The 115,343-nt window shown below is 37.6% G+C and carries 108 protein-coding genes and 3 pseudogenes; 32 read left to right on the forward strand and 79 right to left on the reverse strand.

The genetic code is table 11. From position 1 onward, the window contains the following. Positions 1-94: 94 nt before the first annotated feature. The gene (locus tag V179_RS29170; RefSeq protein WP_051404971.1) at positions 95-673 is read right to left on the reverse strand and encodes a YtxH domain-containing protein; all 579 of its coding nucleotides are present in this window, start codon (positions 671-673) and stop codon (positions 95-97) included. 194 nt (positions 674-867) lie between these two features. Next, entirely contained in the window at positions 868-1,371 is a 504-nt protein-coding gene (locus V179_RS0115415) for a DUF948 domain-containing protein (RefSeq protein ID WP_028392273.1), read from the reverse strand. Between the two features lie 534 nt (positions 1,372-1,905). On the opposite strand from V179_RS0115415, the gene V179_RS0115420 reads away from it, so the two are divergent. After that, entirely contained in the window at positions 1,906-3,021 is a 1,116-nt protein-coding gene (locus V179_RS0115420) for an aminopeptidase (protein WP_028392274.1), read from the forward strand. Between the two features lie 381 nt (positions 3,022-3,402). Here the strand turns inward: V179_RS0115420 and V179_RS0115425 are convergent, their stop codons facing one another. Both V179_RS0115425 and V179_RS0115430 read right to left on the reverse strand, forming a co-directional pair. Continuing rightward, positions 3,403-10,086 (reverse strand): hypothetical protein, encoded by a 6,684-nt coding sequence (locus tag V179_RS0115425; RefSeq protein ID WP_028392275.1) that lies wholly within the window; start codon positions 10,084-10,086, stop codon positions 3,403-3,405. Further along, positions 10,083-11,624: a coiled-coil domain-containing protein gene (locus tag V179_RS0115430; RefSeq protein ID WP_028392276.1), complete on the reverse strand. Its 1,542-nt coding sequence runs from the start codon at positions 11,622-11,624 to the stop codon at positions 10,083-10,085. The genes V179_RS0115425 and V179_RS0115430 overlap by 4 nt, the downstream gene beginning before the upstream one ends. 184 nt (positions 11,625-11,808) lie before the next feature. On the opposite strand from V179_RS0115430, the gene V179_RS29175 reads away from it, so the two are divergent. The 3 genes from V179_RS29175 (at position 11,809) to V179_RS0115445 (ending at position 13,426) form a co-directional block, all read left to right on the forward strand. After that, positions 11,809-12,462, forward strand: a complete 654-nt coding sequence (locus tag V179_RS29175; protein ID WP_051404972.1) for a BMQ_0737 family morphogenetic spore coat protein — start codon at positions 11,809-11,811, stop codon at positions 12,460-12,462. A gap of 65 nt (positions 12,463-12,527) precedes the next feature. Continuing rightward, complete coding sequence (locus V179_RS0115440) at positions 12,528-13,079, forward strand: hypothetical protein (protein WP_028392277.1); 552 nt, start codon at positions 12,528-12,530, stop codon at positions 13,077-13,079. A 17-nt stretch (positions 13,080-13,096) separates the two neighbouring features. Then, positions 13,097-13,426, forward strand: coding sequence for a hypothetical protein (locus tag V179_RS0115445; protein ID WP_028392278.1), 330 nt, complete (start codon positions 13,097-13,099; stop codon positions 13,424-13,426). Positions 13,427-13,534: 108 nt separating this feature from the next. Here V179_RS0115445 and V179_RS28060 read toward each other — a convergent pair whose 3' ends face one another. Next, on the reverse strand, positions 13,535-14,032 hold the full coding sequence (locus V179_RS28060; protein WP_051404973.1) for a hypothetical protein: 498 nt from the start codon (positions 14,030-14,032) through the stop codon (positions 13,535-13,537). 348 nt (positions 14,033-14,380) lie between these two features. On the opposite strand from V179_RS28060, the gene V179_RS31075 reads away from it, so the two are divergent. Beyond that, the gene (locus V179_RS31075) at positions 14,381-14,524 is read left to right on the forward strand and encodes a hypothetical protein (protein ID WP_154664011.1); all 144 of its coding nucleotides are present in this window, start codon (positions 14,381-14,383) and stop codon (positions 14,522-14,524) included. Positions 14,525-15,157: 633 nt separating this feature from the next. On the opposite strand, the gene V179_RS0115465 is transcribed toward V179_RS31075, so the two are convergent. Next, on the reverse strand, positions 15,158-15,397 hold the full coding sequence (locus tag V179_RS0115465; protein WP_028392279.1) for a hypothetical protein: 240 nt from the start codon (positions 15,395-15,397) through the stop codon (positions 15,158-15,160). 349 nt (positions 15,398-15,746) lie between these two features. Between V179_RS0115465 and V179_RS30740 the strand changes: the two are divergent. Both V179_RS30740 and V179_RS0115470 read left to right on the forward strand, forming a co-directional pair. Beyond that, positions 15,747-15,952: pseudogene (locus tag V179_RS30740) on the forward strand (IS5/IS1182 family transposase); the annotation flags it as partial. 282 nt (positions 15,953-16,234) lie between these two features. Then, complete coding sequence (locus V179_RS0115470) at positions 16,235-16,525, forward strand: hypothetical protein (protein ID WP_028392280.1); 291 nt, start codon at positions 16,235-16,237, stop codon at positions 16,523-16,525. A gap of 540 nt (positions 16,526-17,065) precedes the next feature. Here V179_RS0115470 and murC read toward each other — a convergent pair. The 4 genes from murC to V179_RS0115495 form a co-directional block, all read right to left on the reverse strand. After that, complete coding sequence (gene murC, locus V179_RS0115480; RefSeq protein WP_028392281.1) at positions 17,066-18,370, reverse strand: UDP-N-acetylmuramate--L-alanine ligase; 1,305 nt, start codon at positions 18,368-18,370, stop codon at positions 17,066-17,068. Positions 18,371-18,894: 524 nt separating this feature from the next. Then, positions 18,895-21,576 (reverse strand): DNA translocase FtsK, encoded by a 2,682-nt coding sequence (locus tag V179_RS28065; protein ID WP_235179046.1) that lies wholly within the window; start codon positions 21,574-21,576, stop codon positions 18,895-18,897. A gap of 777 nt (positions 21,577-22,353) precedes the next feature. Then, positions 22,354-23,154, reverse strand: coding sequence for a DUF1444 domain-containing protein (locus tag V179_RS0115490; protein WP_028392282.1), 801 nt, complete (start codon positions 23,152-23,154; stop codon positions 22,354-22,356). A 165-nt stretch (positions 23,155-23,319) separates the two neighbouring features. Further along, positions 23,320-23,631 carry a thioredoxin family protein gene (locus V179_RS0115495; RefSeq protein WP_028392283.1) on the reverse strand — a complete coding sequence of 104 codons (312 nt, stop codon included), beginning with the start codon at positions 23,629-23,631 and terminating at the stop codon, positions 23,320-23,322. Between the two features lie 1,266 nt (positions 23,632-24,897). On the opposite strand from V179_RS0115495, the gene V179_RS32495 reads away from it, so the two are divergent. Then, positions 24,898-26,055: a methyl-accepting chemotaxis protein gene (locus tag V179_RS32495; RefSeq protein WP_407637251.1), complete on the forward strand. Its 1,158-nt coding sequence runs from the start codon at positions 24,898-24,900 to the stop codon at positions 26,053-26,055. 517 nt (positions 26,056-26,572) lie between these two features. Here the strand turns inward: V179_RS32495 and V179_RS28070 are convergent. Then, positions 26,573-27,023, reverse strand: a pseudogene (locus V179_RS28070) (DUF84 family protein). 83 nt (positions 27,024-27,106) lie between these two features. On the opposite strand from V179_RS28070, the gene V179_RS31750 reads away from it, so the two are divergent. After that, on the forward strand, positions 27,107-27,280 hold the full coding sequence (locus tag V179_RS31750) for a hypothetical protein (protein ID WP_235179048.1): 174 nt from the start codon (positions 27,107-27,109) through the stop codon (positions 27,278-27,280). A gap of 210 nt (positions 27,281-27,490) precedes the next feature. Here the strand turns inward: V179_RS31750 and V179_RS0115510 are convergent, their stop codons facing one another. The 3 genes from V179_RS0115510 to V179_RS0115520 form a co-directional block, all read right to left on the reverse strand. After that, positions 27,491-27,952 (reverse strand): hypothetical protein, encoded by a 462-nt coding sequence (locus V179_RS0115510; protein WP_028392285.1) that lies wholly within the window; start codon positions 27,950-27,952, stop codon positions 27,491-27,493. A 554-nt stretch (positions 27,953-28,506) separates the two neighbouring features. Then, positions 28,507-29,031 carry a DUF84 family protein gene (locus tag V179_RS0115515; protein ID WP_028392286.1) on the reverse strand — a complete coding sequence of 175 codons (525 nt, stop codon included), beginning with the start codon at positions 29,029-29,031 and terminating at the stop codon, positions 28,507-28,509. A gap of 18 nt (positions 29,032-29,049) precedes the next feature. Next, positions 29,050-30,123 carry a M42 family metallopeptidase gene (locus tag V179_RS0115520; protein WP_028392287.1) on the reverse strand — a complete coding sequence of 358 codons (1,074 nt, stop codon included), beginning with the start codon at positions 30,121-30,123 and terminating at the stop codon, positions 29,050-29,052. A 226-nt stretch (positions 30,124-30,349) separates the two neighbouring features. Between V179_RS0115520 and V179_RS0115525 the strand changes: the two genes are divergently transcribed. Next, positions 30,350-30,664, forward strand: coding sequence for a peptidase M4 (locus tag V179_RS0115525; protein ID WP_028392288.1), 315 nt, complete (start codon positions 30,350-30,352; stop codon positions 30,662-30,664). Between the two features lie 136 nt (positions 30,665-30,800). On the opposite strand, the gene V179_RS0115530 is transcribed toward V179_RS0115525, so the two are convergent. From V179_RS0115530 to trmB, 9 genes are all read right to left on the reverse strand, one after another. Further along, the gene (locus tag V179_RS0115530; RefSeq protein ID WP_028392289.1) at positions 30,801-31,646 is read right to left on the reverse strand and encodes a YtnP family quorum-quenching lactonase; all 846 of its coding nucleotides are present in this window, start codon (positions 31,644-31,646) and stop codon (positions 30,801-30,803) included. Continuing rightward, positions 31,618-31,953 carry a hypothetical protein gene (locus V179_RS0115535; RefSeq protein ID WP_028392290.1) on the reverse strand — a complete coding sequence of 112 codons (336 nt, stop codon included), beginning with the start codon at positions 31,951-31,953 and terminating at the stop codon, positions 31,618-31,620. Before V179_RS0115535 ends, V179_RS0115530 begins: the two co-directional genes overlap by 29 nt. A gap of 156 nt (positions 31,954-32,109) precedes the next feature. Continuing rightward, entirely contained in the window at positions 32,110-32,445 is a 336-nt protein-coding gene (locus V179_RS32065; RefSeq protein ID WP_028392291.1) for a cation:proton antiporter domain-containing protein, read from the reverse strand. A gap of 165 nt (positions 32,446-32,610) precedes the next feature. Next, on the reverse strand, positions 32,611-33,951 hold the full coding sequence (locus tag V179_RS28080) for an ABC transporter ATP-binding protein (protein ID WP_152534740.1): 1,341 nt from the start codon (positions 33,949-33,951) through the stop codon (positions 32,611-32,613). Beyond that, the gene (locus tag V179_RS32070) at positions 33,894-34,370 is read right to left on the reverse strand and encodes an ABC transporter ATP-binding protein (protein WP_161632351.1); all 477 of its coding nucleotides are present in this window, start codon (positions 34,368-34,370) and stop codon (positions 33,894-33,896) included. The genes V179_RS28080 and V179_RS32070 overlap by 58 nt, the downstream gene beginning before the upstream one ends. 437 nt (positions 34,371-34,807) lie before the next feature. Beyond that, positions 34,808-35,017, reverse strand: coding sequence for a paeninodin family lasso peptide (locus V179_RS0115550; protein WP_028392292.1), 210 nt, complete (start codon positions 35,015-35,017; stop codon positions 34,808-34,810). A 66-nt stretch (positions 35,018-35,083) separates the two neighbouring features. Then, positions 35,084-36,025 carry a phosphoenolpyruvate carboxykinase (ATP) gene (locus V179_RS0115555; RefSeq protein ID WP_028392293.1) on the reverse strand — a complete coding sequence of 314 codons (942 nt, stop codon included), beginning with the start codon at positions 36,023-36,025 and terminating at the stop codon, positions 35,084-35,086. 229 nt (positions 36,026-36,254) lie between these two features. Continuing rightward, positions 36,255-36,974: a metallophosphoesterase family protein gene (locus V179_RS0115560; RefSeq protein ID WP_028392294.1), complete on the reverse strand. Its 720-nt coding sequence runs from the start codon at positions 36,972-36,974 to the stop codon at positions 36,255-36,257. A 419-nt stretch (positions 36,975-37,393) separates the two neighbouring features. Continuing rightward, positions 37,394-38,032, reverse strand: coding sequence for a tRNA (guanosine(46)-N7)-methyltransferase TrmB (gene trmB, locus V179_RS0115565; protein WP_028392295.1), 639 nt, complete (start codon positions 38,030-38,032; stop codon positions 37,394-37,396). A 152-nt stretch (positions 38,033-38,184) separates the two neighbouring features. On the opposite strand from trmB, the gene V179_RS0115570 reads away from it, so the two are divergent. Next, positions 38,185-38,463 (forward strand): YtzH-like family protein, encoded by a 279-nt coding sequence (locus V179_RS0115570; protein ID WP_028392296.1) that lies wholly within the window; start codon positions 38,185-38,187, stop codon positions 38,461-38,463. Here V179_RS0115570 and V179_RS0115575 read toward each other — a convergent pair whose 3' ends face one another. The 12 genes from V179_RS0115575 to V179_RS0115630 all read right to left on the reverse strand — a co-directional run bounded on the left by V179_RS0115575 (position 38,464) and on the right by V179_RS0115630 (position 50,681). Continuing rightward, complete coding sequence (locus tag V179_RS0115575) at positions 38,464-39,240, reverse strand: phosphotransferase family protein (protein ID WP_028392297.1); 777 nt, start codon at positions 39,238-39,240, stop codon at positions 38,464-38,466. A gap of 449 nt (positions 39,241-39,689) precedes the next feature. Continuing rightward, positions 39,690-40,076: a diacylglycerol/lipid kinase family protein gene (locus V179_RS29180; protein WP_028392298.1), complete on the reverse strand. Its 387-nt coding sequence runs from the start codon at positions 40,074-40,076 to the stop codon at positions 39,690-39,692. Positions 40,077-40,120: 44 nt separating this feature from the next. Beyond that, the gene (locus tag V179_RS29185; protein WP_084552378.1) at positions 40,121-40,360 is read right to left on the reverse strand and encodes a diacylglycerol kinase family protein; all 240 of its coding nucleotides are present in this window, start codon (positions 40,358-40,360) and stop codon (positions 40,121-40,123) included. A 34-nt stretch (positions 40,361-40,394) separates the two neighbouring features. Next, positions 40,395-41,381 carry a nuclease-related domain-containing protein gene (locus V179_RS0115590; RefSeq protein WP_028392300.1) on the reverse strand — a complete coding sequence of 329 codons (987 nt, stop codon included), beginning with the start codon at positions 41,379-41,381 and terminating at the stop codon, positions 40,395-40,397. A gap of 128 nt (positions 41,382-41,509) precedes the next feature. Continuing rightward, entirely contained in the window at positions 41,510-42,070 is a 561-nt protein-coding gene (thpR, locus tag V179_RS0115595) for an RNA 2',3'-cyclic phosphodiesterase (RefSeq protein ID WP_028392301.1), read from the reverse strand. 248 nt (positions 42,071-42,318) lie between these two features. After that, positions 42,319-43,188, reverse strand: coding sequence for a D-amino-acid transaminase (dat, locus tag V179_RS0115600; protein WP_028392302.1), 870 nt, complete (start codon positions 43,186-43,188; stop codon positions 42,319-42,321). 18 nt (positions 43,189-43,206) lie between these two features. Then, positions 43,207-44,619 (reverse strand): dipeptidase PepV, encoded by a 1,413-nt coding sequence (gene pepV / locus V179_RS0115605; RefSeq protein ID WP_028392303.1) that lies wholly within the window; start codon positions 44,617-44,619, stop codon positions 43,207-43,209. 265 nt (positions 44,620-44,884) lie between these two features. Next, entirely contained in the window at positions 44,885-45,574 is a 690-nt protein-coding gene (pssA, locus tag V179_RS0115610; RefSeq protein WP_028392304.1) for a CDP-diacylglycerol--serine O-phosphatidyltransferase, read from the reverse strand. Between the two features lie 446 nt (positions 45,575-46,020). Further along, entirely contained in the window at positions 46,021-46,968 is a 948-nt protein-coding gene (locus V179_RS28090) for a VanW family protein (RefSeq protein WP_051404974.1), read from the reverse strand. Positions 46,969-47,611: 643 nt separating this feature from the next. Beyond that, positions 47,612-48,142, reverse strand: coding sequence for a signal peptidase I (lepB, locus tag V179_RS0115620; RefSeq protein WP_028392305.1), 531 nt, complete (start codon positions 48,140-48,142; stop codon positions 47,612-47,614). A gap of 364 nt (positions 48,143-48,506) precedes the next feature. Next, positions 48,507-49,949, reverse strand: coding sequence for a DEAD/DEAH box helicase (locus V179_RS0115625; RefSeq protein ID WP_028392306.1), 1,443 nt, complete (start codon positions 49,947-49,949; stop codon positions 48,507-48,509). 297 nt (positions 49,950-50,246) lie between these two features. Beyond that, complete coding sequence (locus V179_RS0115630) at positions 50,247-50,681, reverse strand: DUF4064 domain-containing protein (RefSeq protein WP_028392307.1); 435 nt, start codon at positions 50,679-50,681, stop codon at positions 50,247-50,249. A gap of 215 nt (positions 50,682-50,896) precedes the next feature. Between V179_RS0115630 and V179_RS0115635 the strand changes: the two genes are divergently transcribed. Then, positions 50,897-51,334, forward strand: a complete 438-nt coding sequence (locus tag V179_RS0115635) for a VOC family protein (protein WP_028392308.1) — start codon at positions 50,897-50,899, stop codon at positions 51,332-51,334. A gap of 132 nt (positions 51,335-51,466) precedes the next feature. On the opposite strand, the gene V179_RS0115640 is transcribed toward V179_RS0115635, so the two are convergent. The 4 genes from V179_RS0115640 to V179_RS0115655 all read right to left on the reverse strand — a co-directional run bounded on the left by V179_RS0115640 (position 51,467) and on the right by V179_RS0115655 (position 55,669). After that, positions 51,467-52,177, reverse strand: a complete 711-nt coding sequence (locus tag V179_RS0115640; protein WP_028392309.1) for a DsbA family oxidoreductase — start codon at positions 52,175-52,177, stop codon at positions 51,467-51,469. A 300-nt stretch (positions 52,178-52,477) separates the two neighbouring features. Then, positions 52,478-52,912 carry an RrF2 family transcriptional regulator gene (locus tag V179_RS0115645; RefSeq protein WP_051404976.1) on the reverse strand — a complete coding sequence of 145 codons (435 nt, stop codon included), beginning with the start codon at positions 52,910-52,912 and terminating at the stop codon, positions 52,478-52,480. 26 nt (positions 52,913-52,938) lie between these two features. Continuing rightward, entirely contained in the window at positions 52,939-53,892 is a 954-nt protein-coding gene (coaA, locus tag V179_RS0115650) for a type I pantothenate kinase (RefSeq protein WP_028392311.1), read from the reverse strand. A 496-nt stretch (positions 53,893-54,388) separates the two neighbouring features. Beyond that, a complete protein-coding gene (locus V179_RS0115655; RefSeq protein ID WP_028392312.1) occupies positions 54,389-55,669 on the reverse strand; it encodes a M48 family metallopeptidase in 1,281 nt (426 codons plus the stop codon). A gap of 350 nt (positions 55,670-56,019) precedes the next feature. Here V179_RS0115655 and V179_RS0115660 point away from each other — a divergent pair, with 350 nt between their 5' ends. Beyond that, on the forward strand, positions 56,020-56,241 hold the full coding sequence (locus tag V179_RS0115660; RefSeq protein ID WP_028392313.1) for a DeoR family transcriptional regulator: 222 nt from the start codon (positions 56,020-56,022) through the stop codon (positions 56,239-56,241). 124 nt (positions 56,242-56,365) lie between these two features. On the opposite strand, the gene V179_RS0115665 is transcribed toward V179_RS0115660, so the two are convergent. Together V179_RS0115665 and V179_RS0115670 are read right to left on the reverse strand one after the other, a co-directional pair. Further along, positions 56,366-57,091 (reverse strand): pseudouridine synthase, encoded by a 726-nt coding sequence (locus tag V179_RS0115665; RefSeq protein ID WP_028392314.1) that lies wholly within the window; start codon positions 57,089-57,091, stop codon positions 56,366-56,368. A gap of 563 nt (positions 57,092-57,654) precedes the next feature. Continuing rightward, on the reverse strand, positions 57,655-59,277 hold the full coding sequence (locus tag V179_RS0115670) for a putative polysaccharide biosynthesis protein (protein WP_028392315.1): 1,623 nt from the start codon (positions 59,275-59,277) through the stop codon (positions 57,655-57,657). 231 nt (positions 59,278-59,508) lie between these two features. Here V179_RS0115670 and V179_RS0115675 point away from each other — a divergent pair, with 231 nt between their 5' ends. Next, positions 59,509-60,780: a BaiN/RdsA family NAD(P)/FAD-dependent oxidoreductase gene (locus V179_RS0115675; protein ID WP_028392316.1), complete on the forward strand. Its 1,272-nt coding sequence runs from the start codon at positions 59,509-59,511 to the stop codon at positions 60,778-60,780. Between the two features lie 236 nt (positions 60,781-61,016). Here V179_RS0115675 and V179_RS0115680 read toward each other — a convergent pair whose 3' ends face one another. Continuing rightward, complete coding sequence (locus V179_RS0115680) at positions 61,017-61,199, reverse strand: sporulation protein Cse60 (RefSeq protein WP_028392317.1); 183 nt, start codon at positions 61,197-61,199, stop codon at positions 61,017-61,019. 154 nt (positions 61,200-61,353) lie between these two features. Then, a complete protein-coding gene (locus V179_RS0115685; protein ID WP_028392318.1) occupies positions 61,354-61,665 on the reverse strand; it encodes a rhodanese-like domain-containing protein in 312 nt (103 codons plus the stop codon). 204 nt (positions 61,666-61,869) lie between these two features. Here V179_RS0115685 and V179_RS0115690 point away from each other — a divergent pair, with 204 nt between their 5' ends. Continuing rightward, entirely contained in the window at positions 61,870-63,000 is a 1,131-nt protein-coding gene (locus V179_RS0115690; RefSeq protein WP_028392319.1) for a CAP domain-containing protein, read from the forward strand. A 370-nt stretch (positions 63,001-63,370) separates the two neighbouring features. On the opposite strand, the gene V179_RS0115695 is transcribed toward V179_RS0115690, so the two are convergent. Beyond that, positions 63,371-64,585, reverse strand: coding sequence for an MFS transporter (locus V179_RS0115695; protein WP_028392320.1), 1,215 nt, complete (start codon positions 64,583-64,585; stop codon positions 63,371-63,373). A 380-nt stretch (positions 64,586-64,965) separates the two neighbouring features. Then, positions 64,966-65,292, reverse strand: a complete 327-nt coding sequence (locus V179_RS0115700) for a hypothetical protein (RefSeq protein WP_028392321.1) — start codon at positions 65,290-65,292, stop codon at positions 64,966-64,968. Between the two features lie 284 nt (positions 65,293-65,576). On the opposite strand from V179_RS0115700, the gene V179_RS28095 reads away from it, so the two are divergent. From V179_RS28095 to V179_RS0115715, 3 genes are read left to right on the forward strand one after another with little or no spacing between them, the layout of a single operon-like run. Beyond that, positions 65,577-67,010, forward strand: a complete 1,434-nt coding sequence (locus V179_RS28095) for a spore germination protein (protein WP_051404977.1) — start codon at positions 65,577-65,579, stop codon at positions 67,008-67,010. A 20-nt stretch (positions 67,011-67,030) separates the two neighbouring features. Then, a complete protein-coding gene (locus V179_RS0115710) occupies positions 67,031-68,119 on the forward strand; it encodes a GerAB/ArcD/ProY family transporter (protein WP_028392322.1) in 1,089 nt (362 codons plus the stop codon). Next, a complete protein-coding gene (locus tag V179_RS0115715) occupies positions 68,109-69,188 on the forward strand; it encodes a Ger(x)C family spore germination protein (protein WP_028392323.1) in 1,080 nt (359 codons plus the stop codon). The genes V179_RS0115710 and V179_RS0115715 overlap by 11 nt, the downstream gene beginning before the upstream one ends. Before the next feature lie 716 nt (positions 69,189-69,904). Here the strand turns inward: V179_RS0115715 and V179_RS0115720 are convergent. The 3 genes from V179_RS0115720 to V179_RS0115730 form a co-directional block, all read right to left on the reverse strand. Then, on the reverse strand, positions 69,905-70,624 hold the full coding sequence (locus tag V179_RS0115720) for a pentapeptide repeat-containing protein (protein ID WP_028392324.1): 720 nt from the start codon (positions 70,622-70,624) through the stop codon (positions 69,905-69,907). 16 nt (positions 70,625-70,640) lie between these two features. Beyond that, positions 70,641-70,970 (reverse strand): PadR family transcriptional regulator, encoded by a 330-nt coding sequence (locus V179_RS0115725; RefSeq protein WP_028392325.1) that lies wholly within the window; start codon positions 70,968-70,970, stop codon positions 70,641-70,643. A gap of 624 nt (positions 70,971-71,594) precedes the next feature. Beyond that, positions 71,595-71,894, reverse strand: coding sequence for a hypothetical protein (locus V179_RS0115730; protein ID WP_028392326.1), 300 nt, complete (start codon positions 71,892-71,894; stop codon positions 71,595-71,597). Between the two features lie 297 nt (positions 71,895-72,191). Here V179_RS0115730 and V179_RS0115735 point away from each other — a divergent pair, with 297 nt between their 5' ends. After that, positions 72,192-73,262 carry a YeeE/YedE family protein gene (locus tag V179_RS0115735; protein WP_028392327.1) on the forward strand — a complete coding sequence of 357 codons (1,071 nt, stop codon included), beginning with the start codon at positions 72,192-72,194 and terminating at the stop codon, positions 73,260-73,262. A gap of 12 nt (positions 73,263-73,274) precedes the next feature. Further along, positions 73,275-73,499 (forward strand): sulfurtransferase TusA family protein, encoded by a 225-nt coding sequence (locus tag V179_RS0115740; protein WP_028392328.1) that lies wholly within the window; start codon positions 73,275-73,277, stop codon positions 73,497-73,499. 256 nt (positions 73,500-73,755) lie between these two features. Here V179_RS0115740 and V179_RS0115745 read toward each other — a convergent pair whose 3' ends face one another. Genes V179_RS0115745 through V179_RS28100 form a run of 3 tightly spaced genes read right to left on the reverse strand, consistent with a single transcriptional unit; the run spans position 73,756 to position 75,006 of the window. Next, a complete protein-coding gene (locus tag V179_RS0115745) occupies positions 73,756-74,067 on the reverse strand; it encodes a DMT family transporter (RefSeq protein WP_028392329.1) in 312 nt (103 codons plus the stop codon). Then, positions 74,067-74,417 (reverse strand): DMT family transporter, encoded by a 351-nt coding sequence (locus V179_RS0115750; RefSeq protein ID WP_028392330.1) that lies wholly within the window; start codon positions 74,415-74,417, stop codon positions 74,067-74,069. Before V179_RS0115750 ends, V179_RS0115745 begins: the two co-directional genes overlap by 1 nt. Beyond that, the gene (locus V179_RS28100; RefSeq protein ID WP_051404978.1) at positions 74,407-75,006 is read right to left on the reverse strand and encodes a TetR/AcrR family transcriptional regulator; all 600 of its coding nucleotides are present in this window, start codon (positions 75,004-75,006) and stop codon (positions 74,407-74,409) included. The genes V179_RS0115750 and V179_RS28100 overlap by 11 nt, the downstream gene beginning before the upstream one ends. A gap of 270 nt (positions 75,007-75,276) precedes the next feature. On the opposite strand from V179_RS28100, the gene V179_RS0115760 reads away from it, so the two are divergent. Further along, positions 75,277-76,038, forward strand: a complete 762-nt coding sequence (locus V179_RS0115760) for an ABC transporter ATP-binding protein (protein WP_028392331.1) — start codon at positions 75,277-75,279, stop codon at positions 76,036-76,038. A gap of 16 nt (positions 76,039-76,054) precedes the next feature. Further along, the gene (locus V179_RS0115765) at positions 76,055-77,893 is read left to right on the forward strand and encodes an FtsX-like permease family protein (protein ID WP_028392332.1); all 1,839 of its coding nucleotides are present in this window, start codon (positions 76,055-76,057) and stop codon (positions 77,891-77,893) included. Between the two features lie 108 nt (positions 77,894-78,001). On the opposite strand, the gene yunB is transcribed toward V179_RS0115765, so the two are convergent. The 6 genes and pseudogenes from yunB to hmpA form a co-directional block, all read right to left on the reverse strand. Continuing rightward, complete coding sequence (gene yunB, locus V179_RS0115770; RefSeq protein WP_028392333.1) at positions 78,002-78,769, reverse strand: sporulation protein YunB; 768 nt, start codon at positions 78,767-78,769, stop codon at positions 78,002-78,004. A gap of 99 nt (positions 78,770-78,868) precedes the next feature. Beyond that, a pseudogene (locus V179_RS30150) lies at positions 78,869-79,021 on the reverse strand (carbohydrate ABC transporter permease); the annotation flags it as partial. 383 nt (positions 79,022-79,404) lie between these two features. Then, positions 79,405-80,586, reverse strand: coding sequence for an NAD(P)/FAD-dependent oxidoreductase (locus tag V179_RS0115780; RefSeq protein WP_028392335.1), 1,182 nt, complete (start codon positions 80,584-80,586; stop codon positions 79,405-79,407). A 45-nt stretch (positions 80,587-80,631) separates the two neighbouring features. Continuing rightward, entirely contained in the window at positions 80,632-81,063 is a 432-nt protein-coding gene (locus V179_RS0115785) for a DUF1641 domain-containing protein (RefSeq protein ID WP_028392336.1), read from the reverse strand. A gap of 620 nt (positions 81,064-81,683) precedes the next feature. Continuing rightward, positions 81,684-82,877, reverse strand: coding sequence for a dicarboxylate/amino acid:cation symporter (locus tag V179_RS0115790; protein WP_028392337.1), 1,194 nt, complete (start codon positions 82,875-82,877; stop codon positions 81,684-81,686). Positions 82,878-83,378: 501 nt separating this feature from the next. Next, positions 83,379-84,596, reverse strand: coding sequence for an NO-inducible flavohemoprotein (gene hmpA / locus V179_RS0115795; RefSeq protein ID WP_028392338.1), 1,218 nt, complete (start codon positions 84,594-84,596; stop codon positions 83,379-83,381). A gap of 589 nt (positions 84,597-85,185) precedes the next feature. Here hmpA and V179_RS30155 point away from each other — a divergent pair. Further along, on the forward strand, positions 85,186-85,359 hold the full coding sequence (locus tag V179_RS30155; protein WP_084552379.1) for a YjfB family protein: 174 nt from the start codon (positions 85,186-85,188) through the stop codon (positions 85,357-85,359). A 69-nt stretch (positions 85,360-85,428) separates the two neighbouring features. Here the strand turns inward: V179_RS30155 and V179_RS0115805 are convergent, their stop codons facing one another. From V179_RS0115805 to V179_RS0115820, 4 genes are read right to left on the reverse strand one after another with little or no spacing between them, the layout of a single operon-like run. Further along, positions 85,429-86,193, reverse strand: a complete 765-nt coding sequence (locus tag V179_RS0115805) for an IucA/IucC family C-terminal-domain containing protein (protein ID WP_028392339.1) — start codon at positions 86,191-86,193, stop codon at positions 85,429-85,431. Continuing rightward, positions 86,183-87,007, reverse strand: a complete 825-nt coding sequence (locus tag V179_RS0115810) for an ABC transporter ATP-binding protein (protein WP_028392340.1) — start codon at positions 87,005-87,007, stop codon at positions 86,183-86,185. The genes V179_RS0115805 and V179_RS0115810 overlap by 11 nt, the downstream gene beginning before the upstream one ends. Before the next feature lie 38 nt (positions 87,008-87,045). Then, positions 87,046-88,101, reverse strand: a complete 1,056-nt coding sequence (locus tag V179_RS0115815) for a FecCD family ABC transporter permease (RefSeq protein ID WP_028392341.1) — start codon at positions 88,099-88,101, stop codon at positions 87,046-87,048. Next, positions 88,098-89,102: a FecCD family ABC transporter permease gene (locus tag V179_RS0115820; protein WP_028392342.1), complete on the reverse strand. Its 1,005-nt coding sequence runs from the start codon at positions 89,100-89,102 to the stop codon at positions 88,098-88,100. Before V179_RS0115820 ends, V179_RS0115815 begins: the two co-directional genes overlap by 4 nt. 190 nt (positions 89,103-89,292) lie before the next feature. Here V179_RS0115820 and V179_RS0115825 point away from each other — a divergent pair, with 190 nt between their 5' ends. After that, a complete protein-coding gene (locus V179_RS0115825; protein WP_028392343.1) occupies positions 89,293-90,294 on the forward strand; it encodes an ABC transporter substrate-binding protein in 1,002 nt (333 codons plus the stop codon). A 267-nt stretch (positions 90,295-90,561) separates the two neighbouring features. On the opposite strand, the gene V179_RS0115830 is transcribed toward V179_RS0115825, so the two are convergent. From V179_RS0115830 to V179_RS0115840, 3 genes are all read right to left on the reverse strand, one after another. Continuing rightward, positions 90,562-91,452: a mechanosensitive ion channel family protein gene (locus V179_RS0115830; protein ID WP_028392344.1), complete on the reverse strand. Its 891-nt coding sequence runs from the start codon at positions 91,450-91,452 to the stop codon at positions 90,562-90,564. A 425-nt stretch (positions 91,453-91,877) separates the two neighbouring features. After that, the gene (locus V179_RS0115835; protein ID WP_028392345.1) at positions 91,878-92,258 is read right to left on the reverse strand and encodes a sporulation protein; all 381 of its coding nucleotides are present in this window, start codon (positions 92,256-92,258) and stop codon (positions 91,878-91,880) included. A gap of 693 nt (positions 92,259-92,951) precedes the next feature. Continuing rightward, positions 92,952-94,340: an amino acid permease gene (locus tag V179_RS0115840; protein WP_028392346.1), complete on the reverse strand. Its 1,389-nt coding sequence runs from the start codon at positions 94,338-94,340 to the stop codon at positions 92,952-92,954. Between the two features lie 471 nt (positions 94,341-94,811). Here V179_RS0115840 and V179_RS0115845 point away from each other — a divergent pair, with 471 nt between their 5' ends. After that, a complete protein-coding gene (locus tag V179_RS0115845; RefSeq protein WP_028392347.1) occupies positions 94,812-95,441 on the forward strand; it encodes a nitroreductase family protein in 630 nt (209 codons plus the stop codon). Between the two features lie 123 nt (positions 95,442-95,564). Here V179_RS0115845 and V179_RS0115850 read toward each other — a convergent pair whose 3' ends face one another. From V179_RS0115850 to V179_RS0115890, 9 genes are all read right to left on the reverse strand, one after another. Next, positions 95,565-96,068 (reverse strand): GNAT family N-acetyltransferase, encoded by a 504-nt coding sequence (locus V179_RS0115850; protein ID WP_028392348.1) that lies wholly within the window; start codon positions 96,066-96,068, stop codon positions 95,565-95,567. Positions 96,069-97,226: 1,158 nt separating this feature from the next. Beyond that, the gene (locus tag V179_RS31340) at positions 97,227-97,379 is read right to left on the reverse strand and encodes a hypothetical protein (RefSeq protein WP_200868673.1); all 153 of its coding nucleotides are present in this window, start codon (positions 97,377-97,379) and stop codon (positions 97,227-97,229) included. A gap of 387 nt (positions 97,380-97,766) precedes the next feature. After that, positions 97,767-99,014 (reverse strand): beta-ketoacyl-ACP synthase II, encoded by a 1,248-nt coding sequence (gene fabF / locus V179_RS0115860; protein WP_028392349.1) that lies wholly within the window; start codon positions 99,012-99,014, stop codon positions 97,767-97,769. Then, complete coding sequence (locus V179_RS0115865) at positions 99,011-99,547, reverse strand: TetR/AcrR family transcriptional regulator (protein ID WP_084552381.1); 537 nt, start codon at positions 99,545-99,547, stop codon at positions 99,011-99,013. The genes fabF and V179_RS0115865 overlap by 4 nt, the downstream gene beginning before the upstream one ends. Before the next feature lie 272 nt (positions 99,548-99,819). Then, positions 99,820-100,251, reverse strand: a complete 432-nt coding sequence (locus tag V179_RS0115870; RefSeq protein WP_028392351.1) for an OsmC family protein — start codon at positions 100,249-100,251, stop codon at positions 99,820-99,822. Between the two features lie 13 nt (positions 100,252-100,264). Beyond that, positions 100,265-101,014 carry an amino acid ABC transporter ATP-binding protein gene (locus tag V179_RS0115875; RefSeq protein ID WP_028392352.1) on the reverse strand — a complete coding sequence of 250 codons (750 nt, stop codon included), beginning with the start codon at positions 101,012-101,014 and terminating at the stop codon, positions 100,265-100,267. A 13-nt stretch (positions 101,015-101,027) separates the two neighbouring features. Then, positions 101,028-101,672, reverse strand: coding sequence for an amino acid ABC transporter permease (locus V179_RS0115880; protein ID WP_028392353.1), 645 nt, complete (start codon positions 101,670-101,672; stop codon positions 101,028-101,030). 22 nt (positions 101,673-101,694) lie between these two features. Continuing rightward, complete coding sequence (locus V179_RS0115885; RefSeq protein WP_028392354.1) at positions 101,695-102,510, reverse strand: transporter substrate-binding domain-containing protein; 816 nt, start codon at positions 102,508-102,510, stop codon at positions 101,695-101,697. Positions 102,511-102,532: 22 nt separating this feature from the next. Beyond that, positions 102,533-103,153: a TetR/AcrR family transcriptional regulator gene (locus V179_RS0115890; protein WP_312859655.1), complete on the reverse strand. Its 621-nt coding sequence runs from the start codon at positions 103,151-103,153 to the stop codon at positions 102,533-102,535. A gap of 211 nt (positions 103,154-103,364) precedes the next feature. Between V179_RS0115890 and V179_RS0115895 the strand changes: the two genes are divergently transcribed. After that, entirely contained in the window at positions 103,365-104,027 is a 663-nt protein-coding gene (locus V179_RS0115895) for a lysozyme family protein (protein ID WP_028392356.1), read from the forward strand. Positions 104,028-104,285: 258 nt separating this feature from the next. Next, positions 104,286-104,426: a hypothetical protein gene (locus V179_RS31345; RefSeq protein ID WP_182502089.1), complete on the forward strand. Its 141-nt coding sequence runs from the start codon at positions 104,286-104,288 to the stop codon at positions 104,424-104,426. Between the two features lie 194 nt (positions 104,427-104,620). Here the strand turns inward: V179_RS31345 and V179_RS0115905 are convergent, their stop codons facing one another. The 3 genes from V179_RS0115905 to V179_RS0115915 all read right to left on the reverse strand — a co-directional run bounded on the left by V179_RS0115905 (position 104,621) and on the right by V179_RS0115915 (position 107,853). After that, complete coding sequence (locus V179_RS0115905; RefSeq protein WP_028392357.1) at positions 104,621-105,190, reverse strand: DUF2238 domain-containing protein; 570 nt, start codon at positions 105,188-105,190, stop codon at positions 104,621-104,623. 368 nt (positions 105,191-105,558) lie between these two features. Next, positions 105,559-106,347, reverse strand: a complete 789-nt coding sequence (locus tag V179_RS0115910; RefSeq protein ID WP_028392358.1) for an alpha/beta fold hydrolase — start codon at positions 106,345-106,347, stop codon at positions 105,559-105,561. A gap of 69 nt (positions 106,348-106,416) precedes the next feature. Beyond that, a complete protein-coding gene (locus tag V179_RS0115915; RefSeq protein ID WP_034301715.1) occupies positions 106,417-107,853 on the reverse strand; it encodes an alkaline phosphatase family protein in 1,437 nt (478 codons plus the stop codon). Positions 107,854-108,160: 307 nt separating this feature from the next. Between V179_RS0115915 and V179_RS0115920 the strand changes: the two genes are divergently transcribed. Further along, the gene (locus V179_RS0115920) at positions 108,161-108,367 is read left to right on the forward strand and encodes a hypothetical protein (protein ID WP_152534745.1); all 207 of its coding nucleotides are present in this window, start codon (positions 108,161-108,163) and stop codon (positions 108,365-108,367) included. 126 nt (positions 108,368-108,493) lie between these two features. Here V179_RS0115920 and V179_RS0115925 read toward each other — a convergent pair whose 3' ends face one another. After that, positions 108,494-109,153: a phosphatase PAP2 family protein gene (locus tag V179_RS0115925; protein WP_028392361.1), complete on the reverse strand. Its 660-nt coding sequence runs from the start codon at positions 109,151-109,153 to the stop codon at positions 108,494-108,496. Between the two features lie 536 nt (positions 109,154-109,689). On the opposite strand from V179_RS0115925, the gene V179_RS0115930 reads away from it, so the two are divergent. Both V179_RS0115930 and V179_RS0115935 read left to right on the forward strand, forming a co-directional pair. After that, positions 109,690-110,094 carry a CidA/LrgA family protein gene (locus tag V179_RS0115930; RefSeq protein ID WP_028392362.1) on the forward strand — a complete coding sequence of 135 codons (405 nt, stop codon included), beginning with the start codon at positions 109,690-109,692 and terminating at the stop codon, positions 110,092-110,094. Continuing rightward, positions 110,064-110,756 carry an LrgB family protein gene (locus tag V179_RS0115935; protein WP_028392363.1) on the forward strand — a complete coding sequence of 231 codons (693 nt, stop codon included), beginning with the start codon at positions 110,064-110,066 and terminating at the stop codon, positions 110,754-110,756. The genes V179_RS0115930 and V179_RS0115935 overlap by 31 nt, the downstream gene beginning before the upstream one ends. Before the next feature lie 212 nt (positions 110,757-110,968). On the opposite strand, the gene V179_RS0115940 is transcribed toward V179_RS0115935, so the two are convergent. Beyond that, entirely contained in the window at positions 110,969-111,181 is a 213-nt protein-coding gene (locus V179_RS0115940) for a DUF3006 domain-containing protein (protein ID WP_028392364.1), read from the reverse strand. A 13-nt stretch (positions 111,182-111,194) separates the two neighbouring features. Next, positions 111,195-112,658, reverse strand: a complete 1,464-nt coding sequence (locus tag V179_RS28105) for an MBL fold metallo-hydrolase (protein WP_051404980.1) — start codon at positions 112,656-112,658, stop codon at positions 111,195-111,197. 572 nt (positions 112,659-113,230) lie between these two features. On the opposite strand from V179_RS28105, the gene V179_RS0115950 reads away from it, so the two are divergent. Together V179_RS0115950 and V179_RS0115955 are read left to right on the forward strand one after the other, a co-directional pair. Beyond that, positions 113,231-113,908, forward strand: a complete 678-nt coding sequence (locus V179_RS0115950; RefSeq protein WP_028392365.1) for a response regulator transcription factor — start codon at positions 113,231-113,233, stop codon at positions 113,906-113,908. After that, the gene (locus V179_RS0115955) at positions 113,905-115,287 is read left to right on the forward strand and encodes a sensor histidine kinase (protein ID WP_028392366.1); all 1,383 of its coding nucleotides are present in this window, start codon (positions 113,905-113,907) and stop codon (positions 115,285-115,287) included. The genes V179_RS0115950 and V179_RS0115955 overlap by 4 nt, the downstream gene beginning before the upstream one ends. Positions 115,288-115,343: the final 56 nt, after the last annotated feature.

Below are 115,343 nucleotides of genomic sequence, written 5' to 3' on the forward strand. Positions count from 1 at the left end.
AACTCCTTTCAAAATAATCATCTAGATTGATCAACCATTTCAAAAAAACTGGCGCTGAAATTAGCCTATCATTTCAGCGCCAGTTTTGACAAATTTACTGTTTATACTTCGTTTCCGTTTCTTCAAATGCCTTTTCGGTCTCGTCGAGCAGTTGAGCCGCACTTTTGTTGCTCTTTTTTGGATCCTTAGCTGTTGAATTATCTGCATCTGGTACATGCTTCACTTCAACACTTTTGATTTTTGAACGATGTCCGAAACTTCCTTTATCATCTGCCAAACTTTCGATTCCTTCTTTTTTACTTAATTCTTCTCCAGATTTAACGCCAGGCTTTAAACTGGAAACTTTATTTAATAAGTCAGAACCTTTATCACTAACAATCTGCGTTACAGAATTGCTTTTTTCTTTAGCCGTTTCGGCGATTTCGTTGCCTTTTTCAATCGCAACGCGACGGAGCTTTTCTGTTTTCTCACTTAATGATTTCGCTTGTTCAGTGACGTCGATCCGTAATTCTTTACCCGTTTTAGGAGCCATGAATAAGGCACAGCAAGCACCAATGACGCCTCCAATTACAGCTCCAATAATAAATCCTGTAGAGTTACCAGAATGACGCTCTTCATTTGCTTTTTCGCAATCCTTCGTATAATCCTTAACCAGAAATTCTTTTTGTGCCATGTTCATTCTCCTCTCAACTTTTTATCCCGCTTTAACGGGCAGTGAGCCCCCCACCTCAAGCTTGTGATGAACAAAGAAGATAAGTTTAGACAAACTGCCCGTAAAAGCCCGATTGGTTTAACTAACCATCAGTGGGAAACTGCACCCACCGATGGAAGTTTCACTTTATTTACTAGTTTTCTTCTCCTTACGTATCATCTAGAACGTAAGAACCGCTTTTTTACTACTTTGTCTGATTCTGGATCCTCTTCTTGTCTGTAAGATGGTTCGTCAGTTGACATGGTCTGCTTTTTCTTAGATTTCCACTTATCACGGATTTCCATCGCAACATTTGTCCATTGAACAATCTGGGAAATCTTATCTTGATTATTCTCAAGCTCATGCTGTACTTTGTGTGAAATTTTTTGAACAGATGTATTAAAGTTTTGGATGGAACTTCCCACATCCTTAACTGCATCTACCACGGTATTTAGGTTTTCTGATTTCTTTTGTAAATCTTCTGCGAGTGCATTTGTCTTATGCAATAATTGTGTCGTCTCAAGTGACACACCTTGCATTTGGCTTTCTAGCCCGGTTAATGTTTTCGACACACTATCAAGTGTAGATTGCAACGATTTTAATGTTTTGGCTAAGAAAACAACTAAAATGAAAAAAGCAATTGCGAAAACGGCAGCACTCAAGTATAAAATGATCTCCATATCAATCCCTCCGAAAAATGTTCATTTATCCCGCTTAAACGGGCAATAGATCCCAACTCAAGACTTAAAAGAATCGAAGAAACCTTGGTGGAGGATAACTTGCCCTTAATAGCCTGATTGGTCACAACAGTGGGAGATTACACCCCACTAATTGAAATTTCACATTATGTTTATACGATATTTTTTCTGTTCTTATCAATACCCTTTCCATTCTTTGATAAACTTCATCTCTAAACATTTTCCACAATTATGCTATATATTCCTTCATAATCTTAAGTCTTAGAATAACAAATTTTTTCACGAGTGAAAATTATTTCTCCCCTCGAACTATTATATGTAACAGAATAAAGAAAATCGGTTACAATAATTATGTGATAGGATACGCAACAAGTCTACGTTTTCCAAATATTTTACCTATCATTTTATCCGCATTAACGGAAAGTCACCCACCACTTCAAGGCTTAGAGAAATCGAAGAAGCATAGTTAAGGGGATAGAGGTTTCACTTTATCTTATTTAAATTGGAGGCCATACAATGAAAGATCCTAGAATTGAACAACTAGCAAAAAATTTAATCAATTACTCTGTTAAGCTACAAAAAGGGGAAAAAGTCCTGATTGAAAACTTCGGATTACAACGTGGACTCGTCAATGCCCTTGTGAAAGAAGCATATGCAGCAGGTGGATACCCATTTGTTTCTTTAAAAGACCATCAAGTAGATCGCTCCTTACTAATGGGCGCAAAAGAAGAACAATATGAGATGATAGCTGAATTCGAAGCGAATGTTATGAAAAATATGGATGCCTATATCGGCCTGCGCGCTGGTGACAATATAAATGAGCAATCAGATGTACCCGCAGAAAAAATGGCAATCCACGGCAATACAGTCGGTAAGAAAGTACATAGAGAAATTCGCGTTCCAAAAACAAAATGGGTTGTGCTTCGTTACCCGACAAACTCGATGGCTCAATTGGCGAAAATGAGCACGGAGGCATTTGAGGACTTTTATTTTAATGTGTGCAATCTAGATTACGGCAAAATGAGCGAGGCAATGGACAGCCTGGTTGACCTCATGAATCGTACGGACAAAGTCCGCTTAACTGGACCTGGTACCGATTTAACGTTTTCTATCAAGGACATCAAAGCGATTAAATGTGCAGGAGAATTAAATATTCCTGATGGAGAAGTGTATTCGGCCCCTGTACGTGATTCAGTAAACGGAACAATTACATATAATACACCATCGCCATATCAAGGATTTACGTTTGAAAATGTGAAATTAACCTTCAAAGATGGCAAAATTGTTGAAGCAACGGCAAATGATACAGAGCGCATCAACAAAATTTTCGATACAGATGAAGGTGCTCGGTTCATTGGAGAGTTCGCGATTGGTGTGAATCCATTCATCCTCCATCCGATGCAGGATATCTTATTTGATGAAAAGATTGATGGTAGCTTCCATTTCACTCCAGGGCAATGCTATGATGATGCATATAATGGCAATCACTCCAACATACACTGGGATTTAGTAAATATCCAACGTCCTGATTATGGCGGCGGAAACATCTACTTTGATGACGTATTAATCCGTCAAGATGGCCGGTTTGTCATTCCAGAGCTTGAGAAGTTAAATCCCGAAAACTTGAAGTAATATGTAAAACGGGGCTGTTCCAAAGTGGTCAGACCTCACACTCTATACACCGTTTATTGTGTTATTACACGTCTATAAAGTGAAACATCAATCAGTGGGGTTTTCTTTTCCCCCACTGATTGTTAGTCCCGTTCTAGAGTCACAAACTAAGTACGCCGAGTCCTCATATCTTCGTCTTTGTGAGCTGCATCCTGTAGGCGCAAACTTACCTCTGCGTAACTCCCGGTAAGTTTCACTGTATCTCACCAATCGGGCTTTTACGTCAAAAGCGAGGTTACTGGATACTGCCCCTTAATGCAGGAGAAACGATATATAAGAGATGTGGGATCTTTTAGCCTTTACGTTATTAAACTCACTTTTTCATCCGTCATGGTGGATGATTTATTTCCAATCACTGGATTCTATTCCATCCTCTTTAAGAAGGGAATTTGCTTGTATTTCACGAAACGTCATTCTCCTAGGCAGAACTGGTTGCTCAGTATTATGTTTTTTGGACAACCTCATCAAGTCTAATGGCGTTCTAGTAATTGGTTTTAATGAATCTCCATGTTTTTTGCTATTATCCATTTCTGCCTCTATTTTGCCTTTAGTTGATTTTATTAATTCTTCGTGTTCTTGTTGTAGTTGTTGATAAGACTGGTTTATTTTTTCAAGTTCCTGCTTTTGTTCCTTATCATTCAATTTGAGGTTTGCTAGTTCCTGGCTCTGAACTTCATAAGATTGGCTTACATCTTTTAACTCTGCTTCATTATTTTGATAGGCTTGCTTTAACTCTGCTAATTCTTGGTTATGACTTTCGTAAGAATGCCTTAACTTTTCTAAATCATAGGCATGTTCCTTTTTAGCCATTTTCATTTGTTCAAGTTCATATTTCAACTCTTTGTACGATTGTTTCACTTCTTCAAGCTCTTTATGCAGAAGCTGTTTAGCAAATCTTGTGTCTGCTAGCTCCTGGTTTTGCAAATCATAAGATTGTCTTAATACTTCGAGTACTTGTTTTTGAACTTGTTCACTTAATACTGAAGCAGCCAGCTCTTTTTTCAGTAATTCGTATGAATGGTTTACTTCTACGTACGATTGTTTTTGATACTGTTCCTTCATTCTAGACTCTGCTAGCTCCTGATTCAACTCTTGATTCGTCTCATTTAATACGTCAAGGACCCGTTTCTGATCTTGTTCCGTTATTCTAGATTCTGCTAATTTTTGGCTCATTTCTTGATGTATCTGTTTTAATTCTTCAAGTTCTTGGTGCTGACTTTGTTCCTTCATTGTTGTAACAGATAGCTGTTCGAGTACTTCTTCATGCGAGAGTTTTATTTGAACGAGCTCTTCGCTTTGAACTTGTTCTAACAATTTTGATGTCGAAAGCTCTTTGGTCACTTCTTCGTAAGTTTGGTTTAATTGTTCAAGTTCTTGGTGTAGATTTTGTTCCTTCATTGTTGTAACAGATAGCTGTTCGAGTACTTCTTCATGCGAGAGTTTTATTTGAACGAGCTCTTCGCTTTGAACTTGTTCTAACAATTTTGATGTCGAAAGCTCTTTGGTCACTTCTTCGTAAGTTTGGTTTAATTGTTCAAGTTCTTGGTGCAGATTTTGTTCCTTCATTGTAGCGGTCACTAATTGTTCGCTTACTTCCTCATACGATTGTTTTAACTCTTCTAACACTTCGGTTTGAACTTGCTCGACCAATTTTGTTTCCGATAGCTCTTCAATCACCTCTTGATATGTTTGTTTTAATTGTTCAAGTGCTTGGTGCTGACTTTGTTCTTTCAACGTTGCGGCCGATAACTGTTCGAGCACTTCTTTATATGATTGGTTTAATTGTTCTAGTTCTTCACTTTGGACTTGTTCTACCAATTTTAATTCTGAGAGTTCTTTGGTCATTTTTTGATGAGTTTGCTTGAATTCTTCAAGTTCTTGGTGCTGACTTTGTTCCTTTAAGGTAGCGACCGATAACTGTTCGAGTACTTCTTCATGCGATTGGTTTAACTGTTCTAGTTCTTCCATTTGGACTTGCTCTACCAATTTTAATTCCGAATGTTCTTCCATCATTTTTTGATGTGTTTGCTTGAATTCTTCAAGTTCTTGGTGCTGACTTTGTTCTTTCAACGTTGCGGCCGATAACTGTTCGAACACTTCTTTATATGATTGGTTTAATTGTTCTAGTTCTTCGCTTTGGACTTGTTCTACCAATTTTAATTCTGAAAGTTCTTCGGTCATTTTTTGATGTGTTTGCTTGAATTCTTCAAGTGCTTGGTGCTGACTTTGTTCTTTCAACGTTGCGGCCGATAACTGTTCGAGTACTTCTTTATATGATTGATTTAATTTTTCTAGTTCTTCGCTTTGGACTTGTTCTACCAATTTTAATTCTGAAAGTTCTTCCATCATTTTTTGATGTGTTTGCTTGAATTCTTCAAGTTCTTGGTGCTGACTTTGTTCTTTCAACGTTGCGGCCGATAACTGTTCGAGCACTTCTTTATATGATTGATTTAATTTTTCTAGTTCTTCGCTTTGGACTTGTTCTACCAATTTTAATTCTGAAAGTTCTTCGGTCACCGCTTGATGTGTTTGTTTTATTTGTTCAAGTTCTTGGTACTGACTTTGTTCTTTTAAGGTAGTTACCGATAACTGTTCGAGTACTTCTTTATATGATTGATTTAATTTTTCTAGTTCTTCGCTTTGGACTTGTTCTACCAATTTTAATCCCGAAAGTTCTTCCATCAATGCTTGATGTGTTTGTTTTATTTGTTCAAATTCTTGGTACTGACTTTGTTCTTTTAAGGTAGTTACCGATAACTGTTCGAGTACTTCTTTATATGATTGATTTAATTTTTCTAGTTCTTCGCTTTGGACTTGTTCTACCAATTTTAATCCCGAAAGTTCTTCCATCAATGCTTGATGTGTTTGTTTTATTTGTTCAAATTCTTGGTACTGACTTTGTTCTTTTAAGGTAGTTACCGATAACTGTTCGAGTACTTCTTTATATGATTGATTTAATTTTTCTAGTTCTTCGCTTTGGACTTGTTCTACCAATTTTAATCCCGAAAGTTCTTCCATCAATGCTTGATGTGTTTGTTTTATTTGTTCAAATTCTTGGTACTGACTTTGTTCTTTTAAGGTAGTTACCGATAACTGTTCGAGTACTTCTTTATATGATTGATTTAATTTTTCTAGTTCTTCGCTTTGGACTTGTTCTACCAATTTTAATCCCGAAAGTTCTTCCATCAATGCTTGATGTGTTTGTTTTATTTGTTCAAATTCTTGGTACTGACTTTGTTCTTTTAAGGTAGTTACCGATAACTGTTCGAGTACTTCTTTATATGATTGATTTAATTTTTCTAGTTCTTCGCTTTGGACTTGTTCTACCAATTTTAATCCCGAAAGTTCTTCCATCAATGCTTGATGTGTTTGTTTTATTTGTTCAAATTCTTGGTACTGACTTTGTTCTTTTAAGGTAGTTACCGATAACTGTTCGAGTACTTCTTTATATGATTGATTTAATTTTTCTAGTTCTTCGCTTTGGACTTGTTCTACCAATTTTAATCCCGAAAGTTCTTCCATCAATGCTTGATGTGTTTGTTTTATTTGTTCAAATTCTTGGTACTGACTTTGTTCTTTTAAGGTAGTTACCGATAACTGTTCGAGTACTTCTTTATATGATTGATTTAATTTTTCTAGTTCTTCGCTTTGGACTTGTTCTACCAATTTTAATCCCGAAAGTTCTTCCATCAATGCTTGATGTGTTTGTTTTATTTGTTCAAATTCTTGGTACTGACTTTGTTCTTTTAAGGTAGTTACCGATAACTGTTCGAGTACTTCTTTATATGATTGATTTAATTTTTCTAGTTCTTCGCTTTGGACTTGTTCTACCAATTTTAATCCCGAAAGTTCTTCCATCAATGCTTGATGTGTTTGTTTTATTTGTTCAAATTCTTGGTACTGACTTTGTTCTTTTAAGGTAGTTACCGATAACTGTTCGAGTACTTCTTTATATGATTGATTTAATTTTTCTAGTTCTTCGCTTTGGACTTGTTCTACCAATTTTAATCCCGAAAGTTCTTCCATCAATGCTTGATGTGTTTGTTTTATTTGTTCAAATTCTTGGTACTGACTTTGTTCTTTTAAGGTAGTTACCGATAACTGTTCGAGTACTTCTTTATATGATTGATTTAATTTTTCTAGTTCTTCGCTTTGGACTTGTTCTACCAATTTTAATCCCGAAAGTTCTTCCATCAATGCTTGATGTGTTTGTTTTATTTGTTCAAATTCTTGGTACTGACTTTGTTCTTTTAAGGTAGTTACCGATAACTGTTCGAGTACTTCTTTATATGATTGATTTAATTTTTCTAGTTCTTCGCTTTGGACTTGTTCTACCAATTTTAATCCCGAAAGTTCTTCCATCAATGCTTGATGTGTTTGTTTTATTTGTTCAAATTCTTGGTACTGACTTTGTTCTTTTAAGGTAGTTACCGATAACTGTTCGAGTACTTCTTTATATGATTGATTTAATTTTTCTAGTTCTTCGCTTTGGACTTGTTCTACCAATTTTAATCCCGAAAGTTCTTCCATCAATGCTTGATGTGTTTGTTTTATTTGTTCAAATTCTTGGTACTGACTTTGTTCTTTTAAGGTAGTTACCGATAACTGTTCGAGTACTTCTTTATATGATTGATTTAATTTTTCTAGTTCTTCGCTTTGGACTTGTTCTACCAATTTTAATCCCGAAAGTTCTTCCATCAATGCTTGATGTGTTTGTTTTATTTGTTCAAGTTCTTGGTGTTGATTTTGTTCCTTCAATGTTACGACTGATAACTGTTCGAGTACTTCCTCATACGATTGGTTTAATTGTTCTAACACTTCGGATAGGACTTGCTCTACCAATTTTGATTCCGTAAGCTCTTCGGTCACTTCTTGATATGTTTGTTTTATTTGTTCAAGTTCTTGGTACTGACTTTGTTCTTTTAAGGTAGTTACCGATAACTGTTCGAGTACTTCTTTATGCGAGTGGTTTAATTTATCTAATTCTTCGGCTTGAACTTGTTCTACCAATTTTAATTCGGAAAGTTCTTCGGTCATTTTTTGATGAGTTTGTTTGAATTGTTCAAGTTCTTGGTACTGGCTTTGTTCCTTCAACCTTGCAGCCGATAGCTGATCAAGTACTTCCTCATGCGAGTATTTTAATTTTTTTAGTTCTTCGGCTTGACCTTGTTCTACCAATTTTGATGCCGAAAGCTCTTTGGTCACTTCTTGGTAAGTTTGGTTTAATTGTTCAAGTTCTTGGTGCTGGCTTTGTTCCTTTAATGTTGCAGCCGATAACTGTTCGAGTACTTCTTCATGCGATTGGTTTAATTGTTCGAGCTCTTCGCTTTGGACTTGTTCTACCAATTTTAATTCGGAAAGTTCTTCGGTCATTTTTTGATGAGTTTGTTTGAATTGTTCAAGTTCTTGGTACTGGCTTTGTTCCTTCAACCTTGCAGCCGATAGCTGATCAAGTACTTCCTCATGCGAGTATTTTAATTTTTTTAGTTCTTCGGCTTGAACTTGTTCTACCAATTTTAATTCGGAAAGTTCTTCGGTCATTTTTTGATGAGTTTGCTTGAATTGTTCAAGTTCTTGGTACTGACTTTGTTCCTTTAAGGTAGCGACCGATAACTGTTCGAGTACTTCTTTATGCTTGTGGTTTAATTTATCTAATTCTTTGGTTTGAACTTGTTCTACCAATTTTAATTCGGAAAGTTCTTTCGTCATTTTTTGATGAGTTTGCTTGAATTGTTCGAGTTCATGGTGCTGGCTTTGTTCCTTCAACCTTGCAGCAGATAGCTGATCAAGTACTTCCTCATGTGAGTATTTTAATTTTTTTAGTTCTTCGGCTTGAACTTGCTCTACCAATTTTGATGCCGAAAGCTCTTTCGTCACTTCTTGGTAAGTTTGGTTTAATTGTTCGAGCTCTTCGCTTTGGACTTGTTCTACCAATTTTAATTCCGAAAGTTCTTCGGTCATTTTTTGATGAGTTTGCTTGAATTGTTCAAGTTCCTGGTACTGGCTTTGTTCCTTCAACATTGCAGCTGATAGCTGATCAAGTACTTCCTCATGCGAGTATTTTAATTTTTTTAGTTCTTCGGCTTGAACTTGCTCTACCAATTTTGATGCCGAAAGCTCTTTGGTCACTTCTTGGTAAGTTTGGTTTAATTGTTCAAGTTCTTGGTGCAGATTTTGTTCCTTCATTGTAGCGGTCACTAATTGTTCGCTTACTTCCTCATACGATTGTTTTAACTCTTCTAACACTTCGGTTTGAACTTGCTCGACCAATTTTGTTTCCGATAGCTCTTCAATCACCTCTTGATATGTTTGTTTTAATTGTTCAAGTTCTTGGTGCTGACTTTGTTCCTTCATTGTTGCGGCGGATAACTGTTCGAGTACCTCTTCATGTGATTGGTTTAATTTTTCTAGTTCTTCCGTTTGGACTTGTTCTACCAATTTTAATCCCGAAAGTTCTTCCGTCACTGCTTGATGTGTTTGTTTTATTTGTTCAAGTTCTTGGTGTAGATTTTGTTCCTTCATTCTTGCAGCCGATAGCTGATCAAGTACTTCCTCATACGAGTATTTTAATTTTTTTAGTTCTTCGGCTTGAACTTGTTCTACTAATTTTGATGCCGAAAGCTCTTTGGTCACTTCTTGGTAAGTTTGGTTTAATTGTTCAAGTTCTTGGTGCTGACTTTGTTCTTTCAACGTTGCCCCTGATACCTGTTCAAGTACTTCTTCATGCGAGTGTTTTATTTGAACGAGCTCTTCGCTTTGGACTTGTTCTACCAATTTTAATCCCGAAAGTTCCTCCGTCACTGCTTGATATGTTTGTTTTAATTGTTCAAGCTCTTGGTGCTGACTTTGTTCTTTCAACGTTGCCCCTGATAACTGTTCAAGTACTTCTTCATGCGAGAGTTTTATTTGAACGAGCTCTTCGCTTTGGACTTGCTCGACCAATTTTGATGCCGAAAGCTCTTCGACCACTTCTTGATAAGTTTGCTTGAACTCTTCAAATTCTTGGTACAGATTTTGTTCCTTCATTGTAGCGGCAGATAACTGACTTCGGATAGGACTTGCTCTACCAATTTTGTTTCCGATAGCTCTTCAATCACCTCTTGATATGTTTGTTTTAATTCTTCAAGCTCTTGGTGCTGACTTTGTTCTTTCAACTTTGCCCCCGATAACTGTTCGAGTACTTCTTCATGCGAGAGTTTTATATGAACGAGCTCTTCGCTTTGAACTTGCTCTACCAATTTTGATGCCGAAAGCTCTTTGGTCACTTCTTGGTAAGTTTGGTTTAATTGTTCAAGTTCTTGGTGCAGATTTTGTTCCTTCATTGTAGCGGTCACTAATTGTTCGCTTACTTCCTCATACGATTGTTTTAACTCTTCTAACACTTCGGTTTGAACTTGCTCGACCAATTTTGTTTCCGATAGCTCTTCAATCACCTCTTGATATGTTTGTTTTAATTGTTCAAGCTCTTGGTGCTGACTTTGTTCTTTCAACTTTGCCCCCGATAACTGTTCAAGTACTTCTTCATGCGAGAGTTTTATTTGAACGAGCTCTTCGCTTTGGACTTGCTCGACCAATTTTGATGCCGAAAGCTCTTCGACCACTTCTTGATAAGTTTGCTTGAACTCTTCAAATTCTTGGTACAGATTTTGTTCCTTCATTGTAGCGGTCACTAATTGTTCGCTTACTTCCTCATACGATTGTTTTAACTCTTCTAACACTTCGGTTTGGACTTGCTCTACCAATTTTGTTTCCGATAGCTCTTCAGTAACCTCTCGATATGTCTGTTTTAATTGTTCAAGCTCTTGGTACTGACTTTCTTCCTTCATTGTAGCGGCAGATAACTGTTCGAGTACCTCTTCATGTGATTGGTTTAATTTTTCTAGCTCTTCGGCCTGCACTTGCTCTATCAATTTTGATGCCGAAAGCTCTTCGACCATTTCTTGATAAGTTTGCTTGAACTCTCCAAGTTCTTGGTGCAGATTTTGTTCCTTCATTGTAGCGGTTACTAATTGTTCGCTTACTTCCTCATACGATTGTTTTAACTCTTCTAACACTTCGGTTTGGACTTGCTCTACCAATTTTGTTTCCGATAGCTCTTCAGTCACCTCTTGATATGTTTGTTTTAATTGTTCAAGCTCTTGGTGCTGACTTTCTTCCTTCATTGTAGCGGCAGATAACTGTTCGAGTACTTCTTCGTAAGATTGTTTTAATTCTTCAAGCTCTTGAGCCTTTTCCTGCAAATCGCTATTTTGTTGATTTGCTGTGTCTAATATACTTTTCTGATCCAATTCTTTCCTCTTCAATTCTTCATATTCTTTTTCCATAGCATTATTTCGAGTTTCTAATTCTTCTATCTGTACAGCCATGATTTGTACTTGATCCAATAACTCTAAATGCTCCTTCTTCTCCGCCTGCCACTCAATTTCAATTTGCTCGTTCTTTTGTCGTAATTTCAAATATTCTTCGGTAACATCATTTTCTCGATAGCTCCTTACCATTTTTTTGTATTTTTTAATTTGACGTATCATTGTACTAAGCTGATTTTCATCTACAAAATTGGACATAATTACCCCCCCATAAAAAAAGATATAGAGTATTGTATGTTCTTCCATTTGGGCTGTGCCAAAATAATTGTTACCAACTTTCCGAATAATGGTTTCAGAAAATGGGCGTTAATACCGTAACTAGGACTAGGGGGGCTACATACTTTGTACTGTACAGTAAATATTTTAAAAGGGAGTCGATCATATGAGTCATTCACCACGGCCCACTCAAGAGCTTTTATGTATCAATGCTGAAAAAGTATATGATTGGGTTGTATTACAGAATACGGTTAGGCAATTTGTTTCAGCCAAAGAGCTTGATATTGACCATGAACTGCATGATGTAAAGCATTTAACAACACGCTTCATTTTAACCGATGAGGATGGAAAACCGCTTGGTCCGAATGCTGAGGTTAAGGTAAAAGAAATCGATAAGCGTGAGGAAAAAACGTTTGTCATTGACGGTGCCTTAGTAACACTGGAAAAAGTCTCTTTCGTAAAGATCTTCTTCATTGTCATTGAATTTAGAGGCATTCATGAAAATACACATTTCGTCTTTACTTCTTGCCCAATCCGTGTAGAAGCTCATGAAAGTTTATTCTTATGCGCGCCAGAAGGCACAAGATTAGTAGTTAGAATAACAGATCTAGATGGCACTGCTAAGCTTAATTTCCACGATGATCATTTAAAAAGCGTCGATCTTACATTAACAACATGCCAAAGCATTCAAGCAGTTGCAGATGTTACAATCGAAGTAAAAGCAGACTTCTGCCACCCTCGTGAAATCTTAACAGAGCAATGCCAAGCTCCAATCGTTCCACCACAATGCCCGGTTATTTTCCCTGGTCATGATAACTAATAAGCTTGCATAAGATTTAAGAGAGGAGATTTCCTCTCTTCATTCTTTTTAAGGATGGTGAAAATATGACGGACAAACTACTTCAAGTTTTAGAAAATAAGCTCAAAGAAATGGAAATCGAAAGTATCGAATTTCATGAAAAAATAAGGAAACTAATCCATACAAAAAAGCAATCTCAAGTGTCGATGCCCATTAGCTATTTCAATCATTCAACAATTATAGAGAAAGAAAATAATCAGGAGCATACCGTTTTAGGAACCTTTCATTTTCATAATCAAACGGCTCTTCCCCTACACAGTCCAGTTATCCTACTCAAGATTAACTCGGACAAACCATACGACTTTTCCGGAAAATACGTCCTCCCTAATAAACCTCTTCAAAACGAAGCTTTTTTTTGGGAACGGATCGAAAATCCAAAAAGTAATAGGGATAAGGAGTACTTATTCAAGCCAGTCTCAAAGGAGATAATTCCTCCAAATGAAACCTTCTCATTCTCGAACTTCCAGCTTCGTTTCGCAAACGATGGCCCTGCATCTATACATGTTTTAGGGTATATTTATTACAAAGAAAAAATGGATGGGATACCTGCTTTGAATTCCATCAGCATTAGCTACTGAAAATGAGGTGAGGGATTTTGTTTTCTACTAATAATAAAGAGCTAAAAGATATGATCGAAACTCTTCTTAAACAAGAACTTGAAAGACAAATATCTAAGATCGAGGATGATACAACAAAACATAAAGGGCAAACGATCATCAATATTGACCATGGCTTAAGCTCATATGCTTGGCTATATTTATTGCTTGGACAACAAGCGACACCTGTATCTGACGTATCAGAGGATGTGGGAAAACATTGGAATTTTACAACCGAAACAAAATTGCAGAAAATGAGTGAAGATATAACCCAGATGCAAGAGACAAATAAGAAATTTTATTTAGAGTTATTAGAGGAGCTTCGTTAAGTACATCTTTACCAAGTAACGTGCCTAGCACCTAAAAAAAGGGACATGATCATAAAATCATGCCCTTTTCCAATACCCTCCTGTATCAAGGGGACTTTTTATTCATTCTTAATCGCAATCACAATCATGATGCTTATGATGCTTTTCATGTTTCTCATTATTTTCATCTTTGCAGCAGATACAGAACGTTTTTTGAATACCTAAATATATATTAGTTTCATTAGCTCCTGTTTTGATAACAAGCTCTTTAAAATCCTCTACTTGAAATACTTTTAGTCCATTTGCCGGTACAGTTTCGTGAATTGTTTTGTGACAATCATGTTTTTTTCTTGTTTTAATTGTTACTGTTATATCATAATTAGGTTGTAGTGTAATAAATGTTTTATTGTGGTTTTTTGTAAAATCTTCAAAAACGGTTGTTGTAGTATTTGCTGGTAATGAAAAGTTAAGTGTTTCAAAGCCTGCAGCACCATGAGTTGAAACAAAGCAATGAGCTTTTTTCTCCTCTTTTTTATGTTCCTCCCTATCGCGATCTTTGCAGTGATCTTCTTCCCTTTCCTTTCTACGGAAATCCCCGTCATCGTATGATCTTGAAATATAAGCCATTCTCTCATCTCCCTTTAAATTTGACACTTTAACATGTCTTCCCTGCTATATAATGCAGATGGGCGTAGTTTTGTATAAGACAAGTGCTTATTTTTTTTAAAAAAGATGTGTTTTTTTATTGACCTCTCCAGTAAAATATTAGCCCACCCATTTTTAAGTATTTTGGAGCTTTTGGACTGAATGAGGAATACCATATTCAGAGAAGGAGGATATCATTCGTTATGTCGGAGTGGAAAAAATGTCCTAAAGTACCTAAGTCTCATCCTTTCAGAGAAATTTACAACGACTTTCTTGATTCCAGCCGTGAGGAATTATTGGAGTAGATTGATGATCTCAAGAAGGATCGGAATGCATCATTGGAGAAATAAGACATTCGATCACTTCATTAAACAGCGGATGATTGATACTGAGATAGCGTATTATTGGAAGTTCTTAAATAAAGATAAAAAAATCGATGAAATTGATGAAAAGGTGAAGGGCGATCCGGGTTGAAAGTCTATAAGCACCTTTTAGAACTCGTTTTTATAAATTATGCAGTATTTACCTATATGAACCGCACACCTTAAATCGTTGCATTGTAATCACAATCACTATTATGTGAATAGAGTGCACCGTCATTCTTCATAAAAAAAGGAAAAACCTCAATATTACAAGCACTCTAACATTCATTTATTATTAAAGAAAATAAAATGCCTGTTTTAACGTTATTTAGGAGGTTAATCTACTCATAGAAAAAAAGGACATGATTTTTCTTGAAATCATGCCCTTTTTTCAGTACACTCCTTCATATTTGAACCACTTTTTTCTAAAGCTCTGTTAGGGGTACTTCCACAAGTTCCCACTAAAATAAACTTTCATTTTATATCCATTTTCAATATAAGTTGAAGACCTACTATGTATTTATCCATTAGTCCTTCTATTCTTCTGGACAACAGACACAAACTTGTTGATCGATATCTACAAAACCATGCCAAGTACCAGTGGTATCAATACATTTAATGGAGATATTCGCACTAAATCTTCAACCAGAACAGCAGTGACATGTTCAGAAGAAATAATTCTTGTGATTGGACATTTGTCATGTCTTGTTTCTACCACAAGTACTAGAATTTCTAAATTTAATTTTTACTCTTGATCAACTAACTGAAGTAGGCGGGTTATTCGATTATTTAGGCGGCGAGACTGTTTATTTTGTGACTTTTTTTGGAGGCGTCTATATTCTTGGGATTGAGAAAGTATATTATGTTTTTCGAACAAATCAATTACTTCTTGTTTACTTGCTCCCTTTTCAAGAAGTTCTATTACATCAAACATGTTTTGCTCTGCTAGATATTTTTTAAGACGCCATTTAGTTGCTCCATTCAATACCATTCACCTCCTTACATTATAAAGTATGGATTTTCAATTTTTGTGAAACGGCTTATACCCTATGGACCTGTAAAATTGAAGCCCTATAGAAATAATAACTCTGCGGTAGGCGCCGATTTATAGTTATATTACAAAGCCATCCTTGCTTAAACAGGCGAATCAGTTTCTGTCGATATCAATTTAAGCCATACCACTAAATTTCCTCATTAAACAATGTCCAGAAAATAACTAATTGAAATAAATTTAGATTAGGGGTTCCACATTACTGACTACTTGAGAGCTAATAAGGAGTAAACAGAAAGGTTATACAAAAATAAAAAGTTTATTATTCATCACTAGTGTTGTTGAATCCATTTATGACTTGTCAGATGTCGACGTAGTGGAGCGGTCAAAACATGATATGTCTTTTAAGTATTTTCTTGATATGGCACAAGAATAGGCTCTGATTGAACCAAGTTTCGAAAACTTCGGTTAAAAGATGTCGACCTTTTAAATATGTTAATCAATAAAACAGTAGAAATTGCCATCGAAAAGGAAATCATTAAAAGGAAATATCGAATACACTAAAAAGAATGGAATCAACTTAGTAGCCAAATTAAACCCTTCTGTGACACAAGGTTATCGAAAGAAAAAAGATGTATTTGAATGTAATAAAGATGCGGGAATGTATGTTTGTAAGGCTGGTCATATGGCTATAACGATAGCCGACAAGGTAAGAAAGGAGGAGACACTAATCAAACGGACACCTATTATATCCACCCATTTTTACATATTTAGGAGATTTAGGACAGATAGGTGAATATCCTATTAAGACGAGGAGGGAGATAAAGCGGTATGTCAGAATGGAAAAAACGTCCTAAAGTACCTGAGTCTCATCCTTTCAGAGAAATTTACAACGACTTTCTTGATTCCAACCGTGAGGAATTATTGGAGTGGATCGATGAGCTTAAGAAGGATCGGAATGCTGCATTGGAGGAGAAAAAGAAAGGGAAAAGAACATTTGATCATTTCATTAAACAACGGATGATTGATACTGCAATTGAAGCGTATTATTGGAAGTATTTAAATAAAGACACAAAAATTGAAAATGATGATGAAAACAAGGATAGTAATCCGTGTCAATAAATCGTCAGCCCATAGAACTTGTCTTTATCTACACAGGCCGTACTTATATAAAGCGCTTAAGTATGGGTGCGTGTTTATTCCTGTTATGTGAATATGCTGCACCCATCTTCCTATTTGATAAAAGGGACCTGTTAAATCTCCATGTTGATCTCCTTCTCAATTATCTTGCTTTTTTAAAGGAACGAAATCAATAAACTAACATTCGTGCTCGGTCCGACATAAAAAAGGCGCAATAATAGTGAGATTTTTCTCTTAGGTACAAGCACCCTTTTCGTTCATTGAATACCTTATATTAAGATGATAGAAAGGATGATCTTATGAAACTTTATGATCCAAAGAAAAATAAGTATTATATGGAAGCTCGATATTACTCTCATCATACTAGTCCTGAGAAAAGCAAGTTCCATAACAAGAAAAATGATAAAAAAGAAAAGTTAGAGCAGAAATGTAAGTGCAAATTTCATTTCCGACGGTCTTAACCTCACTATTTTATTTATCACACAAAAAGCCACCGGGTAATTCCCGATGGCATTTGTTATATTACTTCACTTCTAATATCTGTTCATATGCAGCCTGGAATTTCTGAATATCTCCAGCGCCCATAAATAGGATTACACTGTTGTCATGTTTGCGAAGGATTTCTGTTGTTTCCTCAGAAATCAGCTCAGCTCCTGGGATTTTCTCTTGAAGATCCTCAATGGAAAGTTTCCCTTGATGTTCACGTGCCGAACCAAAGATTTCGCACAGATATACTTTATCAGCTAAGTTTAAGCTGTCAGCAAATTCACTCAAAAAAGCCTGTGTTCTTGAATACGTATGCGGTTGGAAGACAGCTACGACTTCACGATTCGGGTATTTTTGACGTGCAGAATCAACTGTTGCTGTGATTTCAGTCGGATGATGTGCATAATCATCAATAATAATTTGATTGCCGATTTCTTTCTCAGAAAAGCGACGCTTCACTCCCATAAATGTAGCCAATTGAGCCTTTACCGTTTCAGTGTCCAAGTTTTCGTATTGACACAAAGCAATAACCGCTACCGCGTTTAATACATTGTGCTTACCAAAGGTCGGAATCGTAAACGTCTCATAATAATTATTACGCACATGAACGTCAAAAGTTGTACCTTGCTCTGAAACTTGAATATTTCGTGCTTGAAAATCATTTTCTTCCGCAAATCCGTAGAAAATCACTGGAACTTTTGCTTGAATTCCTTGAAGTTGCTCATCATCGCCACAAGCAATAATTCCTTTATTCACTTGCAAAGCCATCTTCTGAAACGCCTCGAATACGTCCTCAATGTTAGCAAAATAATCTGGGTGATCGAAATCAATATTTGTCATAATTGCATAATCAGGATAATAAGAAAGGAAATGGCGGCGATATTCACACGCCTCGAATACGAAATAGTCCGATTTAGCAATCCCTTTTCCTGTGCCATCCCCAATTAAATACGAAGTTGGCTTTGCTCCTCCCATTACATGCGCAAGTAATCCTGTCGTCGAGGTTTTCCCGTGTGCCCCTGTTACAGCCACACTGATGAACCCTTTCGACAAGTCTCCGAGGAAGTTGTGGTAGCGAAGAATTGGCAATCCGAGCTTCATCGCTGCAACAATTTCCGGATGAGTATCTGGGAATGCATTTCCTGCAATGATTGTCATTCCAGGCTGAATATTTTCTTCAGCAAAAGGAAGAATTGCAATGCCTGCATTTTCTAATGCAATTTGTGTAAAAAATTTCTTTTCGTAGTCAGAACCTTGAACAACATACCCCATATCATGAAGTACTTGCGCAAGCGCGCTCATCCCAGAGCCCTTAATTCCTACAAAATGGTAAACAGTCATAAATAGATCCTCCACCAATCGTCTATCTGTATCACGTTATAAAATATTATCTTTTTTACATGTTATCTAATGTGGAAGTGATAAGGGTATTAATGGCTTCCCTTTCAGCATCTCCCAGTAAATCATAATCTTATTTTCTCATTTTAATACATGAGTACTCATTATATCACTTTTTAAAAAAATCAACCATCACACGATACTACCATTTACTTAGTTGATTTTACCAACCGATCAATTTTCAATGTATGCGTTACAATTCTTATTATATTATATACATTTTTGTCTAGGATGTTCACCTGCAAAACACACCAAGCTGACGAATAAACGAACAAACTCGATGAAAGTGACGTGAGTAACACTATAACACATCTTCTTGCATAAAAAACATGTAAGATTTTTACGTTATTTGTTTTTTGCTTTTGAACTTCGCAAGAGGAACTTCGATTACGGAACGCTACTCCCTCGTGACAACCGTTAGCACAAACGAAGAATGACCATGAAGCACCCGATAATATTGTCCGATTTTAAGTCACTGAATTTTCCTCCAAAAAGTATTCCAATTCTTCTTCAGTGATGAGGACATCCCTTGGTTTGCTTCCTCTGGATTCAGAAATGATCCCCTGTTCATGCATCATTTCCATCAATCTAGCTGCACGATTGTAACCTATTTTAAACCTTCTTTGTAAACTTGAGGTTGAAGCAGCATTTTGAGCAACGACAAATTCGCATGACTCAAAAAATAGTTCATCGATTTCTTCTGTTACTTGAGCTTTATTCAATAATTCTTCTTGCTCAAATAAGTATTGAGGTTGCTGCTCATTCTTCACATGATTTACAACTTCGTCAATTTCATGATCAGTGACGAATGTTCCTTGGAGCCGAACCGATTTGGAAGATCCATTTTCAGCAAACAACATATCTCCTCTACCTAACAGTTTTTCTGCACCACCACTGTCAAGAATTGTCCGTGAATCTACTTGAGATGAAACAGAAAAGGCAATTCTTGTCGGGATATTTGCCTTAATCAACCCAGTAATGACATCAACTGAAGGACGCTGAGTTGCAACAATCAAATGAATCCCGCAAGCACGCGCTTTCTGTGCAATTCGACTAATAGCCTCTTCTACATCTGCAGGTGACATCATCATTAAATCTGCAAGTTCATCAATAATAATCACGATAAAAGGCAGTTTGTTTGCATACTGACCCGCAGCCTCTGCGTTTTCATTGAAACGTCCAATATCACGTACTCCCGCATGAACGAATAGTTCATAACGCCGTTCCATTTCTTCGACAGCCCATTTCAAAGCAGCAGTAGCTGCCTTAACATCCGTTATTACCGGACTAACGAGATGAGGAAGACGATTATAAGGTGCAAGCTCAACCATTTTAGGATCAATGAGCAAAAGTTTTACTTCTTGTGGTGTAGCTTTGTACAGTAAACTGATTAACATTGAATTAATACATACACTTTTCCCTGAGCCCGTTGCCCCTGCAATGAGTCCATGCGGCATTTTTTTCAAATCTGTTACGATCGGTTGTCCGGAAATATCAAGCCCAAGTGCAACTGTTAACGGAGATGGATCTTGTTTGAATGAATCACTTTCGAGAATTTCCCGAAGAAAAACAGGCATGCTTTTTCGGTTCGGTATTTCAATTCCAATTGTATGCTTACCGGGAATCGGTGCTTCCATCCGAATATCCTGTGCAGCAAGACTTAGTTTAATATCGTCCATTAAATTCGTAACCTTATTCACCTTCACGCCTGGCTCTGGCTGTACTTCAAATCTTGTGACAGCAGGGCCTTGGGTTACATTGACCACTTTTGCACGTACATTAAAATTCTTTAATGTATCATCCAATAGTGCCGTTTGGCCATCAAGCCATTCATTGTCGTTTTCCGCGGTTTTAGCCGGGGTTAATAGATTGATAGAAGGAAAGGCATAGTACGGGTTTTCTTCTTCCCCTTGTGTATGATTCAATACAATATCCTCATGTAATTTCATTTCTACCGGAATAGTAGAAATGGCCTCTTTTACCGATTCTTCGATATATACATGACCTTGATCAGAAGAAAGAGGTGTTTCGGCTTTCGATTCAAGTCGGTCTTTGGTTATTTCTGATTCTTGATTATGTATTTCAGCATCCTCTTGTTCATCCGTATCTTCAGACTGTGATTCGACAGTTTCCCGGGAAATGTTCTTGTTATCGACAATCGATTTTCTCATCAATTCAATCGATTTCAGCCGATCTACCTTTTCTTTATCTTGCTTTAACATAACTACATTAAATGGAATATGTTTTTTTACAGTTTTTTCTTCTACAGGTTCTTGTTCAATGGAAGATTCCTCTATAGTCGTTGCATACTCTGGTTCTTCTTTAGGCACAGCATCCATTATCTCGTTCTCTTCTACGTTTTGTGCAAACGGTTCAATTGTAGCAGCTGTCGCTTCAGAACTTATTTCCTTTTGATCTGTTTTTTCTACATTGATTAGTAGAGACAAATCTTCATTTGTTTCTTTTCCATCTTGAACCTCGCTTATTTCTGATGCAACTTCATTAACCTCTTGTTCCTTATAATCTGGTTCAACTTTTTCCTTATACTTACTTGCGACTTCTTCTCTCTCATTGTTTCGCAGGATCGCTGATGTTTCTATTGGGTCAATAACACGTAATCCTATTGTGTTTTCTAATTCATACTCTATAGGGGCATCTTCCGTTTTTTTAGACAATTCTGGCCGTTTATAACCATAGATAGGAGATGGGATTTCAGTTGGCCGAAACGGTGTTTTTGACGGAATAATTTTAGTAGTTTTGGGTGCTACTTCTACTTCTGGTTTCTTTATTTCTGGTTTTATCGGTTTCTTGTTAACTTTTTCCGCACTTTTCTCCCGATAGTTCAGATTTCTTTCTTTATTTATTGGTCGCTCGGGCCTTTTAGGGCGCCTTTCTCTCACTTTACTATCTGGTATTACAGGAAATTTAAATTCACCCTTTGGATATTGAAATAATATCCGAGTATCCGGGTCTAAACGAGTTGACGTAGGCTCTTCATGCGAGACTGATTGCTCTTTCAATCTTTGCAATTGAGTCAAGTCCATCTTTTTTAAAGTATCTTTATCAATCTCTTCATCTAGCATAATTTCTTCTATTTCAATAATTTCTTCATCTTGAAACCATTTCTTTATTTTTTTGAGCCATTTCAATACAATCACTCTTTCTACCAACTTATAGTCAACGATCTTTTTAATTTATTTAAATCAACTTTTATCCCGCGTTAACGGGATAAACCATTTGGAATATATCCAGTATACACCAATTAATCAATGATTTTCACAAAATTCATTAGTGGAAACCTTTTTATTTGTGAGATTTTCATAACCTCTAGATGACCTAGTATACGTGGATTCTATTTCAGTAGCAATACAGTCATATTATATTTTCATTATAAAGTGAAACTTCCAACAGAGGAGTGCAGTTTCCCTCTGTTGGTTAGTTGAACCAATCAGGGTTTTACAGGCTGTTTACCCACTTAATACACCATTCCATTTTTCACGAATTACTTGGGGGTTATTACAGCCTGTTAAACCGGGATAAAGTGAAACTTCCCCCAGTGGGGTGCAGTTCTCCACTGGGGGTTAGTCCCGTTCTACTGTCGCTAATACCTCCACTTCGCTTCGGTAAAGCGACACTACGAACCCGATTCAACGAACTCAGACTAAGTACGCCGCGTCCTGCGGCCACGCCTGAGTGACCCACATCCTGTGGGCCTCAACTAAACCGCTGAAGAGCACAGCGGTAAGTTTCACTGTATCTCACCAATCGGGGTTTTACAGGCTGTTTACCGCTTTACTCCTATTCCACTTTTTCACGAAATATTTATCAAGGGATATTACTGCCTGTTAAACTGGGATAAAAAAGAAGCACATCCCGACCAGTGATGTCTCACTGTCAGAATGTGCATTTTATTAGATTTTGCTTGATTATTCGCTTCTCTTTTTATTTTTACCTAGTATGAAGATTGGCTCTAATTCATCATTTTCGTATAAGAAGGAAAGAGCGGTAATCGGGACATGGCCGCTTGCAAAAAAGCTCATTGCCATTTGTGCAAGTACATCATAGCCCGTATCATTTTCAACATCGGCGATAATGATGACATCCTGATGCGGAATGCTAATGGCCATTTCACCTTTCATTGTTTTCTTCATTTCTTTTAACCACGTGTCGTTCAGGATACGGCTTGCGTCGTAGCCGTCATTCGTATTCAAGAAATAGAATGTATTACCTGCAACGGTATCAGATTTCAAAGGGGTTTTGAGCGATCGGACGTTAAACTTGGCAATTTGCCGAATTCGCTCAGGTTCCCACCCCTCTTTCTCTAACATCTGCCGATCGATAAGTCGGTATGTATTTCCTAAGTCCAGCGCATACAGAATCCGAGTTTCTGCTGTATGTTCATCAAATAAAAACGGATTTCCAACAGTAGCTTCTTTTGGAAATGAGGTGGAGCGAATGACTGGAAAGATGCTTTTTTCCTTCCCTGTCAACGTATGATCTTCTCCCATGACCAGCAAGGCTTCCTCAACGTAATATACTACTTCATCAATGGCTTTTTCTTTTGAAATTTCCCAATTTGCCACGATTTTCGGCAACTCGACCGAAATTCCTTTTCCAGTTACCGTGTTTTCAATTCGAAGAACATCTGTCTTATGATCGAAAGCATAGCTGCGGTTTTCCGACCCTAGCCGCTCTTTCATAAGTTTCATGATCTGCTTACTATCCATTTTCATCCAGAAAACTTCACTCCTTTAAGGACATGGGGCGGGGCTTCGCAACTTCATTATATAGTCAATCTTTATATCAAATATACCTAAATTATTGAAAAATATTTCGAATTCCGGCTTCGCACCGCCACCATTGTGATTAAGCGCATCTAACGTGTTTAAACATTATAACGATTCAATAAAATCTTTAATTTCTTGCTCGGTTTTACGGTCTTTACTAACAAAACGCCCTAACTCTTTTCCATTGTCATACGCAATAAAGCTTGGAATACCAAAAACATCGTTTTCAACACATAGATCAATAAATTTATCACGGTCTATATGTACGAAAGTATAATCTGGATACGCAGCTTCAATACCTGGTAAAACAGGTTCAATTACTCGACAGTCTCCACACCAGTCTGCTGAAAACAAAAAAATATGTTTCCCTTCATTTTTTAACGTTGTAAATTGCTCCATAGATTCTAAGTTCTTCATTTTATTCCCTCCATTTATTCACTAAATTTAACCCCGCATTAACGGGCAGTAAGATCCCAAGTGGTGAACTACACTCCACTGGGGGAAGTTTCACTTTAGCTATCATCTCTTATTTTGATGATACCAAACTACTTCACGATAAACCAACAATACGCAAATTTGCTTTCAGTTAATATGAGAAGAAATACAAACCGACGATAAACAGAGTCTATAGACCCATTTCTTCGAGGTTTCCTTGTTACCAGTCTTCCGTCTTAAACAACTTTCTATTGTTATCAACTACTAAAAATTCTATAATATAGTAAATATTTCTTATATTGAAATAGTATAGTACATACTTTGTACCTAATGTTTTAGAAAGAGAGGAAGTTCATGAAAACAATTAAAGCAAAGATCGGACTTATTATTTTCATCTCATTAGTTAGCGTTCTTTTGTTAATAGTATTTAACATGGTCGCAATGGGCATGCAAAATAACGTTCGAGAAGAGCAGATAATTCTCAATCAAGCTATCCAGGATAGTAAGGATCTTAAATATCAAATGGCGGATATACGAAAATTCGAGCGACAATATTTGAAAAATCCTAAAGCATCCAATGCAAGGTTTGTATTCGAACGTGCCGGTAAGATTATCGATACATCTGCATCATTAAAAGCAGAATACCGCTCATTTCCTGACATCGTTCAGGAATTCGAAAAGATTGAGGATTATGTTAAAGATTACAAAAATAGCTTTAAGCAAATCGTCCAGCTATATGAAAAAATAGGCTACTCCAACACAGAAGGCCTTCAAGCAGACCTTGAAAGTAGCGGGGTAAAAGTGGCTGAGTTGCTTTTGCAATCGAATCACCAAGAACTTTTCAACCAATTTTCCATTATTCGTCTATTCGAAAGACAATATTTAGCAACAAAAGAAACCAGTGCTAATACAGAATATTCTTCACAGATGAATGACTTGGAAAATACAATAGCTAGTTTATCCATTTCTCCGTTGCAAAAAGAGGCCCTAATTGTTCAACTAAATAATTATAAAGATCCAATGAGATCGATCGTGAAAACCTATCTGGATACAGCAACAATGACGATGGCCTTTGATACAACAGCCCGCACAGTTGAAGACTCCGCTTCTGATTTAGAAGCCATTGTACATGATCACGAAACTAAATTGAACCGAGCAAATGAAGTAAAGATTAAGTGGATAACTATTTCTCTTGTCGTAATCAGTATTATTATTGTAGTCATTCTTTCGACCACAGGCTATTTTTTAATGGCGTCGATACGGAATTCTATATTTGCTTTAGAAGACGGAGCAGATAAAATCGGCAACGGGAATCTGGCTTACCAAGTAACCATCACACGAAAAGATGAAATGATGAGTTTAGCTTCAACTTTCAATAAAATGGCTGAAAAAGTTAAACAAACTTTACTCGAAGTTAGAAATTCAGCTGATCAGTTGAACTCTTCTTCACAAAATCTAGCCGCTATTTCTGAAGAAACTTCAGCTCAATCCAATCAAGTAAATGCAGCGATTAAACAAGTTGCATCAGGAGCGACATTGCAATCTTTAGAGCTTGAGGAGAGCAATGATATTTTGCAAAAGGTTACGAAGTCTATCTCAGAAACAGAATTGATCAGTGAGGAAATTGTTATTGAGGCTAAACAAACGGAGAATGAAGGGCATGAAGGACTGAATACTGTCGCAAGCCTCCAGGAAACATCTGAACAATTCCTAGATTTGGCTTCACACTTGACGATGCAAATTCAAAGTGCATCTGAAAAATCACTTGCAATATCAGGTATCGTTGGAACAATCCAAGAAATTGCTGAGAACACTAATCTTCTTGCCTTAAATGCTGCCATCGAATCTGCCCGAGCCGGGGATGCAGGCAGAGGATTTAATGTCGTGGCAAACGAAGTACGAAAGCTTGCGGAACGATCTAAGCATGAAGCCCAAAGCATTCAAAACGTCATCCATACAATGAATGAACAAATGAAAGCACTAATGATTGAATCAAAGAAATTCAATGAATATAAAACGATTCAAAGTAATTCTGTGGACTATACAAAAAGCGCATTTGAAAATATCGTTCAACATGTAGAACGAATCAGCTTGAAAATTAGTACAATCCAATATTCCATACGTGATGTCCAAAGCGCAAATACGATCCTCGTTCAAAAAATGGGAGATGTGTATCAAGTATCAGAGCAAGCTACCGCCGCTTCACAAGAAGTAAGTGCATCAAGTGAAGGCCAATTAATGGCGATTACTCAAGTTAGTGAAGCAGCATCAGAACTAAGCCGTATCGCAGCTGATTTACAAACAGTCGTTTCACAATTTAATCTTGAGGAAGAAGCCAACGGCATACCTTCTGATAAGAAAAAGAAAGCAAGACGAACTAAAAAACTTAAGTTCCTCAAGCGATAGAAAAACGTACTGGACATAGAAGAGATAGGCTTAACATTGCAAGTCTGACCTTACATTATTTATCGTGAATAGACTGTGAGGTCAGACCCTTTTTCTTTTTGAGCAGGCTCGATAGCTCTTCGTAATATTACTTTGACGCATATTTTAGAATTTGACGCAAAAAAGCTCTTCCTCCATTCCAAGAAAAAACTTCACTAAAATTATCCCGCATTAACGGGCAGTAAGACCCCACCTCAAGCTTATGAGGTACAAATAATGTAGGTGGAGGACTAACTGCCCCTAAAAGCTCGATTGGTGAGATACAGTGAAACTTACCGATGCGTGAGCAGAGGTTTAGTTGAGGCCCACAGGATGGGGGGCACTCAGACGTGGCCGCAGGACGCGGCGTACTTAGTCTGAGTTCGTTGAATCGGGTTCGTACTGTCGATTGATCGAAGCGAAAGCAAAGATCATAGCGACAGTAGAACGGGACTAACCATCAGGGGAAATGAGGCCCCCCACTGATGGAAGTTTCACTTTATCGTCGTTGTCCAATTTTATATTCATTCTGCCCAACTAACATGTTCATAATATGGCTGAACATGTCTGCTCGGGTGATGCGTTCATATGTAAATACGTCAATCGCGCCTTCCTTTTTTCGAATTCCAGCACGCAATATTCTCGCACCGCCAACAATGAACACATCTGATGATTACCGGACTGCTAGAGCACCCCAATTATAGAGGAACAACCCATGTTTTGTTTCGGCCACTCCACCTTCAAGTCCTATTCCAATTTGTGTTTCACTTTCGGTTAAATCATTTCGAGCCCGATTCATCGTACCTTCAATCGTTTCTTCATCAGAAAAAGGCTGTTCTTGTACACCAGGTGCAACGTTTAAAGGGACAGATTTCAGCATGTTCCCCTTTAAATGCATGCTGTACTGCTTGCACCTTTGCTGGGTTATGACTTCCGACTACAATACGCAACCTTGTTTTATTTAAAAGTAGGAGTATTTCAGCCAAGCAGAAACATCATCTTAGCAGGAAACCCTGATACCGGTAAAAGCCACATGGCCATAGGCCTCGGGATGAAGGCCTATAAAGAGGGATATAAGTTGTGGTTACTGTTCATTGTTAATCAATCAATAAAAAAAGCGTCGCTGAAAGAACTCTACGAATTTTTCAAAAATAGAAACCTATTGATGGAAAGGGATAGCTGTCGAGAAAGGAATTCCACATCTTAAAGAACAGATTGAAAATCACGCGAGGAAAAAGAGAATTAGAAGATCAATTGGGAATACTCCTATTTAATTATGGTCAGCCCACCAATCAAATGTAAATATTTAGATATTAGGAGTTTTAAATGATTAAGTGTGGGCATGTTGAATTGACAAATATAAAATGGGTTATTCCAGTATATCATTCAAATTATCACTGACCTAATCTGTGAATGCTCAGTAGCAACAATCATGCTTGTCATCTTCATTATCATTACAGCAGATACACATGGTTAATGTAATATTTGCGGTAAGCCTTCCAGGAGCAGCGCCTCCTGTGACAACAACTCGTTTTAAATTCTCAACTGTAAATGATACTACATCTTGAGGATCAATAACTCTTACAATCTGTTTGTCACAACCTTTTTTTCTTATTGTTGTAATCGTTACTATTAATGTATGAGCATCACCACCGCCAATTGGTTCAGAAGATTGCAAATTCATCGTTGCTTTATTGTGATTTTTTGTAAAATTCTCATAAACCAATTTTTCTGCACCCGCTGGGACAGAAATATTTGGATTTGAAAATTGAGTAGCAATAAAACATTGATTGTTCTTATCTTCTTTTCTTTCACGATCTTTGCAATCGTCTTTCCCTCGATAATTTTCGTTATAATCTGACCTTGAAACAAAAGTCATTTCTCTCATCTCCCTTTCATGCTGACACTACACTGTGTCTCTCCTGTTATATAATGCAGGTGGAAGCTAAAGTGTATGGGACTAGAGCTAATAAATTCAAAAATATAGGTTTTTCAATTATACTTCGACAAAAGGACAAGGCAGTACCTAGTCCATCTCATCTCCGGGGGCTCTTGTGATTAACAGGGCATAAGGGCGAGCTCAATCGCTCATCGAAAGATTACTTTGATGCATATTTTTCGATTTCAACGCATAAAAAAGCTCTTCCTCCATTCCGAAGAAAGAACTTCACTAAAAATTATCCCGCATTAATGGGCAGTAAGACCCCCACCTCAAGCTTATGAGGTACAAAGAATGTAGGTGGAGGACTAACTGCCCCTAAAAGCCCGATTGGTGAGATACAGTGAAACTTACCGATGCGTGAGCAGAGGTTTAGTTGAACTAATCGGGTTCGTACTGTCGATTGATCGAAGCGAAAGCAAAGATCTTAGCGACAGTAGAACGGGACTAACCATCAGTGGGGAATGAGGCCCCCCACTGATGGAAGTTTCACTTTATCGCTGTTGCCCAATTTTATATTCATACTGCCCAACTAACATGTTCATAATATGGCTGAACATGTCTGCTCGGGTGATTCGTTCGTTTGTAAATACGCCAATCGCGCCTTCTTTTTTTCGAATTCCAGCACGATTTGTAAATTCATCCATAACCGGCCCAAGCTCTTCTCCAGCAAGCAGTCTATTGGCAACTGTATCTGGCAGCAATATTCTTGCACCGCCTGCAATGAACACATCTGATGATTCCCGGACTGCTAAAGCTCCCCAATTACAGAGAAACAGTCCGTGTTTTGTTTCGACCACTCCACCTTCAAGACCTATTCCAATTTGTGCATCACTTTCAGTTAACCCATTTCGAGCCCGATTTATCGCACCTTCAATCGTTTCCTCATCCGAAAAAGGCTGATCTTGTACACCAGAAGCAACGTTTATGGATATGATTTCAACACGTTCTCCTTTAAATGCATTCTTGACTGCTTGCACTTTTGCTGGGTTATGACTCCCGACTACAATTCGTAACATCGTACCTCACAATCACCTTTACCCGTTATTTAGAATACTTTCAAGCGTCGTTTTATCACAAGCACGCACTAATTTCCCAATTAGCTCACGCGCTGCTGCATAATCGTCTATATGGATCATAGAAGCCGCTGTATGGATATATCTTGAGCAGATGCCTATTACTCCACTTGGTATTCCTTCATTCGCTTGATGCACACGTCCTGCGTCTGTACCACCTTGTGATACGAAATATTGGTAAGGAATGGAATGGGTTTCTGCTGTATCTAAAATAAATTCACGCATCCCTTTATGCGTTACCATCGTACGGTCAAGGATTCTTAATAGTGCTCCTTTTCCTAACTGCCCAAATTCAGATTTATTACCGGACATATCATTTGCTGGACTCGCATCCAATGCGAAGAAAATATCTGGTTTAATCATAAATGCAGAAGTCTGTGCACCGCGAAGACCCACTTCTTCTTGAACCGTGGCTCCTGAATATAGATTATTTGGTAACGTCTCCCCTTGTACGTCTTTCAAAAGTTCGATGGCTAGACCGCATCCGTAGCGGTTATCCCATGATTTTGCAAGAATTTTCTTTTCATTTGCCATCGGTGTAAATGGACAGATTGGGACAATTTGTTGACCAGGGATAATGCCGATTTTCATCGCATCTTCTTTATCGTCGGCACCGATATCAATCAGCATATTTTTAATATCCATTGGTTTTGAGCGTTGAGACTCCTCAAGTAAATGAGGTGGAATCGAGCCAATTACCCCTATAACTGGACCATTATCGGTAATGATTTGCACACGTTGCGCAAGTAGTACTTGGCTCCACCAGCCGCCAAGTGGCTGAAAACGGATCATTCCATTATCCGTAATTGACGTGACCATGAAACCTACTTCATCCATATGACCAGCAACTAGTACAGTTGGTCCATCTACTGGTCCTTTTTTCAGACCAAAAATACTGCCAAGTCGATCCTGAACAATTTCATCTGAATATTTCTCAAGCTCAGATTTCATAAATTTTCTGACAGCATGCTCATTTCCAGAAGTACCTGGCAACTCAGTCAACGTTCTAAATAACGCTAAAGTTTCTTGATCCATTTTTTTCTACCTCGAATCTGACTATATTATGTACCCCTCTATTTTACAGAAAATTGCTGTTTGTTGCCACTTACAGATTATTTTGCCCTCAGAATAAAATAATTTGCATAGTATGAATACATACACCATAGAAGATTATATCGGTAACTAATTATTGGGAAGTGATGACAATCTTTTGTATACTAAGAGATAGATTTACACGTGTGAAAACGGAGGGGATCAGAGAATGAATTGGAAAACATTAATACTAGGAGTTACTGCCGGTTTTGCTGCAGGCTATGCAACGAAACAAGTATTGGAACAATCAGGACCACCTTCTCCTGAAAAAATATTAGATGTTGTGAAAGCATCCATTAAGAAGGATGGAAAAATTTACGGTTCTTGGATTTTAATGAAGCCTGAAACGTATCAAAAATACGACCTCGATTATGAAGTGTATAAAGGTGGCATTACGAGGAGAATCAACGATACCCAAGAACAATTCGAATTTGTTGCAGATGCAGCTTCAGGTACAATCATTGATTTAATTCCGCAAAAATAACAAAGGGTCAGGTCTCTTACCGACAGTAGAAAGGGACTAACAATCAGTGGGGGAGAAGAGCTCCCCACTGATTTAAGTTTCAATTTATCGTGTTATTATTGCAGGTTCTGTCCCTTATGAGATATACGTTCGTCCATTATCGGACTCGTTTTACTTCTGCTACAATTTCTTTACCCGTCTCATCCCATTTTACAGCTCGGTAGTAGGCATCATGATAAAAGCTATACCAAGCTTTTTTTTCCATCCCCTCTTTCATCCACTTTTGTTTTTGATCGATGGAGTCCATTGGGTAATCATCATAAGCAAGCACCCATAATACATTATTATGCGCATGCGTTGGCATAATATCAGCCATATGAATGAGCATATCATCGCCGCTTTCGATCATGATAACCGAATGGCCAGCGCTATGACCGCCTGTATGAATCATCTTGATTCCTTTTGTTATTTGCAAAGCGGTACTGAAAGGTTGAATTAAATGAGCTATAGCCTCCCAATTTTCCCGCCAATATGTATTTCTTGAACGAATGTTAGGATTTTTCATTTCTTCCCATTCAATATCAGATGTTATGATCGATGCATTTTCAAAAACAGGTGCATATTTTTCTCCGATATGCTTAGTAAGCCCGCTAACATGATCAAAATGTAAATGCGTCATTAACACATAATCAATATCAGATGTCTTTAGGCCCAACTTTGCTAAATCTTCAACCACTTTTGATTCTTCTTTTACACCATAGTTTCGGATTTGTTTTTCTGAGAATCGATTATTTCCCACTCCTGAATCAATCAGAAGCTTTAATCCATTAGCTTCAATTAGAATGGGATCGGTCCGTAATTCAATTTGATTGATATCATTTACTGGATATTTTTTTGACCAAAGTGGTTTCGGAACAACCCCAAACATGGCTCCCCCATCCATATGAGTCACCCCACCATTCAACCAAGTCAGCTTAATGTCTCCAATTTGTAATGTTTCCATAGATATCCCCCATTTTTGAAACTGTCGCCAGTCTATTTTTATCTTGAAGCGCAAGATGTGCGAATTCATCTTGATCTTTCATCATGCCAGGCAGAATCAGCCCTAACCATTCCATGCGTTTGTTTTCGGAGAAGTAACGAAAACCAGCCTTGTTTGTCTTTTCTTCTAAGGAAAAGAATAAACCCACTGAACAAAAATGAACTTTCTTACAGTTCCCATACATGACTTTCTCAATGGCTTGAAACGCACGTTCAGCGATATTCTGAGCCATTTGGGAATCGATGTTTTGCTTAAACTTACGCCCCATTCCTTGAACATACCTATTTAAGTCGAATTTACGAACGCTCTATTGTTCTTTGAATTGGTTTAAAAGTTGATTTCGTTCTTTGCTTTTTGGCATGCGAATTTCTTAACATCAGCCCAATCTACCATCTCATGCTAATGGTAACATATGTTAAAAGATTTAAGGGAAATAAGAGCATGATATTCGTACTTTTTTATACATGTTTGGCTGAGCAAATGTCGGATCGTTAACGTGGTATAAGCCACGCCCTATCTGAAGCCGATTCATCTCATGACTCGCTATAAACATTAACAACAGAACCCCGATATGACTAAGTGCTTTTATAACATCTGTACCTGGTATCCATCCAAATACTGCTGGACCAATCATCACACCAATGATTAATTTCCCTAATACAGATGGCTGACCAAACCGCACTGAAATCACTCCGACGATTTTTGTAGCGATAATAATAATAATAATAATAATAATAAATAGCTGTAAAAATAGTTCCAAATTCTTTCCCCCTTCTAAAAAAGCGCAAAAAAAGCCCGTCAGTGACAGGCTCCTCCAATTTGTTGCTTTATATTCAAAATAATTTATGTCTATTAAATTATTTGAAAAGGAAGTTTTTTTGAAAATAAAGTGTCTCCTATGATCGCTTTTCATTCTTATTATGTCCTATTCTGCGACAGCCCTAAAGGGTTTTCTTTTCTCACGACCATACTGAATATTATACAATTTTTCATATAATCCTTTGTTTTGTAAAAGTTCTTCATGACTGCCCATCTGAACGATTTTTCCATTTTCAATGGCAATAATTACATCAGCATTTTGAATCGTGGATAATCGATGGGCAATAATAATGGTCGTTCGATTTTTCATTAGCTCCTGTAAGGCTTTTTGTACATAAAGCTCTGTTTCACTATCAAGAGCTGAGGTCGCTTCGTCCAATAATAGAATCGGTGCGTTTTTCAAAACTGCTCGAGCAATGGCTAGACGCTGCTTCTGCCCACCCGATAAGCGAATGCCTCTTTCTCCTATCTTCGTGTCGTATCCTTCGGGAAGAGACATAATATAATCATGTAAAAAGGCTTGGCTGCAGGCTTGTATTATCTCCATTTCCGTAACATTGGGACGAGCAATCTGCAAATTTTCTCGTATCGTCCCAGTGAACAAAAAAGTCTCTTGTGGTACATAGGCAACGGCACTTCTTAATTCTTCAAGAGAATAATCAGCAGTAGATCTATTATTAATGAAAACATCGCCTTCACTTGGTTTATGGAAGCCTTGGAGCAAATTGAATAGCGTACTTTTCCCTGCTCCACTTGGTCCAACAAGGGCCACAACTTTTTCAACTGGAATCTCTAACTGAAATCTATCAAAAATGATTTGATTGTACTCATAACCAAATGTTACATTTTGAAAACGAATAGATGAAACAGTATTTATAGCCTTATTGTAAGAAGGTAATCCATAAGATTCAGGCTCAAGATCTAGTACGGTGGAGAGTCTTTCAACTGCGGTCGCCGAGCGTTGAAAGCTTGCCCACATAGCAGCTAAACCAGTTAACGGATTTACTAAATAATTCACAAGATTTACATAGATTAAGAGCGATCCTACTGTCATTTCTCCTGTAAATACAAAATAAGCACCTAAACAAAGACTAAATAAAAAGTAAAAGGAACATAATAATTCCCCGGCTGTAAAAAACCAAGCCCTTAATTTAGAATTGGCAATTTCCAAACGATACAGTTCATCATTCTTCTTTAAGAGTTTATTAAATGTAAGCTTTTCCAATGTATAGGAACGGATCACAGTGAGTCCAGAAAACGATTCATTAAGAATCGTATTAATCTTTCCAAATAAAGTATAAATCCTCCGATTATTTCTGCGAAGTAATAGTCCAAAAAAAACACCAAAACCGATCGCCAAAGGAGCGACAATCAAACTAGCAAAACATATTATCGGATTAATTTGATATAAGTAGATAAAGACAGCGATATAGATGATGGGAAGCAAATATCATTGTTAAAGTGCGATAATAAATTACCAGATTCAAGAGTAGCTAATTTACCTGCGGGCAATCGTAAAATATGGCTAAATAAATAGGATTTCAAATCTTTTTTAATACCATTAATCGCGATCGTTTCATAAATAATATAAATATAAGTAGAAATAATATTTAATAAAATAAGGCCTACACCAATAGGTACTAAAGCTTTGATTCGATCAAGATTACTAGAAATAGCGGCATCAGTAAGATTCCCAAAAAACCATGCAAACGCCATCGTGAAGAAAATTTGTATAAATAAAATAAAAGACAAAACAAAATAGGCTTTCTTATACTGAAGAACAAAAGGTTTTAGTAAGGTGAATGTTTTTTGAAAATCACTCCATGCAAAATAAGGGCTAACTAATGTTACTATTTTATTTTTCATTGAATCACTCCAACATTGCTCCATATAATTTATATTTACTTTCTTACCATGAGATTCAGATGCAATAATTGAATGCTCAGCATATGAAGTAGTTCATCTGTCAGAAAAACAATCTCGACTTTACATAAGTCCCACTCAATGTTCCAACGTGTAAAGTGAAAATCGACTCAGCGAGGGTTTTCTTCACCCCCACTGAGTGATAGTTGATGATATACATGATTCTTCAAACATGACAGACTAATTGTCTTGTTGTTTATCATAGTCATTTTAGTGTCCTGATTAGGCTCTTGCATGTAGAAGTACCAGAAAATACTGATAAAATTTCGCCCTCTATCTTGATTACATACTTCAATTCATACATGATTAATGTACCTTTTCTCTAACACTTACTGAAAGCCCCTATACTGCCCTTCCTATAAAAGTGCCCTTCTTCTCTTTCAACTACCCAAAATCGGCTTTTTATTACCACCATTATGACCGTATCCATTACCATTGCCAGGACCCATACCAGGACCCGCATCGTAGCCATGACCAGGAGCATTACCATTATTTCCATTACCGTTACCATTGTTATGACCTTTACCATTACTCATCGTCATACTAACATCAAGTACCTCTAACTCAGGTTGTCTCCATTGTTTTTTCATAAAATCCCACCTCATAAAGTGATTTTTTTATAACAAAATCTTTACATTAAAATCTACTTACCTTTCTTAATTTTTTAAATAACTCACCTCCTTTTCAATTGTCGTTAAAACGCAATCTGCTAATTCATGAGCGGTAAAACGAGATTGTGGTCGACTCAATTGGTAAAGATTGATTTTATTTACAAATTTAGCTGAAGTATTAAAATGCCAATCCATTAATCCTGAATCCTCAATAAAAAAGTTTCGATAGGTATGTTGATACACAGTTAGGAAGCGTTCCATTTTTTTTATAGGAAGAAGTTCTATTCTCTCATCTTCTGATATAATCAGTTCAAAAATGCCGCCAAGGGGTAAGGATTCCCTGGCAAATTGACTGAAAACTGGAACTGCAAACTTGGTTTCTCTTTCAACAATGGACTGATAATCATCTGCATTCATTTCAAACTGATTCAAACTTTCAATCCATAATTTTTGCTGGGGATAGGCTGGTGTGACAATAGGAGTATCATTTGATGAAAATGTGACTGGAATCACATCATCACTAAGAAGTTGATATCCTTTCTGTAAAAAAGCAGAAGCCAAAGTTGATTTTCCTGCACCTGATTCTCCTACAATAGCATACGCTTTTCCATTTATGGCAATTGCACTACCATGTAGCGGAAGGATTTTCCGTTGCATTAGAATGGCTCCCATGCAAGTTCCAAGTATATATAATCGAAGATGTTTATCACGTATATCTACAAATGGAGAAAAACAAATTTCATTTCCATTTCGAATTAAAAATATTGCAATTTCAGGAATCTGAAACACGATTTGATTCTCATTTATTACAAAATAATCATTCTCACTTGAAAGTTCAGACCACAAGTTAATCAAATCTAGTCTTTTTACAGTAATATCAGATAAATAATCCTCAAGCTTTATCGAAGGTAATTCCGGCAAAGGAATTTCACTGGATATTGTATAGCCAAATGCTTTGTAAACAAATGTATGAGCAGTGTTTATCATTCTCAACTCCCCCATTATGGATTACTTGACCGATTTTTATAATTTATTAAAAAATAACAAATCATTATTTTTTGTAGTAATAAATAACTATACGCCAAGGTTATAATAGTAATTAAGACTTATAAATCAGTTCCATTTTCATTATAAAGTACAATACATTCTTTTTAAAGAACATTCTTTCGACAAAAAAAGAGCGTAAACACCGCTCTCTCAAGTTAACAAATTTATACTATTGCAATTTTGCGTTATCTAAAATATTAGCCAATAACTCATGATTGGGATAATCAGATTCGTTAAACTGTCGTATTACACTTTCAACATCATAGTCCACTCTTACATTTGAAACCTGAATACTTTCTGCTTCAATATCAATGAGTGTATATGAAGCTTTCTTCAGACCATCAAATGGCAATCCTACACTTCCACAATTTATGACATATTTCCCATTTATACATCTTACGTAAGGCTTATGAATGTGCGCGTATATGTATAAATCAGCTTGTTTCACCATTAATTTTTCAGTCAAAACTTCATCACTATCATCTGTTTGAACCACTTCAAACAAACTATTAGGAGTAGCATGAAACGCGTGGATTGTTACATCTCCAAATGTAAGATTTAATTCAGTTGGCCGTTCTTTCAAATATTCAATACATTCTTCATCTAATTGAGATACAATCCAGTCTCGCTCTCTATTCATCATTTCTAGAGCTTGATTGGGCACCTCACCTTCTCTAACTCCACGAATTACCCATTCATCAGCATTTCCTTTAATAACCTCACAATTCAACGCTCTAACTAATTCAAGCGCACGTTTCGGTTCAATCCCTCTGTAGCATAAATCACCAAGTACATATACTTGATCTACATTTCTTAATTTAATATCATGCAACACGGCATCCAGTGCAGCAGCATTTCCGTGAATATCAGAGATGAATGCAAGTTTCAAAATAATGACCGCCCTTCAGTTTAACCCATTTTGTTTATATTAAAAATTCATTATAGAGCTCGATTATCTTTTCATCAAATATAAGTCAAATACACTTCACCTGTTAAGTTTACATAACTATTTTTGCAATCATATAATAACAGCCTATCACTACTGCGCCGAACGAAGACTAAGTCCCCATGTCCTTCATGCAATCAAGCGTATCAGCATTATTTAATTATTGAAAATATTTCACAAATCCGGAAGTTGACGCATAAATATTGAATTTGACACATATTTTTCTGTCAGCTCAAATTGATATAATTTGAAATAGAAGCGACCCCATAAGCAAAGGGTCAGACTCCGCAACAACTAAATACAGCAAGGAACACTACATACTGATTTAGAGTGCGAGGTCTGACCCTTATGACAAGTTTTTCTTATTGAAATTTAGCTTCCATTCGGTAGATTCTACTGCCTAGATTTGAGAATTTCTCCTCATATTCCGTCATGATATTGCCTTCAAAATCACTGTTATGAAGATCAAGACTGACATAGGACAGCAACATTCCATATTCGGAAATGCTCTTTAACGATGATTCAAATAATCCTTGATTATCGGTTTTAAAATGAATTTCACCGTTGGACGGTAAAATGTCTTCATAGATACTCAGGAACGTTTTGTAGGTCAAGCGACGTTTGGCATGACGTGTCTTTGGCCATGGATCAGAGAAGTTCAAATACAACCGGTCTACTTCACCTTTTGCAAAATAATCTCGTAAGTTGGTTGCATCGACATTGAGCAGTTTTACATTGGGAATATCTGCTTCGATGACACGGTCAAGCGCAGCGACGATCACGCTTTTATATACTTCGATGCCGATAAAATTCACGTTTGGATGAGCTTTGGCCATTTCCGTAATGAAACGACCTTTCCCAGATCCAACTTCAATATAAAGCGGATTATCATTTCCAAAAACATCTCGCCATTTTCCTTTTTGTTCTTCTGGATTTGCAATAACAAAGTGAGAGAACTCACTTAATTTTTCATCAGCCCAGGGCTTATTTCTTAAACGCATGATGACACCCCTAATAAAAAGATTCGTTCAAACCATAACACGGAATCGCTCACCTAAGCAACATGAATTTAGTACACCAGCGATCACATATTAAATGAATAAAGAAAAGTAGCAGAGCGCACCCTAAAAGAAACTTCAGAAAGGGTGACGCTATGCCACTTTCACACGAGCACCAAATGACGTTATTAAAAGATATATTAAGCAACCATCAAACAGACTGCTGCGGTTCCATTTCAGAGTACGAGCAGGTAGAACGACTTGTGAAGTCATTACTGGTCAACAACGGCGTTCATCAAAATGTAAAATCAATTTTACAGGACGTGTACCAATATAGTCAGAATGGCATTTCCACTTCTGATTCAGATCAACACATTCAATCCCATCAAGACCAGTTATTACAATGGGTGGATGGCATGAATCAATTTTCATAATTATGCTAAAATGGCTTCAAGATTTTTAAGAAGAATATCCATTTCCTTTAATCGATTTTTACGTTTATGCCATTGAATGGAAATAAGCAACTGCGCTAACACATGCCATTTCATCCGCAATAGAAGACCCGGCTCAAGATCTACTCCATACCGGCTTAGCCAAGGTCCCCATTGTTCTCTTGGTATATAAGAATTAAGGAGGATACCAAGATCAATAGCCGGGTCTGCAATCATGGCGCCGTCCCAATCAATTAAATACAACTTATTCTCCTTCGTAATCATCCAGTTATTATGATTTACATCACAATGACAAACAACCTTATCATCACATTCAATTAAAGATAAATTTTCCTGTAAAAAATATAATGTTTGTTGTATCGACGAAATGTTCTGTATATCCGAGTCAAGATTACTTGCAATATTCTCTAACATGATATCGGGCAGCAATGGCGTTTTTCCTAACCTTTTCAGCATGCTTAATAACGGTTTAGACCGATGTATTTTCCGCAGAAGATGAGCAACTTTCTCTTCGTTCATTTCTTCGTGTGTTAACTCCTTGCCGTCTATAAATCGCTGTGCTGTAATGGTATCTCCGTTTTCAAGCCTTCTAGTCCAAATCAGCTTAGGCACGACGCCTTCAGCAGATAGGACAGCAAGAAATGGAGATGAATTCCGTTTTAGAAAAAGTTTTTCATTCTTATTGACGGCAATGAAGGCTTCTCCTGTTGCTCCTCCAGCAGGAAATATATCCCACTCCTGCCCTAATAAATGTTCCAATTGGTTCACCTTCAATTTCCTCACATAATTGCCTCGTGGTGTTTTCTTTATATATTAGCTGTTTTTACAACTTCATTTTCAGATTCGGTATGCTTAAATAGTTTCTAAAAACTTATCGCTTTTTATTCAATAAAAGACATGCGTAAGTTTTGGTCGTATCATTAGAATAAAAAAGACAGCTATTGAGCAATTTAACAATAGCTATCCTTTTTAAATTTTAGTTAAAAGCTAGTTTTTCGTCAAGTGGTATCGTCGAATCACAATAGAAAATACGCCTATATTTTCTGTAAAGCCTGTTAATTTCACTTTGATAACACTAATATTTTTTTCGCGGACATAGTAACTTTCACGCAAGAACCGCCGATAATCTCTCCATCCGCCTGAATTTTAACAGGCTGTTTTGACGTAATCTGAACGTCTTGCGAACTGAATGAATCTACATTTTTGATTCATAAGTGTCCGCCCCAATAAACCGTAATAAATACGGATAATAATATGATTGGAGAGATAGTATGAACGATTAGAATATTAAATTTCCCATCGTCGAATCGTGCGTCTGGGGCAATTTTTACCCCACCACCAAAATAAGGTTGATTTGCAACAACAATAAACCATACTTTTTTATAATGATACGTTTGATTGTCTAGAATCACGTCCATATCGCGCTGTTGATAAGTAAACAACTTCTTTAAAAAAGTATATATATCAATCAGTCGACCGGCTTTTAAAAGATTGAACCAACGTTTCCATTGTGACTGATTCACATCAGAAGTGATTTCAGCATCTATCCCCATGCCAAGGCAATTAATGAAATACCCGTTTCTGTTAGCGGCCATAAACTCGCCAATATCAACTGCCTGGGCCTCTTCCTTATTATTTACTAGTAAGAAAGGGCATCAGCTATATTTCCTGTCTTCTGTATGCCTCTTGCAAAATCATTGCCTAAACCAGCCGGAACGCAAGTTATCAATGCATTTGAAAAGCTCGCTGCTCCATTTATCACATCATGAAGAGTTCCATCGCCACCTACTGAAATAATATACGTTCGTTCTGCTGATTTTTTTAGGATATTTTCAGTCAACTGCTGTGCATGATCTTTTTTCTGTATAAAAATCCTGATAGCTTATGTTTTGAGACATCAACTGCTGTTCGATTTATTTGGATCCATCTTCGATTCCAAATTGATCATGTTGATCCACATCCCATTCCAATCGTCTGCTTGATGTTGTCTGACAATATTCTAACAATCCTTGTGCCGCTTTTAACTGCTGGTGCTTTAAAGGCGTTTGTGCGCTTCTCATTTTCTCAAACCATTCTGGAAAAACGCGCTTATCTAGAAATGTCACATCGTAAGGTGCTTGTGGATAATCAATGTATCCGTTTCGTGATAAGACAACCTTATGAATAGGTAGGCTAATCTCATACAACTCAAATAACTGGGAAACAATTTTTCCAGTCCGATTCAAAGCAATAAGTGGGTTTAATAGTTTTTTATCCGGATATCGATGATGCCTACGGAGCCAGAATCGTTCATTTGACCCGATGAAGGCTGCATCTTCTTCTGCCTCCAAAAAGGTTATGCACCACACATCGGTCGGTCCTAATAAAATGACATCTAATTCAATAGGGGCGTTTTTAAAAACAAAGATCGGCTTGTAGAGGACTAGATATGTATCGGGAAAACGTTGTAAAAAGAAACGCAACTTTTCATCTAAAATATAAGAGTCATCCATCCATGATTTTTCATGAATCGTCGAGCTTCCCCACTTTAATTGAAACTTCAAAAGCTGATTCAAGTAGTTTTGCTTCAAATCATCTAAACTCTTTGGCTCTGTTGGAAAATTCAACGAGAAAACATTCGTTTCTCCAACAGGCTTTAGCTGATCAGCAGGTAACTCTTTAGTACCTCGTCCTATAAGACCTCTTACTTTGTTCAATAAGCCTTTTTTTTCATCATGCTCTACTTCCATTTGTCCAGTATCTTCATGTTCCTCATAAAGCCTAGTAAGCTCACCTGCCGTGTAAGCAGCTTTTAGCTTTTCCCACTGTTGCTGCTTGAGCCGAACAAATTGACTGGGATAACGATATATATCCTGTTCATATCTTGATATATAATCTTGAAGCTTTATCAGCTGTCCCATATTCTTCACCGTCCTAAGAGGTTTAATCGAAGGGGTCCCATAACGAAAGGGTCAGACCCCACAACTACAATCGTTTAATTTATGTGTTTAAAGTGTGAGGTCAGACCCTTTCTGAGACATCCTCTGATTTATATTAGTGAACTTGTTGCGATTGGTTGATAAGATGGCGCTTGACCTAAATGCGTTTGGTATAACGTAACAGTAGCACCTTGAAATCGATATGTTCTATTAGATATATCGGCTAGTTCTTGCATTCGATTAAGTTGAAAAGCATTTCCGATAAACTTTCTTGCCAATGTAATATGTGGTTTGAATGGCTTTTTATCTAAAGTAAAACCAGCTTCCTCACACGCTGTATATACTTTTTTTTGCAAATTGAAAAGCTGTTCTGACGGATCCACTCCCGCCCAAAGAATTCGAGGCGATGCCAAATCTCCAAAAATACCCATTCCGTTCAAATAGAGTTCAAATTTAGATACTTCTGCAAGCGCAACATTCACGAGTTCTAAACTCTTCTGCCTCATTTCTTCTGGTGCATCTCCAAGGAACGCAAGTGTAATATGATAATCATCATGATGCAACCATTTTTTAAAAGGGAACTCGGTCTTAATCCGTTCGCTCGTCTGCTGCAATAATTCTTTCGTTTCATCTGGCAATGTTAACGCATAAAAAAAATGTGTTTTAGTCATCAACTACCCCTTCCTTTTATTTATATTTTATCCCGCATTAATGGGCAGTACTCCCCTACCTAAAAGCTTAGGGAGAAATTGAAGAAGCTTAAGTGTGGGAGGAAAAAGTTTCACTATATAATAGATTAATTATTAGTATTCAAAAAAGAGAACAGACTAATCTGTCCCCTCATTTACTGAAAACGTATATTGCATACTATCAAGTTTTTATTGGCGTTCGTTCATGAATTTCAACAAAAATATTTGGATTATTTCACAATGGATTCACTAATGTGACCACATTGACGTTCAATTTCTGCATGAAAAGCTTGTTGTAATTGACGTGTCACAGTACCTGATTCACCATTACCAATTGCTTGACCATCTATTTCAGTAATTGGCGTGATTTCAGCCGTTGTGCTTGTCATGATGACCTCTTCCGCTGCTAAGAGTTCTTCTAAAGTAAAGTCGTCCTCTTTATATGAAATCCCTAAATCCTTACAAATCTTAATCATTACTTGTCGAGTAATACCGTTTAGGATCAAGTTAGTAGCTGGATGGGTTTTCAGTTCACCGTTCACTACGATCGATACATTCGATGAACTCCCTTCAGTCACTGTGCCGCAACGATGCTGAATCGCTTCAATACAACCTGCTTCAGCCGCTTTTTGTTTGGCAAGGATATTTCCAAGCAAGTTTAGACTTTTAATATCACAGCGAAGCCAACGTATATCTTCTACTGTGATTGCCTTCGCTCCTGGCTTTAGTACCCCGCTGTATGGAACTTCTTTTGTGTAAGCAACATAAACCGGTGCAACACCTGTACTTGGAAATGCATGATTTCTAGGCGAGACCCCTCTTGTAAATTGCATATAGACCGTACCGAATGTAATCGCATTTTCAGCTATGAGTTCCTTTAGCTTAACCTCGATTTCTTCTATTGTATAAGGAATCGTGATATTGATTTTTTTCGCACTTTCAATTAGCCTAGCAAGATGCATTTCACTCGTAAAGAGCTTGCCGTTATAAATCCGAATAACCTCGTATACCCCATCCCCAAATTGATAGCCTCTATCTTCAATTTCTACCTTTATTTCGCTACGATTTCGTATTTCACCGTTAAGAATCATCTTTTCCATACAGAAATCCCCCTTTTATCACTTAGCCAATTCATAAATAGCAGCTGCATAAATGGCTGCCGCTTTTAACATATCCTCAATCTCCATATATTCATCTTTTTGATGGGCAGGATCCTCACTACCCGGGAATAGTGGACCAAATGCAACTCCTTCTTTCAATGAACGGGCATATGTCCCCCCGCCAATCGAAAGTAAATCAGCTTTTTCACCTGTTTCATCCTCATATACTTTTTGCAGAGTTTTAATTAAGAAACTGTCACTGTCCACATAATGCGGAGTAGAGTGAGAATTCGTTACAAGACTCCAATTCAAAGATTTCAGTTGAGCTTTTAGCTTTGTTGAATATTCTTCCCATTTGTATGTAACCGGATAACGCATGCTGAAGCCGATGCTGCTTGCATTTTCTTTAGAATAGTTGAATCTGCCTGCATTCAACGTCAACTCACCCGTCATTTCATCGCTATAGGCGAGCCCAAGTTTGACAGCACGTGTATCGCCAATTAAATACTCTTTAATATAACGGAAATACGTATTTGCGTGCTCATCCAGTTCTAAACTTGATAGGAAATCGGCAAGGTGTAGTCCTGCGTTCACACCATTATTCGGCTCCAACGCGTGAGCAGATAACCCTTTAACCTCAAATAATAGTTCATTCCCCATCGGAGTGACTGTAGCCGTTAATGAATGATTTTTTACATACGAATTGAATAGACTTGTTACTTCTTCCTGATTAGCCGTTTCCACAATAGCAGTTGCAAAATCAGGTACCATATTCGTTCTTAGTCCAGATGTAAAGCTCTTTACTTGTACGAAAGATGTGTTCTGATTTATTTTCGCTGGTTGTTGAATAATCGCAAAATCCCAAATTCCTTTTTCCGCATTAATAATTGGGAAATCAGCATCTGGTGCGAAGCCGATTGATGGCATTTCTTCTACTTCAAAATAACGATCCACACAACGCCATTTGGATTCTTCATCTGTACCGATGATCATCCGTACACGCTTACTTAATGGTAAACCAAGTTCCGCAACTGTCTTCATCGCATAGAAAGCCGCCATTGTCGGCCCTTTATCATCAATGGCGCCGCGAGCAAAGATTTTGCCATCACGAATTTCCGCTCCAAATGGGTCTGAGCTCCAACCGTCTCCTGCTGGCACGACGTCTACATGACATAATATCCCGACAACTTCTTCTCCTTCGCCGATTTCAATAGACCCTGCGATATTGTCAACGTTTTTAGTCGTGAAACCAGCTTTCTCTCCAAGCTCTAGCATATAGTCGAGCGCATCTTTCACACCTACTCCAAATGGCGCTTCTTTCGTACCATTTTCTTCGTCTAAAACACTTTTAATCTTCAATAGATTTTGGGTATCTAGTAACAAATCCAACTTGCGTTTTTCGATTTCATTACGCCAATTAATTTTATTCATCATACGATCACTCCTATTCACATTACCGTTCTATTTTACCAATACTTCCAAATTTTCTACCCATTTCAAGAAGATCTAAACTATCCGATCATGTCCTTTTACTACTATATATCACTAGTCAAAAAAAACGGTGTATAGAGTGTGAAGGCAGAACAGTTAGTAACATATTCCATTTTATCACTCATTAGTAACCAAACATGAAGCAAGCACACCCAAAATAATAATAATAGCTATTTTCATGGGAGTATCCCCCACTGATTTCACTTTATTCTGGATCCCGCCTGCTTTTCACAAAACGATACCCTAAATACGTGATATAAAGCGGTGTTGCGATATAGATAAAATAAGGAAAGTTTTGATGAGTGCCTTTATAAATCGCAAACAAAGAGCAGCCTAGAAATATCGTTACAATGGTACCGTATTTTGGGAGTGGTATTTCTTTTAAGCTAGGAATTCGGATCTTACTCACCATTAAGAAGCAAAGCGCTGTAAAGACAACTGTCGTTATGATATTTGGTAGTTTTCCACCAAATAAAGTGAGTAACGCCAGAATCCCTCCTGCTGCTGTAATTGGTACTCCGATAAAATAATTCATAGATGATTTCGTCGAGCTTATGTTAAATCTTGCTAAGCGGAATGCGCCAAATAGAGGGAACAGTCCAGCTACAATCAATCCTAATAAACCAAAATGGAAGAAATATGTATAATACACAAGAAACGAAGGTGCAACACCAAATGTAACAATATCAGCCAATGAATCCAGTTCTTTTCCTAATATACTGTCCGCATGTAACATTCGTGCCAAGCGACCATCCATACTGTCAAGCATCATACCAATCAAAATTAAGATGGCTGCGTTATTATATTGACCATTTGCCGCGAAGCCAATTGATAAAAAACCACAATACAAATTTCCTAACGTAACAAAATTCGGAATCATTTTTTTAAATCTCACTACCATTCATCACACTCCATCTACTTTATTCTTTAAACCCGGTTTACCAGTCTATAATGCTCACATCTCAATGTTTGCGAGAAAAACAGTCTGCTGATGTTGCACCAAGCCCGTCCGAGGCCTAAGCTGTAATACTAGTCGGACTTGTCGCAGGATGTGAACAATCTTTGGAGTCGAACCGCTAGCGGTCCGCTCACTTTTTCATATATCTCCCATTGCTCCTGTGAAGAATAACCAACTGATAGAAACTCCACATTATCCCGCATTAACAATCAGCAAGGGATGAAGAACACCCCGACTGATTGAAGTTCCACATTATATATGTCAGCTAAAAAGACAAAACCTAAACAAAAAATTTTGTCTAGGTTAAAGTTTACTTATTATTATATCATTGATTTTGAATTTTGATGATAACCGATTTCTCTATAATCGCTTATCATCAATTCTTAACCTTTTGTTGCAACATATTGATTAGCTGCGCGTACTTGGACTTCAAGCGTTCCATTTTTTGTATCTACTATGGCCTTAATCATGACTGGAAAGTCTTGATTATTTAAAAACTTAAAGTCCTTTCCTCCGTAAGCAATGGTAGCATCACGATTTACTGGAACATAGGAAACACCCAAAGAATGGTGGTGCAGCTCTATAATTTCTAGGCCTAATTTATCTATTGCATTGTAGAGAGTACTAGATGTCTGGCAAATTCCACCGCCAATGCCTTCTACCATTTCCTTATTCACAATTTCCATAGCTTTTTGATAGCCTCTTTCAGTAGTAGCTTGCCCAACTATTAAATTAAAATAAAATCTGTCTCCTGGACCTAAGATGACTCCATCAATCTCCTTGGCAGAAAGAACAATATTGGTCGTTCTCCCTTTAATAGAAGCATTAAAATGGGTTTTATAAGAGGCTAGCACACCTTGATCCACATTTACAGCTGCTTCCGCTGTTATATTAGGTGCACTTTCCGTTATAGGTACTTCAATTTCTCTTTGAAAAAATGGCACATTCTGTAGTGCTGTTACAAATGCTGCTTTATCTACCACGACTCTGTTGCTGCCTGCTTTTATTGTCCCATCAGAATTTAGTCGGGCCGGGACCATGGGCTGATCGTATTTCTGTTCCAGCTCGTGAGCAAGATTCTCAGCTTTTTCTTCACTATTAAATGAAGAAGGTTTTACTTTTTGTATTTCGCTTCCATCTCTCGGATCAATCAATGTTATTTCTTGTTCGACCCACTCTTTCTTAGAAAGCAGAAGTTCATGCTTCATATGCTGACCGATGCCATGGATTTCATTAGAGGTTACATGAGTAGCTGCTTCTCCGTGCTTTCCGAATAGAACCAATCCGCAGACCAACACAATTCCTGTCAAACAGCCAATATACTTTTTCAATTTTCCCCCACCTATTTCCCGGTATTTTTCTAATCTTCATTACTAAAACACTACTTTACTAACATACAACTCTGAAATACTTATTAAAAAACACCTGCTTTATTTCCAATTATAGCCTGCTATTTCTGTTTCATCAATAATATATTATCCTATTTACCAAGAAAAATTAGGACTTTTCTATCTAACTAGCAAGCACAACCATAGAGTATATTCCCTAAATAATCAATATATGTTCTTTAAATTCTTCCTATCTGAAATTCAGAAGAACCACGTCTTTTAGAGGCTGACTTATGATATTTCGTAAATATAAAGAAAAAGGGTCCGACCCACTACCTATATATAGTTTAAATTTAAGTGATTAACACTATAAACTATTTATAGAGTGTGAGGTCAGACCCTTTTTCAGATATTCTCATTCGTTTTATTTATTGCTATTTTTCGCATACTTTGTTGACTATTCTGGGTTGATTTCCGTAGCAGGTACTTGCTTTTAAGCGGGCGGTCTAAAGAAGCCTCCTGAGTGCGTTGCACTTACAAGGTCTCCATCAACACGCTTCTCTAAGCAGGAGTCTCGCACCTCCCACTACAATCAACATCTACTCGATTTGGTTTCTTGCTAAAAACAACTCTTTACGAAAAGAGCCTATTTAATTATTTTAATTTCTTTCACCGGCCAATAGACAAAGCTTGCTTTGCCGACAACTTGATCAATGGATATGGTACCGATTTCCCTGCTATCGAGGCTATTTTGGCGGTTATCCCCCATGACAAATAGTTGTCCTTCAGGAACTGTTTCATCCAGGGTGAAATCCCATGTTAACAACCCGTCCGTCATTTGTTTATATTCAGCTAAATAAGGTTCATCTACAGGTTTGTCATTCACATACAGAACATCATCTTCATATTTAATTCGATCACCTGGAAGCCCAATCACACGTTTAATATAATCTTTCTTTTCCGTCGCATGAAAAACGACAACATCAAATCTGTTTATGTCTTCAATATCTGTACCCATTTTATTCAGCACAACCCGCTCATGGTTGTGTAATGTGGGCATCATGGACTCACCGTCTACGATAATTGGAGCAAATATAAAGGTACGAATGGCAAATGCAAGTAAAACGGCGATTAATATGGCCTTTACCCATGAAAATATCTCTTTGCGTTCTTCCAAATTCTTTTCCCCTCTTTCTTAAACACCATGCCTTATTTATACCCCAAAACAACTACTGAAATCCAATATTTTTAATTATCCAATACATACATTACCGCTTTTGCTTCGGTTTTCCAAATCATCTTGAGTAAAGCTGATAATCGATTGAAGTGATTTCATATAATGTGAAACTTCGATCAGTGGTTTTTTTCATCCCCCACTGATTGTTAGTTGAACTAATCGGGCTTTTATGGGCAGTTATCCCCTCTAAGCCTTGAGGTGGGAGTATTACTGCCCGTTAATGCTGGATAAACTCCCCCATAATAAAAGGATTAAACACCGCAATCCCTAGTGCAGGTTTAACCCTTTTCGAAATACCTATTCATTATTTCTTCTTAGCTTCATTTACCTTTAATAATTTCCCTTTAATCGTTGTATCTTTCATCACCCGTAATACTTGTGACCCTTTTCCATTTAATATTTCAACATAGGTAACATGATCCTCGATGGAGATAATCCCGATATCATCAAAAGATACCCCGTTAATTTTTGCAATTGTTCCAACGAAGTCTACTGCCCGTAGCTTTTTTTTCTTACCACCATTAAAATAAAGTTTCATAATTCCTTTATTTAATGCGCCTGCTTTATCTTTCTTCAACATTGGTTTGGCATTCATTTTCATTTCGAAAGCTGCCTGCTTACTTGCCACTTCTTCTTTGGTAGGTGCCATTCTTTTAGCAATATCAAAACCGATATATGCTTCAATATCTGCTAAAAAGCGATCTTCAAACGGGGTAACAAAGGTGATCGCCTGTCCAGTTTTCCCTGCACGCCCTGTTCTTCCAGTACGGTGAACATATCCTTCTTTTTCCAATGGTAGATCGTAATTAATCACATGGGTAATACTATCAATATCAATACCTCTTGCTGCTACATCTGTTGCAATTAAATAACGGAATTCACCTCGGCGAAATTCATTCATAACAGCTAAACGATCTTCCTGTACCATCCCTCCGTGAATTTTATCACAGTCATAATCCAAATCGGTTAACCCATCAACTAACTGATCAACGCGGTCTTTTGTTCGGCAGAAAATAATACAGCTATCAGGATTTTCTACAATCGTTATATCTTGTAGTAATGTAAATTTCTCCTGTTCCTCAACTTCGATAACGGTATGATGGATTGTATTTGTCGTTAAGCCTGTTGCCTTAATCTCAATATCACTTGGGTTATTCATATATTTATGAGTCATGTTTTTAATACTTTCCGGCAATGTTGCAGAGAAAAGAAGCGTTACACGATTTCTAGGAAGCGCCTGAATAATCGCTTCAACTTGGTCAATAAACCCCATATTTAACATCTCATCTGCTTCATCGATCACAAGATAAGTTAGTTTGTCTAAAGCTATAGTCCCTCGTTCAATATGATCAAGTACCCTACCTGGTGTCCCTACAACAATATGGCTCTTTTGCTTTAATTCTGCTTGCTGTTTCAAGAAAGGCTGCTTGCCATAAACTGCCGTCGCTTTAATTCGCTTAAAACGACCAATGTTCATGATGTCTTCTTTCACTTGAACCGCTAGCTCTCGCGTTGGCGTCAAAACAAGTGCTTGTGGTTTATTTTCATGCCAATCCACTTTTTCACAAATCGGAATACCGTATGAAGCTGTCTTCCCGCTTCCTGTCTGTGACTTTACAACAAGATCTCTATTTTCAAGCACAAGCGGAATCACTTTGCTTTGAACTTCTGTTGGTGTCGCATAATTCATACTCGTTAGCGCTCTTACAATTTCTTCACTTAATTTATATTCTTTAAAACTTTTCATCTTTTTGCCTCATTTATTTTGAATTTTTATTATGTTTCCCATGTGTACAAGCTTTCATTATACGCGAACATAGAGACAAATAGGGTTTATGTTTTTAATTGATTGTTTTTGCACATATATTTGTACATGATCCTTTTTTCTTTAAGCAGCAACATGATGGCATCTTCAATAAAAAAAGGGATGCCCAATAAGATAAGTCAGACCCGCAGCAACAACTAAATACAGTATAAGATAACGCTACATACTGATTTAGAGTGCGAAGTCAGACCCCTTATGAAACACCCTCCTACGAATTATTTACATGGTTACAACTGGATCTTTATCGGCATTTTTCGGTTTACGAACGAAACACATGATGCCAACAATCAGGAATAATACCGCCTGAAGCAATCCTAAGCCAATTGAAAGTAAACCAACAAGCACGGCAGTAATAATGAAGAAAACCCCAGCCATCGTCTGTCTCTTGCTTCTAAGGATGAAGATGGAAACGAGACCAAGAATAATACCAATTGCCGATGCAACTACAATCAGCCAGCCAAACCCTCCAACTGCGTCCATTACAAGAGAGAAGTCTTCCATCGTTATCGTTGGGTCGTTAGCTAATTCTGCTTCTATCACTTGTCTAATTCCATCATTTTGTTTCAAAGCAATAAAGAAAACCCCAATAAATGTCAAGATTACCGATAGTAAAATTCCAATAATTGCTAGAATATATTCACCTGTACGCTTCACCATATTCCCCCCTAAATTATTTCTCAACTACATGTTTAACTTATGCATTACAACCATTTTGAATGAATAACTCTATTTCATCTTTAATCCTACTAAATGTATGACAAAACATGCAAACAAAATATTTTTACAATTAGTAATAGACTCCTCTTTAATCATTACAGGAAATATAAGCCGTATGCTACTATGTAATAGATATAAACTTGGAGGTTAATATGAATAAAAAAATAGATCACATCGGGATTGCAGTCCGCGACTTAAATAATAGTATTGATTTTTATCTGAATGTATTAGGTGGAAAATTAATCGATCGTTACAGGAGTGAAGCGATAGGGGTCGAAAGTGAAATTGCAATCATTGAAATCAACGGGGAAAGAATCGAATTGCTTGCACCGACAAATAACACAACTTCACCGATTGCACGGTTCATTAAGCAAAAAGGAAAAGGCGTCCATCATATCGCTTATCGCGTTGATGATTTAGACAAAGCTTTAATCGAACTGAAACAGCAAGGGATCCGAGTATTAGAAAATTCTTTACGGATCAATAAACACGGAAGAAGGCTCATCTATTTAAATCCAGCGGATACTGAAGGCACAATCATTGAATATTGTGATTATCCAAATCAAGCGGATTCACCCATTCCTTTTTAAGGGAACTTATTCGATCCATACAAAAGAGGTATCCTGGAAAAGGTAGGACTTCACATTCTATCAACCGTTTTTTTGTGTCATAGTCTGACCTTTTCGAAATAGGATAACCTCTTGTTACTTATTACAATGTTGTCACTTTTCAGGAACAGCACAAGATCCATCACTGCAACTATTATCTGTTGAGGCTTCATTTAAAATCTGCAACGGATTTTCTTCAGTCCAAACTTTATTTAAAGTTTCTAAAAATAATTCAGTTGGTTGTGCACCAGAAACACCGTATTTTCGATTAATTACGAAAAATGGCACTCCAGTAATTCCCAACTGACTTCCTTCACGTTCATCTGCCCTTACTTCTTCAGTGAATTGATCACTAGCAAGCATGGCAGTTACTTCTGTTTTATCAAGCCCGACTTGTTTGGCAAGTGAAGCAAGTGTTTCTTGATCACCGATATGCTTGGATTCTGTAAAGTACGCATGAAATAACGTTTCATTCATTTCTTTTTCTTTTCCTTTTACTGAAGCGAATTTCAACAATCGATGAGCATCAAATGTATTAGTAGGAATCAGCGTATCGAAGCGATAATCTAACCCTTCTCCCTTTGCTTGACTTGTTACATTGGCACTCATTTCTTTTGCTTGTTCAACTGACGTACCATATTTCTTTGCCAGCATTTCGTGAACATTCATCCCCATATCTTTTTGTGCATGCGGATCCAATTCGAAGCTTTTAAATTCAACCTCTACTTCTGATTGCTGAGAAAATTGAGACAAAGCTTTTTCAAAACGACGTTTGCCAATATAGCAAAACGGACATTGATAATCAGACCAAACTTCAACTTTCATGTCTAAACCTCCTAAATAATATTTTAATGAAAATTAACTGCAACTAAACTAAGCACATTATAAACTGTACAGTATGATTCTCCAAATCATCCGCCTGTACAGTCTTTTTGAATGAAGGAAATGGGGACGGGTCTTCGCGATTTATAAATATAGCTAACCTACTTAGGTAGTATACTTACTTTATTATTGAAATCCCCTAAATCCTGCTCCGCACCGCCACCATTGTGAATGCGAGTGTAGCGTGTTATTTGATTGCTCCTTCATGATAAATGGTTGCATTTTAACGCCATATTTGTTTTCTTAACAAGAAATTTTAATTTTGTCCATGATTTCATCCAAGGTAATTGTCCGCAAATACTTAACAGTCTCTTGTTCAGCGTCGCTAAGGATTTCTTCCAGTAGCTGGGCCAATCGCTTCCCAGTATCATCGCATTCTGGTTCTTCCTTTGAACAAATGAGACATTCTGGTCTTACCGCCATGTAAATATCCGCAAGCGTTAATTTAGATGCAGGTATTAATAAGCCGTATCCGCCATCACGTCCTTCCTTTGCTTTCACTATCCCAGACACGCAAAGAAGGGCAAGCACCCTACGCAAAAAAGTCGCATGAGAATTCACCTGCTGTGCAATACTTGAACTTGATTGCAACGTATTACTTTTAGCAAGCAAGAAGAGAGCATGAACGGCAAGCGCAAACCGTGGTGGTCCAATTTGACTTAATTTGTAATCAGTCACACAGTCGTCCCTCCTTTATTAAGCCTTTAAATCTTCCTCAACTTAATGGTACGAATATCATGGGAGGCAGCTTTGGTTAAAATTAAATCAGCTCTTGTCTTTGTCGGCTCAATATTATGAAGCAGATTCACTTTATTGATTCGATTCCAAATATCCGCAGCTACAACAAAAGCTTCTCGATCAGATAGCGACGCATAACGATGGAAGTAAGACTGAGGATTATGAAAAGCTGTTTCCTTTAACTTCATAAACCTGTTTATATACCATTCCTTCAAATCTGTTTCCACTGCATCTACATAAATGGATAAATCAAAGAAATCCGAGACAAACACACTTGGTGATGATTGATCTTGAAGTATTGGTGTTTGCAATACATTTATTCCTTCTACAATCACGATATCCGGCTGATTAATCAGCACATTTTGACCTGGCAAGACATCATAATACAAATGTGAATAAACGGGTGCTGAAATGGTTGGAGCACCTGACTTTAACAGCGCCAGAAAGTTAATAAGTTCCCGAATATCATAGCTTTCTGGAAATCCTTTTCTTTGCATTAATCCCTTTTGCTCCAAAACTGAGTTCGGAAAAAGGAAACCGTCCGTCGTTACAATTTCAACCTTTGGGTGATTATGCCATTTCGAGAGCAACGCCTTAATGATTCTCGAGGTCGTACTTTTTCCAACCGCGACACTCCCAGCAATCCCAATAATATAAGGGATTTTCCGAGTGTTTTTTCCAAAAAAAGTATCTGTTACAGAATGAAGCTGTTGAGAAGCTGTTGCATATAAATTAATCAGCCTTGTCAAAGGAACGTAAATTTTCGTAACCTCATCCATTGAGATATTCTCATTAATTCCTTGTAATTCCCAAAGCTCGGCTTCTGTCAATGTCATCGGTGTGTTAAAACGTAAGTTTGCCCATTCCTCTTTTGTGAATGTCATATAAGGTGAATAACTAGTCATGGTTGTATTCATCATAGGCCCCTTTAAATGCAAGTTCATTGAAAACGTCTACATTTTCTATTTTGTTAATCCCTATTTTAGTTAATTTCAGCTAAGAATGAAAGAGGAAAAAATAAATGTTATAGAAAATAGATTCTTTATTCTTTTCATACATGGATAATCGCCGTGATTTTTTTACATAAAATCCCAGAAATTACTGATTTAAGATTAATATCAGCAAACTCAAAGTATATGAAAAGCCTATTCCAAGATGAAACATGAGGTTTTGCGCAGGATTAAGTACTTTTCGGGCCGGATTTGAGATTTGCGGGCCAGAAATAGCTCTTTTCATGCGGGATTCCGCTTTTGCGTGCCAGAACTAGCTCTTTCGGGCCGGTTGAAAATAACAATCCAAAATTTCGGGATGACAAATATTGAAATCAAGTACTCAGATATAGGTTTATCTTCCATATCCATATTAAATTTTTCACTAAAAAGACTTCTCTCCATTGTCAGGAAAGAAGTCTTGTTATTATTGCTTAAATAGTTCAATTAATTCTTTGTTTTGTGAGTCATGCGCATAATCTATTGCTGATAAGCCTTCCATATCTTTTATGGTCGGATCGGCACCATATTTAAGAAGTAATGCAACTAGTTCCACATTTTCTAAATAAGCCGCCAGATTTAATGGTGTCGTTTCATACGAGTCTACTAAATCAACGGTTGCTCCCTTTTCAAGCAGTAATTTAGCTGCTTCGTTATTTTCATAGGACACTGCATGATGAAGCGCACTCTGGCCATAATCGTCGGTTTCATTAATATCTGCACCATCAGCCAGGAGCGAAAGTATTGTCTCTGTCTCATTTTCAGAAACTGCGTTCATAAGCGGTGTAAAGCCTTCTTCCATGTCATAGTCCTCTTGAAACATTGTAGCTAAATCACTATTGGCTAGAGTAGATATCGCGAAAGCAATCCCTATACCAGCAGCCACAAATAGTAGAATACTGACGCTAATTCCTATTATGACCGTTGCTTTTTTCTCTTTAATTAATTCTTTTTCTTCTGGAAATGACCAGTTATCCAACGCATTTAAACGCTTCGGTAGATGGGGATGTGTGGACAGTTTTTCACTTAACCAAACAAAAAATCCCGACTCTTCGCGAATCTGGTCTATGTATGCATCCTGATTCACTTTCGGCGCAAGTTTCTTTCCTATGGCAAGCATAGTCAATGCCTGCTTAGATGCTTCCATATTTTTCACATAAAAGTGTGCATGACGGTCACATGTATATTCACATGCTCGCATATACGCCTCACCAAGAAGTGGAATAAACATTCCGGGAAGTACGAGCATATGAACTAGCACATGTCTTCGCTTTATATGTGTAAATTCGTGAGCAAGCACGAACAATAACTCATCTTCCTTGCCTTCTTCTGTTAAATCAAACAATTCAGAATAAATAACCACCATATTTTTCCCAAAAAAACGAGTCGCAAAAGCATTTAACATTCCAGAAGACTCTAACACATACATCGAAGGAACGTTCATATCCATCTCTTTGGCAAGCAACTCTGCCTTTTCATAAACACCGGGAAATTGTCTCTCACTAATCCTAACACCGTTACGGCGAATATGGGCCATCGATAGGCCGTGGACAAATAATGACAATAAAATCAGTGCCCCAACAATCACAATTCCAATTATGCTGAAGGCTAAAGAGATATACATCATCAAACTAAAAATCATTGTGAGAATAAAATACACTTTCTCTTTTCGGTAAACAAGATCATTTTTAAATCTTTCTTCTAGCAACCCTTTTCCCCCTATTAACTATTAATGAATACGTTGGAATTATACCTAATACTTTACATAAAACCAATCAACATTTTTTCCCAAAAAGTGATTAATAACGAATAAAGTTAAAATACACGCATAGATTAACGATGAAAAGTAAAAATTTTGTAAATTCCATAGGTTTTTTCTAGAATTTCATTGAATAAAGAGTTAGAATATAAGCAAATGACAACTTGAAAATTGCGTAATGTTTCAGGGGAGTTTTTGGATGGGTAAAGCAAGTACATAGTGGCAGTTGGAATACTGTCCATCTTATCGGTTGTTTTCATTTGTTTTGGTGCCAATGAAAATGAATAAGGAGTGATTTTTTGAAACCTTCAACAAATCGCATGTTAACCCGTATTAAATCCGTTTATATGTTTATTAGCAATAACGGTACGGTTTCTACTCAGGACCTTGTAGAAGAATTTGGCATCACTCCTCGAACAATACAGCGCGATTTAAATGTGTTAGCTTATAACGACTTAGTCAAAAGCCCAAGCCGCGGCCTATGGACCACAACAAGCAAAAAAGTAAAGATGTCATCTTAAGGCAAAAGACAAAATTTGTTATAATATTTTTCAACCTAAGCTTGCAAACTAAAGAAATATATGAATAATACCCATCTACTAGAAATGAGGCAGACTCATACAGTCCGCCTCATTTTTTTGCTTATTATGATTGTGATTGCTGCCCATTTCTTAAAGCAAAAAGTTCCTCATCAGTTAATTCACGGTACTCACCTAATTCAAGCTCCTCATCAAGCGTAAGGCTCCCCATTGAAATACGCTTCAAATAGATGACCCGTTTGCCTACCGCTTCAAACATCCTTTTCACTTGATGAAACTTCCCTTCCATAATCGTTAATTCAATATCAGATGTAAGTCCTGATTTAATGATTTTCAACTCTCCAGGTTTCGTATGATAGCCATCATCCAGTGTTACCCCTTTACTGAATTCTTCAATATCGCTTTCTGACACTTCGCTGTTAATCACGGCGAAATACGTTTTTGGGACATGTTTTTTTGGGGAAAGCAATTGATGGGCGAGCTGTCCATCATTTGTAATCAAAAGCAACCCCTCTGTATCTTTGTCCAAGCGACCTACCGGAAAAGGCTCCATTGCCGCATCCTCTGGTTCTAGTATATCAATCACTGTTTCCTGAAAATTATCTTCCGTAGCAGAAATAAGGCCTTGTGGCTTATTCATCATTAAATAGATGAACTCTCTATAGACCACTTGTTCATTATGTACCGTTACATGATCCACTTCTGGGTCAACATGCGCCTTCGCGTCTTTCACAACTTGATCATTCACAACGACAGCACCTGATTTTAGTAAACTTTTCACTTCTTTTCGGCTGCCATAGCCAACATTTGCTAATAATTTATCGATTCTCATAAGTTCCTCCGGTAAAATTGATCTTGCATTACATTAACATTTATTGTTTATATGCCCATTTCATTATAACAGGATACTACTAAAAGGAATAAAGTGAAGGGGTTCTTCATCCCCACTGATTGTTAGTGCCGTTCTACTGTAGCCAAGATCTTTGCTTTCGCTTCGATCAATCAACAGGGTACGAACTAAGGTTTAACGAACTCAGACTAAGTACGCCGCCGCGTCCTCATGTCTTCATCTGAGTAACCCACATCCTGTGATAGTCCGACAAGCAGAAGATGGAAATACGGCGTGGCGTAGTTTGCCACAGAGTATTACAGTTTATAACCTTAAGTAGGGCTAGAGCTACAACTAAATTAGGAAGTTATCGCCCACCTACGCTTCTTCGATTCCTCTATGCCTTAAGATGGGGTGTTACTGCCCGTTAATGCGGGATAAAGTAAAAAGCAAAAGGGTCTAACCCCTACATCTTCTTTATATCGTTTATATGACACAATAAACAGGTATATAGAGTGTATGGACAGACCCTTATGGAAGCATCTTTTATCTAATTTTCTTTTTCCTTAACCTTTCGCCTTTACACCTAGTTTCTCTGCTAAACGATCGATTCGACTGCCAAATAAACGGTGCGCTAATTTGCTTTTTAGAGAGAAGGCTGCGTAGATGAGACCACCGAAGATGGCAGATATAATGATGATTAGGATTGCTTGAATTTTAATTTCTGAATCCAAAAACAAGCCTAATACACTTTCTACTCCCCAAACTACAAGACCCATAATTGTCGCAAATAAGCTCATAAGAATTATTCTTTTTATGACTAGATAATATCGATACCCTGTGAAATAATGGATAAAATATAAATTTAGTGCACAGCAAGCGACATATCCCAAGGTTGTTGCATAAACCGCTCCAACTGATTCGAACATTTTGATCAATGGGATATTTAAGCTCAATTTTATGAGTAATCCAACTAATAAGCTTAACACTGAATACTTTTGCTGGTTAATTCCTTGCAAAACAGCCGCTGATACAGAAAATAACGCAAATAAAATCGCAGTGGGCGCATACGTGGCAAGAATACTTGTCCCTAATGGATTATGTGCGAAAAACGCAGTATAAATCGGCTCTGCTAATGTCGCCATACCGATAACGGAAGGAATCGTTAAAAATAATAAAATTTGAAAGGCTTGATCGAGTTGATGACGGAAGGCATCCTGATTATCACTCACATATGCCTTTGTTACAGATGGCAAAAGAGCCATCGAAAAAGCAGTCGCAAGCGTCATCGGAATGACAACTAACTTTTGTGCATTAAAATTCAATATCCCAAAAGCTGATTCGGCAATATCACCACTTATACCAATCGAAACTAAAGTCTTTTCAAATGTTAAGTTATCTACAAACTGGAAAGCAGGCATGGCAATCGATACGAAAATGAATGGGATCGAAGAAATGAGAATCTCTTTATAAATATGTGGTAAGGAAATATCCATGGTCCCTTTGTCTTGTTTCAAAAGGTCGTTTAAGTAAGGTTTTTCTTTTTTCCAATACCATAAAAGTACGAATAACCCACCAATTGCACCTATTGCAGCCGCGAATGTTGCTACACTGACCGCTGTTACAAGATTTCCATCCATTATTTTCAGTACAACATATGCACCAGCCAATAGGAAAACAATCCGAACGATTTGTTCAACAACTTGCGATATAGCCGTTGGTTCCATTTTTTGATGTCCTTGAAAAAAGCCACGGATAATACTCATAAATGGCACGATAATCAACGCAAAACTTACTGCCCTAATCACCGCTGTAATATCATCAGCTGCAAAACTTTTTTCGCCTACACTGACAAAGTTAGCATACACAGGAGCTAACGCATACATCACAATAAAAGCTAAAAACCCTGTTACTAACATGAGTTTCAAACTCGACTTATATAGTTTTCGACTAACTGCATATTCTTCTAATGAATTGTATTTAGAAACCGTTTTAGAAACAGCAAGCGGCATTCCAGCTGTAGCCATGCTGATAAAGATCGTATATGGAACGTACGCATGGGAATACAGACCGGCTCCTTTTTCTCCCATTAATGCGTCAAACGGTATCACATATAATAACCCTAATACTTTCGATAAAACCGAACCGAGCGTTAATATGAACGCCCCTTTTAAAAGCTTTGAAGACATTTAATCCCTTCCTGCCTATGTCAGTTACGTTTTCACGCTTTTTACCTTACCACAATTCCTAATCAATTAAGAATCCATAACTAGATTAGATATAGATATTTTATAACAATATCTCATGAATTTTAGCAAAAACTTTCTAGAGTCACAAGTAAATGTTTTTACATGTCGTTTTTACTACTAGCTAGATATGCTTTATAATGAAGGAATGAAAATAGTAAAGCTGGTGAAAACATGAAATATGATGTAATTATAATTGGCGGCGGTCCTTCTGGATTAATGGCTTCGATTGCCGCTGGAGAAAAAGGAGCGAATGTGCTTCTTGTTGATAAAGGAGAAAAACTTGGACGAAAGCTTGCCATTTCAGGCGGTGGCCGCTGTAATGTAACTAATCGTCTTTCGATAGATGAAATTATTAAACATATCCCAGGGAACGGCCGTTTTTTATATAGTGCTTTTTCCGAATTTAATAATGAAGATATTATCAATTTTTTTGAGAAGCTTGGTGTTGAATTAAAAGAAGAAGATCACGGTCGAATGTTTCCTGTTAATAACAGTGCCCAAAGTGTAGTTGATGCTCTGCTAGAACGCATGAACAGCTTGAAAATAACGGTTTATAAAAATTCCCCTGTTGCAGAGGTACTGTATGAAAATGACAAAACAGCAGGTGTGCTTTTAAAAGATGGACAAACTTTCAAGGCAGGCAGCGTCGTTGTCGCAGTTGGCGGTAAGTCTGTACCACAGACGGGCTCAACTGGCGATGGCTATGCATGGGCAAAGAAGGCAGGCCATACAATTACCGAGCTGTTTCCAACTGAGGTACCTGTAACAAGCAATGAGCCATTCATTAAAGATAAGTCATTGCAAGGTCTCGCACTTCGTGACGTTGCCTTAAGCGTTTTGAATGTAAAGGGTAAACCACTGATCACGCACAGAATGGATATGCTCTTCACCCATTTTGGCATCTCTGGTCCCGCCGTTCTCCGCTGCAGTCAGTTCGTTGTGAAAGAATTAAAAAAAGCAAATTCACAAACTGTAACAATGAAGATTGATGCTCTACCAGACGCAAACAAAGAAGAAGTATTTCAAGATGTAATTAAATTACTAAAAGAAGATCCGAAAAAAGCGGTTAAAAATTCTTTAAAAGGCTTGCTTCCTGAACGTTATTTGCATTTCCTGCTTGAAAAAAGCGGTATTGATTTACAAGAACAAAGTGGCCATTTAGCACATGAAAAAGTTCGTAAATTTGCTGAGTTATGCAAAGACTTTCAATTCACCGTTAATGGTACTCATTCGATCGAAAAAGCCTTCGTTACCGGTGGCGGAGTTTCTGTGAAAGAAATCCATCCAAAAGAAATGGGTTCGAAATTGATGCCCGGTCTCTATTTTTGCGGAGAAATCTTAGACATACATGGCTATACTGGAGGCTACAATATTACCTCTGCGCTTGTAACAGGCCGGCTCGCTGGGATGAATGCAGCGCTCTATGCAAAAGGTCACTCATAATCTAAAGAGCAGATTCCAAATCAGATTGGAATCTGCTCTTTTTCAATATGATCCATATTTTTCGATTTCGAGGCATAAAACCCAGTTTTGATAAATAAATGATCTCAGGCAATATTCTATTAAATGAAGCAATTCGACCACATGAGCCTGTCAAAATACTTGCCTATCTTGCCTATATCAGCCTTTTTTCCCATATATCAGCCAAGTGCTTAATTACTTTTCTCTATATACTGCTGTTACTTCTTATATATAATCATCGCACTAAAACAATAGATTTGATCATCTTCCTCTTCTCCGGTCGTGGCAATATTGTATTTGATGTCGACAATTTTATTATCACGAATATCCTCAAGAAATACATTCATTTCATCTTCTAAGTCCTTTTCATGCTCATGATCAAACAGCTTTACTTGAATCATCAGCTATCCCCTACCTTTTTTACAAACAGCGTGCCCCAATTAGGAAAAGAATATTCATCTTTTTGAAAAAAATAGGTCTTGTCTCACACTCTACATCCGGTTACAAACCATCTGTAGATGTGGAGCAAGACCCAAATGAAAGGCAAAGCCTTCCTTATTTCACAATTACTTCACCATTCCACTCAAGCATTCCGCCTACCATATTTACAACTTTGTAGCCTTGTTCTTGAAGGTAATGAGCAACGTTTGCGCTACGACCTCCTGAGCGGCAAATGAAAATATATTCTTTCTCTTTATCGAAATAGTCAAGTGTAGCAGGAATATCATTCATCCGAATATGTTTAGCACCTTTAATGATTCCTTCTGCAACTTCATCATCTTCACGGACATCAACAAGCTCCAAATTCTCTCCTGCTTCTAACTTCGCTTCTACCTCATCTGGGGTAATCGTTTTAATTTCTTCCATCATAAGCACCTCATTCTTGATTAATATTTCTCATCTATTATAGCAAGTATATTGATCGATTGAAATTTTGGCGGATTGGCGTTGAAGATGACTATTTACTCCAAAAAACTCCAGTTTGAAAAGTATGCATGCTTTTTTCCAAACTGGTACAATGAAACGACTAGAATAATCAGAGATACCGACTAGGCGGATAGGAGTGGAATAATGAGAAAGGTGCGCTTTCTTTTTACTATATTGATGATTGTCGGTCTATTTTGGTTTTTTTATGGAGAGAAGCTTAAGGAATCTGGTTTTCAAGCTGCATTCTCGGAACTGAAATCGGACGTAACTTCACTTAAAAATTCTCCAGAGGTTTCTTCTGGAATTGAAAAGCTGAAAGAGGGTGTTGGGAATCTACTTGTCATTGTAAATGACAAATTAGATTCTTCATCTAACAAGGAACACCTTGATGACCCTGTTCAAAAGCCTCTGTTAGCTACACCCACACAAGCTTTCTCCATCCATAACATAGAACTTGGTGATTCAAAAACAGATGTTGAAAGTCAAATTGGAGCACCGAAACGCTCTTCTCTAAATGAATATGGAGTGGATTGGCATACCTATCATGAGAATTACCAAAACTTTTTCATGGTCGCTTATGATGATCAAGGCAAAGTAGCTGGATTGTATACGAATCAAGATCTTATTTCATCGAAACAAGGATTGAAACTCGGTGCGGCTAAGGACACGGTTCTTTCACAGCTAGGAAAGCCTTTAACGAAAATTCAAAAAGGTTTTGCTTTTTATCAAATAAACAATCCAGAATACGATACATTTCATATAGAGAAAAGCTATGTAACGGTTTTTTATGACAAGCATGAAAATAATACAGTCACTGCACTGCAAATTATTAGTGATAAACTTGAAGCAAATAAGAAGGAGTTCTTCGGTGAGCCTAGTCCTGAATTAGAGGAAGGATTTGAGTATCAATTGTTCGATCTGACGAATGCATCGAGGGTGAATCACGGTCTTAGCGTGCTTTCCTGGAATGAGGCCGTTCGCAAAACAGCTCGCGATCATAGCAACGATATGGCCGTTCATAACTATTTCAACCACACGAACCTCGATGGTGAATCTCCTTTCGACAGAATGGAAGCGGACGCCATCACATTCCGCATGGCTGGAGAAAATCTAGCGGCAGGCCAGCAAAGTAGCATCTTTGCCCACGAAGGATTAATGAATTCACTCGGTCACCGGGAAAATAAACTCCGCCCGGAATATCAAGAACTCGGAGTTGGCGTCGATTTCAACTCCGAATCGAGACCTTATTTCACGGAGAATTATGTGACTAAATAAAGGATGACTTACAATAAAGGATGCCCCTTTACATACGGGTCATCCTCTTTATTATGAGTTATTGTAGGATAGAACCAAAACAATATTGTAGGAATTTCATTTAATAAAAGTATTCAATGCACATTTACAACTAAAGTGACCATTACAATACCTATATATGAACCTAACATCCCTCTTAGATGGAACTCCAACCAATTTTTCCACTTCTTTTTAATAGCCAAGTAAAGCAAGTCCATACGAAAATAGAGCGATGAAAAAGATTCAAGTTCTCAAATTGTAACAGCTTATGAAGTTCGCAGTGCCGAGCTGATTTTGCGAAGCCTCGCCCCTTTTCCAAAGAAAAAGAGTGCCCAAAGTGGACACCCATGTGTTAATGATTGAATCCATCTATTAAAGTTGTAGGCTGTCTTTTCTTAAGACTAACCATCATGGCAAAGGAAATGATGTATAAGACTGCTAGATATGTCATCGCTACAGTCATATCATAACTTTGCAAAATATAGCCCACGAGGATGGGTGACAGTCCACCTATTGCCCTACCAAAGTTAAATATTGTGTTGGTAGCTGTACTTCTAATTTGAATAGGATAATAACTGCTGATTAACGCTCCGTATCCGGCAAACATCCCATTCGAAAAGAAGCCGACAATGGCACCACCGATTAATACACCTGCACTTCCTTCAGCATACGAGTAAAGAAATACAGCACATGCAGAAGCAAGAAGGAAAATGCCAAAGGCTCGTTTCGCTCCAAATCGATCCATGAATTGTCCAAAAGTTAACATACCAACGATCATGCCAACTGCTGTACTAATTGTCCAAAGTGCTGAGCTTGAAACAGACAGGCCTTGGGATTGTTGCAACATAGATGGCAACCAAATCATTAAGCCATTGTAGCCTGCAATCTGCACCGTTGCCATAATTGCTAGAGAAATCGTCGTCATCGCTGTTCTTGGCGTTTCAAACAACTGAAGCAGCTTACCTTTCTCTTGTTTGCTGACGATTTTTTTCTGTTTTTGAGCTTCCATCCATTCAGGAGATTCATCTAGATTCTTCCTCACAATAAAAGCGAATATAACTGGAAGAACACCCACAAAGAACAATGCTCGCCACCCCAAAGTAGGCAGAATGATGGCGCTAAGCAGTGCTGCGAGAATGACACCATATTGAGCACCGATACTTACATATGATGAAGCTCGTCCTTGTTTATTTTTAGGCCATGCCTCCGCAACTAGAGCCATTCCAATCCCATACTCGCCTCCAGCACCCAATCCAGCGATAAATCTAAACACGTAAACCTGCTCTATATTTGTAGCTAATCCTGTTAAAGCTGTACCTACTGCGAACAAAATAATTGTATAGGTAAAAATACGCACCCTGCCGAACTTATCTGCCAAGATCCCAAAGATAATCCCGCCAGCAAGCATGCCAATATTCGTTATCGAAGAAATAAGTCCTCCCGTTGCTAAATCAATGTGAAACTCTGCAATGATCATTGACATGGCAAAAGAGATAAACATGATGTCCATGCCTTCTAACGTTAATCCTGCCACTGACGCTACAACTGTTTTATTACGATAATTCATGTTGTTCCACCCTCCAGTTTATTCTTTCAGTAAATTTTTTTGCTTTGAGGGAATGGATATGCAATTCATCAATTACAAGAAAATCTTCCATTCTCTTTTCAAGTCTCACAGGACTTTATTTAAAAGAGGAGCTAAAAAACAAAAATAAATGCCCTTCCGTCACAGAGGACAGAAGGGCATGAATGTACAAAAATAGACTTAAAAAATATCAGACTATCAAGCCGCCCTTTTCGGCCTCTCTGGACCGTATTAAAGGAAATATTATATTGATATTATCTTAGCAGGTTAGAAAAGCAGTTGCAATACCAGGTGACAAAATATTTTTTATTGTAAATATTACCCATTATTTCCCGACTATTTGTAGCTTAGTTATGAATCTTTCAATCTCTTATAAGTAATCCTTTAGAATGTAAACCATGTAACAACAATTCTTTAATGTATGTTTCATCTTTGTTGTCAAAAATATCATCCAGCTCTTCTTCTGAAACGATAGAATACGACTCAAGATAACACCAAGCAGCAAATTTACTAATAGCTCTGACACGACTAGCTTTCAACTTTTTTTGCGAAAAAGGGGCGCGGTTTCGCAAAATCGGCTCCGCACCGCCACCTTCATTAGGTGATACAGTTTGTGAACCTGAACCTTTTCCATCGTAGGGTTGGGAGCAGACGCTCGTGTTTGTATTTTGTTTAACTGCAATTGTCATTTTGATTTACCTCCAAACAATTAGTTTGAACACTCTACAAACATTTTAACATTATTTTACACAAACTAACATTAAAAATTCAGAAAATTCAAAATAAAAAACCCAGACCTCACAACAACTAATTACATAGATTAGGTGTAATGAAACCTACTTATCGATTTAGAGTGCGAGGTCAGCCTTCCTCTCTTTTTAGCTAATCTAGGATGAATCATTTAGTAATACGCATAATAATTTCCACTTTGCTTAAAATATATGTCAAACGATGAATTCTGAGGTGACGAAAAATGAAAAAGTACCCCTTCCAAAAAAGCAATCAATTGCAAACACCTCGATTCAATGAAGTCATACAGCAGTTAAAGGAGTCTAAAGATTTTACAAGTTATACGGTTGGCATCAAACATGATACTCTCTGTATTTCTTATTTTAATACTTTAATCGACACGAATATTTTACACAGAGATCTGCTTCCATATTTAAATAAATCTTCGTCCACACTTTACGATGCTGTCCAAGCCTTGCCAATTGAAAATTTACTTTTCACTCAGAAACCAGCCGATATGCAAAATCATTTACTAATTGGCTATATATCAATAACGGTGGAAGGGAACAATGATCAGGCCGTGTTAGTGAAAGCTGATTCTCAACATTCTAGAACTGTCTCATTGCCTGAGGTAGAATTTAGCGTAATTGGCCCAAAGGAATCGCTTGTAGAATCGCTCGATACGAATTTGCATCTCATCAGAAAGAGATTGCCGATTCAAGAGTTAAAAGTGGAGGTTTTAACAGTAGGGAAATTATCAAAATCAAGAGTGGCCGTCCTCCATATTGATGGCATCTGTAACCAAAAGAATGTTTCCACTGTTATTCAACGAATCTCGAATTTAGATGTGAAACAGATTATTGATAGTTCCTATATCGCTCAAATGATTGCGGATAAGAAGAATTCGCCGTTTCCACAGTTTATTGATACTGAAAGACCAGACCGTTTAGCGGCCGTGCTAGGTGAAGGTAAGCTTGTCATTTTAGTAGATGGTGCACCACACGGTCTCCTAGGACCAGCTACGTTGGTAGAATTTTTTACTGCCTCTGAGGATTATTTTATTAATTGGACAATGGCTTCATTTTTTCGTCTCGTCCGATTTTTTGCTGTCTTATTCTCCATTTTAATAACACCGATATATGTAGCAATTCTGACTTATCACTATGAATTGCTACCTAAAAATCTGATCAACACACTCGTTATTTCAAGAAGTGGAATCCCTTTTCCTCCCATTCTAGAGGCACTTGTGTTGGAATTGGTCATTGAGTTGCTCCGTGAGGCAGGGGCAAGACTCCCTACCAAAGTAGGACAAACAATTGGTATCGTTGGTGGTATCGTCATCGGAACAGCTTCGGTCGAAGCGGGATTAACGAGTAATGTACTATTAATTCTTGTAGCATTATCAGCCCTTGCTTCTTTTACAACACCTGTTTATCAAATGGGTAATACGATTCGACTTATTCGATTCCCATTTCTTTTCATGGCTTATTATATTGGGATATTAGGAGTTGCGATTAGCTTTTGTTTCATGCTGATACACTTGTTAAGAATCACGACACTAGGAAGACCTTACCTTGAGCCGCTATACCCGCCAAAGTTAGAAAGCTTAAAGGATTCTCTTATCCGTCTGCCATTTTCTTATCTATCTAAACGCCCTGCCTCAAAACATAAAGACTAAGTGAAAGGAGACGCTCATAGATGATCAATAAAAATGAACAAATCTCTCCATTCTTAGTCTTCTTTCTCGTTTTAAAAGTACAAATCGGGATCGGGGTTCTCGGTTTTCAAAGGATCGTTATTAAATCAGCAGGAAACGATGCTTGGATTACAGTCATTGCTGCTGGAATCCTGTTCTCAATTATCATTTGGTGCATGTTTAAACTACTAAATTTACATAAGCAAGACTTGATCGGCATTCAAACTAAGCTTTTCGGGAAAATTCTAGGTAGCTTTTTAAATATGATCTGGATCTCCTATTGGCTATTCATGGGCATTGGTGTTTATCGAACTTATGTGGAAGTTGTTCAAGCATGGATGTTTCCACAGATCAATGTTACGACTTTTAGCATCGTGTTTGCACTTTTGATTTATTATACAATTTCTGGAGGTTTTCAAGTTATTACTGGAATGGCCTTTTTGGGGGTTATCATTCCATCCTATTTGATATTAACGATTTTTTTCCCGTTGGAATATACAGACTTTCGCAATTTATTACCCGTATGGAATCACTCATATAAAGAAATTGCCTTGGCAACAAAAAATATGTCACTTAGCTACTTGGGTATTTCGACTTTGCTGATGTACTATCCATTAATCAAGCAGCAAAAAAAAGCAAATAAATGGGCGCAAATGGCAAATATTTTAACCACCTTATCGTATTTATTACTCATAATTGTTTCAATCGGATTTTACTCAGAAAATCAAATCAGCAGATATGTATGGGCTACACTTTCTTTTTGGAGTATCGTCCAAGTTCCTTTTGTAGAACGTTTCGAATATATCGGCATTGCAACATGGGTGATCTTCATTCTACCTAATATTTGTCTATTAATTTGGGCAGCAACGAAAGGAACCTCTGCCTTATTTAAAGTGGCACCTAACAAGATAACGATGCTATTCCTAGTGATCTTAATTGTTGTCTCACTCTCTTTGAAAAATCGGGAACAGATTAACACCTACTTGGATTATATGTCTTATGCTGGTTTTTATCTTTATACAGTGTACATACCGATTCTGCTCTGCCTATCATTTATTATAAAAAAGAAGGAAGAAACGCATGAGAATTAAAATTATCTTACTATCTTCAACGATGACTTTTTTTCTGTCGGCTTGTATGAATATCGAACCTACAATATTAAATGAGATTAATATTGCAACAGCTATCAGTTATGATTACATCGATAAAGACCACTTTACATCTACTGCTGTCACACCTTACTATTTGCCGGATAAGAGAGTAAATAACATTACCTTTACGGCGACTTCTTCTTTGAGTAAAGACGTCCGACAAAGAATGAATCAACAAACGGATAAACCGATTTACAGTGGAAAATTAGAAGTCGTCTTATATAGTAAGGAACTTGCTAAACATGATATAACACGAATGACAGATACATTAATTCGCGATCCTTCGATCGGAAATACGGTGTATTTAGTAGTTGTAGATGGTAAGGCTCAGGATGTCTTGATCAAACAGTTCGGTAACGTAGATAAAGGCACATACTTATCAGATGCGATTGAGCATAATATCCAAAGCGGAATAATCCCTAAAACCAATCTGCATTTATTTTCATATGCTCATAATTCAGAAGGTATGGACCCATTCCTTCCGATCATTAAGCCTAAAAATGGGAATCCAATCATTACTGGTGTGGCCCTATTTGATCAGGGGAAATTCGTGTATCAAACAAAAGATCATGAAAACATCATTTTTAAAATGTTAGTCGAAACATCTTCTAACAAAGAAGGTTTTTCGGCAAAATTAGGGGAAAATTTATTTGCTTCCGTCTATAATATCTCCTCAAAAGTTTCCTACAACATCCCTGAACCAATGACCAATTCGCCCATTATCATAAATTTAAAAGTAGAAGCGGTTTTGCGAGAGTTCACTGGTGAACAGCCTGATAAAAAAGTGATCAGAACAATTGAAAAGAAGATGGAAAAAGAATTAAAACAACGAGCTGAAAAACTAATCGTAAAACTTCAAAAACTAGAAGTCGATCCGCTTGGAGTTGGTGAGCAAGTACGAACTAGAACAAGAAGCTGGAATAAGGATGAATGGAAGTCATTATATCCAACTATCCCTTTTCAAGTGAATGTCAATTTTGAAATTCTTGAAAGTGGAGCAGTGGAATAAATGTCGGATTAATCCAATTTGCAAAACAGCAGTGAGAACGAACAACACACACTGCTGTTAACATGCTATCTATAACGAAGAATGTGATTATGATGTGATACGCGTACTTTTCTGGGGCGACATCTGATTGATAAGCCGGACCTAACATTTTACATGTGCTTTCTTATTTTGCGGGCCGGTACTAACACTTTTCATGCGCTTTCTTATTTTGCGGGCCGGACCTAACCCTTTACATGCCGATTTCTTATATTGCGGGCCGGACCTAACCCTTTACATGCCGATTTCTTATATTGCGGGCCGGACCTAACCCTTTACATGCCGATTTCTTATATTGCGGGCCGGACCTAACCCTTTACATGCCGATTTCTTATATTGCGGGCCGGACCTAACCCTTTACATGCCGATTTCTTATATTGCGGGCCGGACCTAACCCTTTACATGCCGATTTCTTATATTGCGGGCCGGACCTAACCCTTTACATGCCGATTTCTTATATTGCGGGCCGGACCTAACCCTTTACATGCCGATTTCTTATTTTGCGGGCCGGGCCTAACATTTTACATACGATTTCTTATTTTGCGGGCCGGTACTGACACTATTCATGCCGATTTCTTATTTTGCGGGCCGGACCTAACACTTTACATGCCGATTTCTTATTTTGCGGGCCGGTACTGACACTTTGCGAGCTACGCATCATTTTAACAGGTTTCAGTTTCTCAAAGTACCGTTACGTTACTAAGATCTGCTTTTCCTGCCTTCAAAAAATTATACGTCAGTTTATCCATTGTAGCTCCGCTGAAATCCGTTTTCTTTAATTCGGATAAGCGGAACTGGACATTTTTCAATGTAGTATGTTTAAAAGATGCTTTTTTTAAAGTACATCCTTCAAACACGGTACCTTCAAATGTCTCCCCTTCAAAATTCAGACCTGCTAAATTACTTGTTTTGAAAAATGTTTTATCATAGACGCAGTTTTTGAACGTCGCTCCTTTTAAATTAGCTGCTTTAAAAAGCGTCTCTGTTAGGTTTACATTCACAAAAATCGTATCGGCTAAGTTACTTGACTTAAACGTACTATTTGTTAAATCGGAATCGGTAAAATCAGACCCTTTTAAATCACTACTGTTAAATTTGCCGTCGTGAACGGAAACTGAACGAAAATCGGAATGTACTAAACTTGATCGTGAAAAGTCCATTTGTATCGCCTTCTGAAGCTCAGTTTGCTGAAGGTTAATCGATTCTATTAATTCTGATACTTCCCCAATCGAGTTTATCGTCATTTGATAAGCTTCTTCATCACTATATCCACTTTTTTTATAATCATTAAATTTCTCTTGTAAATTATTCAATAACTCTTCTTCTAACTCTTGCGCCGTTTTCACTTCTTGATAAGGGGCAAAGATATCATGGACGTACTGGTTTAGTTTTTCTTGCATTCTCTTAATCATCCTTTCAAAGCAGATCATCTAAAATCCGTTTAGCCTGCTCCCAATTTTTTTTATTCTGTTCATATGTGTTTTCACCAATTGCGGTGATTTTGTAATACTTCCTTCTTCCACCCTGATTTTCATCGCCCCAGTAGGACGTTATACTTCCCTCTTTCTCCATCCTCTTTAAACTTGAATACATGGTGGCTTCTTTTAATTCATATTGTTCACCTGAATTCGCGTAGATCATTTTACTAATCTGATAGCCGTATTTATCACCACTTAAAAGTAGCTTTAATATCATCGTATCTGAATGGCCACGAAGCAAATCAGAAGATAGTTTAATATCTCCCAAAGGCTCACCCCCTTAAGTATAATATACATCGAGTTACTATGACAGTCAAGGTAATATATATAGTAAAGGTTATAATGATTTATTAATCATCATTCTTTCATATCTTCGCTCTTTAAGAACTGTTAGCTTAATTCCCATTGTTCATAATTTTTCTTACGAGCTCTCCCTCATCTTCATCCGCAGATCAAGGAAAACCAAAGAAATCGTAAGAAGGGTCAGATCCCGCTACAACTAAATACAGAATAAGATGCGTGTATAAACACCACATACTGTTTTAGAGAGCGAGGTCAGACCCTTCCGAAATACACAATATTCTATCCCGGTTTAACAGGCTGTAATACCCCCACCTCAATTTTTGTAGAGAATCAATGAAGAATAGGTGGGGATAAACAGCCTGTAAATCCCCGATTGGTGAGATACAGTGAAACTTACCGATGCGTGAGCAGAGGTTTAGTTGAGTCCCACAGAATGTGGGTCACTCAGGCGTTGCCGCAGAACGCGGCGTACTTAGTCTGAGTTCGTTTAATGGGGTTCGTAGTGTCGCTTTACCGAAGATTTAGCGACAGTAGAACGGGACTAACCATCAATAGAATAAAAATCCCCACTGATGGAAGTTTCACTTTATTACCTTAATAAACTGAACACAGGTGTTAAAACAATTAACAAAATCGCTGTAGCTAGTATCAGCTGCGAAATGTGATTTGGCAGCTTTTCTCTGTCCTTCCCTTTGTACCAACCAGAGAATTGTAGCTTATCTCGGTATAACACAAATAGTGACATGTAAATGGCAATCACACAAAGCCAATCATATTGATCCGTATGTAAACCAATTGATACAAAAGTAAATTTAATTAATTGGCCAAGTATTGATCCTAGAAAAAGAAATATCGCCATGATCCGGATGAGCTCTAATACGATTCGCATTATGTTCCTCCTATACGAGCTTACTGTAAAAATATTACTAAATATTGTTAAAATTAGCAATACTACTTCTGTCTTTAAGGCTATTCACCTAGATGATATGGATGACACCAGAGCGCGGCAAGTATACCATTAGACACCAAAACCTATGTAAAACATATTCCTTCATCACTTTAAAAAAGAAGGTTTCATAATTAGTAACAGAACAAAAGTAGTGATTGACTATAATATGTAAATAACATAATATAAAAATAAACTATTCCTATTAAATTACTATGTATTAGAGAGGAGAGAAAATAAATGCTACAAATGCTCTTTACAGGGTTAATTTGTGGGGCCTTACTCGGCTTTGTTATGCAAAGAGGCCGGTTCTGTCTTACAGGGGGATTCAGGGATATGTATATTGCCAAAGATAATCGCATGTTTTATGCCTTATTGATTGCAATTGCTGTACAAAGTGTCGGGGTATACACATTAATACAGTTAGGTGTGATTGAATTTTCTGCAGGTACCTTTCCATGGATTGCTGTAATTGTTGGTTCATTTATTTTCGGAATTGGGATTGTGTTTGCTGGCGGTTGTGCAACGGGGACATGGTATCGTGCCGGAGAAGGCCTACTTGGCAGTTGGATCGCTCTAATTGGCTATATGCTCATGAGCGCGATTATGAAATCAGGTCCTTTGCTACCTGTAAATAATTCTATTCAGTCCGTTCAGTTTTCGAATAATTCAATCGCTGAAACTACTGGTCTACCTGTTTGGATTTTTATTGCGATCTTTGTGGCTATTGTCATTGTCATTTTGATAAATGAACGAAGAAAGCCAAAAGTAATAATTCCAACTATGAAGCCTAAGCGTACAGGACTTGCTCATTTATTATTTGAGAAACGTTGGCATCCATTTTTTACTGCATTGTTAGTAGGTATGATTGCGATTCTTGCTTGGCCGCTTAGCGAAGCAACAGGTAGAATGGCTGGTCTTGGCATTACCACACCATCAGCTAATATTCTGCAATTTTTAGTGAGCGGTGATCAATCGATATTAAATTGGGGTGTTTTCCTCGTAATTGGAATTTTCCTTGGTTCTTTTATTGCAGCAAAGGCGAGCCGAGAATTTCGCTTCAGAATGCCCGATGCGAAAACAGGTATCACGAGCTTTATTGGTGGAATTACAATGGGCTTTGGTGCTTCTCTAGCTGGTGGATGCTCGATAGGTAATGGATTAGTCATGACAGCCATGATGACTTGGCAAGGTTGGATTGCATTACTATTTATGATTTTAGGAACATGGACAGCATCCTATTTTGTTTTCGTTCGACCTAATATGAAAAAGAAATTGGTTACGACTAATCAAACCATTTTGAATGCTTAGGAGGAATAAATCATGCAAAAAACATTAGATGTGCTAGGGCAAGTTTGTCCTTTCCCGTTAGTAGAGGCAAAAGAAATCATCGAAGAAATTAGTTCAGGAGATGAATTAGTCATTCAATTTGATTGTACGCAGGCGACTGAAAGCCTGCCACGTTGGGCCGCAGAAGCAGGTCATACAGTCACAAATTTTGAACAAATTGGTGAAGCTACTTGGACCATTACAGTACAAAAAAAGTAAAAAGATAAGGAAATTGGGGTGTCTCATAAGGCTGACCTTGCACTCTAAATCAGGTTTGTAGTGTTCGATACACTTATCCTATATTTAGTTGTTGCGGGGTCTGACACTTTGCATTTGCGACACCCATTCCTTCATTGGAACCTAATTGATCACTTATTCTAATCAGCAGATTGAGCCTAAAGAAGAAGCAAATAAAGTGAAACTTCAATCATTGGGGTATTATTTCAGATAAAAGCTTGCCATATTAATAGATTCTTCAAGAAATCAGCTTCAAACCAACAGCCGAGCTTAGAATCAACGCTATACATGCTAGTCGCTTCCACTCTTTTGCTTCCCCGTATAGCAACATCCCAACTAAAGCAGCTCCCACTGTACCAATGCCTGTCCAGACTGCATAAGCTGTTCCCATAGGTAGTTCAGTCATTGCATAGGATAACAGCATAAAGCTTGCACCAAACGAAAGCATTAGATAAAGTGCCGCATCCCATTTCTTCATCGCCAATCGCTTCATATTAATCACACCGAAAATCTCAAGACTGCCTGCCAAAATCACCGCTGCCCAATGCATTATGCTTTCCCTCCTTCTACCTTCGTATCTTCTTCATCACTCGTTAACATCTTCAATCCGATTACCCCGCAAAGGAGGGTTCCGATGAGTATAATTTTTACTAATTTAAATGGTTCTCCAAATACGGACATTTCTACAATCACAGTTCCAGCTGTACCGATACCGGTAAAAACAGCATACACGGTTCCGACAGGCAAATGTTTTGTTGCTTTTACTAGCACAATGAAGCTAACAACGATTGTCGCTCCTGTTAAAACCCACTCGAGTATATTGTTGGAATATTTTAACCCTGAAACCCAAAAAATTTCAAGAATTCCTGCTAGTAGTACATAGATCCAATTAATATTCATTTTTTTTCACTCCTTCCTCTGGTATATGAAACCCACGCCAAAAAATCGGCCATGCAGCACGAATACGATTCTGGTAATGCATAGATCCACTGTAAATCAGTTCGAGAACGGTTCCATCAACCAATGTAATATAAGCAAGTGCAGAATCCATCACGTTTGACGTGTAGAGATTTGCCTGTCTGTTTCTGAGCCATCTTGCTAAGATCCGTTGCATTTGCAAAAGGAATGGATTCACGAGATCCGCAACATCTTGTTGTAGCTTTGAAGGCGGAAAAAAAGAAATTCGCAACAGAAATCGCGCATGATCATGTTCCATACTTTCTGTTTCAATCCAATCAAAAAATCCTCTTAAAACTTCCTTAATCGGCTTACTCTCTTGCGACTGAAAGTACTCGATGAATCTTTTTTTTTCCGTTTCCATAGCATAGTTCACGACAGCAAAAAACAATTCATCCTTGCCTTTATAATGCGCATATATGCTCGGTTTTTTAATGCCAACTTCCTCCGCTATTTTACTAAGTGACGCCCCTTCATATCCATCTCTTGCAAACTGAATCAGAGCTACATTACGAATTAACTCAGCACTCATAACTTAACCTCCCTAACGGTCGTTAGGGATTTATTATAACAGTTTTTTTTTTTCTGTCAATCAATTTTTGTCATTAAATAAGTAACAAGTGGTATTGGTTCTGTATGTATCGGGCTATGCGTCGATGCAATTTACTGCTTAAGATATATTTTACAAAAAGGAAAAAACAATAATTGACCAATCTGTGTACTACGTGTATAGTACACATATACAAGGTGTATGTATCACTTAATACATACATTCATTCTAAAAACATAGGAGGACATATAAATGGGTTCACCAGTAGTAGAAGTACGTAACGTTCAAAAGGTTTATGGGAAAAAAGTTGGCAACCAGTTTAAGGCACTAAACGATGTTACTTTTTCTATGCAAGAAGGAGAATTTGTTGGGATTATGGGGCCTTCTGGCTCGGGGAAAACGACGCTATTGAATGTGATTTCAACACTTGATCAAGTAACGTCTGGCGAAATTAAAATTGACAATGTCGATATTACCGATATGGGGCAAGATGAACTTTCTGATTTTCGCTCACAAAAATTAGGCTTCATTTTTCAGGATTTCAACTTACTCGAGAATATGACAATTGCCGAAAACATAGCACTACCGCTTTATCTACAAGGAACACCTGCGAAAAATATAGATGCAAAAGTCGTGACGGTCGCGAAACGTTTAGGGATTGAAGAACTACTGCAGAAATATCCTGCAGAAATTTCAGGAGGACAAAAACAACGTTCTGCCGCTGCCCGAGCACTCGTTCATGAACCAACAGTCATTCTTGGTGACGAACCAACAGGTGCACTCGATTCAAAAAATGCAACAAGCTTGTTAGAAACAATGAAAGACTTAAATGATAGGCAGAATGTTTCCATTATGATGGTAACCCATGATGCGTATAGCGCAAGTTATTGTCAGCGAATTATATTTATCCAGGATGGCAAACTCCATAAGGAAATCCACCGCTCAGCCACTCGTGAATTATTTTACAAAGAAATTCTAGATGTTCTTGCACAGCTAGGAACGAAGAACGCTTAAGAAAGGAGACACACGGATGTTACTAAAATTATCACTGGCTGGAATGAAGGGCAAACTGAAGGATTATTTTGTCTTATTATCCGGGCTCGTCATGACAATTTCTGTTTTTTATATGTTCCAAACCCTCTCTTGGAATACAGAGTTTATTAAGTCTAATGCAATGATTCGAAACATTCAGCTCGTATTTATTGTTGGTTCTGTACTGCTTTCTGTCGTAACCATTCTGTATATGCTCTACACGAACTCCTTCTTACTCTCTTTACGACAAAAGCAATTTGGGATGTATATGATGCTTGGGGCTAAGAAAAAGAGCATCAAGAAAATTATGTTTGTTGAAACAATGGTAATTGGGTGCGCTTCTTTAGTCATTGGAATTACCGTTGGAATCGGACTAGCTTTCATTGTTGGGTATCTACTTGCCGGACAGCTTAATATCACATTAGAAGGATATCAATCCTTTTATCTACCAGCCGTATTGGCAACCTTCATCTTTTTTATCGTCGTATTTTTATGTACTGCTTTAATCAATCATATCAAGTTATCAAGAGTTCAAGTGTTGCAGCTGATCTATTCAGACGTTCATCCTGACGACATGCCGATTCAAAAAAAGAAAAATAGTTGGTTGATTTTACTTGGTCTAATTTCCTTAAGCCTAGGCTATGTTTCCTTAATTTTCATGGAGCAACTTCGTGAGATTGGCTTGTTCGCAGCACCAACATTCACGACACTCGGAACCTATTTATTGTTCATAGGTTACCTTCCAGTCATAGTCAATCGAATGCAAGCCAACAAGCGCTGGACATCAAAAGGTGTCACATCCTTTACTTTTGCTCAGTTGAACTTTAGAATTCAAGGTTTGACGAAGATATTAGCAACTGTAGCCATGCTTATAGCCCTAGGAGCAGGAGCGATATCTGCCGGTCTTGCTTTCAAAAATAGTGCCTCACAAATGGCAGAAATGATGGGTGCATACGATGTAATCATCAAAAATCCTAATGCAGAAGAAAAAGCGCTCTTAAAAAACATTCATTTTACTGAAGAGAATCAGTACCGATTCAAAGAAGATCCTGACTATACGTATTATCTGAGAGATGACTTGGAAAATCAGCGTCCACTTCTATTAGTTTCAGATGGGAGAAAACCCAAATTCAAACGGGTAACAGAAGACCTTCCAGAAGGTAAAATCTCATTAAGTGAAGTGAAGAATCCTGAAGTGGGCCAACAGCTATCAGATGAATGGGACAGAGCCCTATGGAATCTTCGAACCAATTACCGGGTATTCAAGGAAATGATTGTCCTAGATTCAGAAACGTATCATGAAATACAGGGACAAGAGAAGCTTATGTATATTGGAAAAAGCGACAAGTTCACGGACTATTTACATGAATGGCAGGGAATTGACAAGCTTGCGTTAGAAAAAGACCCTAATCTAACAGCAGATGACTTAACAAGCAAATATTCCTTTTATAACATGTATAGTAGTTTTACAAGTGGTACGATGTTCATGGGCTTCTTTTTAGGCATTGCATTTCTCGCGATGATGGCAAGCTGCCTCATGTTCAAAATATTATCAGGTGCTTCTAAAGATACATCACGCTACCAAATGCTAAGGAAAATTGGCGTCAGACGATCTGCGCTTTCAACATCTATTTATAAAGAATTATTCATCATCTTCTTATTTCCTGCAATGGTTGGCCTTGCTCATGTGTTGATTGGTATGAATATGTTCTCTTTCATTATCTTAAATCCTTACTACCGAATTTGGGTTCCAATTATCATTTTCTTAATCATTTACAGCCTGTATTATGTAATTACCGTAAAATTGTACAAACAAGTTGTCCTACCGAAAGAATAAGTGAAACATTGTCAAAAAGATGGCTGACCTCGTACTCCTAAATCGGCTATTCTAGATAGAGAAGTACGAGGTCTCCCCCTTTGCTATTAGGGATGGTTAACAATCTGATTATTCCTTTTTCTCCGGAACTATAATTGGATTAACATCGCCTTGCTTACCGCCGCCATTATAATACTGTGGAACTTTTCCTGGTAAAATCAAATCGCCAATTTTGACGCGATTTTCTACAGTAATTTCTTTTTCAACAGAAGGAATAATCACATGCAGATTAACCTTAATATTCACAAATATTTCAAGAATCGTATTATTAATTCCCGTTTCCTTCGTAGTTGTTTCCACTTCTGATGTAACATCCCCGATTATTTCAAAACGAACAGGCACCTTAGGTCCTTGATTTGCAAGCAAAACGGCGTCTGTAGCCATACCTAAAGGAATTTTATAGATGACACCTTTTTCTTTCTCCGAACTTGCATAGTCGATAAACTCATCATTTTTAAATGTTTGTAGAGTTTCAAGCTCTCCTTCTCTTATCGCTTCTAAATATTCTTGAACTCGTAATGTTGTTTCGGAAGCAACATTATTATAAATATTAGGGTCAAAGCTATACCCTATTTGATCTCCTGCTTGATGAGTGACGATTAGCTTTCTAATATCAACATTTTGACTGATCTTTTGCTTAATCGCATCATTTATGGCTTCAACAGCAAATTCCCTGGTTTTCGCTTCCGCTATTTCTATTAAATGAGGCTCAATTTTTTTATCAATCATCCAACCACTAAAAATCGTCGTCACAATGAAAAGAAGAAATGTAATCAAGATTACATGCCTTGTAGGCAGAGGTCCACGTGCGAACTTGAATCTTCTGTACTTAGCCATAAAAACCCCCCTATTTAGTTATATGATTGTTCGAATTATTTCAAGAACAAAAATAATAAAAAGGGAGGTTATCATGCTGAAATCTTCATATTTGCTCTTTCACAGACCCGCCAAAAGACCTTTTACAAAATATTTTCCGAGCAGAATATAAACAATCAATGTTGGAACTCCGGCGAGCAGTGCGCCTGCCATTTGGACATTCTATTGGACGATTTGACTTCCTGACAAATACGGCAAAATAACCATAACAGGTGAATCTACTTGAGAAATACCGATACCATCCAATGCACTCGTACTATAAAACGCCGTTATCTCAGGGTGTTTGATAAGCAGTTGATGTGTCGTTTTCATTTCACCAATTTTCGTGATATTCGATTCCTGAACATCAACAATTTCAATCCGTTTTTCTCGTTCCACTTCATCCAAAAAAAGCCTTGTAATTGACGTTTCTGATTGGCAGCTTCGAAGCGACCGGTGATAATGCTATCGAAGATCCTTTATTTTATAGCAAACAAAAGAGAAATTCCCTCAACAACGCATAATTCACAAAATCAGTAAATTAAACCCATTTTCGTTACAAAAAAACCCATTGCTACTTATTTTAATAAGCAACAACGGGTTTTTTTACCGTTCAATTAATAAGCTAAGCTATACAAAGCTTTAATATGTGCAAGGTAACGAACGTTACTAGCTTCTTTCATTAGTGTAGCCGGAAGACCTTTAAGTGGAATATTGTTGCCACCAATTGTTGCAACACCATCTTTGCGTCCAAGGCTTGCTAGTGTACCAGAATTGATTGGTGCAAATTTCTCAAACGTTGCATCTTGTAAATATGCAAATAAGTTATATCCTACTAATTCACCCATTTGCCAAGCGTTTTGTGCAGTTGGTGCGTATGGACGACCACCTTCTTCAGGGAAAGCAACAGCACTGTCACCGACAACAAATACGTCTGAGTGAGAAGAAGATTGTAGATACTCATTAACAGTCGCACGGCCGCGATCAACAGCAAGTCCAGACTGTCCAACTAGTGGATTCCCTTGTACGCCGCCTGTCCAAACGAATGTATTCGCAATGATTTTTTGACCATCTTTCAAATCAATCTCATTACCAGCAACGTTTGTTACAGGAAGACCAGTTAAGAATGTAACTCCGCGTGCTTCTAAGCTTGTTGTTGCACGTTCAATTAAATCGTCTGGTAGTACCGGTAAGATCTTTGGACCAGCCTCAACTAGCAATAATTTAATTTCTTTTGGATCTACACCATGGCTTTTAGCAAGCTCAGGCATAATGTCAGCAAGTTCACCAACTAATTCAACACCAGTTAGTCCACCGCCGCCAATTACAATAGTTGCGTCTGCTTCGTTTTTAGATTTTGCATACTCACGAATGCGTTCTTCAACATGTGCGTAAATTTTGTTAGCATCATTTGCTGATTTTAATACCATGCTGTTTTCTTCTAATCCTGGGATTCCGAAGTATGCTGTTACACTTCCTAAAGCGACAACTAGAGCATCATATGATAAAGTAGCACCATTTGATAATTTCACTTCTTTATTGTCTGCAGAAAATGATTCAACTTTTGCAATTTTAAGATCGATATCTTTGCCTTTTAGAAGTTTGTCCAATGGCATTGCAACCGCTTCTTCTGCAACATTATGTGCTGCTAGGCGGTGTAATTCAGTGATGATTTGGTGTGTTGGGAACTGGTTTACGACAGTTACCTCTGCTTCAGCTTTACTTAGATATTTACGAACAGTTAAAGCAGTAAGTAGTCCGCCGTAACCTGCACCTAAGATAACAATATGTTTTGAAATTGACATCGTGTATCCTCCGTCCTTACTTTTTATATGGATGATGAATTATTTTTGATTACGTTCTGCATTAACTTCGAGAAATGCATTTGCGAAACGGAATGCTTTTTGTGCTTGTGGATCTTTAAGCATTTTTAACAGTCCAAATAGACCAACTACATCTTTGCTTTGGTCTGCACGGTCTTTTGCTTCAATAGCAGTTTGTGCAAGTGATTTTACTGAACCAACTACAGGTCCTGCAACTTCTTTAATTGCTCCAACCGTATCATTTTTTAACACTTCGTCAGTAGCTACTAATTGAGCATAGTCATAAGACTTCGTTAAGATATTAACAATTTCCGTTAATTTTGGAAGTTGCTCAACTAATGTGTTCAAAGATTCTTGAACCTCTGGTTTTAAAAGCTGATCAAGGATATCAAGTTGTTCTTGGGTAGCAGACAACTTCTTTGTTACTTGTTCTTTAGCGATTGTTTCTGACATATCCAATTCTCCTTTACTATAAGCAATTAAGCTTTTAATTTTGGGGCAAAAGGGACCCCGTTTCCTGTAATGACTCTCAAATCTTCGGGATTCGAGTTCGTGAAACATAACACAAATACTAGTATGGTTTAAGAATAGCATAAGCACCCGTAGCCGTCGATATGGAAAGGACGACTAAATTACATCAGATTACTTGGCGAGCCTGGAAAGGTCACCAAAAAATGTATGACGAATAGATAAATTCGGGTAATAAATAATACTTCTAAGCTTACCATTTCCAGTAAACTTTAAAAAATACCTTTAATAAAACCATTAAAATGTTAAAGGTTTTAATTTTAAAATTACCAAATTAAAAACAATAAGCTTTGGCTGAAATATTTTGTCTTTAACTTACCTTCCCATTTGAGGGACGCACTTTCATTATAATCTATTTGCTCAAATGTTTCATTAAAAATTAAGTGAAACTTACCGATGCGAGAGTTTTTTTCATTCCACTTGATTCTTTAAACCCATTCAACTGCTGTAATTTTCCATAGAGTTGTTCAAAACAAAGGTCAGACCCTACACAACGATGCACATAGTTGCGTGAGGTCTGACCTTACTGATATCCAAAATTTACATCAAATAGCTGCGTTTGATTGTTCCATTTTTCCAGCTTTTTTCGGAGTGAATTTATCAACAATCATTGTTAATGCACCATCACCTGTCACATTTGTAGCTGTTCCTAAACTATCTTGTGCCAAGTATAAAGCAATCATTAATGAAATCATAGTTTGATCAAATCCAAGCATCGTTTCCAATACTCCCAATGCCGCCATAACAGCCCCACCTGGTACACCTGGAGCTGCAACCATTGTCACACCTAACATGAGAATAAATGGAATATACATGGTAATTGTAGGCGTTGTACCATTCAAAAGCAAAACACCAACAGAACAGCTGACTAAAGTAATCATACTTCCTGATAGATGTACCGTTGCTAATAATGGCACGGTAAAATCAGCTATTCTTCCTTGAACACCTGTTTTTTTCACTTGTCCAAGAGTAACGGGAATGGTTGCCGCGGAAGATTGCGTTCCAACAGCTGTAAAATAAGCTGGTGACATGATTTTCAACAATGTCAACGGATTTTTCTTATGAAGCAAACCACCGACAGTATATTGAAGAATAAGCATGACAATATGAAGCACAATAATCAGTACAAATACTTTTGCAAACACAGAAAGAATCGATTGAACTTGTCCGCCATATGTCATGTTCGCAAAAATTCCAAAGATGTGAAAAGGTAAGATTGGAATAATCGCTGTTTTAATTAATTTTTCAACAATTAGTTGAAAATCATCAAACGCATGCTGCAGCGTGTTCCCTTTTATGGAAGCCAGACCTATTCCAATAATAAAGGCAAATAGCAAAGCACTAATTACTTCCATAATTGGCGGCATTTCAAGAACAAAAAAGGGCTGAAGCAGAAATTCTTCAGGATTATCTGTATTAATCAGTTGATTGCCTGAGATAAAGTTCGGAAGCAATGTATAACTTGCAATAAAAGCTATAGCACCTGCAATAATCGTCGAGACATATGCGAAAGCCGTCGTTAAGCCAAGAAGCTTACCTGCCCCTTTTCCCAGTTGACCGATCCCTGGGGCAATAAATCCAATAATAATAAACGGTATGACAAATCCAATAAAGTTGCCGAAAATCCCGTTAAATGTTGCAAATCCTCTCACCAGATTTTCTGGTGCAAAACTACCAATTACAATACCTAAAATAATAGCGAGAATAATTCGTGGTAGTAAGCCTAGTTTTACTTTCATAACCGCAGTCCTCCTGAGAAGTACATTTGTTCATTCATAAAATATACTTTAGCATAGAAATGGATGATTTTATATAGGATTTATCTTTTTTTATTTTTTTAATATACTAAAACTCAGATTTGGGATTACGATTTTTAGCAAAAAAATCATCGAATGGAGTCATCTGTACAAAACTAATGGCGTTAAAACGCCCACTATGAAGGATTCATCCTATAGCACTCTACACTCACCTAGTCACAATGGTAGCGGTGCGGAGCCAAATTTTTGATGCTTTCTCGATAAAATCAGAATACTGATAAATTGATGGGCTATATTAACAAGTCACAAAGCCCCGTCCCCATGTCCCTCATACAATTCAAAGGGTCAGACCCCGCAACAGCAATCAGTATAAGATACGTGTATGAAACACTGCATAATACTGATTTAGCGTGCGGGGTCAGACCCTTATAGGACATCCATGTAGCAACTTGTTAATAAAATAGCTAAAGCGTTGAAACGGTATTATTCATCTAACATGGCTATTGGACTAAATACCTCGAAATGAATCTGTTCGTTTGGTATTTCCAATTGTTTTAACGTTTTGTTTATGACTTGCATAAAAGGAATCGGACCGCAAAAATAAAAATCTGCTTTTTTTGATGGAAGGTTTGTTTGTAATACGCTCATATCTACAAAACCCTCTTTATCAAAATGACCTGACGTTCGATCGTCTTCAGTTGGCGAGGAATAACAGATCACTGACTTTAGATTCGAATGCTCTTTCTCTAATTGAGAGACATGATCTTTAAAGGCATGAGTTTGACTGTTGACAGTTGCGTGAATAAACGTTACTTCACGTTGCGGCTGTTTTTCCATGATTGTATTTAACATGCTAAGCATGGGTGTAATACCGATTCCCCCACTGATTAGGATAACTGGTCGCTCATTGTTCTGTAGGACGAAATCACCGGCAGGAGCTGAGAAAAGCAAAGTGTCTCCTGCCTCCACTTGTTGATGTAAATAAGTAGAGACAATTCCAGCTGGAGCATCTGTTTGAGCATCTTCGCGTTTCACACTAATTCTGTAATACTCCTTTCCAGGTGCTTCAGAAAGACTGTAATGGCGAATATGGGTATATTTCTCCCCAGGTATCTCCGCTTTAATCGTTAGATATTGCCCTGCAGTGTATGACGCGATCTTTTCTGCATCCTTGGGTTTTAAATAAAAAGAAGTAACCGTTTTACTTTCTTCTACTTTTTTATCAACATAAAAAGTTCGGAACCCTTCCCAGCCACCAGCTTGATTTTCGGTTTCTTCGTAAAGATTTTTTTCAATTTCAATAAAGGCATCTGCAATATATCCATATGCTTTTCCCCATGCCTCAATAATCTCATCAGTAGCAACATCACCAAGAACATCCTTAACTGCTTGTAACAATGTTTCACCAACAATAGGATATTGCTCAGCCTTAACCCCAATCGCTCGATGCTTCTGTGTAATCCTTTCGATAACCGGTTTAATTGCCTCAAGATTCGTAATATACTCGCCTGCAGCATACACTGCATAACCTAAGGCTTCTTGCTGAATGCCTCTTTTTTGATTCGTTTGATTAAAGATGTTATATAAATCGGGCGCTTTTGAAAATAGAAGTTCGTAAAATCTCTTACCAATTTGTTCACTATGTTCTTTCAAAACAGGGGCAGTAGATTGGACAATTTGAATTGATCTTTCATCAAGCATGTTGCAACAGCCTTTCGTAGTTAAATTTACAAATTAGCACAAAATTTAACATACCCAACTGAATACATTATTATCCAGAAATGTTCAACTTGTATTAATATTGTTCCAAATTAACCGATATACGCATTAACAGGCAGTAAGATCCCCCACCTCAAGGTTTAGAGGAATCGCAGTAGCGTAGGTGGGAGATAACTGCCCGTAATCTAGTTGCGGCTCCTAGCCCCTCGAGGGCATAAGCTGTAATACTCTGTGACAAACTACGCCACGCCGTATTCCATCATATGCTTGTCGGACTATCACAAGATGTGATGGCGTCTCTGTTGCTCACAGGACGTGAGCGATCTTAGGAGACGTTCCTACATCGTCGCCTCGCTTTTTAAAGTAAAGGCCCGATTGGTGAGATACAGTGAAACTTACCTTTGTAGTTTTCAAAGGTAAGTTTGCGCCCACAGTCTGTGATTCATTAAATCAGGTTCGTAGTGTCGCTTTATCGAAGTGGAACGGAGATATTAGCGACACAAGAACGGGACTAACAATCAGTGGAAAACCTCACTGATTGAAGTTTCACTTTATAGGAGGTGTATCGAAAATGGATATTGCTGCATTATCAATCGGGATGAGCCAAGCTTCGCTCAGTCAAAATGTCGGCATTGCTTTAACTAAAAAAGTGATGGACTCTTCTCAACAAAATGCTGTTCAAATGGTTGAAATGCTTCAAGCTCCCCACCCAAATCTAGGTCATTCTATTGATCTAAAAGGCTGAAGGGCAAAAAAAATGCATCCATGTCTGGATGCATTTTTTATATAGGTTAGGTCCGTTCCAATGATCTTTTTAATTACCTGATTTACAAGTATGAGGGCATGTCTGACAACGCTGTTTGTTTATCGTTAAATAGGACAGGCAACAGGTATTTCTTGGCCGAACCTCTTTCCCAATTTCTTTAATATATATGCGTTCATTAAAGTACCTTGTTAATGGATTTTTGAGATCATTCCCGAATATATCGCCAGAATCCTGAAAAACAATGAATTGAAAATCTTCCTTTGCACGATTTTTGACCGCTTCTTGCGTTCCTTCTTCCACTAATACAGTTTCATAAAGCCAGTAAATATACACGGCAATATTCTCCCATAGTATTAGTTTAGACACTTTTGTAGTCCGTGCGAGGCAATCGATTAAAGGCAGTAAATGTTCTTTAAATAATGATTCGAGACAAGTCTTTCTCCATTTGTTTCGATCTTCTACAAAGGTTTCTGTCTCCAGATCAGCAAAACGAAAACTCGGGAGCCACAATGTTTCGTTATCATCCGTTTCAATTGATACATTTTCAAATGAGATTGACAGCTTTTCATTCCAGGCTGACATAGCATAAAGATAAATAACCGACAAAAATGCATATCTTTTTATGAAAATAGAAGCTGTCACTTTATCATTTCGAGCCTGTATGCGGCTGCCAAGAATTTTCAAATATTCCCGTAAATCTGACTCATTTAACAGGTCTTTTATTTGAACGGAGAGTAGTGAATCCGTTTTACTAGTCGAAAGGCGCAGCTTACTTAGCTTATTCATCTGTGAATTCGAGAGTTTACGAGCCAATCATCGTCCCTGCCTTATTTAAAATACAACGGCCTTTTCCATACGGGATACATAAAGGCGTTCCCAAAAGCGGATCCATAATAATCTCACATTCCATACCAAACACATTCCTTACTAAACTGCAATTAATAACGATCTCCGGTTTACCTTGTGCGTATATTTTCTGATCCTTTATCGCTACAATATTATCAGCATACCGACAAGCTAAATTTAAATCGTGTAGAACCATTACAATTGTTCGCTGTTCTTTTTCATTTAACTCAAATAGCAAATCGAGAATCTCAATTTGATGGGTCATATCAAGATATGTAGTTGGCTCATCAAGAAGCACAATATCAGTATCTTGAGCTAACGTCATCGCGATCCAAGCTCGTTGACGTTGCCCTCCTGAAAGGGAATCAACAGGCCGATCTTTTAACTCTTCAATCCCAGTTGCTTTTAAAGCATTGGTTACTTGTTTTTCGTCTTCATCTGTCCATTGCTTTAACCATGTTTGATAAGGATACCTACCTTGCTTAACTAATTGAAGAACAGTTAGACCCTCTGGTGCAATAGGTGTCTGAGGAAGAATAGCCATTTGTTTGGCCACGTCCTTCGTAGACATTTTGGAAATTGCTTTTCCTTCCAACAAAACAGCTCCAGATTTTGGTTTTAACAATCGGGCAATTGATCGTAGGAGTGTAGACTTTCCACAGCCGTTTCCACCGATAAAAACCGTAATTTCACCTTTTGGGATTTCCAGATCCAATTCATCTATGATAATGCTATCCCCATATGAAAGGGTTAAATTTTGAGTTTCAATCGTTTGCACCATTTAAGTCCGCTCCCTTTTATTAAAATAAGTACCCTGTATTAACCATTACGCGTTTTAAACAATAAATATATAAAGTAAGGTGCCCCGATTCCAGCTGTGAAAACACCTGCTGGAATTTCAAAAGGAGAAAATAATGTTCTGCCGATTATATCAGCTAACATGACTAATATCCCCCCAATAAATGCAGAAACCGGTAATAGCGCTCCAAATGTAGAACCTACCAGCCTTCTTGCCATATGGGGAGCCATTAAACCTACAAAACCAATGCCTCCTGCAAAGGCAACAGAACTTCCAATTAGCGCCGTACTAATCAATAACAACAAGAAACGGTGTCTTTGCACGCGGCTTCCAACACCTGTTGCTGTTTCATCGCCAAGTTCTAGAACATTTATATTCCTTGCCATTACAAAAGCAATAAGTAGAAAAATCACGGTCCATGGAACCAAAGTCGCTACGTTCGCCCAGTTTGAGCCATACACTGTACCTGTAATCCAAATGTTCGCTTGACTAGCTCGATAAATAGGACCTACTATCATCATTAAAGTTGTTAACCCCTGCATAAGAGCTGATATTCCGATCCCAATTAATACGAGCCTTATCGGTGATACACCATTTTTCCAAGCAAGAAAGTAAACAAGCAGCGCAACAATTCCCGCCCCAGCAAATGCAGCTAGAGGCATCCATTTTATACTTACTGTTAATGCATGATTTTGATCACTAAAAAAGGCTAAAAAGCTTACTACAGCCACTGCTGCTCCCCCGGTAATCCCAAGAACGTCAGGAGATGCTAGTGGATTTCGAATCATTCCCTGAAGGATTCCTCCCGCCACGGCTAGTGACATTCCTACCATCAGCGCAACAATAATTCTTGGTAGACGAAAGTCATGAATGACAAGCTTCTCCATATCGGTCCCACCGCCGAAAAGCACTTTCAAAACAGTCAGTGGGCTTAATTTCATATCACCGAGTCCTGTGCTCCATACAAAAATGGCGGCAGCTAATAAAATCAAAACCGTTAATACAACTGTTGCTCTTTTATCTATTAGAAAAGAAACTTTACCTTTCAATATTCGAAAACTTCTATATTCACTCATCGTGCATTAAACCCCTTTCTTACAATATAGATGAAGAATGGAGTCCCAATAATGGCGGTCATCACTCCAACAGGAACTTCCTGTGGCATAATGATATATCTTGCCAATATATCCGCTGCTAGTAAAAGGATTCCACCTAGAATTCCAGAGAAAGGGATAACCCAACGATGATCAATACCTATAATCGATCTAGCTACATGTGGAATAACAATACCAATAAAACCAACTGGTCCTGCAATAGCTACTGAACCGCCTGCTAAAAAAATGATTAGAACGGCAGCACCTATTTTTATGAACCCTGTGCTTAATCCTAATCCCTTTGCTACATCTTCTCCCATCGACAAAACATTCAGTTTCGAAGCAATTATCATCGCTCCTAGCCAACCAATCATTAAGTATGGAAGTACAGCAGTTAGAACAGTCATTTTTCTTCCTTCAACAGATCCTGCCAACCAAAACAAAACTTGTTCAAAGGCAGCCTCATTGATGACAAGAAATCCTTGCGTAAATGAAGCAAACATGGCAGTCATGGCAGCACCTGCTAAAGTTAGCTTCATTGGTGTAAGCCCTTCTCTACCAACGGAACCAATGGCATATACACCAATCGCGGCTATAGCGGCACCTAAAAAGGAAATCCAAGTGAATGCTTGTAGATTTCCGACTGAGAAAAATGTTACGGCAAGCACAACAGCAAAACCAGCACCTGCATTCACTCCAAAAGTACCTGGTGAAGCGAGAGGATTTTTCGTAAGAGTTTGCATGAGTACACCAGCGATCGCTAAACTGCTGCCTACTGCTGCAGCAATTAAAGAGCGAGGTAACCTCACCGTTTGGATGACGATATGCTCATTTGAACCATTATAATTTCGGAACGCCTCCAATACCATTTTCCACGTTGTATCCGTGTATCCGTAAACAATGCTTGCACACATTAAACAAATTAATAACATAATGGCAATTATCAGGCCAAATAATCTTTGGCTATTATTCTTTAACAACATAACAAATAACCTTTCAATCTCATAAATTTTAAATAAGCTATTTCTCCTACTAAAGTCTATTGTATTATTTTTTCATTGTCAACGAATATGAAAATCATTATCAATTAGTTATTGACATGTCCTTGTAATCGATTTACTATAGCATTATTAATGAAAATGATTATCGTTATTATCTAGGAGGCATTACAAGATGAAATCTGCTAAATTCTTATTTACCATTATTTCAATCATGACCATTTTCTTATTGGCTGCATGTGGAAATAATACAGATGAAAAAGCTGAAAAACCAAAAGATCAAGGCAATAAAACGGAAGACACTAGCTATACAATTGAACATGCAATGGGGTCAACTACATTAGATAAAACACCTCAAAAAGTAGTTGTTCTTTCAAATGAAGGAACTGAAGCTCTTCTCGCATTAGGAGTAAAACCTGTGGGAGCTGTTCAATCTTGGCTAGGAGATCCTTGGTACGACCATATTAAAGATGATATGCAAGGCGTTGAAGTAGTAGGCACTGAAAGTGAAGTAAATTTAGAGAAGATTGCATCGTTAAAACCTGATCTAATTATCGGAACCAAAATGCGTCAAGAAGCTGTATATGATCAATTAAGTGCCATTGCTCCGACAGTATTTTCCGAGACTTTAAGAGGCGATTGGAAAGAAAACTTTACATTATATGCAAAAGCTTTGAACCTTGAAGAAAAAGGGAACGAAGTATTGAGCCAATTTGATGCACACGTAGAAGATGTAAAACAAAAACTTGGTGATAAAGTTAATCAAGAAGTATCCGTTGTTCGTTTTATGGCAGGAAAATCTCGTATTTATTATACGGATTCATTTTCTGGTGTGATTTTCAATCAATTAGGATTTAAACGTACTCAGCCACAAGCCGAGCTTTTCGCTGCTGATAACAAGCTAGGTAATCTTGCAATAGAGGTAGGAAAAGAAGTCATTCCTAAAATGGATGGAGATGTTCTATTCTACTTCACATATGCGCCGAACGGTGATCAAGCCGCTCTCGATACAGCAAAAGAATGGACAAATGATCCACTTTGGAAAAACTTAAATGCTGTAAAAACTGGAAATGTTCACGAAGTCAGTGACGCTATTTGGAATACAGCAGGTGGTGTTCTAGCTGCTAACTTAATGCTAGATGATATCGAGAATATTTTCCTAAAACAAACAAAATAAGGACTGCTACCCCCTCTAACAATAGAAGTATCCTTAACTGTAAAAAGAACCGGGCAAAAATTGCCCGGTTCTTTTTGGTCTAGAAGCATTTCTTCTTAGGAATATACTTAAAGTAGCGGGCACAAATTTTAAAGAATGGATTTAATGGTTTGTTCTGATTATGTGTATTATTTAAGACCTAAGGCTGTCATTTTTCGTATCCCGTTATTTTGTTATCCACTTTTGTGTAGGTAAATTTTTGCGAAGCAAACTTTTTGGAGCTTTTATTTATTCATTTATACGCTCATAATATAACTCTTCATTTTTCTCTTGCTGCACCTTTAAATTGGCTGTAGGCATTTGTACACCATTGTCATAAAAAACATTCATCAGTTCAAACCTTACATCTCGTGAAGTTTGAAAAAAGTCTTCAGGATTCACTAAACCAACAATACAAAGTTCGTAGCCGTGGTATTTTTTATTAGGATTTAAATCGGTAACACCAATATATCGAAAATCTTGTTCAGGCTCACCATCTTCTAATCGCAATAAAGTTTGACTGTATTTGTCATTACATATCTTACATACTTCCTCTAATAAGCGCGCCATTCTCTTTGGGTCCTCTTGATAGCTAACAGTAACCTTCTCAATTACCCGCATTCTTCCTTTATTAAAATTTTGAATCGTCCTAATTTCGCCATGAGGGATCGTAAGAAGCTTACCAGACCACTCTCTGATTTGCATAAAACGAACGCCAATTTCTTCAACAGTCCCTGAGCTTGTTCCGTTAAACGTCACAAAATTACCAACGCGAAACTCATTATCTGATAATCGAGTCATTCCAAGTAAAATATCCTTTAACATTTGCTGTGCAGCAAAACCGATAATAACACCAATAATCCCTGCCCCAGCAAGTATTCCTTTTAGATCAATAAATTGGCCAATCAAGTAAATAATAAACAGGATTGTAATGCCGTATCGTAAAGTTGAACGAATGACGCTTTGTATCGTTTTGGCGATCTCTTCTTCAAAAAATGTAGACTTTTTAAAGAACCAGGCAACCGTTCGATTTATAAGATAAGATAAGATCATTAACACAACGGCTACTAATACTAATTTTAACAGTAAGAAATCATTAAGATATTCCGAAATCTTTTCTGTAATATTTAATATGCTCACGTTTTCACCTCTGTTCCATGTAATTCATTCGAAAACGGCTTTCTTTTAATGTTAGGCAAGACCACTTAAATTATCCTGGGTCGAAGAACAATTACTCTATTAAAATGACCAACAATACTAGATCGATATAAAGATCATTTAGTCAATTATGATTAGATTTAGATTGAACATGAATGTCAGGGAAGCCACTATTTTTAAAGGCTGTTTTCGTATAGTTTGTTTCTATTAGACCTGCAGTCCGAATACACTTTGCTTTCTAGGGGCGGCTGGTGAGCCTCCTCCTGCTACGCGTTCCGGGGTCTCACCGACACCTTAGCTCCCCCAGGAGTCTACGTGCATTCGGGCTGCTGTATGGTAGTAACGATTTTAGTTTCGCGAAAAAAACCAATAATCTTCTACATAACAGCCTTACGATAAGAGCGTTATTAAATGATCCGAATACGATCTGAATCTTTACTAGCCATACCTTTATCTAAGGTTAGCCTTGTTTTAAATTGATAAGCCATTCCTTGAGGTGAAGGTATAGCTGGTAACTGAAAGTAAAACGGGATTTCGTTTACTTCTTCTGGATGAATATCTCTTGAAGACAAGATCATTATTGTATCAATTACCGTCTCTGCCCCTATAACATGATCGAACATGACTAGATCACACTCAATTCGTTTTATTTGCTGTTTAATCGTACCACCTTTAATACAAAAATTCCCGTGAATAGATTCACCATAATGATATTTTTCTTTAGGTAGAATAAGATCGATTTGTGCTGAACCAATCCCTAATAATGACATAGATTTTCTTAGTATCAATAAATGCCCTCCTACATTTTTTTATAACGATTTATTTAGATTTGACATACGTTTCAAATTTTTACGATTAAAAATTTCTTCTCTTGCTGATTTGATTAGATTAGACGCTTTTATTCACTCGATTCTCACCTCTATTTTGATGAATGGCTTAGTTAAATTGAAAAAACCTTTACCGGAAAGGTAAAGGTTTTCGAATACATATAAAGACCATTACCAATAGGTAAGGTCTGGCTAACAACGTCATGTTGCCAACAAAGCCGAGAGTAAAATACTCCGTAATGACGACCTTGCTGTAAAAGCTACTCCCCTTAGGAGAAACTATTCAACTGTATATAGGTATCTTAAAATAAAGTCTTAGAGTTTGTCAATTTTATATATTCGCGAAAGATAGCCTCTTATATTATCTAGGAAATAAATAGTAGTATTACTCAAATAGTAGAGCCTTAATATAGGGAAGTACCTCTAAAAAAAATCCTGATCTCCCCTTTTATCTAAGTTACCACTTAATATCTTCTTTCCTATTGAAAAGAAAATTCTATCCGGTATTCGGTCCCTATTCTTGGATTGCTGTAAAAGAGGCTGACCCATATCAAAAGGGTCAGACCCCGCAACGACCATTTACAGATTATAGTAAATATTTCACTACTATTTACTGTGTATAGAGTGCGAGATCAGACCCCCGTTTTCCTTTACTTAAGCAACTGGTTTAATCCATTTATAGAAAAGTAGACTGCTCAGTAGCAAAACAACTCCCATCGAGAAGGTTTTCAGGTCGGCTGTTCCTGCATAAATCACCCACATTGAGTAAAGTAACGATAAAACAGCAATGATACCATCTGTGATTCTCCCTTTCCCATCTGCATATGTGTCACCTGTGATCACCAGTTTTAGCTGGAAAAGCGATGAAATCAGATAAGGTACTAAATAAGAAAGAGTCGCAACGATGATCATAAATTGAAAAGCCGCAGAAATGGAACTAGATATGGTCGAGAAGATAAACAATTGCCCAACTGAATTCGTGACGATCATCGAGAAAACAGGCATACCATTTTTATTCGTTTTCAAGAATTGAGGCATAAACATGCCTAGTTTTGCAGCTTGATATGGTACTTCTGCACTTAGCATAATCCAGCCAATCGTAGAACCGAAAAAACTGACTAAACCGATAGCAGCGAGAATTTGTCCGCCAATCGGACCCGTTACAGATGAGACTGCATCAATCAACGGCTTTTCTGATACGACTAACTGATCATGTGGTAATAATCCCATAACAAGCGTACTGATACCGATATAAATGGCTAGCGCAATTAATAATCCCAATACAGTCGCACGCTTCACATCAACTTGTCGTTTCGCGCGTGATCCAAAGACTACTGCAGATTCAACACCGATAAACGCCCAAAGAGTGATCACAGCAGCACTATTCACTTGTCCAAGCAAGCTAACAGACTGGCCGAGTTCATTAACGGTTGGGGCAACAAATGGCATAATATTGGCTTTTTCGAAGGCAAATAAACCAATCACAATAAACAAGAAGAAACTTACTACCTTTGCTGCTGTAGCAATAAAGTTAATTTTACCAGCTCGATTAGCTCCTTGTAGTACGATGAAATGAACACCCCATAACAGTACCGTACAAACGATAAAGGTTAACGCATTTCCTACCTTTAACGTAAAATTACCGAACGTGAATAATTCCGCTTGGCTTACTAAAATAGGGAAGAAAGCAGATAAATAGCCGGCAAACGATGTAATAACCGCAATATTACCGATTAAGCTCCCAATCCAATATCCCCATGTTGACATAAATCCTGATAAAGTCGACATCTTGCTTCCTGGCTTAAATAATTCTTTTGCATAAAGCTGTGGTCCACCTGTTAAATGCGGTTTTCTATGCGAAAGATTTCCAAATACTAAAGCAAGGATCAATACACCAAATCCAGTTACAAGCCATGCCGATATGACTCCAAGGGGACTCGCCACGGAGCGTAAGGATCCAGGTAACATAAAGATTCCAGTACCGACCATATTTCCAACGACAAGCGCTGTTAATATCCAAAATCCAAGTTTTTTCGTACTCATGTAAGATCTCCTTTTCTAAGTTGTATGATTGTTTTTTCAGGAGACGATTTCTAGTCATTTATATACAAAACGAACACTACACTCGCCTAATCCAATTGGTGGCGGTGCGAAGCCCAATTTTTGGGTACTTTCTATAAATAAGATACGTATACCTGCTAAATAATTGGCTTATTAGTAAGCCGCGAAGCCCCGATCCCCATATCCTCCGAGCAAAAAAAAATCCGCTCGTCTTGAACAGATGAGAGATTTATTCAAATACTTGTATTAATATAAAAGCATCCTCAACAAAAGTCAATGGATTAACCGACCTTCAGAATTGGGTGAATAATAAGTAAAGTACCACTACTTTATTCGTCCATTTTTCATCGATTGTCGCATGTAACTTTAAACTTGACGCAGTAAACATACTAATGTTAAGTTATATTCTATCACTTACTAATAGTAAGTTATTTAATCTAGGAGGCATCAACTATGAATACACCATCAAATTCAAATTTATATACTATTATGAATGCAAGGAAATCTGTAAGAGCATACGATCCTAATTTCCAAATAACAAAATCAGAAATAGAAGACATGTTGAAGCAAGCAACAACCGCTCCATCATCAAGTAACCTGCAACCTTGGCAGTTTCTTGTCATTCAAGATCAAGACATAAAGAAAGAACTAAGAGCAATCGCATTTAACCAAGAACAAGTCGAAACTTCATCTGCCATTATTGCCGTTATGGGTAATAGTGAGATGTATAAAAAAGTAGATCAAATCTATACACAAAGTGTAGCAGAAGGCCATATGGATGATTCAATCAAAGAAATCATGATTGCCAATACGAATGCTACTTATCCAAACGCACCAGAAGAAGTAAGAATGAATATCGCAGCTTTCGATGCTGGACTTGTTTCTATGCAATTGATGCTAATTGCTAAGGAAAAAGGGTATGACACGGTAACTATGGGTGGCTTCGATAAAAAGAAATTCGCAGAAAGATTCGAACTTCCAGCTCATATCTTCCCAATCGTTCTTATCGCACTAGGGAAAGCAGCTGCGCCAGCGCATGGATCTTCCCGCCTGCCGTTGGAAGAGGTTGCATCCTTTATTTAATTCATACCTCGCAAATCTTAACGAGGATATCACAAAAGCAAAGTCAGACCCCGCACTCTAAATCCGTATGAAACACTTCATACTATTTTAGAGTGCGGGGCCTGCCCCTTACAAGACACCTTCTTATAAAAATAAAACCATATGCTCCTCATCTAAGTATACATCGTCTAGTTTAAGTGCCTTTTCTTCAAGACCAAACACCTTGAAACCAAGATCGCTATAAAGCTTTTTAGCCCCCTCATTACTTGCAACGACTGATAAGTTCACTTTTTCAATTCCCTTAAGGTTTCTCGCATAGTTAAGGGTCTCATTCATCAAGGCTTTCCCTATTCCAGAACCATGATAATTCACTTTTACGAACAGACCATATATGTTTGCTCGATGCTGTAGCTTTTCACGCATTTCTTGAACGAGTGTCACAATACCGACCAGCTTACCATCAACAAACGCACCAAACGTATAGCTGCCTTCTGCTTCAAGTCCAGCTGCAGCCTGCTGAATCGGATTTTCTCTGGCTATTGCTTCCTCAAAACTTGTAGCAAATGCTTCTGGAAATGTCTGAAATGCCTCTAAACGTAAAGACCAATATTCTTTTGCATCTGTTGCATGTAATTTACGTATTTCCACTGGACCACGCTCCTCATTATTTAGAAAGTGTAACACAGTTTTAGTATGTAAGTTACTTGAGAAGGAACACTTAGCTATTTTGGAAGTTAATCATGACTCCACGAAAGGATTAAGTAGTTAGAAAAAACATGAAGTTGGTGAGTAAAATCAAAAGTTGAAGAGGAACCCGCTAAAATTGGAAAGACACCAAGTGCTTGGTTAGTAATAGCGAGTAAAAAGCCGACCACAAGGCCAGATCACGAGTGAGATTGAACACTTTTCATGCCGGAATCAAAATTTACGTGCTGGATCGAACACTTTTCACGCCGAAATCGAAGTTTGCGGGCCGGTTCAAACACTTTTCACACCAAAATCTAAGTTTGCGGGCCGGTTCGAGCACTTTTCACGCCGAAATCGAAGTTTGCGGGCCGGTTCAAACACTTTTCACACCAAAATCTAAGTTTGCGGGCCGGTTCGAGCACTTTTCACGCCGAAATCGAAGTTTGCGGGCCGGTTCAAACACTTTTCACACCAAAATCTAAGTTTGCGGGCCGGTTCGAGCACTTTTCACGCCGAAATCGAAGTTTGCGGGCCGGTTCAAACACTTTTCACACCAAAATCTAAGTTTGCGGGCCGGTTCGAGCACTTTTCACGCCGAAATCGAAGTTTGCGGGCCGATCGAACACTTTTCACGTCGAAATCGAAGTTTGCAGGCCGGTTCGAACACTTTTCATGCCGGAATCGAAGTTTGCAGGCCGGATTAAACACTCTTCATGCTGGACGCAATATTTATCCGTCCAATGGAATTCATGTACTATCATGAAGACCAGTATCATTATTATTGATTAAATTATACATTTCATTAAATAAGGATGATACCCGAATCGTTGCAAATTTGAAAAACGAAACATCCAACAATTGGATGTTCCGTCTCAAGGAGAAGGCTATTCCATTTCCCTGCAATAAATAAAAAACTTCAATCTCGGGGGTCGTACTGCCCGTTAAGAATGGGATCACACGTGTTTTCTAAGCTAAGAAGTAGCTACCGCAGTTTCAGCTGAAACAATAAATCGTGAATCGAATAAAAAGGAAGCGAAAGGTCTGACCAATTCATTATTACCAACTACATCCTTCTAACTGAAAATCAAAGAGAACTGTTTAATAAACTCTATTTATCTCTTATGTTTCTGTTGCTAATAATCTTGTGTACGTTTGATAACCAACAACTAATGAAATTATGGAACCAATGAGAAAAACTCCGGATCCTACGAATGTAAATATTCTTCCAATCAATGTATTTTTAGCTTCAACAAGTTCAGCATTATTATTCATCATTTTCACTCCTAGATATTTTCTACTTCTAATCTATGTAGCCTAAAAAATTCTGTTCATTACAAGAACAACCAACTGAGGTCCTTTTGCTATGGTAACGTACATAAAAATCTCCTTTTATTCTTATGTGGAATTTGAAAAATTCTTACATTTTATTTTAGGGGAACACGAGGGGCTTCTTTATTTCGAGAAGCATTAATAATTCAGTCTTCACAACTCCATCTTTGTGATTAGTATGTGTAGCATGTTACTAGTTACGTTTTAACATCAACCAGTTTTTATAAAAGATTTAAATTTCTTCCATTATAAACTCTACTTGCTCAACATAAAATAAAGGTAGGCAAACATATTAAACTTAGCTAATATGTGCCTACCTTATCGAATTTATTATCCTTCTATTTCTGTAAACCGCTTAAACAATAACACCGCATTATGTCCACCAAATCCAAAGCCGTTAGAAAGAGCATAATTCACCGTTTCTTCTACAGCTCGATTCGGAATGTAATTTAAGTCACACTCTTCGTCTGGTTCTTCATAGTTAATCGTTGGAGGTAAAATACCTTCCTGGATGCTTTTCACCGTAATGACACCTTCAACACCACCAGCAGCGCCGAATAGATGACCTGTCATTGATTTAGTAGAGCTGACTTTTAGCTTGTAGGCATGTTCGCCAAATACGTGTTTAATTGCTTTCGTTTCAGACTTATCCCCTTCCGGTGTGCTTGTTCCGTGTGCGTTGATGTAATCAATTTGTTCTGGATCGATTTTCGCCATCATTATCGCTTTTTCCATTGCATTGGCAGCACCTAAGTAATCAGGTGAGGTAATATGATGCGCATCTGTCGAGGACCCGTATCCAACAATTTCTCCTAAAATCACCGCGCCCCTCTTTTTGGCATGCTCATATTCCTCAAGCATTAACACACCTGCACCTTCAGACATTACGAAACCGTCGCGTCCCTTATCAAATGGTCTGCTTGCTTTATTCGGCTCATCGTTTCGTGTGGACATTGCACGCATACGTGAAAAACCTGCAAATGATAGTGGATTAATTGTCGCTTCAGCACCACCAGCAAGAATCGCATCTGAATAGCCATGATGGATGTTCAAAAAAGCCTCGCCAATTGCCTGATTCCCTGTCGCACAAGCAGATACTGGGGAAAAACTCGGACCGGCAAAGCCAGTTTTGATGGCAATGATTCCTGATGCCATATTACTAATCATCATCGGTACCATAAATGGCGACACGCGTCTTGGCCCTTTATCTAACAACGCCTTATGATTCTCAAGCGTCGTATCAATCCCGCCAATGCCGGAACCGACGTACACACCGTACCGATCATTCGTCTCATCAGTCTCCAAAACCAATCCTGACTGATCAAGCGCTTGCATTGCTGCAGCATACGCATATTGAATAAATTTATCATATCTGCCAATTTCCTTATTATCTAAGTACGACTCTGGGTTAAAATCTTCAATATATCCGCCAATTTGTGTGTTAATCCCATCAAATTCGTCTGATGTAATTTTCTTTATTCCTGATTTCCCTTCTTTTATGTGATTCCAAAAAGTATCTACATCATTTCCTAAAGGGGATACAACCCCACACCCTGTTACTACGACTCTTCGGCTCATTGTAATAACTCCTTCAATTGTTTACTTATTGTCTCCATTATTTCCCCACCAACTGCTCGCCTATACTGGAGTGCTCCTTTCAAAGCGGATAATAGTAGGATCGCCTTAGCTTCATTATTATGTATGTCTTTAAGTAATTCAGCTACACAGCCCAATTCTTTGTTCGTTACGTGTTGAACAGATTGCTTGAGAATTTCAGGCAAATAAGGAAAATCTGCTTGAAACGCTGAGATAGGACAAATTTCGTCTAAATCAATGTAAGATAGCCTCATTCTAAGAAATTCAATTGCTTTTTCCTTCGGATCTATATCCATCTGCTTGATTGTTATCATCATTTGGTCCAACCCAGTTTCCAGTCTGTCACACACAGCAAGTCCTAAACTCTCTTTTTTTTCAAAGTGATAATGAATACTTGCTTTAGTCAAACCGAGCTCTTTCGAAAGATGATCATAGCTGAAAGATAGATAGCCTCTTTTTTTTATGTGTACAAGCGCCCTTTCAATGATTTGTTCTTTTCTATTTTCCATATCCATACACTAACCTACTACTAAGTAAGTGTCAATGTTAGAGAACCGCTCACTGTCAATTTAAGATTCCGAGATGTCCGTTGGATGCAGATAAAATCATTTTCTTCTATAAGATAACTCCAAGAAATTAAGCCACTTTTCCAAAATAACATTTCCTCTTATCTTTATAAAGGGGATTTTCTATGCGCAAAGAGGCTGCCCTTTCGTAATAGGTCAGCCTCTTTACCTCATTTATCAAGCTATAATGATTCTCTGTTTACGATTGTATGTGAAAGGAATTATTCTTTTACTGGACGTTCCTGCTTTTCGCCATTTAAGACAAGATGGAAGATAATATCTGCTTTCAATGAATTCGATACGGAACAGTATTTCTCTTTACCAAGATCAATGGCTCGCCACACTCGCTTGCTGTCAACAGTTCCATTGATTGTAAACGTAACGTTAATCGTTGTAAATGCTTTTGGCATGTCTTCTTCTCTTGTGCCATCAGTTTCAATTTCGAGTGTGTCTACTTCAGATAAATACGGTCTTAGGATCATTGTAACATCAATCCCAATGCAACCAGCAAGAGATGCAAGTAACATTTCAGTTGGTGTAACGCCTTTCCCTTCTCCACCGTATTTTTCAGTTGCATCCATTTTCACTTCATATCCTGAATCACCAATAGATGTGAATGCACGTTGTCCAGTCCATTTCGTTAGTACTTTCATACTTATCCCTCTTTCAATTAATGACTTCTTCCATTTTCAAAAACTTTCTAGCTCGTTCTGTTTTTGGCCGACTAAAGAATTCTTCTGATGTTCCTTCTTCCACTACCACACCATCAGCCATGAATATGATTCGGTCGGCGACTTCACGCGCAAACTCCATTTCATGAGTCACAATAACCATTGTCATGCCCGTATGAGCAAGCTCTTTAATGACAGCAAGAACTTCGTCCACCAATTCCGGATCAAGAGCAGAAGTTGGCTCATCAAATAGCATAAGATCAGGTTCCATTGCTAAGGCTCTTGCGATGGCTACCCTTTGTTGTTGTCCACCAGAGAGCCTATTTGGATATTGATCTTTTTTTTCTAATAATCCAACTCTCTTGAGCAGGTTTTCCCCTAGAGTAATTGCTTTTTCTCTCGGAATTTTTTTGACAATAAGCAATGCTTCCACTACGTTCTGCAGTACGGTTTTATGTGGGTATAAATTGAATTGTTGAAAGACCATTCCTGTATGTAGCCGGATTTTACCAATCTGTTTGTTTCGTTCTCTTTGTGATTGGTTCGCATCCACTGAAATACCACCAACTTGAATTCTGCCGCCTGACAATTCCTCTAACCCATTAAAACAACGTAACAATGTACTTTTTCCTGAGCCGCTCGGTCCTAAGATAGCGACCACTTCACCGGTCTCTACGGTCAAATTGATGTTTTTTAACACTTCAAGCCCTGAAAAACTCTTTGACAGATTTTCCGTCTTTATCATAGGATCACCATACTTATTCATAAATTGATAGCCGTCGCTCGATTCTCTCTAATATGAAGGAAAATCCCGTGCTGAGTATCCAGTACATCACTGCAATTGCCAGATAAAACGGCATGTACACATAATATTGCGCAATCAAAAGCTGTGCCGATCGAAGCAATTCTGTGACTGTAATTACAGATACGAGCGATGTTTCCTTTAACATTCCGATGAACGTATTCCCCGCTGGTGGTATCGCAATTCGAATCGCTTGCGGCAGAATGATTCTCTTCATTGTTTGGATCGGCGTCATTCCTGATGCATATGCCGCTTCATATTGTCCCTTTGGAATAGCTTGTATCGCACCACGCAATGTTTCCGATAAATACGCACCGATGCTAATACTTAGCGCAATATACGCTGCAGTCAACGGTTGAAGATTTAAGCCGTAATCCGCTAATCCATAATAAACAATAATGATCTGCACAAGGGTCGGCGTTCCTCGAATAATCGATACATAAGCACGTGCCAACCACCTAATCGGTCGATTTCCTTTTAATCTCGCGATCGCAACAACAACCGCGATGATGGAGCCAAAAAACATCGAAACAATCGTAATCAGAAGCGTATAATAAGCTCCCTTTAACAAAAACGGCAAATTTGACCAAATAATATCCATTTACTTGTCCAGCCCTTCCTCTTTACTCAGCTGGTTCTTCATTAAACCACTTCACAAAAATCTTTTTATACGTTCCGTCCGCCTTCATGTCAGCTAAGATTCTGTCCAGCTCTTTTAAGAACTTCTCATTTCCTTTGCGAACTGCGATGCCTGCTTGATCAGACTTCACCGGTTCGCCTACTGCTTTTATTTTAAAGCCGTTCTTCTCAACAATCGGTTTAATGGCATACATATTATTAATCGTTGCATCAATTCTGCCTGTATCCAAATCCTTCAGCGATGTAATGACATCGTCATAGGTTTTAATTGTAAAATCGCCCACTTTTGGCAGTAGCTCGGTACGGAGGTAGGTTTCGTCATTTGTTCCTAATCCGACACCGATATTTTTCCCTTTAAAATCTTCTACAGACTTAATCGTAGTATTCCCTTCTTGAACAATGACTTTTACGTTATTTGTAATATACGGCTTTGTAAAATCTAGTTGTTTCTTCCGTTCATCCGTAATCGTCATTTGGCTGATTACAACATCAAACTTGTTCGTTTGTAGACCAGCAATCATTCCCGAAAATTCTTGAGCAACAAATTCAACCTTTACCCCTAAACGTTTCGCAACTTCCTTCGCAATATCTACGTCAAAACCGTCCATTTCTTTTTTGTCATTTAAGAAATTATATGGCTGATACGTTCCCATGACACCAACCCGTAATGTACCTTGATCCTTTACCTCTTTGAGTAAATCTTTATTCGTATTGTTGGCGTTATTCTTTGCACCACATGCACTTAATATCATCAATATAGCTACTAGAAAAGTCAGTAGCAACCTTGGGCGCTTTTTCATGTTCAAATCACTCCTTCATTTATTATCCTAACAATCCAAAGAACTCAAACTTTACTAATTCCTTTGCAAGGTCATTTGCTGATTGTTCTTCTACAGCTGATTCATATGTAACAGGGCCGAATAGCCATCTTGCCAGCATGCCTTCCATTAAGCTCATTACTAATGCAGCTTGAATCGACGGATCTTTTTCTGGCAAAATCCTCAGTTCCATTGCCCGCTTTAAGTTATTCTTGAATGCTTCTTCAATTTTTATACGGGTTTCGAAAATTAAATGCTTGATGGACTCTTCACTATCGATTCCTTTGATGATTAATTCCATCAAATATCGATTACCCTTTGAAAAGGTAAATAAATCTTCAAATAATTTTTCAGAAGAGGCCACTGCATCGGCTATGGTACCTGGAGATGTCCGATATCCTTTGGAAACAACTGCAAGAATCTGTGCTTGTCCGCTTTGAATGATCTCAAGTACTATACTTTCCTTGCTTTTAAAATACCAATAGAAAGTCCCTTGAGCAATTCCTGCTTCACGAACAATATCTGATATCTTTGTCTTATGATAACCATTCATAGCAAACAGTTTGATGGCAATCGCAATTATTTGTTCTCTTCGATCAATAGACTTCTCATTTTCTTTAATCACAATTCCTCCTCTCGATTGATCAGTCAGTTGATACACCTTATCGTATAAAATCTCTCATAATTCGTCAATTAATTGAACCTGTTTAGTAGGAATTAAAATCCTACTTATTAATTTTGAGAATTACAGATTCGCATACTACTATTTTCAGATAGTCACCCTTTCATTTATTTGTTAAACTGAAATTACAGAGATGAAATGTTGAGGAGAAAAAATGAAACGAAAAAGGAAGGTATCTAAAGCCCTTTTTATCATGTTTGCGTTGCTTTTTGCTATCTTACTGATTAAACAGGTCATGCAGGTCCCACATACAGAAAAGGTTTCAACAACCATAATTCAACCGGACCCCTTTGCATCAGTAAAGAAATACAGTTCGACCCTGCACGATGAACTGGCCCAATATAATTTGCAAGAATATACAGTCGTACTTATTGCCGTCATGCAACAAGAAAGTCGTGGTAAGGGCGGAGATCCGATGCAATCTTCAGAATCAGCTGGACTTGCTCCTAACACCATTACCGATCCTAAGGAAAGCATTCAATATGGCGTTAAGCATTTCAAACAGGTTATTGCCTATGGCAAAGAAAAAAAAGTTGATTTTCCAACCATCATCCAGTCCTATAATATGGGAATAGGCTATATTAATTACATTGCCGAAAACGGTGGAAAGCATAGTGAAGAGCTGGCAAAGAAATTCTCGATGATTCAAGTAGAAAAAAATCCCGACCTGTACAATTGCGGTGGAAATAAAGAAAATTTCCGCTACCCATATTGCTACGGTGATTTCTCCTATAGTGCGAAAGTAACCAAAAATATTGAAGCGTTAGCAGATAGTATCCCAACGCTTGTAAGTGAAAAACACCCAGATGCTTTTTGAATCTAGGTGTTTTTTTCCATTATCCTCCGAGCAAAAGTACACAAATACTCCCTTGTGAACCACTCACACTTTATCCTATTTTCACCATTCATTCTGTTTAATCACTTTAATAAAATAAATTTAAAATCGACTTTTCGGATAACGTAATCGATTATTAATCAATGGAAAATCACATCTACATGCATGTTTTCACCCGTATGGTGAATCCTTTACATTAGGTCATATTAAACATAGATGATTATGAAAGGAGTCAATCCTATGAAAAAAGAAGAAAAACAACATGAAAAAGGGACTAAGATAAGTCATGCCGAGGAGCTAGAAATTATTTTTGGTTATTCGAATCGTAAAAATGGGCAACCTGTTCCTCAACCTAAAGATTACGATGAAATAGAGTATTAACAGGCAAAAATAATTAAGGATTGCAGTACAAGGAAAATAATAAGTTTCACTTCAATCAAGATGGACCAGGAACCACCCAACAATATTTGGAGGTGCCTGGTCCTTATTGACGCTTTAATGAATCAATTCTTAACCTAGTAGAACTTTTTATTCCACATTAACTTATTTTTGTAAATATTAGTGCCATTTCTCTTTTAATCGATCGAAAAATCCTTTCTTCTTAATAGCTTGTTATGTAGTTTTGATAAGGTAAGCAGTACAATAATAGAGCCTATTAATGTTAACGACATATCCCATTGTGCATCCCAAAAATCCCCTTGTGTTCCTAAAAAGTCTTTTGAAGCTTTTCCGCCTTTTGAAATAATAGAAGCTAACCATTCTATAATTTCATATAAAGTTCCAATAGCAAGTGCAAAACTTAATGTGATCGCAAATAAACCTTTTAGAAAATGCCCAAACCGATCATAGTGGTTCCGGTTTAAATCAAAATAATCTTTTATCCAATTAAATAGAGGAACTTTTGAGTAAGTATAGTGAGCACCGATGAACATAGCAATCGAAAGAATAGCAATAATGATATAGGATAATGTAGTGAGGAGAAATTTATTATATGTAGCAATAACAATGATCAGTACCGCAACGGCAGGAAGTACTTCCATTGTCCATATCAAGTATCCTTCTGGCTGAATAAATGACCAAATAAAAACTGCAGTAACTACCAATAGGAATAATAAATGAATCCTTATACTTTTATCTCTTGCCATTTTTTTACTCCATTAGATTTATGATATTTTCAATTGTAAAGGCTCTTTTCGTAAAGATTGTTGTTTTTAGCAAGAAACCAATTCGAACAGATGTTGATTGTAGTGGAAGGTGCGAGACTCCTGCGGGAAAAGCGTGTTGAGGGAGACCCCCTGAGGAGGCTTCTGAGACCGCCCGCGGAAAGCGAGGACCTGCAACGGAAATCAACCCGGGTTATTAGTGTAAAAATGATTGAAAAGCAACAAAGTATGTGAAAACAGCCATTGTAAAAGACAGAAATTTCTACAGAGTACTTGATGGATCAGGTTATTAGTTTATGCAAGTGGAAGAATCCATACAGTGAGAAATAAGGGATTTATATCTGTTAGATCTAGGTTTCATCTGAATTCATCATATGTGTATTGATAAAATGCTTAATCCTTTCATTTAAATCATTAGCCGCTTTTGTAGGGATCTGATGCTTTGCATGATCAATGAACGTTAATTCCTTACATGGCAATTTTTCATGCAATATCTTGGCATAATAATAAAATGGTTTATCTTCTTTACCATAGACCAATAAAATTGGAAGATTGATTTTCTCTAGCTGATGGGTACAGTTATAATGCAAACTATAACGGTAATACTGCTCGATATTTCTTGCATCGCCTTTTCGGGCTTCTTTAAACATCTTTATAAACAACTTTTTCGTATTTGAGTTGCTCCAAGAAATGGATAGCGCAAGAACTGAAATTGCTCCTTTATTTGCAAGCGACATACCTAAAGAAATTTTTTTCTTTAGGTATTTATCCCTCACTTCAGACATTCCACCTATTACAATGCCTCCCAGAGCCCAATCGGCAGAATTCAGCAAATATTCTAATACGATCGAACCACCGGTTGAATATCCGCAGATAAATGCTTTTTTAATTTTTAAATGATCTAACAGATGTTTGATATCTTCTACAATCAACGGATAGGTTACTGGCGGTCTTGAATACTGACTCCCTCCATGACCTCTAATATCAAAAGTAATTACTTTAAATTCTTGGGATAATTCCTCTATTTGGTATGTAAAATTCAAGCCAGTGAGTACAGGAGGGTGAATAAAAACAATAGGAATCCCTTTTCCTTTAACAGTATAATACAAGCTAATACCGTCAACATCTAACATTGGCATGTATATGATCACCTCAATAATCTAAAATCTTCAATATGGAATCTTTCATTCACGATATCCCATCTTTAATCAACCAATTAATGATAAAACCCATTCTTTCATATCTACCATTCGTAAATATGAAGGTGTTGACTGTGTGCCCGTTACGATCAATGGTACTAAAGAATCTTGTTGGTGCAATCCTCCGTGACTAGCTCCTCCTACATGGGTTGGTGAACCTTCACCAATAAATTCATAGCCTGGTTTAGCACTGACGATAATGAAATTTCCTTCATGTGAATGTAAACTACTATATATACGTGCCAAAGCATCTGGATAGTTACCATAATGAAGTTGATTGTCACGTACCGTTAGATCTAATAATCCATAATCACCGTCAACAACCCAAGTTTGGTTATATGGATCCGTTAATTCTCCGCCTTTTCGATAATGAAGTTCTCCTTTTTTTTCACCGGATTTTACCTTTATCGTTTCCTCCTCTTGCCATGCAATGACATCAATTCGATGATCATTTACTAGCTCTAATACAAGTGTATGAATAGGTAATGTGTTCGTATCTAGTGAATAGATATATGACATCCGTTGATTTACTGCAAGCACAATCTGATCTTTTGGTTGAACGCCGTCTCTTAGTTTCATAATGTGATATGAGCCAAGTATTTTCCTAAGGTCAATTAAAGCTTCTTTCTGATTAGAATCAATCCACGCTTGCCCATTATCACCCATTGTAATCCAAATATTGTTTTGTAATGCTTCTTCCCATGAATCATATACATTAAGAATCTTTTGTAAATGTTGATCGACTTTTTCAATACCTTTTACGTCCATACGACCATGTTTATGAACACTCTGATCAAGCTCGGGAAAGTAAACGATGGAAAACGAAGGAAGTTGGTCTTTGCTAATTAAAAAAGATAATTCCTGAACGGAAAAAGAATTGTTGAATCCAAATTTTTGCCATAGACTTTGATACCTTTTAGATAGACTAACTTTATTTAATGACCCATATGTAAAAACTTTAGCCCCTAATGTTGGACGGTCTTTTTGAATGGAAGTAAACCATGTTATTAATTTCGGCAATTTATATAAGTGAGATGTATTTCCTCGATAAATCAGTGCATTTATCGAAGCCGAATCGATACCTTTTTCCGCTAACTCCTCATGTACGGTTTTAACTTCCTTACTGATATGATCGCCGTTCATGTGAAATAAGATATCTTCAAGAGATCGACTAAGACCAAGCTTCCATAATTCACGAATATGACTGCCATAATTAATGAGACGATTTTCTTTTGTATGAAACCAAACGAGCCCAGGTAACCGATGAACATCACACTGGGTACCAGTTAGTATAGTTGCATCAACAGTAACAGACATAGTTGGAAAAGTACTAACTACATCTGGAAAATACATACCATTCTCGATAAAAAACTTGAATGCCGGTGCTCGATTATTTTTGATGGCCTCTTGTAGAGGTGAATCCATTAAGGTATCAATGATAAGCATAATCACAGGTTTTGATTTTCGAGGATTTTTTGCTAATAAAGAAGCCACATTAATCATCCTTTTTCTTTAATTAAATTGTATTTTCCCCCTTACCAATTGAGTTTATGTACAAAACCATATTGAATATTTCTTGACCTTAATCGTTAACTTGTTAAGTCCATAAACATTACCAGCATATCAAACACCTATTAGCAAATATTAGATTATGAAAGGCATCTGCTTTTCAAATATCTAGTGAGGAGTGTTTAAACTGAATAACTGGATACCTGCTCTTTTCAATATTAGAAGAAGAAGGAATAATAGAAGGATGATGTGGGCATCTATGTTAAGTCTGGGGATTAGTGCAGCCGCTTATGGGTTAAGTAGAAATCGAACCAGAAATATGATGATTCCTGTTCAAAACTTAATTGATAATTTTCGACTGCGAAATGATGGTCAAATGTCAAAAATGGCGAACGTAATGGAGTTTTCAAAGGAATTAGTACCTGATAAAGATCCTTTTACAAACAAGTAGCTTTTTTGCTTTAAAATGAGGATGTCCCTTTTGTTATGAGACATCCTCGGCCTTATTTCTGTATACTTGTCACAACAATGTATACAGTAAAGAAATCATGACGAGCTTCCGAATCGTAATGACTTACTACTCCACCAAAGTTTTCTTTCTGTTTGCTTTGCTTTTTAATCTGTAGAAAAACCATATGGCAATGGCCAGCCAAAAACTGCTCGCGAAATAGCCACCGATAATATCGCTTGGATAGTGCACCCCTAGATAAACCCGACTTATACCAATCATGAAAATGAATATACCGCTAATGATAATTAGAGTTGTGCGTCCCAAAAAGGTAGGGATATGACGCCATAATAGAAAAGAAATAATTCCATAAACTGCAAAGGCATTCATCGCATGACCACTTGGAAAACTATAGCCGCCCACTTCAATCAGGCGATGAATATCTGGACGGGAACGTTGGAAAACGAATTTCAAGAGCTGATTAAGAACCGGTGTTCCGATTATGACGACAACAAATAGTACTAATTCTGTTCGATGCTTTAAAACTTTATCTAGAATAATTAAAGCAATTAGAACAATCACCAACACAACTGGCATCGAACCAATAAATGTAAAAAACTTCATGATCGAAGTAACCAGGGAAGTCTCGAATCCTTGAACAAAAGAAATCACCTTTTGATCAAATTGAACGATCCTCTTCCCACTAATAAGAATAGCCATAAGACTAAAAGCCATTAGCGAGAACAAACTTATTAATAAAGCAATCAAAAGCAGCCCCTTTTGTTTCATGTGAAAACACCTCAAATGTATGATTATTCTTAGATGTACGTACTTTCTATTTTTTAGAATAAAACTGTTTTTCCTTAATATCTCTCATATTCTGTAAACATGTTTACACTGCAAGCTTGTCTTTTCAATAACATGGGCAACATTTATTTAATAATTTCGACAGGAAAAGATGCCATCTATTCATACAGGTATGACAAAATTGGTATCTTTCTTAATCTTGACTTTGCTCCAGATTATTATTTACCTTAAGGTAGAATCTTACTATCTCAATAAAGCAAAACTTTAATAGTTGGAGTCCCTCTACCTACGCTTCTTCGATTCCTCTATGCTTTAATCGTAGGTGTCTTACTACCGTTCATGCGGGATAATAACCTTGTACATTCAGACTAATCATATCAAAAACATGCCACATTTATCTTCTGCGCCCATTAAACTATCCATTGACACATATAATTATAGTTGTATCATAGTATGGTAAGTTTATAAGTTTTAATTCAAAGAGAGGTGGAAAGCTGTTCAAGTTTGCAGCAAGATACATGAAAATCATAACTATCATCTTCCAGATTGCTATTCTTTATGCCTTTTCCTTTATCGGAAACGTTTTGCATGACTTATTTAATCTGCCGATTCCAGGAAGTATCATTGGTATGCTCTTGTTATTGGTTGGTTTGTCTTTAAAAATTATTCCAGTGCGATTCATTGAAGCTGGAGTTGGATTTCTGCTGAAATATTTATCATTGTTATTTATACCAGCTATGTTGGGGATCATGAATCACCCTTCATTACTTTCATTTAAAGGGTCACTCTTAGTTGTTATTACTGTCATAAGTACGATGATCACGATGGGTGCAGCTGGATTGATGAGTCAGTTTCTTGAAAAACGGGAACAATTAAGAAAGGAGAAAGAGAAATGCAGCAAACACTATTCGCAATCACTGTAATCTTAGGGACGATTGCTGTTTATGTTCTTATGAATCGTTTATATGTACGTTTTACTTTCCCGCTACTCGTACCCGTGTTAACAACAACAATCATCCTAATCATCCTTCTTTCCATCCTCCATATTCCCTATTCAAGCTATATGGTTGGCGGACAGTGGATTCATTCCCTTCTAGGACCTGCTGTAGTAGCACTTGCCTACCCTTTATACAAACAGCGTCATATCGTCGTGAGCTATTGGTTCCCCATTATATGTGGCGTTTTTGTCGGATTAATTACTGGTATGATCAGTGTTCTCCTATTCGCACGTGTTTTAGGAATAGACCAAACGCTTATCCTATCCATGTTACCTAAATCTCTTACAACCCCTGTAGCTCTTCAAGTTTCAGAAGTACTTGGTGGTATTCCCCCAATGACGACTATTTTTGTCATGATCGCAGGTTTCACTGGCGTCATCATAGGTCCAGCCTTCATGAAACGATTGCGAATTAACAGTTCACTAGGAAAAGGAATTGCCTTTGGTAGTGCCTCACATGCTTTAGGCACAGCAAAATCTGCTGAATATGGGGAATTTACCTTGTCCATGAGTTCCGTTTCCATGACATTAAGTGCCATATTAGGATCAATTATAGGACCTATCGTCGCTTGGCTAATCACAATGTAAATCTACGTAAAGCCACAAGTAGAATCAAGGTTAATGTATAACCGATTCAGATGTTGGTAATATGTTTCCACATTCTCTTATTCCAAAAAAGGCCAGACCTCGCAACTCCCTGTATACAGTTCAGATAAGTGTGAGAAACACTGCATTCTGATTAAGAGTTGGAGGTCGGACCCTTATAGGACATCGCCGATCCTGTTTCCTATATATTTTTTTTAATCTTCCCAAACGCTTTCCATAATCGATTTTATCTTTTTCCTACGCTTTTCGGTTTCTGCTTCATTAACCATCCATTTTTCATTGACCAACTCGACAACATCACTGACTTTTACTTTAGAATCAACCAACTTTTTCGGAACATTTATTGTTTTTCCATCGACTTCAACGACAACTAAATCTCCTTCAAATCGATCTATGATTCCCTTCATGGTTACACTTCCTTTATTTTGGCGTAAATGCTGTTTGTGTAGTAGTAGTTACTCCGTTGGCAGTTACTGTAATGTCGCCATTTACTGTGAATCCGGCAGCCGCTCTTCCTACTCTAAAGGATAGTGAGGCAACTCCATTTGCATTCGTCACACCTTCATACACCGTATCTTTCGACTTAAATTGAAGGGTTAAGTGAACATTCGCCCCATTTACAGGCTGACTGTTTTGATCTTGTACTGTAACAGTTACTGTAACTTCTTCGTTTTGATTTGGGTTGCTATTGTCAATCACTGCAGATGCCTGTATAGCGTTTGACACATCTGGTGTACTGACTGGTGGCGTTACAGCAGGTTTAGCTTGTGTTTGGTTAGGCGCTGCTGTCTGTTTCTGTGTTTTAGGAGCAGGTGTATACTCCCATGCATCTTTATTGACATTGATTTCTTTTCCATCCGTTTTAAACACAATCGTTCCATCGGTATCGTTACGGTATATATTTATTTTCTCGCTGTGAAGTCGTTCTAATACTTCGCTAGTTGGATGACCGTAACTGTTTTTCCCTACTTGAATGACTGCGTATTTCGGTTGAACTGCTTTTAAAAATGCTTCACTAGTAGAGTGATTGCTACCATGGTGACCAGTTAAAAGAACGGTTGATTGTATCAATTCACCAGACTGAAGCCATTTTTCCTCCGTTGGTATTCCAGCATCTCCTGTCAAAAGGAATGATTGTTCACCATATTGAAGTCTGACGACGGCACTCATTTCATTCGCATCACTTGTTGTTTCGTCCAGTGGAGCAATCATTTTCACTTGTACCGCAGGGTCTAAATCAAGCTCGATCCCCGCTTTTGCTGTAGTTACAGTCAATCCTTTGTTTCGAATAGATTGTAAAACCGATTCAAATGTTTGCGTATTTCTTTGTACTTTCGGCATATATATTTTTCCGATATCAAAAGAGTCAATGACCGCATCCATTCCGCCAATATGATCTGCGTCAGGATGGGTTCCAATCAAAATATCAACCTTAGAAACTCCTAACTCTTTCAAGTAAGCTACCATTTTGTCTTCATCATCGTTATTGCCAGCATCAATGACCATTACTTTTTTGTTTGGAGCAATAATCACTTGTGCTGCCCCTTGGCCAACATCGACAAAATGGACGGCCATTTCTTCAGTTACCGGCTTAGAAACAACGACATCCTTCTTCGTCTCTTCTGTTTTCGTCTCTTCTGTTTTCGTCTCTTCTGTTTTCGTTTCTTTTAGTTCCTTTTCCTGTGAAGTTCCCTGCTGATCTGGGGTAGTAGGCAATATGGCTCCGCCGATTATGAATACTACAAATGCAGCCACAACAAATAAGGAGCTAGCCTTCCTAGTGCGCAATCTTAAGAATTTCACACTTCCTTTCATTACACCAAGCAGACCGATAAAAAAGCTAAAAAAAGCGACTACTATTAAAATTGTTGCTAAAAACTCCATTTCCTCTCTCCTGTCCACGTTTTCTATCATATTTGATTGTAGCAAACAAATTTATTCCCTGCTGGACCAAGTTTATCCAAATTTCTCAAACATCGAATGGTCCCTTTATGAAGTTTTAAGACAATTCCCTCTAATCATGGCAATAATTTAGAACGCAGAATGGTAATTTCGATGCAAATCTACTTTAATCGCGCCGGGTTTGGGATTTGCGTGCCGAAATCTACACTTTTCGTGCCGGATTTGGGATCTGCGCGCCGAAATCTACACTTTTCGTGCTTGGGATTTGCGCGCCAGAATCTACACTTTTCGTGCCGGATTCTGGATTTGCATGCCAGAATCTACACTTTTCGTGCCGGATTTGGGATTTGCGTGCCGAAATCTACACCTTTCGTGCCGGATTTGGGATTTGCGCGCCAGAATGCATATTTGGCGAGTAGGAGTCGGATTTGTCACGTCTTCCTATTCAACTTGAAATTCTAAATAAACATACAGACATTTCAGCTTCTTGACTAAATACTGTATATTTAAGGTAAACTTCCTCAAGCATACTATTTTAGGAGATGTATAACCTTATGATCCATATATTAATTGCTGATGATGATCTTCATATACGTGAATTGTTAAAGCACTTTCTACAAAAAGAAGGATTTTCCGTCTACTTGGCAGCTGATGGTGTAGAAGCTTCCGATATCCTCTTGGAGCAGCAAATTCAATTAGCCATTATAGACGTGATGATGCCGAATAAGGATGGGTATCAGTTGTGTGAGGAAATGAGAAACGATTATGATTTCCCGATTATTTTATTAACTGCGAAAGATCAGTTGATTGATAAAGAAAAAGGTTTTGCTGTAGGAACCGATGATTATGTCACAAAACCGTTTGAGCCTAAAGAATTATTGTTCCGAATTAAAGCACTCCTTCGTCGATTTCAAATGGTCAACGCAGAGAAAATCATCCTCAATCAAACGGTCATTGACCGCAAAAGTTATGAAGTGCATGCTAATGGGAAGCTTTTGATGCTGCCAATGAAGGAATTTGAACTATTAGCACAGCTAGCAAGCTTCCCTAATCGAATTTTCACGCGAGACGAATTGATTCATCTAATCTGGGGAGCAGATTTTTCAGGGGATGACCGCACAGTCGATGTTCATATTAAGCGTTTACGTGAGCGTTTCTCGAACCAAGATTGCGATTTCTTGATTAAAACAGTACGAGGGGTCGGCTATAAATTGGAGGTTACCCAACATTGAAAACTCTCTATTTACGTATCGTTTTTACCACTATTTTTGTGATGATTTTAAGCGGAATATTAGCCTTCCTCTTTGCCAATTTTTATTATCAAACTAAGCTTAAACCAGTTAATGACAGGAAAGTGACTCTACTTTCGGAAGACATCGTTACTTTTTATGAAAAGAACCAAGAAATTTCACTTGACGATTATTTAGAAAATACCGCCAACCTCGGCTATCAATTGTATGTAGTGGATCAAAATGGACAAGGTTTCTTTTATGGCGGGGAATTTAGAAAAAAAGAGATCGATTCGGAAATCATTCAGAATGTGCTTGACGGCCAAGTGTATCACGGCATTCTGGATTTCCCCTCAAGTGCCTTTATCACAGGTTTTTTCGATAACGTATTAACGAACACAATCGGAATACAACTGACTGTTGACGGTAAGAACTATGCACTTTTCATTCGTCCGAATCTCGATATGCAGTTTGGTGAAATGCGTATTTTCTTTTCCGTTCTTCTCATTCTTTCGCTCATATTAAGTATCCTCTTCGTCATTATTAGTACGCGGTATATTGTAAAACCAATCAGCAAACTAACCGATGCAACGAAAAGAATTTCCAGCGGAAAATATGATATAGAGCTCGATATGAAACGACGAGACGAAATTGGCAAACTAGCCGAGCATTTTAGAGAGATGGCAAAGAATATAGAACAGCTTGAGAGTATGCGACAGGAATTCGTTTCGAACGTTTCTCATGAAATTCAAGCCCCACTCGCATCCATCCAAGGTTTTTCACAAACTTTGCAATCAGACACTTTACCTGAAGAACAACGTAAGCATTATTTAGCCATTATTGAAGCAGAAACGAAACGAATGTCCCAATTAAGTAAACAATTACTAACGCTCGCTTCATTAGATAAAGAAGAATTTCTTGTAAAAAAGAGCACCTTTGATGTGGCAAAGCAAATTAAACAGGTCATATTTATGGCTGAATGGAGCTGGCAAGAAAAAGAGTTAGCGATTGACTTAAGTTTACCTACAACCTTCATCTACGCCGATCAGCATCTGCTACACCAAGTCTGGACGAACCTTTTAACGAACAGCATTAAATTCACTCCTATTGGTGGAACGATTTCCATTCGGATCACTGAACAGGAAAATGATTGTATCGTTGAAGTGCAAGATACGGGCATTGGGATTGCCAAAAGCGAGTTAGTCAATATTTTCAATCGTTTTTATAAAGTAGATCAAGCTAGAACTCCAAGCGAAATTGGAAGTAGTGGATTAGGTCTTGCGATTACGAAGAAAATAGTTGAGCTTCATAACGGACAAATCCTCGTCGAAAGCCAAGTTGGACACGGAACGACTTTCCGAATCCAGCTTCCTAGAATGTAAACAACTGTTCATACTCCGTTCATATTGCCGTATTATCCTATATTTAAGTTAATAAA

It is taken from the genome of Bacillus cihuensis (genome assembly GCF_000504145.1).
Lineage (GTDB): Bacteria > Bacillota > Bacilli > Bacillales > DSM-1321 > Peribacillus > Peribacillus huizhouensis.

Coding starts and splice junctions, on each gene's coding strand:
- V179_RS29170 (WP_051404971.1), bottom strand. CDS start 673: ATGGCACAAAAAGAATTTCTGGTTAAGGATTATACGAAGGATTGCGAA.
- V179_RS0115415 (WP_028392273.1), bottom strand. CDS start 1,371: ATGGAGATCATTTTATACTTGAGTGCTGCCGTTTTCGCAATTGCTTTT.
- V179_RS0115420 (WP_028392274.1), top strand. CDS start 1,906: ATGAAAGATCCTAGAATTGAACAACTAGCAAAAAATTTAATCAATTAC.
- V179_RS0115425 (WP_028392275.1), bottom strand. CDS start 10,086: ATGAAGGAACAAAATCTGTACCAAGAATTTGAAGAGTTCAAGCAAACT.
- V179_RS0115430 (WP_028392276.1), bottom strand. CDS start 11,624: ATGTCCAATTTTGTAGATGAAAATCAGCTTAGTACAATGATACGTCAA.
- V179_RS29175 (WP_051404972.1), top strand. CDS start 11,809: ATGAGTCATTCACCACGGCCCACTCAAGAGCTTTTATGTATCAATGCT.
- V179_RS0115440 (WP_028392277.1), top strand. CDS start 12,528: ATGACGGACAAACTACTTCAAGTTTTAGAAAATAAGCTCAAAGAAATG.
- V179_RS28060 (WP_051404973.1), bottom strand. CDS start 14,032: ATGGCTTATATTTCAAGATCATACGATGACGGGGATTTCCGTAGAAAG.
- V179_RS31075 (WP_154664011.1), top strand. CDS start 14,381: ATGCATCATTGGAGAAATAAGACATTCGATCACTTCATTAAACAGCGG.
- V179_RS0115470 (WP_028392280.1), top strand. CDS start 16,235: ATGTCAGAATGGAAAAAACGTCCTAAAGTACCTGAGTCTCATCCTTTC.
- murC (WP_028392281.1), bottom strand. CDS start 18,370: ATGACTGTTTACCATTTTGTAGGAATTAAGGGCTCTGGGATGAGCGCG.
- V179_RS0115490 (WP_028392282.1), bottom strand. CDS start 23,154: ATGGATAGTAAGCAGATCATGAAACTTATGAAAGAGCGGCTAGGGTCG.
- V179_RS0115495 (WP_028392283.1), bottom strand. CDS start 23,631: ATGAAGAACTTAGAATCTATGGAGCAATTTACAACGTTAAAAAATGAA.
- V179_RS32495 (WP_407637251.1), top strand. CDS start 24,898: ATGGCGTCGATACGGAATTCTATATTTGCTTTAGAAGACGGAGCAGAT.
- V179_RS31750 (WP_235179048.1), top strand. CDS start 27,107: ATGGCCATAGGCCTCGGGATGAAGGCCTATAAAGAGGGATATAAGTTG.
- V179_RS0115510 (WP_028392285.1), bottom strand. CDS start 27,952: ATGACTTTTGTTTCAAGGTCAGATTATAACGAAAATTATCGAGGGAAA.
- V179_RS0115515 (WP_028392286.1), bottom strand. CDS start 29,031: ATGTTACGAATTGTAGTCGGGAGTCATAACCCAGCAAAAGTGCAAGCA.
- V179_RS0115520 (WP_028392287.1), bottom strand. CDS start 30,123: ATGGATCAAGAAACTTTAGCGTTATTTAGAACGTTGACTGAGTTGCCA.
- V179_RS0115525 (WP_028392288.1), top strand. CDS start 30,350: ATGAATTGGAAAACATTAATACTAGGAGTTACTGCCGGTTTTGCTGCA.
- V179_RS0115530 (WP_028392289.1), bottom strand. CDS start 31,646: ATGGAAACATTACAAATTGGAGACATTAAGCTGACTTGGTTGAATGGT.
- V179_RS0115535 (WP_028392290.1), bottom strand. CDS start 31,953: ATGGGGCGTAAGTTTAAGCAAAACATCGATTCCCAAATGGCTCAGAAT.
- V179_RS32070 (WP_161632351.1), bottom strand. CDS start 34,370: ATGAAAAATAAAATAGTAACATTAGTTAGCCCTTATTTTGCATGGAGT.
- V179_RS0115550 (WP_028392292.1), bottom strand. CDS start 35,017: ATGAAAAAACAATGGAGACAACCTGAGTTAGAGGTACTTGATGTTAGT.
- V179_RS0115555 (WP_028392293.1), bottom strand. CDS start 36,025: ATGATAAACACTGCTCATACATTTGTTTACAAAGCATTTGGCTATACA.
- trmB (WP_028392295.1), bottom strand. CDS start 38,032: ATGCGTTTAAGAAATAAGCCCTGGGCTGATGAAAAATTAAGTGAGTTC.
- V179_RS0115570 (WP_028392296.1), top strand. CDS start 38,185: ATGCCACTTTCACACGAGCACCAAATGACGTTATTAAAAGATATATTA.
- V179_RS29180 (WP_028392298.1), bottom strand. CDS start 40,076: ATGGCCGCTAACAGAAACGGGTATTTCATTAATTGCCTTGGCATGGGG.
- V179_RS0115590 (WP_028392300.1), bottom strand. CDS start 41,381: ATGGGACAGCTGATAAAGCTTCAAGATTATATATCAAGATATGAACAG.
- thpR (WP_028392301.1), bottom strand. CDS start 42,070: ATGACTAAAACACATTTTTTTTATGCGTTAACATTGCCAGATGAAACG.
- dat (WP_028392302.1), bottom strand. CDS start 43,188: ATGGAAAAGATGATTCTTAACGGTGAAATACGAAATCGTAGCGAAATA.
- pepV (WP_028392303.1), bottom strand. CDS start 44,619: ATGAATAAAATTAATTGGCGTAATGAAATCGAAAAACGCAAGTTGGAT.
- V179_RS0115625 (WP_028392306.1), bottom strand. CDS start 49,949: ATGAAAAGTTTTAAAGAATATAAATTAAGTGAAGAAATTGTAAGAGCG.
- V179_RS0115635 (WP_028392308.1), top strand. CDS start 50,897: ATGAATAAAAAAATAGATCACATCGGGATTGCAGTCCGCGACTTAAAT.
- V179_RS0115640 (WP_028392309.1), bottom strand. CDS start 52,177: ATGAAAGTTGAAGTTTGGTCTGATTATCAATGTCCGTTTTGCTATATT.
- coaA (WP_028392311.1), bottom strand. CDS start 53,892: ATGATGAATACAACCATGACTAGTTATTCACCTTATATGACATTCACA.
- V179_RS0115665 (WP_028392314.1), bottom strand. CDS start 57,091: ATGAGAATCGATAAATTATTAGCAAATGTTGGCTATGGCAGCCGAAAA.
- V179_RS0115670 (WP_028392315.1), bottom strand. CDS start 59,277: ATGTCTTCAAAGCTTTTAAAAGGGGCGTTCATATTAACGCTCGGTTCG.
- V179_RS0115675 (WP_028392316.1), top strand. CDS start 59,509: ATGAAATATGATGTAATTATAATTGGCGGCGGTCCTTCTGGATTAATG.
- V179_RS0115680 (WP_028392317.1), bottom strand. CDS start 61,199: ATGATTCAAGTAAAGCTGTTTGATCATGAGCATGAAAAGGACTTAGAA.
- V179_RS0115685 (WP_028392318.1), bottom strand. CDS start 61,665: ATGGAAGAAATTAAAACGATTACCCCAGATGAGGTAGAAGCGAAGTTA.
- V179_RS0115690 (WP_028392319.1), top strand. CDS start 61,870: ATGAGAAAGGTGCGCTTTCTTTTTACTATATTGATGATTGTCGGTCTA.
- V179_RS0115695 (WP_028392320.1), bottom strand. CDS start 64,585: ATGAATTATCGTAATAAAACAGTTGTAGCGTCAGTGGCAGGATTAACG.
- V179_RS0115700 (WP_028392321.1), bottom strand. CDS start 65,292: ATGACAATTGCAGTTAAACAAAATACAAACACGAGCGTCTGCTCCCAA.
- V179_RS28095 (WP_051404977.1), top strand. CDS start 65,577: ATGAAAAAGTACCCCTTCCAAAAAAGCAATCAATTGCAAACACCTCGA.
- V179_RS0115710 (WP_028392322.1), top strand. CDS start 67,031: ATGATCAATAAAAATGAACAAATCTCTCCATTCTTAGTCTTCTTTCTC.
- V179_RS0115715 (WP_028392323.1), top strand. CDS start 68,109: ATGAGAATTAAAATTATCTTACTATCTTCAACGATGACTTTTTTTCTG.
- V179_RS0115720 (WP_028392324.1), bottom strand. CDS start 70,624: ATGCAAGAAAAACTAAACCAGTACGTCCATGATATCTTTGCCCCTTAT.
- V179_RS0115730 (WP_028392326.1), bottom strand. CDS start 71,894: ATGCGAATCGTATTAGAGCTCATCCGGATCATGGCGATATTTCTTTTT.
- V179_RS0115735 (WP_028392327.1), top strand. CDS start 72,192: ATGCTACAAATGCTCTTTACAGGGTTAATTTGTGGGGCCTTACTCGGC.
- V179_RS0115740 (WP_028392328.1), top strand. CDS start 73,275: ATGCAAAAAACATTAGATGTGCTAGGGCAAGTTTGTCCTTTCCCGTTA.
- V179_RS0115745 (WP_028392329.1), bottom strand. CDS start 74,067: ATGCATTGGGCAGCGGTGATTTTGGCAGGCAGTCTTGAGATTTTCGGT.
- V179_RS0115750 (WP_028392330.1), bottom strand. CDS start 74,417: ATGAATATTAATTGGATCTATGTACTACTAGCAGGAATTCTTGAAATT.
- V179_RS28100 (WP_051404978.1), bottom strand. CDS start 75,006: ATGAGTGCTGAGTTAATTCGTAATGTAGCTCTGATTCAGTTTGCAAGA.
- V179_RS0115760 (WP_028392331.1), top strand. CDS start 75,277: ATGGGTTCACCAGTAGTAGAAGTACGTAACGTTCAAAAGGTTTATGGG.
- V179_RS0115765 (WP_028392332.1), top strand. CDS start 76,055: ATGTTACTAAAATTATCACTGGCTGGAATGAAGGGCAAACTGAAGGAT.
- yunB (WP_028392333.1), bottom strand. CDS start 78,769: ATGGCTAAGTACAGAAGATTCAAGTTCGCACGTGGACCTCTGCCTACA.
- V179_RS0115785 (WP_028392336.1), bottom strand. CDS start 81,063: ATGTCAGAAACAATCGCTAAAGAACAAGTAACAAAGAAGTTGTCTGCT.
- V179_RS0115790 (WP_028392337.1), bottom strand. CDS start 82,877: ATGAAAGTAAAACTAGGCTTACTACCACGAATTATTCTCGCTATTATT.
- hmpA (WP_028392338.1), bottom strand. CDS start 84,596: ATGCTTGATGAAAGATCAATTCAAATTGTCCAATCTACTGCCCCTGTT.
- V179_RS30155 (WP_084552379.1), top strand. CDS start 85,186: ATGGATATTGCTGCATTATCAATCGGGATGAGCCAAGCTTCGCTCAGT.
- V179_RS0115810 (WP_028392340.1), bottom strand. CDS start 87,007: ATGGTGCAAACGATTGAAACTCAAAATTTAACCCTTTCATATGGGGAT.
- V179_RS0115815 (WP_028392341.1), bottom strand. CDS start 88,101: ATGAGTGAATATAGAAGTTTTCGAATATTGAAAGGTAAAGTTTCTTTT.
- V179_RS0115820 (WP_028392342.1), bottom strand. CDS start 89,102: ATGTTGTTAAAGAATAATAGCCAAAGATTATTTGGCCTGATAATTGCC.
- V179_RS0115825 (WP_028392343.1), top strand. CDS start 89,293: ATGAAATCTGCTAAATTCTTATTTACCATTATTTCAATCATGACCATT.
- V179_RS0115840 (WP_028392346.1), bottom strand. CDS start 94,340: ATGAGTACGAAAAAACTTGGATTTTGGATATTAACAGCGCTTGTCGTT.
- V179_RS0115845 (WP_028392347.1), top strand. CDS start 94,812: ATGAATACACCATCAAATTCAAATTTATATACTATTATGAATGCAAGG.
- V179_RS31340 (WP_200868673.1), bottom strand. CDS start 97,379: ATGAATAATAATGCTGAACTTGTTGAAGCTAAAAATACATTGATTGGA.
- fabF (WP_028392349.1), bottom strand. CDS start 99,014: ATGAGCCGAAGAGTCGTAGTAACAGGGTGTGGGGTTGTATCCCCTTTA.
- V179_RS0115865 (WP_084552381.1), bottom strand. CDS start 99,547: ATGGATATGGAAAATAGAAAAGAACAAATCATTGAAAGGGCGCTTGTA.
- V179_RS0115870 (WP_028392351.1), bottom strand. CDS start 100,251: ATGAAAGTACTAACGAAATGGACTGGACAACGTGCATTCACATCTATT.
- V179_RS0115875 (WP_028392352.1), bottom strand. CDS start 101,014: ATGATAAAGACGGAAAATCTGTCAAAGAGTTTTTCAGGGCTTGAAGTG.
- V179_RS0115880 (WP_028392353.1), bottom strand. CDS start 101,672: ATGGATATTATTTGGTCAAATTTGCCGTTTTTGTTAAAGGGAGCTTAT.
- V179_RS0115885 (WP_028392354.1), bottom strand. CDS start 102,510: ATGAAAAAGCGCCCAAGGTTGCTACTGACTTTTCTAGTAGCTATATTG.
- V179_RS0115895 (WP_028392356.1), top strand. CDS start 103,365: ATGAAACGAAAAAGGAAGGTATCTAAAGCCCTTTTTATCATGTTTGCG.
- V179_RS31345 (WP_182502089.1), top strand. CDS start 104,286: ATGAAAAAAGAAGAAAAACAACATGAAAAAGGGACTAAGATAAGTCAT.
- V179_RS0115905 (WP_028392357.1), bottom strand. CDS start 105,190: ATGGCAAGAGATAAAAGTATAAGGATTCATTTATTATTCCTATTGGTA.
- V179_RS0115910 (WP_028392358.1), bottom strand. CDS start 106,347: ATGCCAATGTTAGATGTTGACGGTATTAGCTTGTATTATACTGTTAAA.
- V179_RS0115915 (WP_034301715.1), bottom strand. CDS start 107,853: ATGCTTATCATTGATACCTTAATGGATTCACCTCTACAAGAGGCCATC.
- V179_RS0115920 (WP_152534745.1), top strand. CDS start 108,161: ATGATGTGGGCATCTATGTTAAGTCTGGGGATTAGTGCAGCCGCTTAT.
- V179_RS0115925 (WP_028392361.1), bottom strand. CDS start 109,153: ATGAAACAAAAGGGGCTGCTTTTGATTGCTTTATTAATAAGTTTGTTC.
- V179_RS0115930 (WP_028392362.1), top strand. CDS start 109,690: ATGAAAATCATAACTATCATCTTCCAGATTGCTATTCTTTATGCCTTT.
- V179_RS0115935 (WP_028392363.1), top strand. CDS start 110,064: ATGCAGCAAACACTATTCGCAATCACTGTAATCTTAGGGACGATTGCT.
- V179_RS0115940 (WP_028392364.1), bottom strand. CDS start 111,181: ATGAAGGGAATCATAGATCGATTTGAAGGAGATTTAGTTGTCGTTGAA.
- V179_RS28105 (WP_051404980.1), bottom strand. CDS start 112,658: ATGGAGTTTTTAGCAACAATTTTAATAGTAGTCGCTTTTTTTAGCTTT.
- V179_RS0115950 (WP_028392365.1), top strand. CDS start 113,231: ATGATCCATATATTAATTGCTGATGATGATCTTCATATACGTGAATTG.